Origin of the sequence: Flavobacterium xanthum, assembly GCF_900142695.1 — a bacterium.
GTDB classification, from domain to species: Bacteria; Bacteroidota; Bacteroidia; order Flavobacteriales; family Flavobacteriaceae; genus Flavobacterium; species Flavobacterium xanthum.
Map to the genome: position 1 here is coordinate 1 of NZ_FRBU01000005.1, position 115,343 is coordinate 115,343.

Sequence of the window (115,343 nt, forward strand, 5' to 3'; positions counted from 1 at the left end):
AGGAAACCGCAATTGCTCGAAGCCGTCAGACAAGGCAACTACCAGCCCCAACCCATTTTGGGCGTGGAAATTCCCAAAGGCAACGGCAAAACCCGTCTTTTGGGAGTTCCTACCACTACCGACCGAGTGTTGCAGCAAGCCGTATCGCAGGTTATAGCACCATTATTTGAAACCGAGTTTAGTAGCAATAGTTTTGGATTTCGTCCCAACAAGAATGCCCGACAAGCCGTTGGACAATCACGGGATTACATTCATCAAGGGTTGAACCACATTGTGGACATTGACCTAAAGAACTTCTTTGACGAAGTAGACCATTGTTTATTGCTTAATTTAGTCTATCGAAAAGTGAAATGCAAAACCACGATGCGACTCATTCGAAAATGGTTACGTGCGCCAATACAAATCAAAGGAAAACTACAAAAGAGACGAAAGGGAGTTCCGCAAGGAAGTCCACTCAGTCCGTTATTGTCAAATATTTTGCTCCACGAATTGGACAAAGAAATGACAAGACGCAAATACAAATTTGTACGTTATGCCGATGATTTTAGTATTTATTGTACGAGCCACATTCGAGCAAAAGCGACAGCACAAGCGCTTGTTAAATTCTTGAAAATGAAGCTAAAGCTGACCATCAACGAGGAGAAAAGCGGGATAAAACGTCCCGTTCACTTCACTATTTTGGGATTCGGATTTGTGCCCACTTACAAGAAAGGAAGCAAGAACGATTATCAGTTAGTAGTGGCAGAAAAAGCGTGGAAGAAACTCAAAGAAAAGCTCAAAAACATTAGCCGCAAAACCGCTCCAGTCAAGCTAGAAGACCGTATTGCCAAGATAAACGAAATTCAACGAGGATGGTTAAACTATTTTCGGGGAACTAGTATTATGGGCAAATTACGGGATTTAGACGGCTGGTTGCGCAACCGACTACGATACTGCATTTGGCACGACTGGAAAAAACCCGAGCGGAAGAGAAAGAATCTCATTCGGCTTGGAGTTGACCAAGGTCACGCTTATGCTTTTAGTCGCACTCGAAAAGGTGGTTGGGCGATTGCTCAGAGTCCAATTTTAGGAACGACCATCACTTTAAAACGCTTAAAACAAAAAGGGTATCAATCATTGACTGATGTTTACATCTCACTTAATCCATCTCTTTGCGAACCGCCGAGTACGTGACCCGTACGCTCGGTGGTGTGAGAGGCGCACTCCGTTAGTTTCTAGCGGAGCCGTCTACTCGATTAGGGAATCGGCTAAATATCAAACAAATGGATAAATCAAATGAAGAATTAATTGCAAGTATTGTAGTAAATGAACCTAATTTCAATTACATAGCAAAAACAGGAAAAATAAACGGCTCTCTTTTGCAAGATATTAGACGAATATTAGATGAAAAAGAAAAACCATTAAGAGAACGTAAATGCTATATACAGCAAAAACTTGATGAAGCAACCGAATTGCTTTATGAACACGGAATAAAAGAGCGTCCTTATCGTTTAGACCATCGTGGGGCATAGCTGTTCCCTAACTTGTATATATCCGCTACAAAGTAGCGCTTATACACCCAATTTTGGATGGCTTTGCGCTACTTTGTTTCGTTTTATCTGTTTTCAAATATATTAAAATTTTTTCTTACAAACTATCAAAGCAACTTCATATTGTTGAATACCGTAAGTCGCGTGAAGGATGGCAGTGGAGCTCTTTATGGTTTTGTCCCGCAGGGCAAAATCATAAAAGCGGGAACGTACAGCCTGACGCACCGCAGCCAAACGAAGGTGCGGCACGCCCAAATCACTCTAATTATCCTAGAATTTTGGAGATAGAATCCGTTGGAATTCAATCGAGAACGTTCGGGCGGAAAAAACTTGGTTGGCTTGTAAAAATTTTATAATTTTGCAAACCGAAATTATAATGTAAAGTAAAGAAGAAGATGGATATCAAAAGAGTAGCAATAGACGCTGTAAACGAGACGATTGTAATGACTGTAGTTCACATGGATTACAAAGGTCAAGTAGCAAAAAGAATAAACGAAAAAATGCCTTTGGCAACGGTTAAAGGGTTTAGAAAAGGAGCGGTGCCTAAAGACCTTGTTGAAAAACAATATGGTAAAGCGATCAAACAAGAAGAAGTTCAAAAAGTAGTTGACTTGGCGCTAGAGCGTTTTGTGCAATCAGAAAGACTAAACTTGCTTGGAACGCCTCTTCCTAAAGTAAACGAAGCGTTTTCTTGGGATGCGGAAGAATTGGTTTTTGAATATGAAATTGGTTTGGTTCCTGACTTCACTTTAGACCTAGAAGCTAAAAACAACATCGTAAAATATGTGGTTACTGCTGATGCGAAATTAATTGATGGTCAGGTAGAAAGAATCCAAAAACAATTTGGAACGGCAATTCCACAAGAGGTGGTTGCTGCTGATTCAGATGTTACAGGAACGTTCACTAACGAAGAGAAAGGAATTAATAACGCTACCACTATTGCTGCTGATCTTTTTAAAGACAAAGCGACTTTTGACCTTTTCATAGGTAAAAAAGTAGGCGATGTAGTTACGGTAAACACAAAAGGTTTATTTGAAGATGCACATCAATTGATGGACGTGATGAAAGTAAGTCATGATGACGTTCACACATTAGAGGTTGATGTTGCTTTCACAATCGAAGCGATCAACACCGCTGATTTAGCTGAATTGAACCAAGAATTGTTTGACAAATTGTTTGGAGCTGGAACAGTTTCTTCATTAGAAGAATTGAAAGCAAAAATTAAAGAGGATGCTGAGACGCAATTTGCAACGCAAGCAGACCAAAAATTATTAGGGGATGTTACTGAGTTTTTAATCGAAAGCACCAAGTTTGATTTACCGGCTGAATTCCTTAAAAAATGGTTGCAAACTGTAGGAGAGAAAAAATTATCTCCTGAGGAAGCTGAGGTTGAATATGCACGTTCTGAAAAAGGATTGCGTTTTCAATTGATCGAAGGTAGAGCAATGGCTCAATCGGATATCAAAATCACTTTTGAAGATTTGAAAACATTCACAACAAAAAATATCCGTCAGCAAATGGCACAATTCGGACAAACAAATCCTACGGACGAAGAAGTTCAAGGAATTGTAGCTAGAGTTTTGTCTAACCAAGACGAGGTTAAAAGACTTTCTGACCAAGTGGTGGCAGAGAAATTATTGGAATTGTTCAAAGAAAAAGCAAACCCAACAACTAAAGAAGTGACTTACGACGAATTTATTGCTGCGTCTTACGGAGAATAAATAGAGTTTGTACTGTCATAAATTCGAAAGTCAAAAGCCCTAAGAGCGCTAGAGATTATTAAAATTTTATGATTTGATTACAGATTGTAAACAATAAAAAATAGTTATATTTGAGCGTCAGAAAAATATTTTTTTGACGCTCTTTTGTTTGAATTAATTTCAGGAGCTAATCCAGCTGTACGTTTCAAGTTTTTTCTTCCGTTTCCGTTTTTTAAATTCCTGCAAGAGCTTCCTTCAGTCGCTTTGCAAGAATAAAAAAACTAAAAAACGGAATTCAAAAAGCTTTTTACTCCCATCTGGGCTAAAAAATAAGACATATTGACATCATTTTGAAATAGGTATGACCTTTGCATTAAATCGAATCACAAGATATTACGTAAAACTTAGAACAATAAAATATGAACTACGGTAAAGAATTTAAAAAATTTGCTACAAAGGACCACGGCGTAAACTCGATGTATTACGATAAAATCGTAGGCGCAATGACTCCTAAAAACATGACTCCATATATCATCGAAGAACGTCAGTTGAATATTTCACAATTAGACGTTTTCTCTAGATTGATGATGGACCGCATTATATTCCTTGGAACAGGAATCGATGATCAAATTGCAAACATCGTTCAAGCACAGTTATTGTTCCTTGAAAGTGCAGATGCTTCTAAGGATATTCAAATTTATTTGAATTCTCCAGGAGGAAGTGTTTACGCAGGATTAGGAATTTATGACACCATGCAATACATCAAACCAGATGTAGCCACTATTTGTACTGGAATGGCAGCTTCTATGGGAGCAGTTCTTTTATGTGCAGGAGCAGCAGGAAAACGTTCGGCTTTGCCACATTCAAGAGTAATGATTCACCAACCGTCAGGCGGAGCGCAAGGAGTGGCAACTGATATGGAAATCAACTTACGCGAAATGTTGAAACTGAAAGATGAGTTATACAAAATTATCTCGCATCACTCTGGACAAACATTTGACAAAGTTCATACAGACAGCGAACGTGATTATTGGATGATTGCTGAAGAAGCAAAAGCATACGGAATGATTGATGAGGTTTTAATAAGAGGATAAAAATAGTTACAAGTTTAAGGTTTAAGGTTTAAGGTTTCTATAGGAACTTTAAACTTTAAACTTTTAAACTTTAAACAAAAAAAGAATGGCAAAAGTAGTATTAGAATGTTCGTTTTGTGGAAGAAAGAAGCCAGAAACTAGTTTATTGATTGCTGGTATCAATGCACATATTTGTGATAAATGTATCGAACAAGCACACGGAATTGTTTTAGAAGAATTAAAATCTGGCGGAAGTTCAAAAATTGTTGGTGATTTGATTTTGAAAAAACCAAAAGAAATCAGAGCGTTTTTGGATCAATATGTAATTGGGCAAGACCAAACTAAAAAAGTAATGTCGGTGGCAGTTTACAACCACTACAAACGTTTGATGCAACAGCAATTAGACGATGAAGTAGAGATTGAAAAAAGTAACATCATCATGGTGGGTCAAACCGGAACAGGAAAAACATTAGTGGCTAAAACCATTGCAAAAATGTTAGACGTTCCTTTGGCAATCGTTGATGCGACCGTTCTTACAGAAGCAGGTTATGTTGGGGAAGATGTTGAAAGTATTTTGACTCGACTGTTACAAGCTGCTGATTATGATGTTGCCAAAGCAGAACGCGGCATTGTATTCATTGACGAAATAGATAAAATTGCACGCAAGAGTGACAACCCGTCTATAACTCGCGATGTATCTGGCGAAGGCGTACAACAAGCATTATTGAAATTATTGGAAGGAACCGTTGTGAATGTACCACCAAAAGGAGGACGCAAGCACCCAGACCAAAAATTTGTTGAGGTCAATACACAAAACATCTTGTTTATTGCCGGTGGTGCATTTGATGGAATCGAAAGAATTATTTCGAAACGATTGAACCGTCAGGCCGTTGGATATTCGACTTCAAAAAATGTGGATAATATAGATAAAGACAATTTGTTGCAATACATTATCCCAAAAGACATCAAAGATTTTGGATTGATTCCAGAGATTATTGGTCGTTTGCCGGTTTTGACACACATGGATCCTTTAGACAGAGAAACGTTGCGTGCGATTTTGACACAGCCTAAAAATGCGTTGATCAAACAATACGAGAAATTGTTTTTGATGGATGAAGTAACTTTTACCATCACAGATGAAGCCTTGGATTTTATTGTGGATAAAGCGTTAGAATATAAATTAGGAGCACGTGGATTGCGTTCTTTATGCGAAGCCATCTTAACTGATGCGATGTATGAATTACCAAGTTCTGATGACAAAATTTTAGAAATAGATGTAGATTACGCTAAAGAGACGTTGAATAAAAATTTATTGAAACGTTTGGAGATTGCATCGTAAAAAATTTCAAGCTCAATAAAAAATTAAATAAAGCTCAAAAACATATGTTTTTGAGCTTTATTTTTTAAATTTGTGAGCTCAAAGTAAGATTTATGGCAAAGTATAAATTCGATTTAAAAAAAGAGATTCTAGATTATATTAACAAATATCCCAATAGCTCATCAAAAGATATTCATGAGGGGTTGGGTAATTTAGTAGCTTTTGCAACTATTAAAAGAACGATTGCAGCACTATTAAGCCAGAATTTTATTGTTACAATTGGAAGAGGGAAAGCGACCAAATATCATATAAGTAAAGGGTTGGATGTTTTATTTCCAATAGATATAGAAACTTATTTTGCAAAAGAAATTGATGAAAGGCAAATAAAAGAGGTATTTAATTTTAATTTAATAAAAGAAACATTGAATACCGTTTCAATATTTACCAATGATGAAATCATAAAATTATCACATCTTCAAAATAATTTTAGCGAGAACATTTCAAAACTGACTGCAGTTGAATATAATCAAGAATTTGAAAGGTTAGCCATTGATTTAAGTTGGAAATCTTCCCAAATAGAAGGAAACACGTATTCATTATTAGAAACAGAAAGATTATTAAAAGAGAAAGAAACAGCAGCAGGCAAAACTAAAGATGAGGCTGTTATGTTATTGAATCATAAAGCGGCATTAGATTTTATTTTGGATAATTCTGATTATGTAAATCCTTTAACCGTTTCGCGAATAGAAGATATTCACAGTTTGCTTATAGAAGGTTTAGGGATTGATAGAAATATCAGAAATAGAAGAGTGGGTATTTCAGGAACAAATTATAAGCCTTTGGATAATGAATTTCAAATAAAAGAAGTATTACGCGACATGTGTGAGCTAATCAATACTAAAGATAATATTTTTGAAAAGGCATTATTAGCCTTAGTTTTGTTGTCTTATATTCAGCCCTTTTCGGATGGGAATAAGCGTACAGCAAGAATAATTAGCAATGCTATTTTGATGCATAATAAATACTGTCCGTTGTCTTTTAGAACTGTAGATTCTATTGCTTATAAAAAGGCAATGCTTGTTTTTTATGAGCAAAACAATATTAGTGCTTTCAAGAAAATTTTTATGGAACAATTTGAATTTGCAGTAAAAACTTATTTTTAATTATAAACTCTCAGCTTGAATAAAAATTTATTGAAACGTTTGGAGATTGCATCGTAAAAAATGCATTTTTCTTAAAAATACAAACCTGTTCATTCATTTGGACAGGTTTTTTTATGGGGAAATTACACTATTTGTTATTGTTTGAAAAAAGGGACATTATTTTTTTTTATCAACGTCAGATTGTCGATTTTTGTCTATTCTAAATCACATAAACATAGCATGCAAACAGACGAAATAGAAGTAATTTTAATAAAAGTTTCAGGTCAGGACAAACCAGGAGTTACTGCTGGTTTAACATCCATTTTGGCGACTTACGATGCCATTATTCTGGATATTGGTCAAGCAGATATCCATGATACGCTTTCTTTAGGTATTTTATTTGAAATAAAAGCGGGTTCCTCTTCAGGGCCTGTTCTAAAAGATTTATTGTTTAAGGCATACGAATTGGGCGTGAAAGTGAAGTTCATACCAATTTCTATTCCCGATTACGAAATATGGGTAAAGGGGCAACGCAAACAGCGCTATACCATCAATGTTCTAGGCGAAACCCTGACAGCAGTTCAATTGGCAGCTGTCACTAAAATATTGTCGAACCAAAATTTGAATATTGACGCAATCAAAAGATTAACCGGCAGGGTTTCAATTTTGGAAAAAGAGGAGTTTCCGCGTTCTTGCATACAATTATCAGTTACGGGAACGATTGTAGATAAAACGTTTATGACCGCTAGTTTTATGGAAATTTCCAGAACGTTGGATGTTGATATTTCGTTTCAGGAAGACAATATGTATCGCAGAAATCGACGTTTGGTGTGTTTTGATATGGATTCGACTTTGATTCAAACCGAAGTAATTGATGAATTAGCCGAGTTAGCGGGTGTGGGGGAGCAAGTTCGCGCCATTACAGAAGCAGCCATGAACGGTGAAATCGATTTTAGCGAAAGCTTCAAACAACGCATGGCTTTGCTCGAAGGTTTGAGTGAAGAGGTATTGCAAAAGGTTGCCGAAAATTTACCCATAACTAAAGGAGCGCATCGCTTGATGAAAGCCTTGAAATATTATGGCTATAAAACTGCGATTTTATCCGGAGGTTTTACCTTTTTTGGGAAATACTTGCAAAAGGAATTAGGGATTGATTACGTTCACGCCAATGAGTTAGAAATCATTGATGGTAAATTAACGGGTAATTATTTAGGCGAAATTGTCGATGGTAAAAAGAAAGCGGAATACCTTCAAGCCATTGCCGATAAAGAAGGCATTCATATCAATCAGACCATTGCGGTGGGAGATGGCGCCAATGATTTACCGATGTTAAACTTAGCAGGTTTAGGAATTGCTTTTCATGCCAAACCTACCGTAAAAGAAAAAGCAGAAAGTTCTATTTCTAGTTTAGGATTGGATGGTGTTTTGTATTTGTTGGGCTATCATGACAGGCATATCGATATGATGGAAGAGGAGTAAAATACTATAATAATGATACGAATTATTGTCGGTAATATGCCGTTAGGCATTAAATACAGGTAAAAAACATGAAATTGAATGAATTTAGCGTGCCATAGGTACGCAATAATTAATGTTTTGTACCTACGGCACAAATAAAATTTTTAAACCTTGTCTACCAATATATAGTACCTAATGGCACAAAAAAAGATTTCCAACCCTTGTATTAAAATAAATAAGGTAGTCCGAAAAGTGATTTTGGATAGCTTTTTTATTTAATGTAGGTACAGATTTTACTGATCGTTGCTTGTTGAAAGATCTTGAAATTCCGTAGTTTCAATTTTATTCACTTTTTCAGAATAGTATTTTATCTTAAGTTTAAGTGTTTTTCTAACTAACAAATACAAATCAATCAGAATAACTGAAATGATTAAAATAAAAAATGCTGGAATTAGAGTAATTACGTATTCTATCATAATGTTTATTTTTTTGTTTGATGTGTTAAAATTATAACTATATCAAACTTATTATTCAAAATTTTTTTATTCTTTTTTTATTGCGATATAAAATTCTTTACCGTTGTAATTGTATTTTTGAACACGAAGATTTGTTTTTTGATTCTTAACAGAATCTAAATTTGTTAGAATTGCTTCAAAATTAAAATATTTAGCATTTATTGGTATTTCAATTTTTTGTCTTTGATATATGCCATATAAACTAGAACCAAAATAAATTTTGTTAGTATTAGTAAGCTTTGATAGTAAATCAAAATCATTCTGCATGAATGCTTGTTTCCCTAATGCTAAATTATAAATTTCAATTGTTTCGTAATTACCAGCTGTTTGTCGTGATTTGCAATTTACACATAACAGATAAAAAATAACTAAAGTCATAATTTTATAATTCATAATTTAAATTTTATATTTTTAAAATCGAATTAAAGATCTTACTCGAAATGTGTCTAAGATTAGAAATCATTATTTTAATTTTTTATGCTTTGTCATGATTTTTTACAAAATCTTTTTTATACCCTTTCAAACTGCATGTTTTTCAACTGCTCCAGATAATCCCTTTGGTTTGATAATCTTGGAATCTTATTTTGTCCACCTAATTTATCACGATCTTTTAGCCAATCATAAAATAAATTTTTTCGAGCTACATTTATTACTAACGGATTTAATGTCATGTTGTGGTAGCGTTTCGCTTCATAATCAGAATTGAGCGATTGAATGGCTTCGTCTAATGCTTTTTGAAATTGATTGATGTCAGCAGGATTGTTTTTAAATTCGATCATCCATTCGTGGGCGCCTTTTTCTTTGCCTTCCATAAATACGGGAGCAACGGTGTAATCAACTACTTGAGTATTTGTTAATTTACTAGCTTTAGCTATAGCCTGATCTGTATTTTCGACCATCAATTCTTCGCCAAAAACATTAATGTGGTGCTTGGTTCTTCCTGTAACCCGAATTCGGTATGGATTTAAAGAAGTAAAACGAACAGTATCGCCTATCAAATAACGCCATAAACCGGAATTGGTGGTAATGACCAAAGCATAATTTTTAAAAAGTACTACGTCAGCCAATCGAATTACTTTTTGATCCGGTGTTCCAAAAGTATCCATTGGAATAAATTCATAGAAAATGCCGTAATCCAACATTAGTAGTAAATCGCTGGAATTATTAAGATCCTGAATGGCAAAAAAACCTTCGGAGGCATTGTATATTTCGTAATATTTAAAATCTTTATTGGGTACTATTTTTTGGTATTGTTCTCGGTACGGTTCAAAATTTACGCCACCGTGAAAGTAAACTTCTAAATTTGGCCAAAGTTCCAATAAATTTCTGTTTCCAGTTTCTTCTAGCATTCTATTCATTAAAACCAACATCCACGAAGGAACTCCGGCAAAACTGGTTACATTTTCGTTTTTGGTTTCGTTGATGATGGCCGCAATTTTAGTTTCCCATTCACTCATCAGGGAAATTTTGCTGCTAGGCGTACTGCTAAATTCAGCCCATATAGGCATATTTTCGATTAAGATGGCTGATAAATCTCCAAAGAACGTATTGTTGTTTTCATAGATTTGGGAGCTTCCTCCCAAACGCAAGCTTTTGCCAAGAAACAGTTCTGAATCTTCATTGTTATTTAAATACAAACATAACAAATCCTTACTGCCTTTATAATGGCAATCTTCCAAGGCTTCGTTACTTACTGGAATAAATTTACTTTTGGCATTGGTCGTTCCGCTTGATTTGGCAAACCATTTTATAGGTGTTTCCCAAAAAACGTTTTGTTCTCCTGTACGGGTTCTTTCGATCACTGGCTGTAATTCTTCGTAAGTAGCAATAGGAATTCTTTCAGCGAAAGTCGCATAAGAATGTATCGAAGCATAATCATATTCTTTACCTAAAGCAGTATTTTTAGCAGACTGAATTAAATACATAAGCAATTCCTCTTGAACTTCATTTGGATATTTCAAGAAAAGTTCGATCTGATGGATTCTTTGTTTTAGAACCCAAGAGGCAAAAGAATTGATTATGGTTAGCGGCATAAAAAAGTATTGATTTTAGATTGTTGATTGCTGATTTTAGATTTGAATATCGATAGACAAATACTAACTTTACAATTTTACCAAAAATAACAAAATTTGTTTAACTTGGAACTTTAAACTAGAAACTTTACAAATAATGACTTACGAAGGTGTACTTACCAAAATGCAAACTGAATTTGGAAACCCAATTCAATATTATCTGGTTTTTGAAAATAGCTTCTTGAACGTAAATCAACTGCTGAATAGAAACATCGAAATTAATTTTGTTGGGTATCAATGTTTGAATTGTGGAAAGAAGAAAAAAATATTTCGTCAGGGATTTTGTTATGATTGTTTTTATTCCAGCCCGGCTGTGGGAGATTGGATTATGAAACCGGAATTAAGTACGGCGCATCTAGGGATTCAAGATCGAGATTTAGTTTATGAAGAAAAAGTGCAACTGCAACCGCATATTGTGTATCTGGCTTTGTCCAGCGAAGTCAAAGTAGGGGTGACTCGAAAAACTCAAATGCCAACCCGCTGGATTGATCAAGGCGCAACTCAAGCCATTTCGATTGTGGAAGTTCCAAACCGATACTTAGCCGGAATTACCGAGGTAGCGTTGAAAAACCATTATGCCGATAAAACCAATTGGAGAAAAATGCTAACAAACAATGTGGAGCAAATTGACTTAGTTGCGGAACGATTGAAAGTCGAAAATTTAATCCCAACCGAAGTTCAGGAATACTTTTATTCGCAGAAGAATGACTTGTACGAAATGCATTATCCCGTTCTAGAATATCCTACTAAAGTGGCAAGTTTAAGTTTAGATAAATCGCCTCACTTTCAAGGAAAATTGACCGGAATAAAAGGACAATATTTGCTTTTTGAAGATGGAACGGTTTTCAATATTCGTGGTTCCGAAGGCTATGTTGTTACCATTACAGTTTAGGGAGTTGCACTTGGGCGTATCCTTTTTTTTAAAATAGAAAAAATTTTAAAAAAAAGGTCAGGCTGTTCGCTGTATCTTTTATTTCGCTCTGCTACATAAAAGGATGCCGCTGCCATCCTTTACGCAAAAAATCCAGTCACAATAGCATATTTATACATTACAACACTCTTGTACAAATGTATTCACAATAAAAAAGAGGAATGTCACATAGTGAAATTCCTCTTTCTTGCTTCATAAAGTGTTTTTAATTGGCTTTTGTAGTGTCTACTTTTTTCTTTCTATTAAATAATCCATTTAATAATTCAGAGGCTTTTGCTTTTACTTCTTCCTTAGTCGCTGGCACAGCAGGAGTAGCTGTTTTTATAGTGTCTCCAGGTTTCTTGTTTTTATTGATATAGTCTGTCAAAGCTGACGTTCCTTGTTTTACCAATCTGTCTTTTTGTTGGTTTACCAATTGAGTCGTCAATTTAGTTACTGCGCTATTAATATCCGTGGTGATTTTTGGATTTGTAAAATTACCTCCTAATACAGCATTTATCGGGAAGCTTTCTAATTTAGCCGCGTCAGCAGCAGATAATTTTGCAATCAGCGCATTGGCTTCTGAACCCAAATATTTAGCTGGAACATCAAATTTTAAATTGTAATTCATACTTTGGTCAAAACCATGAGTACCTCCAACTGTTGCTTTAATATCTTTATACTTGATGTCAAATGGTTTAACATTTACTTTTCCATCTTTAAACGTAATTGCCGCTTTGATATCGTTTAAATTGATTTTACTCACATCAATGAATTTCAAGTTAGAGCCTAAAGCCGTCAATAAAGTCGAATTTTTTGAATTTACCGTCGTTGAAAGTAATTGTCCTAATAAATCTCCAGTAAGCGTTTTTAAGTCAGGAGTAAACTTCGTTGCATTTAGATTTCCGTTTAATTTGATGTTTGAGTTCAATCTACCGTTGATAATTCCTGCGATTGGTGCAATTTTCTTCAACATATCCAGCTGTGTGAAAGATTGTGCGATATCGACTTGACTTAATTTTAAATCCATATTGAAAACGGGTGTTTTTCCTTTTGTTGAAACAGCTCCATTCACGCCAATTGTTCCACCGAAAATAGATGTTTTCACATTTTCTAAAGTTACTTTTTCGTCTTTCACGATTAGTTTTCCTGATACGTCTTTCAAGGTTAAATTATCATATAAAACCGTAGTCGCTTTTGCGGTAAGCGTACAATTTAAAAACGCAGGAATCTTCATGGCATCAGGTTTTTTAGCTGTTGCTGTTCCCGTTTTCGCAGTTTCCCCGGTTGTCATGAAATCGTCAACGGCTAATTGTTTCGAATTCATATTGAAATTTCCTTTCAACTCTTGGTTTCTAAAAATAAATCCGTAGAAATTCTCCAAAATTCCGGTTACACTAATGTCGCTTTTTCCGGTAGTTGCGTTCAGTTCTTTTAAATTGACTTGGCTAGGATTAAATTGAACTACAGCAGTGCTAATGTTCATTGTTTTGCCATTTTCATCTGCATACTTGAAACCGGATAAACTCATAGTTCCCGCATTATTGATGTTTTCATACTGACTTTTTTCTACAGATTGCATGTCGAATTTTGTAGTCACATCGGCTTTTAAAATTCCGGATAAGGGCTTGTCGAGCTTTATAGGATACGCTTTCGAAAGATTGGCTAAATTGATAGTTCCTTTCAAAACAGCATCGACAATTGCATTTTGAGTAATGTTTCTAATATTGGCTTTGGCATTAAAAACATCTTGGTCAATTTTGAAAGAGAGTTTGTCTAAGTTGACATAGGTGTCATTTAGAATACCCGTTTCGTTGATGATTTTAGTGTCAATAACGATATTTTGAACTGTTTTTGGTAAGTTAGGGTATTTGAAGGAGGCGTTATTGGAAGCAATTTCAATATTAAATTTTGGTACAGTGGTATCAGAATACAAGCCTTTTGCAAAACCGATTACGGTAAAATCTCCGGTTGTTTTCACGTTGTCCAAACTCGCGGCATACGCTGCAGGAATAATTCCCAAGAAGTTTTTGAAAGAAGAAGTTGGCGTTTTAAATTTCAAATCGTATTGCTGACCCGCTTCCACCATTTGAATAAAACCATCAAATTCAAGCGGCAATTGATTGATTAACGCTTTATTTTCTTTGAAGGTATATTTACTTTTTTCTAAATCAATTCCTAAAACGGCATCCAGAGTTAAGGCAACATTATTCATGTAATTGACTTTGTCCATGTCCAAAGTGATTTTTGCAGTGGACTTGGTAACCAAATCTAATTTTTGGGCTGCAAAATCTCCAACACCTTCATGATTGATACTGTCAATCACCATTTTGATTTTTGATTTTTCATCAAAATAACGAAACTTGAAATTTTCAACAGCATAATTCTTAATCGTTAGTGATAATGGATCACTTGTGCCAGCCTTGGTAGTTTCTGGATTTTTTAAGGCGATATCATAATTCCCGATTCCGTCTTTGTTGAAAATGATATTTATCAATCCATTTTTTGAAGTGATTCCGTCAATTTTTATGGCTTCCTCTTTGCCTTTGAATAATTCTTTGATAGACATTTTTAAATCTAATTCGCCCAAAGAAACTAAAGTATCGCCTTCAAAAGGCGCTTTGTTTATGATCACTAATTGTTCGAGTGAAACATTCGCATTTGGAAAACTTTTGATCAAACTTAAATCCACATCCGAAAAAGTAACTCGTGCATCCACTTTTTCATTGATTGCTTCAGTAATTTTAGCTTTTATTTGATCCTTAAAAAAGTAAGGAATTGTAAATAATGCAACTAGGAACAGGATGATAAGAGCTCCAATAATTTTTAAAATTGTCTTTAGCATAATTTGATTTTCTTTAATTTTATTTATTCAGCAAAAATGATACCCAAATCCCCACAAAAATAGTGGAATATAATTTAGGAGTGTATATTGAAATCACTAATAGTTTTGTGCAGCGGTCTGGTTTACATTTTAGATTTAAAAAAAAATCCGTTCAAATGATTATTTAAACGGATTTTGAACGGATATTTTAAAAATTAATTAATCTTGATTTCAAACGGCATGATGGCTTGAATTCCTTTTCGTGCTTGCAGCTTTTTTATTTCCTGCATCATACGATAGTTTTCTTCTCCTATTTCTTCTTTTATGAAATCAGCTTTCGATTTTGCAAAAGGAATATTAGCTAAAAGATCATTAAAGTTTTTCTCGTATTCTGGATAATTTTGAGTGCTGTAGCTTTTCACTTTTGCCAAAGAAGCCGCTTTTGCAATTGCATCATCTAAGCCTCCAATTTTATCTACTAGTCCAATTTTCAATGCCTCTGAACCCGTCCAAACTCTACCTTGAGCGATCGCGTCCACTTGTGCAAAAGTCATTTTCCGACCTTGTGCTACGTGGGTGACAAAAGTTTTGTAGATGTGTTCTACACCTTCTAATGTAACCGCTTTGAATTTTTCGTCGATTGGTACAAAAGGACTGTAATTAGCCGAATTTTCATGGGTTTTTACTTGTTCTGTGTAGATACCTATTTTAGTAGCCAATGGAGTGAAATTAGGGAGTATGCCAAAAACACCTATGGAGCCAGTAATGGTATTGGCTTCGGCAAAAATAGTATTCGCATTACAAGCAATATAATACCCACCTGATGCTGCATAATTCCCCATAGAAACGACTATTGGTTTTACTTTTTTGGTCAATTCAATTTCTCTCCAAATCAAATCAGAGGTCAAAGCGCTTCCGCCTGGGCTGTCAATGCGGAGTACAATTGCTTTTACATTTTTATTTTTTCGAGCTTCTTGTAACGAACGACGCATAGAACCTTCTCCAATCACATTTACATCGCCTTCACCGCTCAAAATTTCTCCTTGGGCATAAATAATGGCAATTTGATCTGAACTGTCGAAAGTTTGTGAGGTTGTGGCGATTTTTTGAGCATAATCTACAACGGATACGGTGTTGTAGTCCTCGTCATTGGCTACTTTAAGCGCTTTTCGGATGGCATTATGGTATACATCTTCATAGGCAATAATATCAACTAATTTTTGTGCTTTTGCCATTTCTGGAGTTCTGGCAAGAAGTCCGTTAGCAATTTCATTTAATTTTGCTACTGATATGTTTCTGCTTTTTGCGATGTCAGTGGTGATGGAACTCCAAACAGAATTTAATAATGCTGTTGTTTGTTCCCTGTTGGCATCACTCATTTTATTTTCTAAAAACGGTTCCACGGCACTTTTATACTTTCCATGGCGAATAACTTCCATTTTCAATCCTGATTTTTCCTGAAAATCTTTAAAGAACATAATTTCAGAAGATAACCCCTTGAAATCCATTTCTCCAACCGGATTAATATAAATTGGGCTGGCAACGGAGTTCAAATAATATTCTTTTTGAGAATACGAATTGGCATACGCCATTACAAATTTTCCTGATTTTTTAAAACTTTCTAACGCATCTCTCAAAGCTTTGCTTTGCGCCATGCCTAATAACGAAGCATTGTTTAGAATAGAAATACCTTTAATATCATTGTCTGTTTTTGCTTCTTCAATGGCATTGATGATATCTGTAACGCCTACTTTTTTGTTTTCTGAAAAAATAGTTACCCAAGGATCTTTGTACTTTCCGGCATAATCATTTTGTATGTTTTCCAAATTCAATTCGATAACCGAATTGTTTTTTACAGTAACACCTTCGGATTCACCACCAAAAATAGCCCCAATGAGGATGATTCCAAAAAAGGACAGCATGAAAAAAACAAAAATTCCTATAATAGTCGCTAATACATTACCTAAAAATTTCATAATTATATTTTTTTAATTGGTCGTAAAAAAGCAGAAAATGTTACAAGCAGTCGTTTAGACCTTTCCACTTTATTTATCAATACCTGATGCAAATATATTGCTTATTCTAAAATTCTTTTAGTTAATTTGCACCTAATTATGAAATCACAGCATCAGGTTATTTTATCGATAGGGAGTAATGAAGGCAATCGTTTGGAAAATATCGAGCGCTGTTTAGAATGGATACATCAGGAAGTTGGTACGGTTATAAAAGTTTCCAGATTGTATGAAACGCCCGCTTGGGGATTTGAAAGTGATGCTTTTTATAATTGTGCAGTGGTTTTGCATACTTTCAGTTCCGCAGCTAAAATTCTGACGCAGGTCTTAAAAATCGAAAAACGGTTGGGGCGTTTGCGAAACAAGACAAAAGTATACCAATCTCGCACGATTGATATTGATTTGATTGCATTCGATTTAGAAATTATTACAACTGAAAAACTCCAAATTCCACATCCGTTAATGCAGAATAGGAATTTTGTATTGCTTCCCGTTCAGGATTTAGCATTGGATTGGAAACACCCCGTTCTTCAAAAAAACATATCGGAATTAATCCTTTTATCTCCAGATGATAGTGTTTGTACAATTGTTCAAGAATTAAGAAGTCCATTACAAAATATCTCTTTGGAGCAATTTAACTATGTTGCTTTTGAAGGAAATATTGGAGCAGGAAAAACCACTTTGGCTACAAAAATTTCGGAGGATTTTAATGCGAAAACCGTGTTAGAACGTTTCGCAGATAATCCATTTTTACCCAAATTTTATAAAGACCAAAACCGGTATGCATTTCCACTTGAAATGTCATTTCTTGCAGATAGATACCAGCAATTATCCGATGATTTGGCTCAATTTGATTTGTTTAAAGACTTTCTGGTTGCCGATTATCATATTTTTAAATCGCTGATTTTTGCCAAAATAACTTTGGCCGAAGATGAGTATCGTTTGTATCGCAATCTTTTTGATATCATTTACAGAGAAATGCCAAAACCGGATTTGTATATTTATTTGTATCAAAATTCAGAACGGCTTTTGCAAAATATAAAAAAGCGTGGCAGAAGCTACGAACAAAAAATTCCAGCCGAATATTTAGATAAAATCAATAGTGGTTATCTGGATTACATCAAATCACAAACGGATTTGAATGTTTTGATAATAGACGTATCGGACCGGGATTTTGTAAAAAATCAAGAAGATTATCTGTATATTTTAGAGCAGATACGAAAGAAAATTAGTAAATAAAATATTTTACCTTTTTAAAGTAAAATGGCCTTTTGTTTCTCTTCCATCTTCTAGTTTCAAGGTAAACCAATAATCATCTGTTGGCAAAGGTGTTCCATTGAAAGTGCCATCCCAGCCTTGACTTGAATTAGGAACCCATTGCTTTAGGAGTTTTCCGTACCGGTCAAAAATGTAGAGTATCGATTTTGAATTGAAAGTGTCATTTATTCCTTTAATACTCCAATAATCATTATAACCATCGCTGTTTGGTGTAAAGAATTTTGGCGCTCCTATTACAGAAATAGTTTGACTAACGATACCACAACCGTTTTTGTCATTGATGAAAACCTCGTGAATTCCAGCAGGCACATTATCAAAAAAATTGGAGTCTTGCCAAAAATTATTGGGGTCATCCAAGCTGTATTCATAATCTCCAGTTCCAGAAGTGTTAATTGTCACTGTATTGCTATCTGTCAAGTCTGCAATGTCACTAGAGTCAATAGTAGCAACATTCGAAGCGTTGACCGTTATCGTTCTAATGCGACTGCATCCCGCATTATTGATTACTTCAACGGTATAATTTCCCACGGTATTTACATCTAATGCTGGGGAATTTGTCCCAACAATTATTCCATCTTTCGTCCAAATATAATCGTAATTACTTGTTGGCGAACCATCTAAAATACCTGCATCCAGCGTTACAAAAAAGCTCGAAAGATTGGAACAAACTAGTTCATTTGAAAGGCCATCCAAATTCAAGTCAATATTTGGAATAGGGTTGACAACAAAATTTAATGTCGTCGATGCCGTGCAAATTGTGTTTAATGGGTTTTGAACATTTACAGTAATATTTTGTGTATTGGTTACAAATGGATTGGGTAATGGACTTGGCAAAAGCATATTGTTTTGATCGTAATATTTGACAATCATTCCAGTTTGTCCGCCAAGAATGGTGGTTTCAAATGATGAGGTATCAAAAGCAAATTGACCATCTTGATTGATTGGATTCGCTTCGTCGTCACAAGTTGTTGTAAGGGCTGAAGGAACAGCATTAGCAATTGGCGAAGCATCTACAATAAATGTTATGGTGTTTTCATCAAAGCATTGTTGAGTTGTATTATTGGTTACAACCGCTTTAATGGTTTGCGAAGTTGATGTGAAATTTGCTGGAAATGGACTTGTAATCGAAACTCCGTTGGCATCTTTCAGAGGATTATTGGCTTGATCGAAATAAGTAACCGTTACATTGGTTTGTCCTTGTAATAAATCAGATTCCAACGATGAAGTATTGAATGTAAATATTCTATCGTTGTTATCGTCGCATTGTCGAGGAATAACAACTGTATTTGCAACAGGTAAAGCTTCAATTCTTAAAGTTAAGTACGGGCCTAAACCATAACAAGCATTATCCAAATCACTGTCAATCCGTATCCAAATATCTTGCAAATTTGGATAACCAATGTTTCTGTAATTGGATAAGTTTACTATGCTATTGATCTCTTGTAAAGCCTCTTTTTCGTTTCTATAATACGCAATAGTGTACACATCATTGGGAGGTAATTTTGATTCTATTGCAGCTTTAGAAGGGGTCAAGTCAAAAGAGGCCACTCCGTCTCTTTTGTTGTTGTCACTCGAGTCGTTCCCATTGAGGTCAAAATTATCATCACATTCTACTAATATTGGAAATTTATAGTTTGGATCAATGTTGGTGGCTGAGACTTTTAGTATTATTTCGGCAACGCTATGACAACCAGTAGTATTATTGGCTACTCTCGCCCAAATTACAGTTGTGGAAGCAGTTGTGTTTTCAAAGGACAAATCATTTACAATTAAATCCGAAGCTAATGGTGTATTTGCGCCCTCCTGAGTGGTGTAATAGGTAAAAGTTTCCTCGGTGTAATTTTCCGAAATTACACTATTATTTACCCTTAGATTAAACAAAGTTTTCCCATCTGGAATTGCATCGGTGTCGCATTGAGAAATTGTAATATTGACCACAACAGGAAGTGCATTTACAGTGACTATTAGTTCCGTTCTAGGACCTTCACATCCAGTAGTGTTATTAGTTTGGCTTACGAAATAAGACGTTGAACCCTGGTTTGTAGTTGATGGAGTAGGATTTGTTGTACTAGATGTTCCGCCAGTTGCTGCGGTATACCAATTTAATATACAATTTGTAGCTGCCGTTGCTGATAATGGGGGTGCCGTCTCATTTTTACAGTAACTAATATTAGTAACTTCTGGAGCAGAGGGACGCGCGTTAATGGTTACCTTTATTTCGGAACGAGGTCCTTCGCAATTTGTAATGTTACTAGTTTGACTTACAAAATAAGAGTAAATGCCTACAGTTGTTGTTGCTGGAATAGGGCTTGATGAACTTGGGGTTCCACCCGTTGCAGAGACATACCAATTTAAAGTGCAATTTGTAGATGCTGTTGCGTTTAAAGCCGCTATTCCAGTTTCGTTTTGGCAATAACGAATGTCACTGATTACTGGAGCCAAAGGCCGAGCGTTAATGATAACTTTTATTTCGGAACGAGCTCCTTCACAACCTGTAGCAGTATTCGTTTGGCTCACATAATAGGATGTTGTGCCAATTGTTGTTGATGACGGAATAGGTCTTGTTGCATTTGAAGTTCCGCCCGTTGCCACGGTGTACCAATTTAAGATGCTATTTGGAGAAACAGCTGCAGACAAAGCAACAGGAGTCTCGTTTTGACAATAGAAAACAGGTGAGATAACAGCTGGTGCGTCAGGTAAATTTATGATGGTGGCAATTATGGCAATTCTGGAAGTGGAGCATCCTGCATCTATATAATAAGTTGTGGTATTTGTTAGGACTGGACTATAAGTTTCACCAGTTGTTAACGGCGTACCACCTGAGGAACTAGCATACCAATTGATTGTTCCATCTGTGGCTGTAGCGTTCAGTGTAACTGGCCCGGAACCGCATCTTGAATTGGGTGTTGTAGATGTTATTTTAGGAATTGTAATTGTGGTACTAGCTGAGATTTCAAGAACTGGATCTTCAGGCATTCCGCCATATTCTACAATGTATCCTTTGGGTTGATAATCGCCGCTTGTTGCTCCAGTATTTGATAAATCATTCCATGATCCAGGATTTCCAACTGAGGGAGCTGTTATGTGTGCGTAATCTTCATTTCCTGCCTGATTGGGTTCATTAGTATTCCAAAAGTCAAAATTAAAGGGTGGAGTTGTTGAACCATTTGCTAGTCCATTCCAGAAAGTAGTTCCCGCTTCTGGTCCGGTTACCCATTTCCAAACGCCCTCAGTTTCGGCATCACTACCGCCAATCCATCCCGCTCCAGGGGCTTGTTTTCCTGCTAGTTGTGCTTCATCGGCTGCTGTGAGTGTAGCTAAGTAGCCTTGTAGTCCGTAATAGCGGCTTGTTTCAGCTGCGACTTTTGCTACTGTCCAGTTGATGCCAAAATTCTCAACATATTGATAATAATGACCGTTGCGAGGTAAATAATTTGCCTGTCCTATTGTTATTGAGAATTTCCTAATCCCTGACGGAGCAGGAGAGGAAGTGCTAAAAACAACATCTTTTATTGCACTAATAAAGTCTTCGTACACTACTTCTGTGCCAATAATTGGACTTGATAATTTTAGTTTTCCTTCAGCAGGATTCCAGTCAAAGGTGATTTTTGGGTGAAGTGCAGGATTGCTTAATTGTATTATATCCTGTCCATTAACATATCCCGAAGAGATCTGAATATATATAGCATCTGCTCCAGTGTCGAGGACGTCAGAGCCGATGATATTTACATCGGTTACAATCTTTAGGGGAGTTCCCGGGCAAAAGATTTGATTGCCAGAGGCCGTAATCTTTGGAGGGTTTTCAATAAATGTTGATTTTATTTCTTTTTCACTTGTATTACATTTATTGTTTTTTGTGTAAGTGGGAATGGCAGAGTAATTTGCTATTGGAGCAAACACTAAAAACAGCAAAGTTATTTTGAAAAAAGCACTAAATCTCATTTTATAAAAGTAGACGTTTTATGCTAAAAAAAGCAACTTTATTTCGGCCAATTCATTTTAGAAAATAAATCCCAAACCACAATCCCTGCGCTTACAGATATATTCAAAGAATGTTTGGTGCCTAATTGCGGGATTTCGATAGAACCATCGCACAAGGCAACTGCTTCTTGAGAAACGCCATAGACTTCATTTCCAAAAACTAAAGCATATTTTTCTCCCTTTTTAACTTCAAAATTTTGTAGAAAAATAGCGCTTTCCACTTGTTCTATGGCAAGTGTGATTATGTTTTCTTTTTTTAAATTTTCAATTACTTCTAATACATTTTTGTGATGTTCCCAAACAACTGTTTCAGTGGCGCCAAGGGCTGTTTTGTGAATTTCTTTATTAGGAGGAGTAGCGGTAATGCCGCACAAATAAATTTTTTCAATTAAAAAAGCATCAGCAGTTCTAAAAACAGAACCTATATTATGCAAGCTGCGAATATCATCTAAAACCAAAATAAGGGGTGTTTTTTCCGATTGTTTAAAATCTTCAATGGATTTTCGCTCCAATTCGCTGTTTTCAAGCTTTCTCATATTTTTTTTGGGATTTTTATGCATAAAAAAGCTCCCGACAAGGAGGGAGCTTTTTTTTATTGTTTTCTAAAATTTAGCTTTTTGCAGCATCAGCAGCTGAAACATTTCCTTTTATTGTAAGTGTTTTACTTGGTACAACAGCATTTGTGGTCAAAGTTACCGTTTTTGTAAATGCTTGTCCTGCTCTTGAAGTATCATATTTTACTCCAATAACACCTTTTGCACCTGGAGCAATTGGCTCTTTTGGATATGTTGGTACAGTACAACCACATGAACCTTGAGCATTAGTTATGATTAATGGTTTGTTACCGTTATTAGTAAAAACAAATTCACGACGACCATCAGAATTGTAAGCTACAGTACCGTAGTCAATGGTTTCAGTTACGAATACCATTCCTGCTCCATTTACTTTTGCAGTTGCAACTTTAGTATTTGTTGCTTTTAATTTTTTTGATGTTTCTTGTGCGTTAGAAGTAGTAACTCCTAAAGTAACTAGCAAGGCTAGAGCAATTATTTTTTTCATCTTTGTTTAATTTTATAAATATTCACAAATCTATGTAAAAATTAGAATTTACGCCTTAATATTCTCTTAAAAAAATAGTTTAATTTTTGGAGGAGATCGCATTTTTGTTTTAAAATCTATAAATTCGCTTAAATTTTATTTAATTTCAAACACAAAACCATTGGCATCTAAAGATAAAGTAGTTAAGGAAACACCGTTAATGAAACAATACAACGAGATAAAAAGGAAATATCCTGATGCTTGTCTTTTGTTTCGTGTGGGGGATTTTTACGAGACATTTGGTGAAGACGCCGTCCGTGCTTCTAAAATTTTAGGAATCGTCTTGACTAAGCGTGGAGCGGGTTCTGAGACGGAAACGGCTTTGGCAGGTTTTCCGCATCATTCCTTAAATACCTATTTGCCAAAATTAGTTAAGGCTGGACTTCGTGTAGCTATTTGTGATCAGCTTGAAGATCCTAAAATGACTAAAACTATTGTGAAACGTGGTGTTACTGAACTTGTAACTCCAGGAGTTTCAATGAATGATGAGGTTTTACAATCTAAAACGAATAACTTTTTAGCATCTATTTATTTTGCAAATAAATCTATAGGAATTTCCTTTCTTGATGTTTCCACAGGAGAGTTTTTGACAGCTCAAGGAAACGCGGAATATATTGATAAGCTTTTACAGAATTTTAATCCAAGTGAAGTTCTGATTCCAAAAAACAATAAAAGTGATTTCCGGGAAATTTTCGGTGACGATTACCATAGTTTTTATCTCGAAGACTGGATTTATAAGGAAGATTACGCATTCGAAACCTTGACTAAACATTTTCAAACCGTTTCATTGAAAGGATTTGGAATCGAAGAACTCAAAGAAGGAATTATTGCTTCGGGCGCTATTTTGTATTATTTGTCCGAAACGCAACACAATAGAGTGCAGCACATCACAGCGATTCAGCGCATTGCCGAAGATGCTTATGTCTGGATGGATCGGTTTACGATTCGAAATTTAGAATTGTATCACAGTTATAATCCAAATGCGGTCACGCTGCTTGATGTTATTGATAAAACGCTTTCGCCAATGGGGGGGCGTTTGCTAAAACGTTGGTTGGCATTGCCGTTAAAAGACAGTCATAAAATTCAAGGTCGACACCAAGTGGTTTCTTATTTAAAAGAAAATCAAAGCGTTCTGAAAAACATCCAAAATCAAATCAAGCAGATTTCCGATTTAGAGCGGTTGATTTCAAAAATTGCTGCTGGAAAAGTATCACCTCGCGAAGTGGTGTATTTGAAAGAATCCTTAGATGCAATTATTCCAATAAAAACATTGGCTCTGGAAAGTCCGCAAGAAGCTGTAAAAGTAATCGGTGATAGTTTGCACAGTTGCGAATTGCTGCGTGAAAAAATTAAAACGGTTTTAAATCAAGATGCTCCTGTGGCTATTGCCAAAGGGAATGCGATTGCAAAAGGAATCAATGCCGAATTAGATGAGCTACGGGCAATATCAACTTCTGGAAAAGAATTTTTAGAAGGAATTGAAAAACGAGAATCACAAGCAACTGGAATTTCGTCGTTGAAAATCTCTTTTAATAACGTTTTTGGATATTACATCGAAGTGAGGAATATGCACAAGGACAAAGTTCCCACGGAATGGATTCGGAAACAAACCTTGGTCAATGCAGAACGATACATTACCGAAGAATTAAAAGAATATGAAACGAAAATCCTCGGTGCCGAAGAAAAAATTCATAAAATAGAAGTAGAATTGTTTGAACAGTTGGTCAGTTGGATTGCAACTTACATAAAGCCTGTTCAGATGAATGCTAATTTAATAGCACAGTTGGATTGTCTTTGTTCGTTCACGCAATTGGCTATTGAAAACAAATATGTTTGCCCGGAACTCGATCAAACATTCGAACTGGAAATTAAAAACGGAAGGCATCCCGTTATCGAAAAACAATTGCCTGTTGGAATGCCTTATATTGCGAATGATGTTTTCTTAGATAGAGAAACACAGCAATTGATCATGATTACGGGTCCTAATATGTCCGGAAAGTCGGCTATTTTGCGTCAAACCGCTTTGATTGTGCTCTTGTCTCAAATGGGAAGTTTTGTTCCTGCAGAAAGCGTGAGAATGGGAATTGTAGATAAAATTTTCACAAGAGTGGGAGCCAGCGATAATATTTCGATGGGTGAATCTACTTTTATGGTCGAAATGAATGAAACAGCTTCCATCTTGAACAATATTTCGGATCGTAGTTTAGTGCTTTTAGATGAAATTGGAAGAGGAACGAGTACGTATGATGGGATTTCTATCGCTTGGGCAATTGCAGAGTTTTTGCACGAACATCCTTCTAAGCCTAAAACTTTGTTTGCAACGCATTATCATGAATTGAATGAAATGAGTGAATCATTGCCTAGAATTCAGAATTATAATGTGGCTGTAAAGGAATTGAAAGATACGGTACTTTTTATTCGAAAATTGGTCAAAGGAGGAAGTGCTCATAGTTTTGGAATACACGTAGCAAAAATGGCCGGAATGCCTCAGATTGTAATTTTGAAAGCACAAAAGCTATTGAAAAAATTGGAAAAGAATCATTCTAGTGATGCGTTAAACGGGATTAAAGCAGCGCAAGACGACATGCAAATGAGCTTTTTTAATCTGGATGATCCTTTGTTGGAAGAGATCAAAGAAGAGATCTTAAATTTGGACATCAATACCATTACTCCGATGGAAGCACTGATGAAACTCAATGAAATTAAAAGAATGTTGACCCGAAAATAAATTTTTCGTTTTAAAGTTTACGTTATCAGAAGGTTAACTTTTATCTTTAAATTTTTTGCAAAAAAGGCTTGTGTAATTCAATAAATGTCCTAAATTTGCATCCGCAATACAGAACAAGTATCGCGGTTCTTTCTAAGAATTGAAAATGCGAAAATAGCTCAGTTGGTAGAGCGCGACCTTGCCAAGGTCGAGGTCGCGGGTTCGAGCCCCGTTTTTCGCTCCACACCACATAATGCTCGGATGGTGAAATTGGTAGACACGCTGGACTTAAAATCCAGTGAACAGCAATGTTCGTGCGGGTTCAAGTCCCGCTCTGAGTACAAAGCTCCTTCGAAAGAAGGAGCTTTTTTTATGGCTTTTATTCAGCCAAGAAAAGAAATCTTATTAAAAATGCTATTGGGAGTACTGTTGCTTAATTTTTACTAACACGAAATGTTATGGGGGCTTTTGTTATCAGTAAACGATACAACGATGAATATAAATTCGTATTTACTTCTAGAAAGGGAAAAGTTGTTTTTACAAGTTTGAGTTATGAACTCAAGTTTGAGTGTGAAGAAGATATCGAAAGATTTAAAACGAATATGCAATCAGCTAATTTTTTGAAATTTAAATCTTCTAGTGGGAAGTTTTATTTCAAATTGATGCTTGGAGATACTCATTTTGCAACAAGCAGAAAGTATACTACTTCTTTACGTTTACAAAAGGGAATTGACGAAATCATAAAATATGGTTCTGTATCTGAAATATTAGATTTCTCAGTAAATGATTTTATTTTTATTGATTGAGGTTTTTAATTGAATTGATAAAAAAAAGAGAGTCTTGGTATATAGCCAAGACTCTCTTTTTTTTGTTCTGTAAAGCTGTTTCTTGTTGAGGAAACTGTTACAAATTAAAAAAGCCATCTCGCAGAGCGGATGGCTTTAAAATTTTTAGAATTTGAGTTCTAATTATTTTTTTACTTCTGTAGCAGCATCAGTAGCAACTTCAGCAGCATCAGTAGCAGCAGCAGCAGCAGAATCAACAACTTGTGCAGCAGAATCAACTACCATAGCAGCAGAATCAACTACCATAGCAGCAGAATCAACAGCAGTTGCAGAATCTTCAGCAGGAGCGTCAGCTTTTTTACATGATACAACAGTCAATACAGCAACAGCAGCTAAACTTAAAAATACTTTTTTCATCTTAATTTAATATAAAAGGTTAATTATTAATTCGTGGCAAAGATATAAATTTTTTAATATGTAAAATATTTTTTTATTTTTTTTTTAAAAAATAATATTTTTTGTCAACATACAAACAGACACCAATTATTATGCCAGTGAGTATAAATGGGTCATTACTGTTTGATAGCGTTCGCGAGGCCTTATTTTGCGGCTATTTTTTTTGTAAGTTTTTCTTTTTCAAGGGTTTAATTTTCTTTGGGTGGACTAGTTTTAATTCGCTGATTAAGTTTTTTGCACCTGCATATTTGTCCATAATGAACAGTACGTAACGGATATCGACCATGATATTTCTGCAAATACTTGGATCGTAATAAATATCACTCATTGTTCCTTCCCAAACTCTGTCAAAATTGAGTCCTATTAAGTTTCCATTAGCGTCAATTGCCGGACTTCCTGAATTGCCTCCTGTGGTGTGATTTGTACCAATAAAACATACAGGCATTTTTCCATTTTCGCCATAAGGACCGTAATCCTTTGTTTTGTATAAATCAATCAATTTAGTAGGAACATCAAATTCATAGTCTCCTGGAATATATTTTTCCATTACGCCGTCTAAATACGTTACTGGAGTATACACTGTAGCATCTTTAGGCTCGTATCCTTTTACTTTTCCGTAGGTTACACGTAAGGTGCTGTTAGCATCAGGAAAAATACGGCTTTCCTTATTCAATTCTAATTGCGCTTTCATGTACGTGCGTTGCAATGCCGTAATCGTTAAGTTCAGTTCGTCGTATTTTGGCGCAACTTCTTTAGAATATTTGTCGGCTAATTCTTTTACAAGCAAGAAACCCGGATCATTATTTAAATTTGCTAAAACAGTACGGGCATTGCCGGATAGCAATTGTTTCAAACCGGCGTAATTTTTCAGTTGAGATTTGGTATAAACTTCCGAAGCTAGATTTTTAGCGTTGACATTCACCAACCCTTTTGGTAAAAATTGTTTTGGGGATTTGGTAGCATACAATTCAATTAATTGTTCAAAAACTTTTTCATCAACAGTTGCATTGAAATTTTTGTAAAAATCAGCCAGTCCAGTAATCAAATTGTTTTTTCTGTCATTGAAAGCTTGCTCTCCTCTAGCATTGTATACTTGCTCCAATTGATATAATCTATATCCAGTACTCAACAATTCAGTATTGCGCAGTACTACTTCTGTAAAATAGTCTCTTGCTACAGCATAAGGCGCAATTTCCGTATAGTTTTTTTCGAAATCAGCTAAGAGCGTTCCGTATTCTTTTTCTTTGCCTGCTTTTGCTATTTTTTGCTGAAAGGCTTTTTCAGACTCTTTTTTTACAGCAACTGCATTTGATTTTTGTAAGCCTTGCGTTTCGCCAATCCATTTTTTCCAATAATTGGCAATACTTGCATATTTTGAAGCGTATTGAATTTTGATAGCGTTGTCTTTTCGCATAAAACCATCGGCAACTTTTAAGGCTTTATCTCTGATTTCGATTTTGGCAGGATTCAGTTCGTTTACAATTTGCTCAATGGCAACCGAAGGTAAATATTCGTTTGTTTTTCCTGGGTAACCAAATACCAAAGTAAAATCATCTTCGGCTACGCCATCCAATGAAATAGGTAAGAAGTGTTTTGGAGTGTAAGGAACATTCTCTTTTGAATAGGCAGCCGGGTGATTGTTTTTGTCAGCATAAATTCTGAACAATGAAAAATCTCCGGTATGACGCGGCCAAACCCAGTTGTCTGTATCGGAACCAAATTTCCCTATTGATGTAGGTGGAGCGCCAACTAGACGAACATCCGTAAAGGTTTCTGTTACAAAAAGCATGTATTGATTGCCTTCGAAAAAGGTACGGATTTTATTTTCCTGCCAATTTTCCTTTGGCAACGAATTACTTAATGCCGAAATATTTTCTTGAATTTTCTTTTGTTTTTCAGATTCATTTGTCAGGGTTGTAGTTCCTTCTAGAACGGAAACGGTTACATCTTCTATTTTGACAATGAAAGTTACTGTCAAACCTTCGTTAGGCAATTCGTCTTCCATTTTGTAGGCCCAAAATCCATCTGTCAAGTAATCTTTTTCGACAGTAGAGTGGGATTGGATTTGTGAATATCCGCAGTGGTGATTGGTTAAAATCAATCCTTTTGGAGAAATAACTTCTGATGTACAACCTCCGTTAAAATGTGGAACCGCATCTTTCATGCTTGACTGATTCACGTCATAAATGTCTTGTACAGACATTTTCATGCCCAGATTTTTCATTTCGGTCTCGTTCATTCCTTTCAGTAGCGAAGGAATCCACATACCACCTTGTTGGGCTTGTGTCTGCAAGACGAATAATAATAGGAATAGTTTTAAAAATTTCATGTTTATGTATTTAGTTTGCAATTTTATCTGGTTTTGTATGCCATTAATTTTCGATTATGTAATTCAAAACCGCTGGCAATATACAATTTTTGTGCGTTTTGATTGTGATTTTCTATCTCTAGATATATTAATTGTAGTGCTAATTTTTTACTTTCCTCTACTATAAATTGTATGGCTTGACTTCCAATTCCTTTGCCTCGAGCATTTTCGTTCAAATACAATTCATCTAAAAAAGCAATTTTGCCTTGGTATTCGAAACTGAATATAAAAGTCAAAATAATATATCCTACAATTTCATTGTCAGAAAAAATGAGCCAAGCTTTTCCCAGATTTTCATTGGAAATAAATTCTTGAAATAAAGCTTTAGATACGTCAATGTCCATTGGATAATTATCAATCGCATAGAATTCCTGCATCATGGAGACGACGGTTTCTATATCAGAAAGTGTTAGGGTTTTAAATGTAATCATTCAAAATATTTTTTAAAATGATGGCAGTGGCGCCTTCATTCATTTTTACAAAAGTGCTAGATATGTGACCTTTCTCCCTTCGAATGTCGTCATTGCGTATTAGGTTTTCAAGCGCTTCATTTAATTCTTTTTGATTGGTAACCGAAACACAGGCTTCCATATTGACCAGCGCGATTGCTTCTGCAAAATGCGAATAGTTGGGTCCAATAACGATTGGAACGCCAAAAGTGGCCGGTTCCAATACATTGTGAACTCCCGGATTCCCAAAACCGCCGCCCACATATGCAATATCCGCATAACTGTAGATTTTGGTCAAAATGCCGATCGTATCAATGATAAAAACTTCGAAATCAGCCAACTTCTTTCCTTCTTTTTCAGAGAACAAAACAGTTTTTTTAGTGATGCTGTTTTTTAATTGTTGAATTTGTTGTTCTTTAATATTATGTGGCGCAAGTATAAATTTGACATTGAAAGTATTTGAATTAATAAAATTCACTAATAAATCTTCATCTTTTGGCCACGAACTTCCTACGACAATTGTTATTGTATTGTCTTTAAAATCAGAAATAAAATCCAGTGAATTGTCTTTTTCTAAAATTGTGGCTACTCGGTCAAATCGGGTATCTCCGGAAACGGCAACATTGGTTTTCCCCAACTGCTGCAGTAGTTTTTTGGAAGTTTCATTTTGCACAAAAAAGTAGGTAAATGTATTTAATGCCTCTCTGTAAAAGCCACCGTACCATTTGAAAAACAGTTGATTTTTTCTAAGAATTCCGGAAATCAGGTAGGTTTTAGTATTTGATTTTTTGAGCTCGGCTAAATAATTGGGCCAGTATTCGTATTTAATAAAAAACACCAAATCCGGATGAACGAGTTTCAGAAATTGTTGTGCATTTTTCTGGGTGTCCAAGGGCAAATACACGGTAACATCAGCAACAGTATTGTTTTTACGAACTTCATAGCCTGAAGGAGAGAAAAAAGTAATTACTATTTTATGTGAAGGAAATTGCTCTTTAATTTTTTCAATCACAGGTAAACCTTGCTCATATTCTCCCAAAGAAGCGGCATGAAACCAGATTGTTTTGTCATTAGCTTTTATTTTTTGTTCCAAAACCGGAAAAACTACTTTCCGTCCATCCACAAAAAGTTTCATTTTTGGACTGAAAAGCGCCATGATTTTTAGTAAAAAACCAGCAAAATGAACGATTAAGTTATATAATGAAAGCATCATTTAAATTTTTGGGCTAAAATACGTTTTCTTTATTTTAATTTCTTCCGCAGCAATATTTAAATTTTGGGTGTTAGGAACTCCCTTTTTATTTCATTGTAATATTATCTTTTTTTACTGTGGGTTGCATTGGTTTCAACTCATAAATAACTATTTTTGTTCTTCGTTTTATGAAAGTATCTGCGGTTTTTAGAAACGGGAATCTTTCGAACATTAAACATAAATTACAATGAAAAAAATCCAAATGGTTGACTTAAAAAGTCAATATGAAAAAATAAAAGACGTCGTTAACATTTCTATTCAGGAAGTTTTAGACACTAATACTTATATTAATGGACCTCAGGTTCATGAATTTCAAAAATCATTAGAAGAATATCTTGACGTAAAACACGTAATTCCTTGTGCAAATGGAACCGATGCGTTGCAAATTGCTATGATGGGATTGGATTTAAAGCCAGGTGATGAGGTTATTACTGCCGATTTTACTTTTGCTGCGACAGTGGAAGTTATTGCTTTATTGCAACTGACACCCGTTTTAGTGGATGTGGATTTGTACAATATGAATATTTCCATTGAAGGTATTAAAAAAGCGATTACATCAAAAACAAAAGCGATTGTTCCGGTACATTTGTTTGGTCGTGCCGCCAATATGGAAGCAATTATGGCTATCGCCAAAGAATTTAACTTATACGTTATCGAAGATAATGCGCAAGCGATTGGTGCCAACTGTAAATTTTCGGATGGGACTAAAAAGAAAGCGGGAACGATTGGACATGTAGGAGCGACTTCATTTTTTCCTTCCAAAAATCTAGGATGCTACGGCGATGGTGGAGCGATTTTCACGAATGATGATGCTTTGGCACACAAACTTCGCGGCATTGTAAATCACGGAATGTATGAGCGATACCACCATGATGTTGTAGGTGTAAATTCTCGTTTAGACAGTATTCAAGCTGCAGTTTTGAACGCTAAATTGCCTTTGTTAGATGAATATGGAAGAGCCAGACAAGATGCAGCTAGGAAATATTCGGCTGCTTTTGAAGGACATAAAAATATTGTTGCGCCAAGTATTTGTGATATTTGTGACTGCCACGTTTTTCATCAATATACGTTGCGAATCATAGATGCTGATAGGAATGGTTTGATGCAGCATTTACTGGACAAAGGAATTCCTTGCGCTATTTATTACCCAATTCCGTTGCATTCGCAAAAAGCATACGCGGATTCCCGTTATAAAGAAGAAGATTTTCCGGTAACCAATCAATTAGTGACGGAAGTACTTTCATTGCCAATGCACACTGAATTAGATGACGAGCAAATTAAGTTTATTACGGATTCCGTTTTAGAATATTTAGGATAATTTTAGTAGAGACGAGATGTATCGCATCTTTTTTATAAATGAAAGAACGCAATACATCGCGTTTGTATAAAAATAGAAATCATGAAAATACTAGTTACAGGAGGTTTGGGTTTTATAGGATCTCATACCGTAGTTGAATTGCAAAACGAAGGGTATGAAGTGATAGTTGTAGACAATTTATCAAATACTTCCTTGAGTGTTTTAGATGGAATTCAGAATATTACGGGAAAAGTTCCGGCTTTCGAAAAATTAGATTTGCGTGAAAAAGAAAAAGTGCAGGATTTTTTCAAAAGACATCATGATATTTCAGGTGTCATTCATTTTGCAGCTTCGAAAGCAGTGGGAGAAAGTGTTGAAAATCCGTTGTTGTACTATGAAAATAATATCAATGCCTTGGTTTATGTTTTGCAGGAATTGCAGCAAAAACCGGAAGCAAATTTCATTTTCAGCTCGTCATGTACGGTTTATGGTCAGGCCGAAACCATGCCGATTACTGAAAATGCTTCTATTCAAACGGCAATGTCTCCGTATGGAAACACAAAACAAATAGGAGAGGAGATTATCACTGATACTGCCAAGGTAACTAATATCAATGCTATTTTATTACGTTATTTTAATCCTATCGGTTCACATCCATCCGCTGAAATAGGGGAATTGCCTATTGGAGTTCCTCAGAATTTAGTGCCGTTTATAACACAAACCGGTTATGGATTGCGTAAAGAATTAGCTGTTTATGGAGATGATTACCCTACTCCAGATGGTACAGCAATACGCGATTATATTCACGTAGTCGATTTGGCGAAAGCCCATGTAGTCGCTTTACAACGCTTACTGAACAAAAAAAATACCACTAAAGTAGAAACCTTTAATCTAGGAACCGGAACCGGAAGCTCCGTTTTAGAAGTGATCCATACTTTTGAAAAAGTGAGTGGTAAAAAATTGCCTTATAAAATTGTAGGACGCAGAGAAGGTGATATAACTTCGGCTTACGCCAATACCGATAAAGCGAACGATGTTTTAGGATGGAAAGCGCAATCTACGCTTGAAGAAGCGATGGCGAGTGCTTGGAAATGGGAACAGAAAATTCGTTCGTAGCGATAAACTACATAGTCTCTCTAGAAAACATATTTAAAATCCTGAATTATCACAACGATAATTTGGGATTTTTTCGTTTAAGTTATTTGTTGTAAATTCGTTACACAAAGAAATGAATCATGGATGCTGAAAAAAAGAAATCTGAAAATACGAAAGCCGAAGAGCCTTCAATAGATTACGAAACTTCAAAAATTAAGTTCAAAGGGATTGATAGAGCTACTTTTGATTTTGACGAAGAAGTGAAAAAAGGGTACACTCCCGAGGAAGCAAAAGCGGAATCTATTAGAAGAATTAGAGGATGGTGGGGAAAATAAAAGTTGTTTTCACGCCGCACGTGATTGATTTTTTGGATGACCTAGTTCGTCTTTTGTATAAAAAAGAATATTTTGGGTTTATAGAAACGGCAGAAGAATATGTTTCTAAAATTTATGATTCTGTTCCTGAAAACTTACGATTAAGTACTCACAAACCAACGACACAAAAGCTCCGCTATTTAGGATCACATTACATTTTCTACAAAGCGAATAATCGAACCACTTGGTACATATTCTTTGAAAGACAGGAGTTCGTATTCTTGATTACTGGAATTTTAAATAATCATTGCGATGAGGCTAAAGAATTCTGATTTTTAAATTAAAAATCCTCATAAAAATGTATTTATGAGGATTGTATTTGTTCTCCCTTCGGAAGTTAAGGGATTAAGCATTCGCAGTAACCGCTTCTTTATCAATTTTTCCAATTAGTCCAGCTAATACTTTTCCTGGACCTACTTCCGTAAATAAAGTAGCACCGTCAGCAATCATTTGTTGTACAGATTGTGTCCATTTTACTGGAGCAGTCAATTGAATAATTAAGTTCTTTTTGATTTCGTTTGGATCTGAGACTGCACTTGCTGTTACGTTTTGGTATACCGGACAAATAGGAGTAGAGAACGTAGTCGCTTCAATGGCTGCCGCTAGCTCTTCTCTTGCTGGCTCCATCATTGGAGAGTGAAAAGCACCGCCAACAGGTAACAACAACGCCCGTTTTGCGCCAGCAGCTTTCATTGCTTCACATGCTTTTTCTACTGCTGATGTTTCTCCTGAAATTACTAATTGTCCCGGGCAGTTATAATTTGCAGCTACTACAATTCCGTCAATCGAAGCGCAAACTTCCTCCACAATAGTGTCAGCCAATCCTAAAACGGCAGCCATTGTAGATGGCTTAATTTCGCAGGCTTTTTGCATGGCTAAAGCTCTTTGTGAAACTAATTTTAAACCGTCTTCAAAAGACAAAGCACCATTAGCTACTAAAGCGGAGAATTCACCTAAAGAATGTCCCGCTACCATTTCTGGTTTGAATTCCTCACCTAATGTTTTTGCTAAAATCACTGAATGCAAGAAAACGGCTGGCTGCGTCACTTTGGTTTCTTTCAATTCCTCGGCTGTTCCTTCAAACATGATGTCTGTGATGCGGAAACCTAAAATTTCATTTGCTCTTTCGAACAATTCTTTTGCAAGTGGAGAGTTTTCATATAAATCTTTACCCATTCCTGTAAATTGCGCGCCTTGACCTGGAAATACGTATGCTTTCATGTGTTTACTTTAAAGATTGAAAAAATTTGTAGATTGAAAAGTTAGTTTCAATCGGGATGCAAAAATACTATTTTTTGTGGTATTGCAAATCAGGTTACTCTATTCTTTAAAATTGACGCTTTCTTAAGTGTAACATTTAGCAGTATTAAAGACTAATTAGAAACTATAAAGATTGAATATTATGAAAAAGATTTTCTCCATTGCGTTCTTACTCCTTTTTGGATTTTTACTTTTTTACATCAACCTGCCTGTACTTCATTATGGTTTTACTGGTTTTGCTGTTATTTTTTTACTGTTGGTGATTCTTGGAATTTTGTTTTCAATAGGGCTTTCCGTTTCACAGCAAACCAAACAAGTTAAGATCGTTTCCAAGCCAAATAAGTTTTTGTCTATTCTGGCAGGAATGCTTTTAGTGTATTGTATTGTACTTCCTTTTGTAACTAGTTTAAAAATGTTTAGAAGTAGTTCCTATCAAGAACTAATAGGCGAGGTTAAAAACGGCCAAAAAATCACCAATCATATTGCTCCAATTTCTATTGATAAAATCCGTGTGGTTGATGAGGAATTAGCCCATCTTTTGGGAGAAAAAGTTTTAGGTTCGCAACCTGCTCTAGGAAGTCAAGTAGAATTAGGTGATTTTTGTATTCAAAAAGTAAACAACAATTTGTATTGGGTTGCGCCATTATTGCATTCGGGTTTTTTTAAATGGTTTAAAAACCAAGAAGGAACAGCCGGCTATGTTATGGTTTCTGCAACCAATGAACGGGATGTGAAATTAGTTCAACAAGTGGGTGAGGTAGCAATCAAAATTAAATACCAACCAGGAGCTTATTTTCAAAGTGATATTCACAGACACGTTTATTTTAACGGCAATGCTACTGTTGGTTTGGCTGATTTTAGTTTTGAAATTGATGATGCAGGAAAACCATTTTGGATTGTTACCAAATATGCGAAAAAAATTGGTTTTGCTGGAAAAGAAGCTATTGGAACTATTGTCGTTGATGCACAATCTGGTACTATGAATGAGTATGCTATTGCTGCAACTCCAAAATGGGTGGATCGAATCCAGCCCTTGGAATTTATTGAAGATCAATTGAACGATTGGGGTGAATATGTGCACGGGTATTGGAATTTTTCTAACGCGGACAAACTTCAAATTACAGAAGGTTTGACATTGGTTTACGGAAAGAACGATAAATCGTATTGGTATACTGGATTGACTTCGGTGGGGAAAGATGAGTCGGCAGTGGGTTTTGTACTAGTAGATACCAGAACTAAAGAAACTACCTTTTACAAACAAGGTGGTGCAACTGAATTTGCTGCTCAAAGTTCCGCGCAAGGGAAAGTTCAAGAAAAAGGATACAAGGCTTCTTTGCCTATTCCTTATAATATCAATAACATTCCCACGTATGTGATGACACTGAAAGATGATGGTGGATTGGTTAAAATGTTTGCGATGGTCGCCATTTCAGATTATACGATTGTGGGCGTGGGCAATACAATGCGAGAAACGTTGACTTCGTTTAAAAACGTTTATAATATGTCGGATAATAAAATAAATCCGAATAGTGTTTCCAATAAAAAAATACTTAAATCAGTGGTGACCCGAATTCAGAATGATGTCAAAAATGGGAATAGCTTTTATTATTTCAAGGTGAAAGATTATCCGAATATTTTTGTAGGTTCCTCACAAATATCAAATCAATTGCCAGTAACAATGGTGGGCGATAGTATACAAATTTCCTTTGATGTGGATTTAGAAGAAGTAATAGATGTTTCCAGTTTTGAGAACATCAATCTCAAATCAAGTATGAAATCGAAGTAGTTCAAAAGGGCTTAAAGAATTTTCTTTAAGCCCTTTTTTTATTTTTTAGGTAATACTTTAAATGAGGTGACTTTGAATTTATTATCAACGACTTTACCAACAACTTCCGCTTTTCTAATAGCGGTGCAAAAACCATCACTGGCATGTGCATCTCCGTGGGAATCGATAGAACTTCCGTCAACAAAATAGGATTTTCCGTCCATGCGAACCGCTAATTCACAACCGTGTCCTTCCATTCCAAATTGGCATTGTCCACAAGATGCTTCAACAATTTGAGGTTTTGGTTCTTCTTTTTTATCTTTAACCTGAGCACTTGCAAGTGTTGCAGAAAATAAAATAGCTAAGTATAGTAACTTTTTCATAAATGTTTCAATTTTTACTTTAGCTAAGATACTGGTTTTTTTACATCGAATAATTTTTAAACATGTAAATCCATAATAATCGGGAAAGACGAATATTAATAGAAGCCATGGCAAAAATCACCACGGCAATAATTGGTATGATTCGTAAATCAAAATTTTCAGTAAAGAAAAATTGAGCAATAGTAAACGTAGCAATACTTTGCGCCACTGTCAGACCATAATTCACATACATGGCGCCATAAAAATAGCCAGGTTCTTTCTCGAACTTATTGTTGCAATGCGGGCAATATTCATTCATTTTGGGAAACCCAATGTGTAAGAAAATATTTTTTTCTTTGAAAACTTTCCCTTGAAGACAGTGAGGGCAATCATTATTCAGTATGTGTACGATAGAATTTGACATCGTTATAATTTTTATCAAAGGTATTCTTTATTCATGTCATGAATGTTTTCTATATTCGCTTATAATAGCACAATAAAGACATTTTGAGCAAAATGAAAAAATATCCTATTTATAACATTCAGCGATTTAACTGTAATTCAGTGAATAGTGATTTGTACATTAATACCTTCAAGAATCATTTAATTGATCATAGTTTTGTAGAGGAACCGCACCGACATAATTCCTATGTTCTAGTCTTTTTTACCAAAGGTTCGGGAACACATGAAATTGATTTTGATGTGTTTGCGATTCAGCAGGGTAGTATGTTTTTCCTGCAACCCGGACAAATGCATCATTGGCATTTGTCTGATGATGTGGAAGGATTTGTAATTTTCTATTCACAGGAAATGTATAATCTATATTTTGGACAAAAAACCATTGGGGATTATCCGTTTTATTCTTCCGTGGATAATAAGCCGGAAATGATTTTTGATGCAACCGAATCAAAAGCAATTCTCCCTTATTTTGAAAGTCTGATTGCAGAAACGCAATCGGATCAGCTTTTGAATCAAGATAAAATTATGAACTTATTAGACATTATCCATATTGAAATTGCCAGAAAATATAGTGAAACCCATCTGCACGAAGCACATTCCTACAATGTGAAAATTAAAATGTTTGAAACGGTTTTAGAGAATAATTTTAGAATAGAAAAAGCACCTTCTTTCTATGCATCGCAATTGGCCATAACTTTGAAACACTTGAACAGGATTTGCAATGAAATGCTACAAAAAACCACTACCGAAGTAATTACAGACAGAATCATTCTCGAAGCAAAACGCATGTTGATGGATAAAAAGTTTACTGTCAATGAAATTGCAACGCGATTAGGCTTTGATGATTATTCTTATTTTACACGTTTGTTTAAAAAAAACACTGGAATCACTCCTTCGAACTTTCGCATTTTTAAAAATTAATGGGGATCAATGCCGTTTAATTCATAAGGTTGCCGAGTGGAGCGCAGTCGAGATTCAACAGTTAGTCTCGACTGCGCTCGACTTGACAATACTATCACTATTCAATTATGAATGCACGGTAACCAAACTAGCTGCTTTTTTTGCTTTTTCTACCACTTCTTCAATTGGAGTTTCTAAAGTATCATTGACTAAAGCTACGCCCATTCTTCGGTACGGTCTTGAAGTGGGTTTACCAAAGATTCTGAAATCAGTTCTTGGTAAACTTGCTATTTCCGTTATTCCAGTATAACTAGGGTTTGTGGAGTTTTCCGAGGCTAAAATTACAGCACTCGCACCGTTTTTTTCTAATGTAATTTCGAAAATAGGTAAACTCATAATCGCTCGTAAATGCAACTCAAATTCATTAAAGTTTTGCGTTCCGGCCAAAGTTACCATTCCGGTGTCGTGTGGACGAGGCGATAATTCCGAGAAATAAACACCATCATCAGCCAAGAAAAATTCGACTCCAAAAAGTCCTGCGCCACCCAAAGCTTCGGTTACTTTTTCAGCCATGTCTTGTGCTTCGTATAAATCCTTGTCAGAAATTCTGGCCGGTTGCCAGCTTTCCTGATAATCGCCACGTTCTTGCCTATGACCAATTGGCGGGCAAAATAAAGTAGGATTATTATTTTGAACCACGGTCAATAAAGTAATCTCCGAATTGAATTTGACAAACGCCTCTACAATTACTTCGACCACATCACCACGGGAACCTTCCACGGCATAATTCCATGCTTTTTCGACATCCGCTTCGGTTTTTATGGTGGATTGTCCTTTTCCGGACGAAGACATTAAGGGTTTTACGACGCAAGGCATTCCCACGGCTTCAACACCTTTTTGCAATTCCTTGGCGGTTGTTGCATAGCGGTAATTTGCGGTTTTTAATCCTAATTCTTTAGCAGCTAAATCCCGAATTGCTTTCCTGTTCATGGTAAAGTTTGCCGCTTTCGCAGAGGGAACTACGGTGATTCCTTGTTTTTCATAGTCATAAAAACGCTCGGTGCGGATGGCTTCTATTTCAGGAACAATGAAATCAGGTTGGTGTTTGGCAACGATTTTGTCTAACGCTTCTCCGTCTAACATGTTGATGACTTCAAAACCATGAGCCACTTGCATAGCAGGCGCATTTTCGTAACTGTCAACGGCAATTACGGTTTGCCCGATGCGTTGTGCAGCGATTGTAAATTCTTTTCCTAATTCGCCTGAGCCTAGAAGTAGTATTTTCATTTTTTGAAGTCTTAATTAATATGTAAAAATACTAAATTGCTTTTTTATGACTGCAAATTCGCTACAAACTTTGCCCGAAAGTCAATAGATTATGATCTGGATCTAAAATTGAAAATTCTTTTTGTCCCCAAGGTTTGATTTCTAAAGGACCATTGGGATGAATGATAACACCGTTGTTTAAGAAGTTGCTATAAACAGTTTCGATATCTTGCGTGCGAATGTAAACTCCCGAGTAATTTTCAACAGCATCAAGGGCAGCAAACTCAAAAAAATGAATTTCAATATTGTCTTTTTGCACCATCAAATACGCGTCATAATCTCCATTGCCCCATTCCTGAAAACCTAATTGGTTTATGTAGAAATCCTTTGTAATGGCTTTGTTACTCATGGGTAACTTTGGGTTTATGGCGGTAAACATGATGGTTTGGGTTTTGATTACTTCTATTAATCAAGCTCAATTGCTTCTCTTATAAACTTTGTTCGCAGGAAGGTAGAGCGATAATTTGTTGCTAGAACTTAAAAATCTAAAACGTTTTAAGCAACAAGTAATTTTTTATTTTCAACGGAATCTTTGTCAGACCAAAGAATGAAATTAGCATTTTTAGATTTTAGTGCTTCTAGAAATTCAGTTTTTACCTCTTTGTCAATATCATTGATTATAGCAATAGCTGTTACATTTTTTTTTGTAATTTTTTCTCGAACAGGTTTAATGTCGTCCCATGAAAATAAAAATGTAGGCAAGTTCGATTTGTTAATAGTATTGAAAGATTTAATTACTATTTCCTTATCTCTTAGGGCAATTTGAAAATCAAAATTAAATTCTAATCCAGTCGAACCTTTTGAAATAAAATCAGGCGTAAATATAATATTCTGGGAATCTAAATGATTTCGAACATCTTCCTTAAATATTGATGCAACATTATGGTTTGATAAAACATATAGGTCATTTATCTCAATTATTGCTGAAAGAATATTATGTTTTGATTGTGAAAATTTATCAATATTAGTTTCAATCACCAATTCGTCATTGTCAATTTTCACGCCGTAATTAATTAATATTGAGTCTAATAAGGATTTTCTTCTTTTAGATCCTTGAATTTGTAATCCTTGAATTTCTAAATTAGATATTGTTTCTCCATTATCACTCAATTTTAATAAAGAACCATTTTTTTTAGCGTAAATTTCAATTGTATCGTTAAAAGCACCAATAAAAGGTGTGTTGATTAAAAACCAATCCGTATTAAGGTCTTTTTGGATAAAAGTTTTTTCTCTTAACCAATTATAATAATTGTCGACAGATGTGTTTACCCAATTCAAAGCAGTGCTTGTTGTATATTGATTATGGATTTTAAATTTATCCTTCTAGCAAAGTTAAATATTAAATCCGACAAATCAGATGATTGATTAATTTCTTTAGGTTGAAAATCAATTTCTGTTAACGGAATAGCCCAAGCTAGAGGTTTGTATCCTTCAACATAAATATGCATATGTGGCTCGGTCGGTTGAAACCATTTATCAGCATATGGTTTTAGAAATTCTGGTAATGTATCTTTACTGTTTTCAGGATTATGATGACCTCCTTTAAAATCAATTCTAAGAAGTCCAATATGAGAATTACTTTCTAAATGATGAATTGAAGTTTTAAGGATTATTTTTTGATTTGTAGTTATCTCAATCCAAAAGGCGTAATCAGAATCTTGATTAGAAATTAATTCAATTCTATTTTTTTTGTTTTTTAGATCTATAGTTTGATAAGGATTAACTAAATTTTTTTCTAGATCTAATAAATACTTAGCTTCTTGGTTTGTAAACATTTTCCAAAATATTATTTATGACGATTCATTCCTTAAGTTAATATATAGAAATAATATTACAAAGTTGGTGATTTCTAATGTTTTATTTTTTAGTGATATTTTAGTAAATATTGAGTTATGCTTAAGGTGTTGGGATAGATTCGGTTTGCGTAGGTTCCGCGTGAGGGATTGCAGTGGAAATCCTTTATATTTTTTCTTTAAAAATATAAAGATTGCAACGAAAAGCCCGACCCTTGTGGTCACGCCCAAAAACAACAAAACCCCAAGAAGATCTTGAGGCTTTGTTTGTATAGTATGAGTTAGAATTTTGACTTTCCAACGTTCAACTTTATGACTTTTGACTATAGCGCTACCGCTTCTTTGATTCGGCGTAAGGCTTCAATTAGTAATTCTTCGCTGGTTGCGTAAGAAAAACGGATACAATCTGGATTTCCAAAAGCGTCACCGGTTACGGTTGCTACATTGGCTTCGCCCAAAAGGTACATAGAGAAATCATTGGCATCTTTGATAAACGTTCCTTTCAATGTTTTTCCGAAGAAAGAGGACACGTCTGGGAACACATAAAAAGCGCCTTCTGGAACGTTGATTTTTACTCCTGGAATTTCTTTTAATAATCCTACGACTAAATCTCTACGGCTATGGAAAGCGTCGACCATGTGTTTTAGAACACTTGGATCAGCATCCAAAGCGGTAATAGTAGCACGTTGTGCGATAGAATTTGCTCCTGAAGTTACTTGACCTTGAATTTTGGTACACGCTTTTGCAATGAATTCTGGTCCGCCAATATAACCGATTCTCCATCCGGTCATGGCGAAAGCTTTGGCAACTCCATTTACGGTGATTGTTCTTTCTAACATTCCCGGGATAGATGCAATACTGCAAAAAGTCCCTGAGAAATTGATGTGTTCGTAGATTTCATCAGCAACTACATAAACGTTTGGATATTTCTCCAACACTTTAGCAAGAGCCGTTAATTCTTCTCTATTATAAACAGATCCACTTGGATTACAAGGAGAACTGAACCACATCATTTTTGTTTTTGGTGTGATGGCTGCTTCTAATTGTTCTGGTGTGATTTTGAAGTCAGTATCTACAGAAGTAGGAACTTCTACAGGAACGCCACCGGATAATTTTACAATTTCGAAATACGAAACCCAATATGGTGCTGGTAAAATTACTTCATCACCATCGTTTAACATTACTTGTGCAATGTTGTATAAGGATTGTTTTGCTCCTGTTGAAACTACAATTTGAGATGGTTTGTACTCTAAATCATTGTCTCTTTTGAATTTTCTACAGATGGCTTCTTTTAATTCTAAATAGCCTTCTACTGGAGAATACGTACTGTAATTTTCGTCAATCGCTTTTTTAGCCGCTTCTTTGATGAAGTCTGGCGTATTGAAATCAGGTTCGCCTAAACTTAAACTGATGATGTCTTTTCCTTGTGATTTTAATTCTCTGGCCAAAGCTGCCATCGCTAAGGTTTGAGACGTAGATAAATTGTTTATTCTATCGGATAATGGATTCATTGTAATAGGTTGTAGTTAGTTTATTTATTAGTTAAAGAGGTACTGCAGCACATCTTTAGGTTATTATGATTAGGTAAGTTCCGGTTTCATTCCCAACTCTTTCAAATGTTTGAAATGAGCAATAACGGCACTTCGCATTGTTTTGTATTCGTAATAAGGTAAGTTGCATTCTTGAGCCGTTTCTTTAACGATACTGGCAATTTTACCATAATGTACGTGACTGATATTTGGGAAAATATGGTGCTCGATCTGGTGATTCAATCCGCCAGTGTACCAGTTTATGATAGCGTTTTTAGGTGCAAAATTCGTAGTGGTAAACAATTGGTGTATCGCCCAAGTATTGTCCATTTCGCCTAATTCATTTGGAGATGGATTGGTTGTTTCTTCTACAACGTGTGCCAATTGGAATACAACACTCAGAATTAGTCCTGCAGTGTAATGCATTACGAAAAAGCCTATTAATACTTTCCACCATGTGATTCCAATAACGATTGGTAAAACAATCCAGATAGAAACGTAGATTACTTTTGTAATGATTAAAGTCGTCCAAAGTACTTTCGGACTTTTTAATTCTCCGTACGATAATTTTCTTTTTATATAGTTACGCATCTGTTTAAAATCAGTTGTGATTGCCCAGTTGAAGGTTAGCAATCCATAAAGAAAAACAGAATAATATTGTTGAAAACGGTGAAAATTGTACCATTTTGCATCTTTTGTAAAGCGAATAACACGTCCTGCGTCTAAGTCCTCATCGTGACCAGGAATGTTTGTATAGGTATGATGCAAAACATTGTGTTGTACTTGCCAGTTGTGCACATTTCCTGCCAAAACATAAATGGTTCCACCCATGAATTTGTTCACCCAAGTTTTATTAGAATACGATCCGTGGTTCCCATCGTGCATCACATTCATTCCTACTCCGGCCATTCCAATTCCCATAACGATGGTCAATAACAAATGTGCCCAAAATGGCATACCAAGTGTTAGAATTAAAAAATAGGGCGCAAGAAAAACGGAGAAGAGAATTATAGTTTTCAGATATAGTTTCCAATTTCCCGTTTTTTGTATGTTGTTTTCTTTGAAGTAATTGTTAACCCGTGAGTTAAGTGTTCTAAAAAACTTTAAGCTGTCTTGCTTCGCAAATGTTGGCGCATTATTATTCATATATTTTCAATAAAGTTCAAAGGTAATTATTATAAATTTTTCGATATACAAAATTGAGATAAATATTTTAACTCTAAAGTATTACTTTTGTTAAAAAAAATAATAGATGGACGAGATTCTTAAGTATTTTCCTAATTTAACTGATATTCAGAAAGAACAGTTCGAAAAGCTGGATTTTTTATACCATGATTGGAACGAAAAAATCAATGTTATTTCGAGAAAAGATATTGATGCTTTGTACACCAAACATATTCTGCATTCGTTGGGAATTGCCAAAATTATAAATTTTGAACCTGGAACGTATGTTTTAGATGTAGGAACCGGTGGTGGTTTTCCAGGAATTCCGTTGGCGATTCTTTTTCCAGAAACCCGTTTTCATTTGATTGATATTATTGCCAAAAAAATAAAAGTGGTTCAGGCGGTTGCCGAAGGTTTAGAATTGAAAAATGTAAAAGCAGAACAATTACGCGCCGAAAATGTGAAAGGGGATTTCGATTTTATCGTGAGTCGTGCCGTAACCAATATGCCGGATTTTGTTTCTTGGGTGAAAACCAAAATCAAAAAGAACAACAAACACGAATTAAAAAACGGAATTCTCTATCTAAAAGGAGGAGACTTAACCGAAGAGTTGAAGGATTTTCCAAAAGCTACGGAATATAACTTAGCTGATTTTTTCGAAGATGAATTTTTTGAAACGAAGAAAGTAGTGCATGTGCCGTTGAAGTTTCAATTGTAGTCATAAGTCATTACACCGAACGAAGCAATCACATTTGTTGCTCTCGTTATCCGATTGTTTCATTCAGTACAATGATATTCAAAAACAAAACCCACAAGATTTCAAACGAATTTGAATCTTGTGGGTTTTTATTTTAGTTCCCCCTTCGGGGGTTAGGGGGATTTACTCTCCTAAAAACGGGTATCTGTAATCAACTGGAGTTACAAAAGTTTCTTTGATTGTTCTTGCTGATGTCCAACGCAATAAGTTTTGCATAGATCCTGCTTTGTCATTGGTTCCTGATCCTCTTGCTCCACCAAAGGGTTGCATTCCTACAACCGCTCCTGTAGGTTTGTCATTGATATAGAAGTTACCAGCTGCGTTTTGCAACGCAATAGTAGCCTCTTCAATTGCATAACGATCTTGGCTAAATACCGCACCTGTTAAAGCGTACTCAGAAGTAGTATCAACTAACTTTAGAGTCTCATGCCATTTTGCATCTTCGTATACATAAATAGTAACTACAGGTCCGAATAATTCGGTTTCCATTGTAGTGTATTTTGGGTTTGTAGTTAAGATAACTGTTGGTTCTATGAAATATCCTTTTGATTTATCATAGTTTCCACCAATGATAACTTCGGCATCAGTATCTTTTTTAGCTTGATCAATAAAACGAGCTAATTTATCGAAGGAAGTTTCAGAAATAACAGCAGTAATAAAGTTACTCATGTCTTCTGGCGATCCCATTTTCATTGATTTTAAATCGGCTTCTAATTCTGCTTTTACTGCAGGCCACAAACTTTGTGGAACATAAACACGAGAAGCAGCGCTACATTTTTGACCTTGGTACTCAAAAGCACCACGAGCAATTCCTGTACTTACTTGTTTTGAATTAGCAGATGGGTGTGCAATGATAAAATCTTTTCCACCTGTTTCTCCTACAATTCTTGGGTACGTTTTGTACTTGCTGATGTTGGTTCCAATTTTTGCCCAAATGTCATTAAAAACGCCAGTAGATCCTGTGAAGTGTACTCCTGCAAAATCTGGGCTAGCTAATAAGGTTTCAGTGATCATTCCAGAGTCGCCCATAACCATATTAATTACTCCATTAGGTAATCCTGCTTCTTTAAAAATTTGCATCAATAAATTTGCAGAGTATACTTGTGTTGCTGCTGGTTTCCAGACTACTACATTCCCCATTAAGGCAGCGCTGGTAGGTAAGTTTCCTGCGATGGCAGTAAAGTTGAAGGGCGTAATCGCATAAACAAATCCTTCAAGAGGTCTGTATTCTACGCGGTTCCACATGTCTGAAGTAGACTTAGGTTGCTCGCTGTAGATTTGCGTCATGTATTGTACGTTGAAACGTAAAAAGTCAATTAACTCACAAGAAGCATCAATCTCTGCTTGATATACCGTTTTGGATTGCGCAATCATGGTTGCAACATTAATTTTTGCTCTGTAGGGTCCTGCTAATAATTCAGCTGCTTTTAGGAAAATTCCAGCACGTTGTTCCCATGCCATATTTGCCCAAGCGGTTTTAGCTTGAAGTGCCGTTGCAATCGCGTCTTCAATATGTGATTTTTGAGCTTGGTGGTAGGTTCCAACGATGTGTTTATGATCGTGTGGTGCTGACATTGTTTTAGTATCTCCTGTTCTAACTTCTTGGTTTCCGATATAAAGAGGAACGTCAATTTTAGAATTCCACATTGCTGCGTAGGCCGCATCAACTGCTGCTCTTTCGGGAGAGTTCAGTGCGTAGCTCTTTACAGGCTCGTTTACTGCTTTTGGTACGTGAAAAAATCCTTTTAACATATTTTTAAAATTATAAAATTAGAAAATGGGTGTTGTGTCTTTGTAACTAAAGCACAAAAGTACGAAGGTTTCTTTAAAGAAATGATATTTTCGAGCTAAACTAAAGGCGATAAAAAGGAATAGTCGTGTGGTAGCCCTGATAACAATGGAAAGCTTTTTGTGGTCTCATTATATTTTTTCTTGTGAAATAAGAGCGACTTTAGAAGCTCCTTATTTTACTTAGAAAAAAATAAAGGAGAGTACAAAAACTTGAAATGGATAGCAGGATAGGCTCAAAAGGAAACTATTAAAAAGCTAGTTTAACGCGAATGGTGCGCACAACCTGAAAGTAGGTACAATCACTTTGAAGTTTCTTGTTGTGGTAAAATTAATCATATTAAAATGGCCTTTCATAGCGCCATAAGGGGATGATAGTAAACAACCAGAACTGTATGTATGCAATTCTCCTGGTTTTAATACTGGTTTTTTGCCAATTACTCCCTCGCCATCGACCATTTCTATTTCATTTAAAGAATCGAAAATTTCCCAATGACGTGAAATTAATTGAACAGAATCCTTACTGTGATTTTCAATTGTGATGACGTAACTAAAGGCAAAGTGAATCTTGTAGTTCTTGAAGTAGGTGCCTTCAAAACTAGTCAATACCGATATTTTTATGCCTCTTGTTATTTGAGAAACCATATTATGTGGATGAAGGGGTGTTTAATAAGGTCAAATTTACAAAAAATTGATTTCGTTTTACAAAAATTAAATAAGTTTTTTTAGTTAATTATATTTAAAGAATTTGCCATTCCTCTGCCTACAATTCGGTCGTAACGATCAATGCTTTCTCTGTAATAAACTAGAATAGTGTAGTCGTTTTCAGTCTGATAAAAATTGCCATCAATTGCATTTTCAGAATCAATAACTCCTTTGTCATCAGCAACTACATACTGGAAGTTTGTGAACCCCTGTTTGATTAAAATTGCCTTTTCATAAATTCCTTTTTGCGGATTATAATCCATTTTGTAGGCGGGAGTATTATTGTAATTATTGAACATTCCAGTGACATAAATGTTTTTATTTAATCTGAAAGTAGGAGCCGAAAGACTGAAATAAACCCAAGCATAATCCGCTTCTATTTCACTGTTAGCCGCATTTATATTTTTGACGACAAAGTCGCCATTGACATCTTGGGTAAATACATACGGAAAATTAGTTCTGGCCGCGCTAGTGTATAAATGGGATCCATAGATTGCAGTATTAGAATCGATGCGAGCGACATTATTACTGGCAGCTCTGATTTCTTTATTTTCGAAAAATAAAAATTCGTTTCCAGCCCAAAACTGAGTTTCAGAATCGTATTTGTAAATCAAATCATTTCCAATGGTATATTGTGGAATTATATTTTTTATAGGACTATTCAGTTGGCCGTTTTGAAGTAAAAGGACTTTTACATTTCGTAACGGATTTTGAAAAGTAATGGTGTTGGATCTAATGGTAAAATCTAAATTTTGTTTGGATTCAATATTACTAACTGTTCGTGCTCGTTTTACTTGGATGGGAACGGTAACTAGATCTTCATAAAGAATGAATTTTCTAGAGAACACAACTTCTCTATTTTCATCTAAAATTTTAAGCATGTAATTTCCGCTGATTTTTAACTGTTGGGTAAACTGATTGGGAATTGCTAATTTGTAATGGGAATAGATTTGTAAGGTATTAAAGGAGTTGGTGTAATCTTGAATTCTTTGGTTGTCAAACCCTTCTAAATATTCATTTTTAGGTATTTCGGTAGGATTCCAGTTGTAATTGTAATGAATAATTTCGTAGTAATAATTAGCTTCATTGCCAAAAAGATCATCAAATTGCAATTGAAATCCTTCTCCTAATTTTACAATTGGTATTATATTTTTATCATTTTGTACAAATGAGATGGTTTTAATATTAAAGGGAGGTGCCACTTCTTTTTCTGCTTGCGCAAAAGCGGTACGGGTCAGAAATACAACAGAAAAAAGGAGTACTTTTTTGAAAAAGAATTGTGTCATTTTGCAGTGCTTAAGATTCGGTAAATATAAGGAATACTCCTGTTTTTAATTTATTTATTTATTTTCAAAAAAGTTATTTTTCGTGTGTAATTTCTGTTAATTAAAATACAATATTGTTAGATATTAAGAGTAATCGTATTATTTTTACTTCAAACAAACAAACCTTATGAAAAAAATTAACAATTTAGTATTTGGAATAATGCTGTTTCCTTTAGCTGTTTTCGCACAGCAAATGGATTATTCGAAGGCAATTCCTTTTGATTCTAGTGTCAAAACAGGCAAGCTTGAAAACGGCTTAACGTATTACATCAAGAAAAATGCCAAACCAGAAAATAAAGTAGATCTTCGTTTGGTGGTGAATGCTGGTTCTATTCTTGAAGCCGATGACCAACAAGGATTAGCGCACTTTATGGAGCACATGTGTTTTAATGGAACCAAGCGTTTTCCAAAAAATCAGTTGGTTGATTATTTACAAAGTATAGGAGTGAAGTTTGGACAACATTTGAATGCGTACACTAGTTTTGATGAGACAGTTTATTTTTTACCAATTCCATCAGACGTTCCTGAAAAATTAGAGAAAGGATTCCAAATTATAGAAGACTGGGCGTTCAATACGGTTTTGACTCCAGAAGAAATTGACAAAGAAAGAGGCGTAGTCTTAGAAGAATATAGATTGGGATTAGGAGCAGGAAAAAGAATGCAAGGACGCTATATTTCAAAAATGATGCATGATTCTCATTATGCGGAGCGTTTGCCAATAGGTCAAAAAGAAGTTCTAGAAAAATTCAAGTACCAATCGCTAATTGATTTTTACAAAGATTGGTACCGACCTAATTTGATGAGTGTAATTGTGGTAGGTGATATTGATGTGGCCGAAATGGAGCAAAAAATTATTTCGCACTTCTCCACTTATAAAAATCCAGCTAAGGAAAAACCAAGAAAGATTTACGATGTGCCCAATCACAAAGAAACTTTTGTAGCTGTCGAAAGTGATAAAGAAGCTTCAAGCGCGCAAGTACAATTGCTTTATAAAGATTACGGAGCTCCAAAGCAAGTGGTAACAGTAGGGGATTTTAAAAACTCTTTGGTTGAGGGATTATTCTCGACATTATTGAACACGCGATTAGATGAACTTACAAACTCAGCTACACCTCCCTTTACTTATGGATATTCATACTACGGAGGCACTTTTGCCAGAAATAAAAAAGGATATCAATCTGTGGCAATGTCTCAAGAGGACAAACAACTAAGCGCCTTGAAAGTTTTAGTAACAGAGAATGAAAGAGCCAAGAAATTTGGATTTACGCAAGGCGAGTTAGAGCGTGCGAAATTAGAGTTTCTTGCCTCTATAGAAAAAGCATACAATGATAGAGAAAAAACAAATTCAGTGAATTTTGTAGGGGAGTATCAAGCTAATTTTTTAGAAAAAGAACCAGTTCCTGGAATTGAATGGACGTACCAAACGATGAAACAGGTTATGCCTTTGATTACTTTAAAGGACGTAAATAGTTTAATTAAAGATTATGTGAAAGAAGACAACCGTGTCATTATTCTTACTGGTCCTGAAAAAGAAGGTCTGAAAAAAGTGACAGAACAACAAGTTCTTGATGCTTTGAAAGTAAATGCCGAGGATCTTAAGCCTTATGAAGATGCTGCCGTTGCAACAAGTTTGATACGAAACGAAGTAAAACCCGGTACTATTGTTAGCCGTGAGAACAATGCTAAAATTGGTACAAAGACACTAGTCTTATCTAATGGTGTGAAAGTGACGTATAAGAATACAGATTTCAAAAATGATGAAGTTCTTTTTGAAGCAGTGAGTCTTGGAGGAACTAATTTATACTCTAATGAGGATATGAAAAAAGTTCAATTTGCCAATGGCGCTTTATCAGAGGCCGGATTTTCAGGACTAAAATTGAATGATATTAATAAATTTATGACGGGTAAAATAGCGCGTGTAAATCCATATATTGGAAATACAACAGAAGGTTTACGTGGAAATGCTACTCCAAAGGATTTAGAATATCTTTTCCAAATGACGCATGCTTATTTCACTGATTTGAATATGGATGTGACTGCTTTTGATGGTTACAAACAAAAACAGGCTTCTTTCTTTAATAATATGGCTTCGACTCCTTCATTTTATTTTCAGCAAGAGTTTTATTCGTATTTAAATAAAGAAAATCCAAGATTTAACGGGTTGATTCCTAATGAAAAAACATGGGGAGAAACGGATTATGCATTAGCCTATAAGAAATACAAAGAGCGTTTTGCCAATGCGGCTGATTTTGAGTTTTACTTTGTAGGTAATATTGATGATAAAGCGATGGAAGGGTATGCAGTTAAGTATTTAGCCTCTTTACCTGCTACTGACAAAAAAGAAAAAGCAGCAGATTTAGGATATAGAATGCTAAAAGGGGACCTAAAAAAAGTAGTTAATAAAGGAACAGATCCTAAGAGTACTGTCACTATTATGTATTATGGTGATGCAACATATTCCGCTAAAGATGCGATGAGCATGCAAGCATTAGGAGAAGTTTTGACTATTAAACTAATTGAGCAATTGCGCGAAAATGAAAGTGGTGTTTATGGGGTTTCTGCAAGAGGGAGTTTGAGTAAAATTCCAAATGCAATGTACAGTTTCACTATTGGTTTCCCTTGTGGACCGGATAATGCGGAGAAATTGACAGCTTCGGCTTTAAAAGAATTGCAGAACATTATTGATAATGGTCCAGATGAAAAAGATGTAGCTAAATTCAAGGAAGGTGAATTGGCTGATTTCAGAAAAGACAGTAAAGAAAACAGGTATTGGTTGTCTAATTTCACAAGGTCATACACGAATGGCAACAGTCCAGAAGATGTATTGAAATTTGAAGAAATGGTCAATGCAGTTACTGCTAAGGATCTTCAGAATATTGCAAAAAAATATCTTACTAAAGATAAGGTAATTGGAATGTTGATGCCGGAAAAAAAATAAACCGACACATTATGAAACTAAAAACCTGCTAAAATGGACTTTAGCAGGTTTTTTTATGTTGTAAATTTCTGGGTTGAATTATTTAAAACAAACAGGAATAATTTCCCCTTTTGCCAAACAATATTTTTCTACTAATTCAGGGGCGATTTTGTTGGTGTAATCTTCTTCAATTACTTTAAACCCTATGCTGCGTAATTTGTCAAAATAATCAAAGCCGTAAATACGAACGTGATCGTATTGCCCAAAGATTTTAGCGCGTTCTTTTTGGTCTGTAATAGAATCATCTGCAAATGTTACGGCTCTTTTTAAATCCTGTGGAATTTGCAAAATTGCCATTCCACCAGGTTTCAATACGCGATACAATTCTTGCATGGCTTTTGTATCGTCTGGAATATGTTCTAAGACGTGATTACACAAAATAACGTCATATTGATTGTCCTGAAAAGGCAAATTACAAATGTCTGCTTTTACATCCGCCAAGGGCGAAAATAAATCGGTTGTGGTGTAGTCTAGGTTTTTCTGGTTTCGAAACAATTTATAAAAAGCTTGTTCCGGTGCAAAGTGCAAGACTTTTTTCGGAGCCGTAAAAAAATCGGTTTCTTCATTTAAATACAACCAAAGCAATCGGTGTCTTTCCAGTGAAAGTGTACTTGGCGAAAGCACGTTATTGCGTTGTGTTTCGTATCCATAAGGCAACATCGATTTGAAACTTTTTCCGTCAATAGGATCAGCGAATTTTGTTCCTTTTAAAGTAAAGGCAATAATAGGACGGGCTACATAACTCAGCCTGATTAATAAAGGACGAGGAATAGTATTGAGTATTAATTTAAAAATTTTTTTCATATTTGTTTCACAGAGATTCACAAAGATGGCTCAAAGATTCGCTAAGTTTATCTTTTGGAATCTGAAGGCGTATTTATAAATCTTTTTATGTTGTTTTTTAAAATTGTACTATTGTAATTTATTAATAATCCTAGAGGATAATTGCCAAGTTTTAAATACGTTAGTATTTGAGCGAAATGTACGGCAGTATAATTTTCTACTGTTTTTAATTCGATTACTAATTTGTCCTCAACAAGTAAGTCTATTCTATATCCTTGGTCAAGTCTGATTTCCTTATATTTTATTGGAAGTGTTATTTCTTTTTCAACTTTAAAGCCTGCATTTTGAAGTTCATAAAAAAGACATGTTTGCTAAGCAGATTCTAAAAGACCCGGACCCAATTGTCGATGTACTTCAATGGCTAATCCAATTACTTGATAAGAAAGTGCATTTAAATCATCGCTTAAGTCATTATCTTTATTTTCCATTTTCTTCGATGCTAAAAATACTAAAAAACTTTGCGAATCTCTGGGTATCCTTTGCGAATATTTGTGTAATAACTTAGATTACCAACGGTACTTTTCTAAACTCATCCTCTTCATTACTCACAATTCCTAATGCTTTGTACACGTAGGCAAAAGTCGACAGAATCTCTGGTTTTCCATCAATAATAGCAACATCATGCTCGAAATGGGCAGATGGTTTTCCATCAGCGGTTGTGATAGTCCAGCCGTCTTTGTGTTGTTTGATGTTTCTAGTTCCTTGGTTGATCATTGGTTCAATAGCGACCACCATTCCTTCTACAAAAAGTTTTCCTCTTCCTTTTTTGCCATAATTAGGCATTTCAGGGTCTTCGTGCATTTTTTGACCCACGCCGTGACCTACAAGTTCCCGAACGACGCCGTAACCGTGTGCTTCAGTATATTTTTGGATTGCATTTCCTACGTCCTCAACACGATTTCCTAATCGGAGTTCGCGGATTCCTATATATAATGATTCCTTAGTAATCTGCAATAATTTTTTAGTTTCTGGGGTTACTTCACCTATTTCAAACGAGTATGCGTGATCGCCATGGTATCCATTTTTGTAAGCGCCACAATCCACAGAGATGACATCGCCACTTTCTAATGGTTTGTTATTTGGAATACCATGGACTACTTGTGAGTTTGGACTCATACAAAGGGAGTTTGGGAATCCATATAAACCAAGAAAACTAGGTTCTGCGCCATGGTCACGAATGAATTCTTCCGCTAATTTATCCAGATATAAAGTGGTAACTCCTTCTTTTATTTCAGAAGCAATCATTCCTAATGTTTTTGATACTATCAACGCACTTTCACGCATTAATTCTATTTCTTCACGGGATTTTACAATAATCATAATTTCGAATTTTCAGAGTGCAAAAATACAATTTTATAAATTAGTTAATCCGGATTAGCCATTATTTTAAAAAGTTCTGAATTGGAAATGTAAAATCGATTCTCCAAGGCTATTTTTGAAAGACGTGCAATCACTAAATTATTCTCTCGAGTATTGATTAAAAATAAAGAGCTTTCGCCAAAAGAAAACAAGCGTTCCTCTGAATTTAACATCGTCAGATTGTCTTGAACCAGCCCTTTGATTAGTTCTTTTTGCCTCAAAAGTGATTCAATTTCCATTTTTTGAGCATTGATTTTATTGCTCAATTGTACTTTTTCAAGATCCAAAGCAAATTCGGTTTCCTGTACCTTAAACTTCGCTAATTTCAAACTTCCACGCTCTTTTCGCAGAAATAACGGGAAGTAAAAATCCAATCCAATTTTATAATCCTGAAATTGGTAATTATCAATATAGCTCGGTTCTGATAGATAAGAATATCCTACGTCAATTTTTGGTAAAAGCATGTTGGCTTTTAACTTTTTTTCCACGTTCAGCATATCAATTTTACTTTGCAGGGCGTTGATTTTTGGATGGTTGGTAATAGAGAAATCAGCGTTTAGCAAATCATTCGTTTTTAAACTTTCTTGTATTGTGAATTCCAGTTGTATTTCGGGAATCAGTTCGTCAGATAATTCAAGTGGAATGTTGTTTTCTAACCAAAGGAAATTAGACAGTTCTAATTTGGCTTTAGCCAATTTAAGCTCAGAATCTTCTAAGTTTAATATTCGGTTTTTTACAATAATCCCAGCTTCAACACTGTCTATTGACGGTTTGTCTCCTTGCTGGATTAGTGCTTGTATTCCTTTGAACCTTATTTGCGCATTACTATTGTACTCCTCATACAATTGCACTTCGTTGAAATTTCTCTTCCAATTAAAATACGCCAAAGAGGCATCATACAATACCGCAATAGCTTTCAATTTTCGTTCTGCCTGACTGAGTTGCATTTGCATTTTTGCTTTTCGAACATCAGCCATTCTTTGATTAATAAATAGCCCTTGACCTAGCGGTACTGTGATGCCAAGCGAGGTTAATCCTTGATTAGGTACTGTGTTTTCAGGATTTAGATAAATACCCTCGTTGTTGTCAAAGCCTGCCTTAATTTCGATTCCATACCAAGTAGGAATTTTGAAACTGCTGTTCAAAATTGAATAATATTCCTTGTCTTTAAATTGTTTTTGGCTAAAGTCGACCTCGATTTTTGGATCAAATCCACCTCTGGCCATCATCAAGTTAGCTTGTGCTTTATTGATTTCTAAATTGGCAGTTTTTACCAGAGGATGATATTTCTTGACATAACCGAGAAACTCAGTGTAGGTGAATTCTTTTGAGGGACTATTTTGCGCTGTGACAGCAAACCCAAAGAATAAAAACGCTAAAAATACATCTTTCATTACTTCTTTTCTTTTGTGGTTTTAGGAGCGGGTTTGTAATAATTAGGTGGAAATCCGTTTAAGGTTCTCCATAATTCAAACCACACAGGAACGTTGTTTAGTAAAGCAATAGTTTGTGCACCTGCTCCTATGCTTAGTTGTTTAGGCCACTGATCTTCATTTTTGTCCGGTGCTATTAATACGCGGTATTTACCGTTATCGCTTATGAAATTTTCAATGGCAACAATTTCGCCACCAAAAGTTCCATAAGACATATTTGGCCAGCCTGAAAATACGATCGTCGGCCACCCATCAAACCAAACTCTGACTTTTTCGCCTTTAATTAACAAAGGCAAATCAATTGGATTCACAAAAGTTTCAACAGCAATATCATAATCGGAGGGCATGATGGTTGCTATAGGTGTTCCTTCCTTAATGGTCTCTCCAATACCGGATTGAATGGCTCTATTGACATAACCGTTTTGTGATGCTTTAATGTAATACATTCCATTTCTAATGCTATAATTTGCATATTGATTTTGGAGTTTATTCACTTGGGCATCCGTATCGAATTGACTGCTTAACGCGGTAAATTTATCACTATTGGCTTTTGAAACTTTCTCTGCATACTCAGCGCTTATCCTGTTTATTTCAACTTTAGCATTAATTAATTCGTTTTTACTGGTTAGAAATTTGTTTTCCTGAGTAATAATTTTGGCTTCTACTTCCTGTAATTTCAGTCTTTTTTCTTCAATATCTGTCAGTGGTTTTAACCCTTCTTTATTCAGAGTAACGGAACGGTTGTATTGCGTGTTCGCTATTTTTAGCTGTGTTTTTACAGCAACTAAATCCATACTATCACTCTTTATTTTTAAAAATGATTGTTTGATTTTGTTTCGTGCTTGTTCCAGTTTTAGGACTTTTTCCCTTTCGATGGCTTGAATCTGTCCCGTTAAAGTACTTACCTTCGATCCATAAGATTGCAACGATTGTTTCTTGGCATCTATTTGTCTTTTGGTGTTTTGTACTAAGTTTGGATCCATATAATCCTCTTTTATTTCCGAGATAAATACAATGGTGTCCCCTTTTTTGACAAAATCACCTTCTTGTACATACCATTTTTCAAGTCTACCAGAGATTACACTTTGAATCGATTGTGGTCTTTGGTCTGGTTGTAATGTGGTGACGCTTCCAGTTCCGGAAATATTTTGTGTCCAAGGCAGAAATAGTGCTACTACAGCCACAATAGATACACCTGCAATTATTTTATTTAAAATTTTATAATGAGGTCTGTTCGTGAGGTTTTTAACAGTGTCGTAGCGGTCAAGAGGCTGCAGTTTTGTTTTATTATTAGATATGTTTAGCATGGCTAATTATTTTTTAAATCAAGTTGAATTGCCCCATTTTGCATGGTGATGCTGCGAGTACATTTGGTTTTCCAATACGGATTCTTCGAAGAAACGATGATCGTCCATTTGTGTTTATCCGAAGTGATGAAGTCAATAATTTGATTCGCCACTTTGTCGTCCATCTTATCAGTTGGATCTTCGTAGAACAGTATTTTGGGATTGTGGAGAATACTGCGTGCTAACAATACTTTTTGAGCATTAGAAGAGGATAATTGTTTTCCTTCTGGAAAAATATGGGTCTCGAGACCTTTTGGCAATGATTTAATGAAGGATGAAAGTTGGACTCCGTCAAGAACTGCTTTTAAATTTTCAGTATTTAAAGCAGTGTCATTGAAAGTAATGTTGTCTAATAGCGTTCCTTCAAATAGCGTTTCACCGTAGATAATACCTCCAATTTGGGAACGGTATTGCTTCAGGTTTATTTTTTTAAAGGTATCATCGTTAATGAAAAAAGATCCAGATGTGGGTTGTAACAAACCAGATAATATTCGAATGAGTGTTGTTTTTCCAGAGCCATTTTCTCCTTCGATTGTAATTCTTTCTCCCTGTTGGATTTTTAAGGTTAGCGCATTTAATATTTGTCCGGTAGAATCAGGGAATTTGAAGCTAAGGTTTTCTGTTTCTAATGAGATATTTGCATAACAGGTATCACTTTTAAAAGAGGCTTCCTCTTCTAATTCTAGATCCGTTACTTGGCCTATTTTTTCAATGGAAGTCAGTACATCATAGAATGTTTCTAGTCCAACTATTATTTTTTCGACCGAATTGATAACCATTAAAATAATGATTTCAGCGGCCACAAATTGTCCAATATTCATTTGTTGTGACAAAACTAAAAAACCACCCATAGCGAGTAAACTCGCAGTGATGACCATTTTAAAAATAATCAATTGCGTGAATTGTCTTTTGATTACATTAAAATGTTTTTCTCTATTAGCTAAATAATCTGCAACTAGATTGTTATTTTTTTGCAATCCATAATTATAGTGGAAATCATTTTTGAAACTAAAATTGTTTCGTGCCATTTCTTGCAACCATCCAGCTACTTTGTATTTAAATTTAGATTCTTTCAGGCTCGTTTCTAGTCCAGATTTGAAAGAGAATTTAAAAATAAAATACAGAAGAAAAAACAATAAAATACCAAATAATATAAAGTAGGGATGGTATAAGGATAATAAGAGCAAACCGAAAACGATTTGCAACAAAGCTGCAGAAAAATCTATTAGTAACTTTGAAGTTCCTTTTTGAATGGTCATCGTATCAAAAAAACGATTGGCTAATTCTGGAGGATAGCTATTGTACAACTCCTCCATTTTTATTTTTGGCAAACGAGCTGCGAATTCAAATGAAGAGCGAACAAATATTTTTTGTTGCAAGTTTTCTGTGATTCGCAATTGCATCAGTGATAAGACTCCAACTAATGCTACGCCAAAAACCACTAAAACAATTAAAACGATCCACGAAGCGCTGACTCTTCCTGATTGAATCAAGTTTGTGATTGCCTGAATTCCTAAAGGCAAAGATAAGCTGACTAATCCTGCGAAAATGGCATAGAAAAATATTTGATAAACATCCTTTCGGTCTAAAGCGAGTAAGTTGTAAAATCTTTGTAATGGCGTGTTTTTCATTGTATATTATTTTGTAATTCTTTGAACTAAATCAATGTAGAAATCAGTGGGAGAAATAGTTTCATTACAATTGGTTATCGTTTTTAAATGATTTTTTAAAAAATGTTGATGCAAGGCACCTTCCACGATGGATGAAGCTAAACTTTTAGCAAATTTATAGTCAGGATTTACTGCTACTATCATTTCGACAATTCTATTTATAACTCTTTTATAAACTAGGAAAACGCCCTCTTTATTTTCCTCATCTACCTCCTTAGTTAAGATTGTTTTAGTAAATTCTGAAATTATAATTTTGTTTAAAATAGCCTCGTTTATGTGTGCTGTAGACGAATCATCCTCTATTTTCTCTGTTACAATGGTAAGTGCTTTTTTTAATTTTTCTAGAGGATCAGGTAGATTATTTGTTGCGAAAACTAATCTATATTCTATCCAACCCCAATACCAAGAAGATAAATATAACATTAATTTGTGTTTACTTTCAAAATACCTATAAATCGAACTTTCGTTCGAACCGATACTTTCACCTAATTTTTTGAAAGTAAAGCTTTCAAAACCAATTTGGTCAATCATTAAGATACTATGCTCAATAATTTTCTTGCCTAAAGGAGAAGTTTCAGGATTCTTCACATAAAGGGTGTCGTTGACCGTGATTATAATGTTTGTTAAAATAGAATTCATATGTACTAATTTTAGTAAGATGCTGCAGGTTGGAAATTCGCTATAATTTTTTGTTACTGACGATAAAGTCAAGTGCAATTAAAAATTAAAATACTCATTTATATTGCTCTCTTACAAATTAATTTTCAAACCAAAGTTTAAATTTTTCATATCTTGAAGTTCTGGTTTTATTTTGTTATCCTTTAAATCTAGATACTTTAAGTGGTCTAATGGTTTTAGTACAGGTATCGTTTTAAAGTCATTATTGTTCAAGTATAAATATTCTAGGTTTTTAAAAGCTAAAATTTCACTTGGAAGTGATTTTAAGTGGTCGTTTTCTAAGTGCAATGATTTTAAATTGGGTAATTTAGCTAAGATATTTAGTGTCTTAGGTAGGTTCATGTTTTTCTCATCATTTAAAAAAATCTCTTCTAATTTAGTCAAATTTGAAAACTCGCTTGGTAATTTGCTAAAATCATTTCCGCTCAAATCGATTATTTTTAGCGATTTTAGTCTTGCTATTCCTGTTGGGATCTCTTTTAAATGATCGTTTTTAAGATTAAGATATTCAAGATTAATAAACTTTGACCAATCAATATCATTTAGTTTTAGGGTTTGATTACTCAAGTTGAGTTTAAAAATCATTTCAGGGTTTTTTAAGGCTTCTTCAATATTATTGTATTCTTTATTGCGATCAAACTTAATTTGACCAAACAGTGCATTTGTACCAACAAGTAAAAATGCCAAAATTAAGTTCTTTTTCATTTTCTATATTTTTTTTAAATTAGTCGCAAATATAATAGTATTACTATTAACAATGAAGTTTTATTTTAGATAATATGTTTCTGCTTTTGATTTTCTGCTCTTTTTTCTATTGAGTTTACAATCCCAACGTTACTTTTAAAAATAGATCTAAGTGTTTACGCTTATTATAATGATCTATTATTCATCAATAATGAGCGGAGTGCTTTCCCTTCGTTCCCCCTTTTGTTTTTTTAAATTTTAAGGAATTTTTCTTGGTGCCAAACAGAAAAATCATGTTTATGTGCCATTAGTTCGTATTTTTCTTCTTAGTAAAATCTAAATTTACTAGTGTATTTACGATCAATCCATTGTTATTTTGAAAAACGTTCTTTTGTTCAATTTCTCTTCCAAGTTGTACTCTCTGGTTCAAATAACCACCTTCCATCCTGAAAGTATTGTTAAACCTATAGCCGAGCAGCAGCCCAATTCGATTTTGATCAAATATATTTTCGTTTACATTTTTGCCAAATCCAATTAGAATTTCGTTATAAGCTGCCAAATAAGGTGTTTTATTTGTAATTTCAGTTCCTTTTAATGGCATTTGTACTCTAAAAAGATACCTAAAACGATTTAATAATAAGTAGTCATCCTCCACAGTTAGGGCTGGATTTGTATACCTTCCCACAAATCGTTGTTCTAGCATAAAACGATGTGATACTTCAAATTTTGAAATTTTATCAGTTAAAGTAGCCATTTGAAAAATTCTATGTTCCGTAAAATCCTTCCCTTGACCATTAATGGCATAGTCACCATAAGGATATGTTTCTATCCATGCGTAACCCAGCCGCAATTGTAACTTTGGATTAGCTTGATAGTTTAATCCAACTCGCAAGAGCCCTTGTTGTTTGTCCGTAATATAATGGTCTCGGCGCCATTGATATTCGGAGTGTATGCTGTATTTTTCAGCGATTTTAAAAGTCCCAAAATAATTGTACCAAGCTATTTGATTGTGGTCTTGTAATCTCGTGTTCTGTGAATAAGCATTGTTTAAAAACAGTATGATTATGAAGAGGGACAGTAGTTTTCTCATGGTTTAAATTAGTTGTAACTATGCTAAAATATAAATTCAGCATGGTTTTAGTACTCTTTAGCTACTTTTTTAGCGGTAATTTAAGAAGTGTTTCTTGCAAAAACTCTACTTTTCCGGTTTGTATATCGTAGACTGCGCCAACAATTAATATTTCACCATTCACGTATTTTTTATGCAAAATAGGTTCTAAGTCTCGCAAGTTATAAACTTGATCAATAACGTTTTGTCTTACGGCATTATTTACGGGATCACCGGGTAAATGTGCACATTTAGCTACTGCTGGTTTTATTTCATTAATCAATGTTACAATGTGGCCAGGAACATCTTCCGGTCGCTCTACTGCAGTTGCTACTGCGCCGCATTCCGTATGTCCTAGAACAACAATTAACTTGGTTTTTAATTTGAGCGTAGCAAACTCCATACTGCCGTAGGAAGCAGCTGCCGAAACTTGACCTGCAGTCCTAATGATAAATAAATCTCCTAAACCTTGATCAAAAATCATTTCGTTAGGAACTCTTGAGTCTGAACAACCAACTATTGTTGCAAAGGGTGCTTGTCCACTTTCAAGTTTTTTTATCGTTACCATATCCTGCCTAGGCTTTAAGCTTTTTCCTTCTACAAAACGTTTATTGCCGCCAATTAATTTTTTTAAAGCTATTTTTGGATCAGCATAAGCGGAATCTCTATCCACTAGATAATGTTCTCTGCTCCATTGCATGGAATCGACTGCAACTTTTTTTCCTCTGTTTTTTACACTTTTCTTTTCTTGTGAATAGGAGGTTGTTCCTATACAAAAGCACACTAAAAATAAAATTACTTTTTTCATGATTTTTAATTATTAGAGTTAAACATTTGAATTTGAAACAAAAATAATTAAAAATAATAGCATTACTATCGATTATGAAATTTTAACTTTTATTTATAAAAAAAAGCCACTCGATTTGGAATGGCTTTGTATCTCAACAATATTTAAATTTTGTTTAAAGTAGCGAATGACAGGTCATTACTTCCGGTTTTTCAACTCCCATTAACTCCAAGATGGTTGGGGCAATATCACCCAGAACGCCATCGTAAATGGTTCTGATTTCTTTGTCTACCAAAATGATAGGAACTGGATTTGTCGTATGTGCCGTATTTGGACTTCCATCAGGATTGATCATTGTTTCACAATTTCCATGATCAGCAATTACGATAGTCGTATAGTTGTTTTCTAGCGCAGCTGTAATCACTTTTTCGACGCATTTATCAACTGCTTCACAGGCTTGTATGGCAGCACTCATGATTCCAGTATGTCCTACCATGTCCCCATTAGCAAAATTAAGACAAACAAAATCAGCTTCCCCTTTGTAGAGTTCGGGAATAAGTGCATCAGTCAATTCAAAGGCACTCATTTCCGGTTGTAAATCATAAGTGGCAACCTTTGGAGAGTTTTTTAGAATGCGGCTTTCGCCAATAAAGGGCTGCTCTCTTCCACCAGAAAAGAAGAAAGTCACGTGTGGATATTTTTCCGTTTCGGCAATGCGAATTTGTTTTTTATACGCTTTTTCTAAAACTTCACCAAGAGTTTCCGTTAGGTTGTCTTTATTGTAGACGACTTTTACGTTTTGGTACGTGTCGTCATAATTGGTCAACGTGACGAAATATAAATTGAGTTTGTGCATGTTTTGCTCATGACAATCGATTTGCGTCAATACTTCTGTTAATTCTCTTCCTCTATCGGTTCTAAAATTAAAGAAAATAACCACATCATCTTCTTCAATTGTGGCTATTGGTTTGTCATTTTCATCCACGATAACCGTTGGATGTATAAATTCATCAGTTACATTGACTTCATAACTTTCTTCGATAGTAACAACTGCATTGGTTGAATGGGTTCCAGTTCCGTTTACTAATAAATCGTAGGCAAGTTTTACCCTTTCCCAACGTCTGTCTCGATCCATTGCATAATAGCGTCCTATTACAGAAGCCAGTTTTACGGTAGTAGTAGCTATATAATCTTGTAAATCTTGAATGTAATGTTTGCCAGATTTTGGATCTACGTCACGACCGTCAGTGAAGGCGTGGATGAATACTTTTTGTAAACCGTGTCGTTGTGTAACGTCAATCAAACCTCTTAAATGAGACGTGTGAGAGTGCACTCCACCATCGGATACTAGACCTAAAAAGTGAACTTTTTTGTTGTTTATTTTTGCATATGTGAAAGCATCAACTAAAACTTGCTCTTTTGACAAAGTATCGTGTGCAACAGCAAGATTAATTTTGGCTAAATCCTGATATACGATTCGCCCCGCACCAAGATTCATGTGGCCCACTTCACTATTCCCCATCTGTCCCTCAGGTAGTCCAACATTTAAGCCGTCCGTTCGAAGTTGAGCACTGGGATAATTTCTATATAAACTGTTAATAAAAGGTACATTAGCATTATCGATAGCAGAAACCTTTGGGTCAGGAGATTTACCCCAACCGTCCAAAATCATAAGAATTACTTTTTTATTCATTGCAAATTTATTTTAAGCAAAGATAAAGCATTTCTAAAAATGTTCAAAGGAATGGAAATCACTATTATAGATTTGGCGGTGAACAATAACAAATAGTGAATATTTGGTTGTGGATGGTTCTGTTTTTTAAAATTAATGCATTTAGAATTTATTTTTCACCTCATTGTAATCGATGAAATACCGCACGCTTATAGAGAAAATATGGTTTAATGCTTCATTCGTGAGAAGGCTCGTAACATTACTCGTGAATTCTTTATTGATATTCCTTTCAAAGGCACCCGCATTATTTCGGTATAAAACCGATACTTGGCTCCCCGGCGCAAACCACCAAGTATAGGACAAGTCTGCATTCCAAGAATAAAAACTTGAGTTTTTATTTGCGGTGTATCCGGTAAAATCTTCTAATCTTCCGTTTTGTTCTAAGGATAAAGCATTTTTGTTTTCGGCATACGACCAGTAATGACGCAGTGCAATGTTAAAGGTCATTTGGCTGTTTAGTGCGTACTTCCCAGAAAGGGTATTGGAATACGTTATTACATTTCTATTCGCAAAGACGATTGTGTTTGGCGTAGCTGCATTCATATCGTCATTGATGCTGTCAATGTATCCTTTATTATTGTTTTGTCTGAAAAAATTGAAGTTGTAGTTTAGGGATAATTTATCGCTAAATCGATACCGTGGACCAACGGAAAAACCGTAAGAATTTCGACCAGGCTCATCAAAAACGGCATAGGAAGGATTAAAATCAATGGCAAAAGGATTGTTGTAATTAGTAGAAATATAAATAAATCCGCCAATTTTCGTGGGTCTGATAACAAATCGATTCGTTGCCCTTGGTTCGTAATAATCATAGGTTTCTATGGGATTAGCGTCCATTCCTAATCCGAAATAATGATTTTTTTTGTCATTTGAGTTAATCTGAATATTAATATTATTGGATTGAATTTTACCCGTTTCTTTTTGAAACTGAGAGTAAGCATTTATTCTAGCATTAAAAGAGTTGAAATACTTGGTTGGATTCAAAATTCTATAACTTGAATTGCCATAAATACTGTAATAATTAGTTTCGAAATTAATACCCAAATCGTTATTGTCAAAATCCTTAGTGGTAATGTCTGCACCAACTCCATAGCGGAATTTTCCGCTCGTTTCTGAGAAGTTCAATTGGGAATTAATCCCTTTTTTAGCATCAATACTATTGACATAACTGTACTTGAAATCACCAGCAAGATTGTACGTGTTTTTCTTGGTATTCAAATCCCAAACTAATGCGGTCACATTTCCATCTCGAAAACTTCCATTTCGTGTCACATTAGTATTTACAAACGCGATAGAGGAATTTTTGCGAAAGCGTTGGTCTAAAACCAATACGTTGTAATTTGCGAGTGGTTCTACTACTTCTTTCCTAGTTTGTTGTGTGCTCTTATTGAAAATGGTTGCGTAAGTTTTTTCAGTGACCGCATTTAAAATTCCAACTCCTAATCCGTTTTTAGTCCTTCCTGATACTTTTAAAGCATTGATAAGATTAACACTTGCAGGATTGTCAATAATTTCTTCATTCGCTTCAGGGCTTGGATAATTGATTGGGTTTCCACCAATTCGTCTCGAGTAAACTAAATTTCCTTTGCTAAACAAGTCTGTTCCCTCGGTGAAAAAGGGTCTATTTTCGTTAAATTGTTGCTCAAATGGTCCTAAGTTCAGGATTTGATCATCGTATTTCGTTTGGCCAAAATCAGGTATAAGAATCATATCTAGCGTAAAAGCGTCGTTTATTCCATATTTTAAATCCAATCCGCCTTTAAGTGTTCCGTACGTTTTTTGTGCGGCATTTGCATTGACGTAAAAAGAAGAATACGGCAAAAGAAAGAGTCTGGTAGGAGGTTTTATATTTTCAATTCCTTCTAGAACACCAGTTTGTTGGGTAAAGGTTCCCAGTTTTGAATCAATGAAATTCCAAGTGTATTTAAAACGGTCACGTCTTATTTCTCTAAAAAAATTAAGGCCCCAAGTTTGTTTATTTTCTGCTGAAAAACGCAATGCAGCATAAGGAATACGCATTTCTACAACCCAACCTTTATCAGTAATCACAGCTTTACTTTTCCAGACAGCATCCCAGGAATAATCCTCCCCATTGGTATCGGTCGTAATACAATCAGCCTGACCATCGGCGGCATTTACAAAAAATTGAAAATCTTGCTGTCCGTCATTAAAACCATTAATAAAAACACCAAAAAGATCAGATGTCCCAAAATTATCCCGTTGGGTGATTTCTTTCAGGATTTTTTCAGGATTTTCATCGTTTAGTATCGCACCAATATAAATAGCATCATTGTCATATAATACTCTAATTTCAGTTTTCTTATTTTCGGGAATTGGTTTGCCATTATCAGGCTCAAACATGATAAAATCAGAAGCTATCGCAGCTGATTGCCATATTGGCTCCTCTAGTTTTCCATCAATTTCAATTTTTTCCGAAATGAATTTAGTTTGGAGTACTTTTTTTTGGCTATAGCCAACAAAGGATAGTAAGAGAAAACAAAATAGAAATTGGTTCTTCATGAAGCGATTGATTGATTGATGATTGATGCTATAATATAAAAACCAAAATAGCTTCAAGGCAGCAAACGCCATTTCACTCCAAAGGTTGCCTAATAGACTTCATTTTTAATGGAATGTTACAGTTTAATTTAAAAAATTTAAAATTTGTTCTTAACGGAATTGTAGTCAATAAAATAGCGAATGCTAATAGAAAACACATTAGTAAGGTCGCTATTAAAGATGTTTTTGATATTTTTTGATAAATCTTTTTCGACTACACTAGCTCTTTCTAATCCATAACTACGATATAAAATGGAGATTTCGCTTCCAGGAGCAAACCACCAAGAATAGGACAAATCGAAATTCCATGAATTAAAATTTCGGTCTTTATTTAAGGTGTAACTGGTATTTGGAGTTAAATAACCACTGTTTTGAAGCGTGAAAAAGTCGTGATTTTTAGAATACGACCAATAGTATCTGGCCGTTAAATTAATAGTCATTTTATTGTTCAACGAATATTTTCCAATAAGATCATTTTGAAGGATTTCACGATTGCGTTCTGCAAATACAACTCCAGAATTATCAAAGTCAACCCAACCGCGATCATTGTTCATTTTTGTGTATTCAGCTGCGTACGCTAACGAAAATTTGTCGTTGAAACGGTATTTTGGGCCGAGATAAAAACCATAACTATTTCGGCCTTTCTCGTTGTATCTTGTAAATGCAGGTTGTACAATTATTGTAAAAGGATTATTGTCGTTTGAGGTAAAATTGAATATGGTAATAATTTTTTCGGGAACAAAAACATATTTTCCATATTCACGTGGTTCGTAGAAATCGAATGTTTCGAAAGGTGAAAATTCGAGTAATAATTCCACAGTGTCATTGTCTAACGTTCTCGCTTTTATTTCGGTTCCAAAAGCCCCCGTTTGTAATTTTTTAGACGTGTTGTCCACTTCAAAATTTATGTATTCATTTATCCTGAAAGTATTGAAAACTTTAGTTGGGTTCACTATTCTGTAGCTTCCATGTGCATACCCATTGTGATAATTGGAATAAAAATTGATTCCTAAATCATTCACATCATAGTTTTCAGAAACATATTTTCCGGAAAATCCAAACCGATATTTTCCGCTTGTTTTTTCAAATCCAATTTCTGTTTTGAAACCATCGTAATCTTGTATAGTATTGATAGTATTGTATTTAAAGTCGCCATATAGATTATAGGTGTTCGCTTTAGTGTTTAAATCAAATAATAATGCTGAAACATTTGCATCTCTAAATTCGCCGTTTCGAGTAGTGTTTGCATTGACGAAGGTAATAGATGAGTTTTGATTGAATCGTTGGTCTAGAACAAACATATTATAATTTGTTAATGGTTCAATCACTTCCTTTCGTACTTGGCCATTAGTTGTATTCATAATTGTAGCCTTAGTTTTTTCAGTAACGGCATTTAAAAATCCAATTCCTAACCCTTTTTCAGTTCGTCCTGATATTTTTATGGCATTGATTAAATTGACTGTGCTGGGATAATTCGTAATTTCTTCCTGCTCGGTAATAGTTGGCTCTGTGCTGGGAGCGCCACCAATTCTTCGAGAATAGAACAAACTACCTTTGCTAAATAAATCAGTTCCCTCGGTAAAAAAAGGTCTATTTTCTTCAAATCTTTGTTCAAAAGGCAGTAGGTTTAAAATAGCATTGTCAAATTTTGTCTGTCCAAAATCAGGGACTAAAATTGCATCTAATGTAAAGGAATCGTTGATGCCGTATTTTAGATCTAATCCCGCTTTGAAAGTTCTGTCTGAACCAATATCGCTTTCTTGATAGTACGCTGATGTATACGGAATAAGAAAAAGGCGGGTGGGTGTTTGTATGCTTTCAATTCCTTCCAGGATTCCAGCTTGGGGTATTATGGCTCCAATTTTAGTATCTATGCGATTCCAAGTGTATTTTTGCACATCCCGCTTGATTTCCCGCATGAAGTTCAATCCCCAAATTTGTTTATCGGCTTTGGAAAATCGTAAAGCGGCATAAGGAATCTTCATTTCAATGGCCCAGCCAAATTCAGTAATCGTTACTTCGCTGTCCCAGATGGCATCCCAAGTAAAATCCTCATAATCTTCGGTGGCTAAACAATCCATTTGAACGCCTGCAGCACTGACAAAAAAACGAAAATCTTGCTGACCATCATTAAATCCATTAATGTAAACGGAGAAATGGTCGGAAACACCAAAAACATCTCTATTTGTTACCTCTCTCTGGATTTTATCGGGTTCATTATCGTACAGTAAGGCCGATATGTAAATGGCGTCGTTGTCATACAATACTTTTACTTCTGTTTTTTTATCAGTACTTATCGGTTTGCCGTTATCAGGTTCGAACATGATGAAATCCGAGGCAATTGCGGCTGATTCCCAAATTCTCTCATTCATTTTACCGTCGATTGTTATGTTTTCTGAGGTGGATTTTGCCTGCAACGTTTTTTTTTGGCTGTAAATTTCAAAACTGAAGAATAGTAAAAGAATAACAGTAAAAAAATATAATTTTGACATAATTTGGGGTTGTGTATAAACAAAAATAGAAAAATTAACATAGAAATTGCCTTTTTTATGATTAATCACTCAATAATTAATCTCAATTCTCGTTATTACAAGACTAAACTTTTGTTAAAGGCACTAAGTTTGATGAATTTTACTGTACGTTTGCAACCCGAATTAATCTGTAACTTAAAGACAATCAATGATTTATACGATACTTCCTACTATTTTATTAGTACTTGCCTCTTTCGCTCCAAGTACTGCAATTTCTCCTGAACCAAAGATTAGTGCCTCAATTGCTTATGCCGAAAAGCTAGAGTCAACTGTTGATGCTAAAATCGAAATGGCGTACCATAATTTGCATTCTAGTAAATATGCATTACCAAAATTAGAAAGTTTCACGGAGGCTTTGAAAGGATATTATACCTTGAAAGAAAAAGGATTGATAAAGAAAGAAATTCTAACGTTAATCGATTTTAGCTTATCTGCTAATACTAAAAGACTTTGGGTTATTGATTTAGCCACTGGCGATATATTATTTCATTCTCTTGTTGCGCATGGAAGAAATACTGGAGAAGAATTTGCTTCTAATTTTTCAAATGCTTCAGAATCTTTTAAAAGTAGCCTAGGGTTTTATTCAACAGGTGAAATTTATAGTGGTAAACATGGAATGTCACTTAGACTAGATGGTTTAGAAAAAGGAGTAAATGATAACGCAAGAGCAAGAGGCGTGGTAATGCATGCAGCAGATTATGTTTCTAATTCATTTATCAAAAACAACCACAGATTAGGTAGAAGCCAAGGTTGCCCAGCTGTTCCTGCCGAATTATCTAAGGAAATTATCAGTACCATAAAAGATAAATCCTGTTTCTTCATTTATCATCCTTCAAGAGTGTCTAAATTTGGAACAAAATCAATTTCGTAATTTGTCATATAAATTAGCGTCAAGGCTGTAAATGTCATCTCTAAAAATCAATTTATTGTTCTCGCTCCAAGCGGTCCAATATAACAGATGGATGGAAACCTCTTTTTTGATTTTGACCAATTTAGTTCTTTCGTTTTGAAGCGTTTCTGTGATTTTTTCTAAGTTCCAAGATACTGCATCATGGAGTAAATATTCAGTTAATTCTAAAGGATTTTCTACTCTAACACATCCAGAGCTTAAAGAACGGTTTATCTTTTCAAAATAATCCCTATGATTTGTGTCGTGTAAGTATACTGAAAAGCGATTGGGAAAAATAAGTTTTACCATGCCTAGCGAATTAAATGTACCTGGACTTTGTACATAACGATATGTATTCGCTTGAGATAACTGCCATTCGTAAGGACTTACAAATCTTCCTGTAGCATCATAAACCTTAATGTTCGATTGTGTCAAATAAGCTCGGCTCCTCAAAATGGCCGGAATAACATCCTCTCTTAGAATAGTTGGTGGAACTGTCCAAGTTGGGTTAAAAACTACCTGAGTTAAGGTAGACGACAATATGGGAGTTTTTCTTTTAGTTCTTCCCACGATTACTCTGTGGGCTCTCAGCGTATCTTTGTTTTTAACGAGTAGCAACTTGTAATCAGGAATGTTGATGATGAGGTATTCTTGTCCCATTTGTTTGGGAAACCATTTCCAGCGTTCTAGATTGGCAATGACTTGTTCCAAGCGTTGTTTTTTGGAAAAATTAAGTGAAGCGATTGTTCCCAGTCCAATTTTTGCGTCAGCAGCTAAACCGTGGCGACTTTGAAATCTTTTTAAGGCCGTAACCATTTCTTGGTCATAAATAGGGGTAAGGCTGTCATTAGGTTGCATGTCTTTCCAGTAAATCAATCTTTTTTTGATGTCAATGATGGAGGCAGTGGTGTCGTTTGGTGTTATTATTTTTGTAAATTTTATCGATTTGAAGTTTTCTTTTGGGAAATTGTTTAAGAGCTGAAGTGCTTTTTTTAATCTTTTATAAACGATATGATTCGGTTTTAATTGCTCTATTTCATAAGTCAATGAATCGCTGTTAAGCAATTGGACCATTGTAGTGTTAAGGTCAATGTAGTTTTCTTTTAAATCCCAATTTTTATATAGTTTTCTTGGATTTACGGTTCCGTTTGTAAGGTGTGCAATGTATTTTTGCAAACTGGAGGTTAGTAAAATATCATATTTCGCCAAACCTAAAGAGTCGAGAGAGGGCGCTTTTTTTTCAAAATCAAATAACGATTTGAGGTTGTAATCTTCTGGTTGTAATCCTTCCTCCTCTGATTTGCTAAGTTCCTCGAGTATTATTTTTCTCTTTTCTTCGGATTGCCAAACGGTTCTGTAATTTGTTGCTTTATAAAAATTGGTGAGGACTTTGTTATTGAATGAAAGTAACAAAGTAGAGTCGATATTGGTTGGTTTTCCTTCAGGTTGAATAACCAACATGGGGATTTCTTTCTTTAAAACTACGGCAATTTTTAGTGATTCTTTTTTACAATTAAAGAAGGAAATCAGCAGTAAAATTATAAATAAATTTTTCATTACTTAGTTTTTTTAGCTTGGTAAAAGGGTTTCCAATTTCTTTCCCTTCAATAAAAATAGACTTTTTGTGAGGCAACTTGTTTTTTGTAATTCTAACTGCTTTTCTTAGGGTTTGTGACTTCATGAAACAGGGTATATCTTGATTGTATTATTTTTTGGGCATAGATATCATTAATTCTTTCGGCCCTTTTCTTTTTTTCGACCCTGTATTTCCTCACATTTGTTGTTGTTTTCCCATGGCAAACAAATCGTTTTAGCTCCAATTATAGCAAGCGAAGCCAATAAGGTTAAGTGCAAAATACAATCCAACATGAAGGGTTGTCTCTAAAGTATCACTATTAAATCACGAAATTTCTATCGGATTTTGAACCGTAAGGCAAAGTTGATGTACTTAAAATGCATCCAAAGTGACTGTTTTTTGCTGTTTTGAATTAATTTTTAAATATTTTTTTTGTGTACTGTAAAGGTATAATATTTTCATATTAAATTCTTTATGATTTGATTTCCCTTTTTTAAAAAAGAGGCTAGGAGTCAGATTGAGACTTTTTGGGAAATAAATTTGCATTCAAGCAAACTTATTAAGTATATTTGCACCGTTGTTAATGCGAAAGTAGCTCAGTTGGTAGAGCTCCAGCCTTCCAAGCTGGTTGTCGCGAGTTCGAGCCTCGTCTTTCGCTCTAAACTTCAAATTTTTTTTTGAAGTTTCTTTTACTGTTATAATGCGAAAGTAGCTCAGTTGGTAGAGCTCCAGCCTTCCAAGCTGGTTGTCGCGAGTTCGAGCCTCGTCTTTCGCTCCAAAAACCTCAAACATTTGTTTGAGGTTTTTTATTTTAAGGATGTGTGCGAAGTTTATCCCGTGAACGAAGAGATACGGGAAGCCTCGTCTTTCGCTCTTCAAAGCCGAAACTTAATAGTTTCGGCTTTTTTATTGCATTATTTTATAAAACTCAAATCAGTTTCACTTTCTAATTCCACAGGAGTTTGATTTTGTCTAAACAGTCGGGCAGTCAAATTTCCTTTCAAGGTAATTGCATCTCCTTTTACATCCAGCCAGCTTCCTTCTCTCAACCCTAAAACGGGAACCGAGTTATAAGCATGAAACTCTTTTATTCGGGTTTCACGAGTTTCACCCATGTGTTTTGAATTTGTATCTGGATCTAAATAATGAGGATTCAAATTAAACGGAACTGCTCCTAAAGTTTGAAAACTTGGAGGATATACAATAGGCATATCATTAGTAGTTTGCATTGTAAGCCCACAAATATTGCTTCCTGCACTAGTTCCAAGATACGGTGTGCCGTTTTTTATTACTTGTGAAAGGATTGCCATAACATTGTTTTTGTGCAATTGAGATACCAGTACAAAGGTATTTCCGCCTCCCGTGAAAATTCCTTCTGCGCTTTTTACAGCTAATGCAGCATCTTCAAACTCATGAATTCCTATCACTTTTTTATTTATTTTGGCGAAAGCCAATGCAACACTATTGGTATATTCTTTATGCGAAATTCCACCTGGTCTTGCATAAGGAATAAAAAGAATGGTCGAACAGTTTTTAAAATGCAATTGTAATTCAGGCAATAAATACTCCAGATAATCCTCGTTTGCGAGTGTTGAGGTACTTGCGATTAGTATGTTTTTCATTTTTGTGGATAATTTGTGCTAAAGGTATTAAATCAGTCTTTTTTATTTCTAGTTTTTAATTAACATTTTTTTACCAACTCATTAGTAGTTAATTTAGATCGCATTAAGATACTTTTACAAAGGGTCAATAACCGCCTTAAGAAAGATGCTAAAAATTGTTTATTTATTTCTGGTTTTTGCAGCGACAAATGTGCTGGCACAACAACAGTCTCTAAAGCAATTGAATGGAAAAGTTACTGCTGATGCTGCCGTTTTAGAAGGTGTTTATGTCCTTAATAAAAAAACAGATAAGGTTACAATTACAAGTCAAAATGGTGATTTCAATATACAAGCAGCCGTTGGTGACACTTTATTGTTTAGAGTAGCACAATTTAACGAAACGAAAATGAGATTGACTCCAAAAGATTTTGAGCAAGGAATACTTCTGGTAAAAATGATACCCACAATAAATGAATTGCGCGAAGTTGTCGTAAAAAACGACATTAATGCAACAGCAATGGGAATAATTCCAAAGGGGCAAAAGTCATACTCAGCAGCAGAACGAAAGTTATACACTGCTAGTGATCTTAATGCTTCTGCAACTGCTGGTACTATGATGGGAGGGTCTGTTTCGGCTGATCCATTATTAAATTGGATTTCGGGAAGAACGAAAATGCTGAAAAAAGGACTAGAAGTCGAGAAGAAAGAATCCTATTTAAGACAATTAGAGAATTTGTTTACTACGGATTATTTTGTGACTACATTAAAAATACCGGCTGAATATGTCAAAGGATTTGAGTATTACAGTGTAGAAAACGAACAATTTGTAGCGGTTCTGAAGTCCAAAAATGTAACAATGGCTGGTTTTTTATTAGGAGAATTAGCGTTTAAGTATAAACAAATAATTGCCAGTGAAAATTAAACATACACTACAGTTGTTCCTCTTTTTGTTGGTGCAAGTTTCTTTTGGACAAACAGAAGCAGTAAAGGAGATTCAGGGAAAAATTAGTGCTGATTCTGCATCCGTGGATCGCATTAATATTGTGAATTTAACAGCAGAAAAAACAACAATTTCAGATGCAAATGGGTTTTTTAAAATCCCCGTTAAAGCAGGAGATATTTTGGTGTTTACTGCCGTTAATTTAGAATCAGTTCGCAGAAAAATAAACCAGCAGGATCTGGAACAAGAAGTTTTTACTTTGCAAATGGTTTCCAAAAGTATTATTTTGAAAGAGGTTGTCATTAACGAGTCGGCTATTTCGGCGGAGAGTTTAGGAATTATTCCTTATGGCCAAAAAAAATATACAGCTGCAGAGCGGAAATTATATACAGCAACTTCTGGTGGAGGAATCGATGGATTACTAAATACTATATCTGGGCGAAAAGCCATGCTGAAAAAAGAAATCATTGTTGAAAAAAAAGAGCAGCTTTTGGCTAGAATTGATGTGCTTTTTGAGGATAACTATTATACCGCAACTTTAAAAATACCCGCCGATTACATCAAGGGATTTCAATATTTTTGTATTGAAGATTCTGATTTTGCAAGTGCATTAAGAGCAAAAAACAAGACTTTAACGATGTATTTAATTGTAAAATTAGCTGAAAATTATAACGAGATCATTATTAGTGAAAATAAGTAAAGTTTTTGCGTTCTTTTTATCTTTGGTTTGCCAAATATCTTTTGGACAAGCTGCCGATGAAAAGCTACTTCATGGGAAAATTACAGTTGATTCTATAGGTGCCAATGGGATTAATATCTTAAATTTAACAAGCGGTAAAACTTCTTTAACAAATAGTGACGGTACTTTTTCTATTTTGGCAAAGGCCAATGACATACTTGTTTTTAAAGAGGTAAGTCTTAAAACCTATGAAAAAAAGATTAGCAGCACTGATCTAATACGCAATCGATTGGTATTGCAGATGCAGGTTAAAACGAATGAATTGAAGGAAGTGATTGTTAAGAACAAGCAGATTTCGGTGTTTTCATTACGTATTGTAGCTAAAGAACCTGTAAGATATAGTCCTGCAGAAAGGCATTTGCAGACCGCAGGAGATTTCAAACCAATCATGTTATTGCGTATTTTGGGTGGTGGAATGCCATTAGACCCACTTATCAATAAGATTAATGGTAGAACAAAACGACTGAAGAAATTAGTTGTCGTAGAGAAAAAGGAAATGAATATACAATTGATTTCAGAATTGTATCAGCAGGAATATTTCACGCTCCAATTAGGGATAGCTGCGGAATATGTAAATGGATTCAAGTATTTTGCCGTGGAAAATGATAAGTTTGTCAAAGTTTTACATTCTAAAAATGAACAAAAAACTTCATTTTTTTTGATAGCTTTGGCAGAAGATTATAAAACTTTATTGCAAAGTAAAAACTAACATAATTAACAATACCAAGATGAAAACTAAAATAGTACTACTTTGTTTGATTTTCTTTAGCCAATTCACTTTTGGTCAAAATGGAAACAGGAAATCTTTACACGGTCAATTTACAAATGAATCCGCATTGGTAGACAACGGATATGTTTTTAATTTGAACTCTAAAACCCGAACTTTCATTAGCAACCAAGGTTTTTTTGATATTTTGGCGAAAGCCAAAGACACGCTGCTAGTCTCAAGCCCTGCTTTCAAGTCTAAGAAAATTGTGCTTGAGGACAAAGATTTTACAAAACCTTTGTTCGTAGTCTTACTAGAAGCACAAACAACGTTGCTAAAAGAAGTAATTGTGAAAGGAAAAACAGATATAAAACCCGCCATAGGAAATTCTCAAGGCATTGTAGACATAGAATTTATTGACGATGCAAAATCGTCGCCAATTAATAGAACAATGCCGTTAAATGGAACTATTGAAAACGGAATGGATTTTGTTAGAATATTCAAAATGGTTTCTAAAGTATTTAAAAAAGATGTGGCGGTAAAAGAAGGACCAAATGCGCTAGTGGATTTTTCGGATGTTGTTTCGAAAGGATTAGACCATTATTTTTTTACCAATACCTTGAAGTTAAAAAGCGAAGAAATTGCACTATTTCTTGATTATTGCGAGAATGATCCAAAATCAAGAACCCTACTTAAGCAGCAAGATGAATTCATGCTGATTGATTTTTTAATCACCAAGAATGAAGAGTTTAAAAGAATTACTACTTTTGAAAAATGAAAAAAACAATATTAATTACTTTTTTTGGCCTATTATTTCTAACATTAACTTCATTTGCGGCACATAAATTTTATGTTGCACTGTATCAGGTTAATTATGCGCCGGAAAAGAAAATGCTCCAAATAACGACTCGCATATTTGTAGATGATTTAAATACAGCTATTGGGAAGAAGTACCAAAAGAAAATTAATCTAGGATCAGAAAAGGAAACAGAGGAAGATTTAATTTTTTTTAAAAAATACTTTAACGAAAAATTCAATATTAAAGTTAATGGTCAGGTCAAGCCAATTCATTTCTTAAGCAAAGAGATGGAGGGCGATGTTCTTATTTGTTACTTCAGTATTAAGGAAATTCAAAAAATAAATTCTATTGAAATCTATAATGCAGTAATCACGGAAGGGAACTCAGAGCAGCAAAACATTATGCATTTTAATGTTATGGGTGTTAAAAACACGTTGCTCTTTACGGAGTCAACTTCCAAGGGAGTGTTAAAATATTAATAAATTTAGATAGATCTACTTAAAATTATTATTTTCACCCATTGAAAAACCAGATTCTTACCTATGAAAAAATTATCTTTATTTTTATTTCTTCCTGCATTATTGTTTGCGCAAGAAAAAACAGCACCCACCACACCAAAACAAACCGGAAAGTACGACAGCAATAAGTTTAGCCAGATGTACGATTTGCTAGCTACACCTAACATGTTTCGTACCGCTTCAGGAGCGCCCGGTCCAGCGTATTATCAACAACAAGCCGATTACAAGATCAACATAGAGCTTGATGATAAAAACTCTAAATTAAGCGGTTCCGAAACCGTTACCTATTACAATAATTCACCAGATACTTTAGAGTATTTATGGGTACAATTGGATCAAAATCAAGCGGCAAAAACCTCCCAAACGCCTTTGGCAGAAAGTCAAAGAATGGAGCAGGTTTTTCCAGCAGGAAACTTTGCTAATAAATTTTTGAAACAAGAGTTGGAGCGCGGGTTCAACATAGAGTTCGTAAAAGATGCTAAAGGAAATCCTTTGTCTTATACGATCAATCAAACTATGATGCGTATCAATTTAGATACAGCAATGAAGCCGGGAGAGAAAATTTCTTTTGCAATCAAATGGTCATATAACATTAATAATTATAGAGCAGAGGGAGGTCGTTCTGGATATGAATTATTTGAGAAAGACGGTAATAAATTATATGTAATTGCACAATTCTATCCTAGAATGGCAGTGTACAATGACGTCGAAGGATGGCAGAATATGCAGTTTTGGGGAACAGGAGAATTTACGTTGCCTTTTGGAAATTTTGATGTCAATATTACTGTTCCTGCGGATCATGTTATGGAGGCAACGGGAGAGCTGATGAATAGAAGCGAAGTGTTTACCCCAGAGCAAGTAAAAAGATACGAATTAGCATTGAAATCTTATGATAATCCTGTCGTTATCGTAACTCAAGCGGAAGCGGAAGCTACCGAAAAAGGATTTTCAGATAAGAAGAAAACATGGAAATTCAGTGCAAAAAACGTAAGGGATTTTGGAATTGCTACATCAAGAAAATTTATTTATGATGCCATGGCAGTGAAGTTAAACGATAAAACGGTTCTGGCCGTTTCAGTATATCCTAAAGAAGCAAATCCGCTTTGGGGAGAAACTTCTACAAGAACAGTAGCGCATACTTTGAAAAGCTATTCAGCCCATACATTTGATTATCCTTATCCAAAAGCAGTTTCCGTATCAGCAGAAGATCAGGGGATGGAATATCCTATGATTTGTTGGAATTATGGTCGTCCTGACGAAAAAGGAGTGACACCTGAGCGAACTAAAAACGGAATGATTGGAGTAGTTGTTCATGAAGTAGGACACAACTTCTTTCCAATGATCGTAAATTCAGATGAGCGTCAATGGTCTTGGATGGATGAAGGATTGAATACGTTTATGCAATATATGGCGGAACAAGAAATGGGAACCAATTTCCCTTCTAGTCGTGGACCAGCAAGTAAAATTGTTCCTTACATGAGTGGAGATCAAAAATTCTTGGAACCTATAATGTCCAACTCGGAAACGATTGTTCAGTTTGGAGCTAATGCGTATGGTAAACCAGCAACAGGATTGAATATTCTTAGAGAGACTATTATGGGAAGAGAATTGTTTGACCATGCTTTCAAAGTATATGCGAACAGATGGAAATTTAAGCATCCTACACCAGAAGACTTTTTTAGAACCATGGAAGATGCTTCTGCGGTAGATTTAGATTGGTTTTTTAGAGGCTGGTTTTACTCTACTGATTTTGTAGATATCGGAGTGAAAGAGGTAAAACAATATTATGTTTCTGAAACTGCTACCAAAGAATTGAAGGACGCTGTAGTTAGAAGAGGAAGATTTGGTCAAGAAAAAGGACCTTTCGTCTATTTAGTTCCTAGTGCAAGCGAAGAGTTATCTGCTAAAGATAAAAAAGCATTAGCCCTTGCAGATGTAAATTTACTTTCGGAATATGTAAGCAAAAATTTTACAGCTGATGAAAAATCAAAATTAAAATCACCAAAGTATTTCTATGAAGTTGAATTCAACAAACCAGGTGGTATGTTAATGCCTATTATCGTTGAATTAACTTATGAAGACGATACAAAGGAAATGTTCAAATATCCAGCTCAAATTTGGCGAAAAAATAATGATACCGCTAAGAAAGTATACGCTACTGAAAAGGCTATCAAAAAAATTCAAGTAGATCCAAAATTAGAAACAGCTGATATTGATGTGACAAATAACACTTGGCCTAAAGAAGAAATAAAGACTAAATTTGATTAATTAAAGACCAAATTATAAAAGAGACTCTGAAAAGAGTCTTTTTTTTTATGAAATAATTAAAAGTCAAAGATTCAAAAAGTAATATCTTTGTAACAATAAAAAACAAAATATATGTTTGGTATAGGTGGAGGTGAATTAATTTTCATTATGTTTATAGTACTGATGCTTTTTGGATCTGATAAAGTTCCTGAAATAGCTCGTACTATGGGTAAAGCAATGGCGCAATTGAAAAATGCTACTAATGATATAAAAAGCGAAATTCAAAAAGGAGCAGAGGCCAATGGTTTTGATGCAAAATCATTGAGTGATATACGAGGAAACATAAGCTCTGAAATTAATAAAGCGAAGGATAATCTACTAGGTGATACTTCACAATTTAACGATATATCGGCGAACATCACCACAGAAATAAATAAAGCCAAAGACGGTTTACTGGGCGAATCAACTGCGCCATTAGAAGCAACTAAAGAAGTAATTGAAGAGAGTACGGGACCTATAAAACGTCAAGGATAATGCTAGAAAAATTACTCTCTTTAGATATAGAATTGTTTGTTTTTTTAAATGGTTTAGGTTCGAAAGGTTATGACGGCCTATGGATATTCATAACCAAACAGAGCAATTGGATTCCACTTTTTTTACTCTTATTGTACGTTATTTTCAAAAAACTGGGGGCAAAACAGACGTTATATTTACTCATTTTTGTAGCTATACTAGTAACTTTTACCGATCAAATGACCAATGTATTCAAAAATGGTTTTGAAAGACTACGACCTTGTAACAATCCTGAAATTAATTCCTTTATTCGTGTGGTTCAAGTCAGAGGATCCTTTAGTTTCTTCTCCGGTCATGCCTCAAATTCAATGGCGGTCGCTACACTGATATATTTTACTTTAAGATCGCATTTCAAATATTTTAGTCTCCTGTTTTTATGGCCTTTAGTCTTTGCTTACAGTAGAATTTATCTCGGATTGCATTATCCTCTAGACATTTTATCCGGTTATTTATTTGGATTTACTTTTGGTTTTTTGATGTATAAGATATACAAAACAGCACAAAAACGGTATTTTCCGTTACCCGTAAGAGATTAGTTGTGATTTTATGCCTCCAGAACTTTGGAGGCTTATGTTTTCCCTCAAAAATTGGGGGAATCAACCTCAAGGCAGACTTTTTCTTCGATAATTGTTACAACTAGAGTACTCTGCTTACTGTCAATCCATCTCGAATAGGCAACAAGACGGTTTCTACTCTTGGATCATTTGCTAATAACTGATTGTATTCTACTAACACTTTTGTACTAAAATCTTTGGGATTTAAAGGTTCTAGAACTTTACCGCTCCACAAAACATTATCCGATAATATAATTCCTCCCTTATTCATTCTTGGAACAATCAATTCAAAGTAGTTCAGGTAATTCTCTTTGTCTGCATCAATAAAAACTAAATCGAATTTTTGATCAAGGGTCGGAATGATGTCAACTGCCTCTCCCAAATACTGAAATATTTGTGCTCCCCAAGGTGATTTGTCAAAATGTTTTCGTTGAAAATCCACTAATTCTTCTTTGATGTCGATGGTGTGAAGTGTTCCATTTTCCTGCATGCCTTCGCATAAACACAAGGCGGAATACCCTGTATAAGTTCCAATTTCAAGAATATGCATCGGCCGAATGAGTTTAGCCAACATGCTCAAAACGCGACCTTGAAAATGACCGCTTAGCATTCTTGGCAGCAAGATTTTTTGGTAGGTTTCTTTGTTTAAGGCAGCTAGTAAAAGCGGTTCTTTTTCGGAATGTTGCTCGATATAATCTTCTAATTCTTGGGAAATGAAATGCATTATTCAATTTTTTTTCAATGGAGTACAAAGTTATCAAATTATCAAAACAACAAATCAACAAATTGTCATTAAATTTGCACCATGGAAATGGAGAAAAAAGACGTACGAGCCTTATCAAAAGAACAATTACGAGATTTTTTTGTTGCTAATGGCGATAAAGCTTTTCGTGGCAATCAAGTCTATGAATGGTTGTGGAGTAAAGGAGCACATAGTTTTGAGGATATGACTAATGTTTCTAAGGGAACACGAACGATGCTAGAAGCTAATTTTGTTATCAATCACATCAAAGTCGACACGATGCAACGCAGTGAAGATGGAACAGTTAAAAATGCCGTTCGGTTGCACGATGGATTGGTGGTTGAATCAGTTTTAATCCCTACAAATACCAGAACGACGGCTTGTGTTTCCAGTCAAGTAGGCTGTAGTTTAGATTGTAATTTTTGCGCAACAGCGCGATTAAAAAGAATGCGCAACTTAGAACCTGCTGAGATTTACGATCAGGTAATTGCCATAGATAAAGAAAGTCGGTTGTATTATAATCATCCCTTGTCGAATATTGTTTTTATGGGAATGGGAGAACCGCTCATGAATTACAACAATGTGCTGAAGGCAATCGAAATGATTATCTCGCCAGAAGGTTTGGGAATGTCACCAAAACGAATTATGGTATCGACTTCGGGAGTGCCTAAAATGATTAAAAAACTGGCTGATGATGACGTTAAATTCAAACTCGCTGTTTCTTTGCACTCCGCTATTGACGAAATTCGTTCTAGAATTATGCCGTTTAGCACTAATTTTGCGTTAGCTGATTTACGCGAATCATTAGAATATTGGTACCGAAAAACCAAAAGCAAAATCTCATACGAGTACGTGGTTTGGAAAGACATCAATGATAATAAAGAATCCATTGATGCATTAGTAAAGTTTTGCAAATACGTTCCTTGTAAAGTCAATTTGATTGAATACAATCCTATTGATGATGGAGAATTTCAACAAGCTTCAGAAGAATCCATAAATGCCTACATCCAAGCGCTGGAATCAAGTGGAATTGTTGTGAAAGTAAGGCGCAGTCGCGGAAAAGATATAGATGCAGCTTGCGGCCAATTGGCAAACAAAGAAGCTGAATAAAGCAGGATCACTATTTTTAATATGCAATCCTGTTTTAGTTTTTATTTTTCTAATATAATTTCTGTAGCGACTCCATCAATCGTTAGTAGGGCTAAATTATCGCATGTTCCTTTGCCAAAGTCCAAGGTTCCTTCAGATTTATTTTTTGTGATTGTAAGAATGCCTTCTACGGGAAATATGGATTTACAGCGCAACACGTAACGCAGTGGTGTTGTGATCACACGGCTAATGGAAGTTCCATTTGGAAACAGAGTAGTGCTATTCCCTGTTACCAGAAAAATAGTGTCTTCCCAGCTAAGAGGCGTATTGTTACCTTCAATTATTTCTTTTGTTTTAGTACCTGTCCTAGTATAAATTTTTCCGTCTTCAAAAGTTATTTTCATATCAACGGTAAATATTGAGACAGGATGGACTACTGCAAGTAGTTTAGTAGTTTTTAGGGAATAACGGATGGATTTATTGCCCTGCAACAGTTTGCCATTGTGATAAAAATTATCAAAGCTATAGGATAAAGTCCTTTCTGCGGCATTAAAATCATTGGAAAATCGGATAATAATTTTTCCTTTTATACTGTTGCCGTTCGGCAGCGTGCAGTCTCCAGTACCAAAGTCGATTGTTCTCGTCCAAGAACCATTGGCTAATAAAGTTGTAATTGTTGCACAAGTAGGTAAAATACTTTTGATAGTGGTTTTAGTTTTGTTAGCAGTACTTTGTTGCACCGCATACTGATCTTCAACTATATTTATGATGTCATCTAAGGAAGCATCAATTTTAGAATCTACAGTAATATCTTTAACCGATAATGCAGCAGTATTTTCAATTTTATCGCTACTGTCACAACTACTGAAAAAATGTAGAGATAAAAAGGTGATGAGTATTATTATAGTTGTTTTCATGATAAAACCATTAAGTTAATCTATTAGTAATCAAAGTAATAATACAAATTTAGATTCTTAGCTTGCTAAATTTTTGTTTTTGTAATTTTATTCATCGGTAGTAAAGAATTCAATTCTAAGTGTAAAATAGATAACGTTCTTTTATTAAAAATAGTATCTTTGAACTCTAATGAATGTGACCTCTCAAATTAAACAACCTATTTTCGATGAAATGGAACTTTTTGAAAAAAAGTTCTACGAATCGATGACCTCCAATGTGGCGTTGTTAAATAGGATTACCTATTATATTGTAAATAGAAAAGGGAAGCAAATGCGGCCTATGTTCGTTTTTCTAACCGCCAAAATGGTTTCAGGAGGGATAATAAATGAACGAACCTATCGAGGCGCCTGCGTTATCGAATTGATTCACACCGCAACATTAGTTCATGATGATGTAGTAGATGACAGTAATCGCAGAAGAGGTTTTTTCTCCATCAACGCACTTTGGAAAAATAAAATTGCAGTTTTGGTTGGGGATTATTTGTTGTCCAAAGGATTGTTGCTTTCTATTGATAATGGTGATTTCGATTTGCTCCGAATTATTTCTGTCGCTGTGCGCGAAATGAGTGAAGGCGAGTTACTCCAAATAGAAAAAGCCCGAAGATTAGACATCACAGAGGCTGTATACTACGAAATTATTCGCAAAAAAACAGCAACCCTTATTGCTGCCTGTTGTGCCCTTGGAGCAAAATCAGTTATTGAAGATGAGGTTCAGGTAGAGAATATGCGAAAATTTGGGGAGCTTATTGGAATGGCTTTTCAAATAAAAGATGATTTATTCGATTATACCGATGAAGCCATAGGGAAACCGACCGGAATCGATATCAAAGAACAAAAAATGACCTTGCCACTTATTCATGTTTTGAATACTACTACATCTAAAGAAAAGAGTTGGTTAATTAATTCCATCAAAAACCATAATAAAGATAAGAAACGCGTAAAAGAAGTTATTGCTTTTGTGAAAAACAATAACGGTTTAGTTTATGCGGAACAAAAGATGGTTGAATTTCAGCAAGAAGCACTTTTATTGCTGGATAATTATCCTGATTCCGAGTTTAAAGACGCGCTGATCTTAATGGTCAATTATGTTATTGAAAGAAAAAAATAGCATCATTTTGTTATTCTGATGAAGGAAGAATCTCAGTAAACCATTTTTTTTAATTTAATTTTATTGCTATGCAACCTTTTTGCATTGTAAATCGTCTATGCTAATAGAAGTCAGTTTCACTATCAAAAAATGAATTGCATAAGCAGTGAAAATATTGAAATTGAATTTTGCCATTGCATTTATTTATGAAAGTAATCAACTTACATCAAGAGGAAAATGAATTGATCCTGTTGGCTGTCGAAAACAATCGACAAGCACAACAGCAGATTTATACTCAATTTTCTCCAAAAATGTTAAGCGTTTGCCGCCAATATATAAAAGACATTCATCAGGCCGAAGATGTTATGATTACCGCTTTTATGAAAGTGTTTACAAATCTGCAGAATTTTCAGCACAAAGGAAGTTTTGAAGGCTGGATTAGAAGAATTATGGTCAACGAATGTATTTCTTTTATTCGAGTGGAGAAAAAGTTGAAATATGTTGAAGATGAAACTTATTTTGAAGAAAGTTTCAACAATACTGAAAGCCAATTTGCAATTGCTGACATTCAATTTTTGATAGACAGTTTGCCGGTCGGCTACAAAATGGTGTTCAATTTGTATGCTATCGAAGGATTCAAGCATCATGAAATTGCCAGTATGTTAGGGATTAAGGAAGGAACATCAAAATCGCAATTGTCACATGCTAGAAAAATGCTGCAAGCACAGATTAATACCTTAAAAAATTACGAGTATGGAACCGAATAAATTAGATCTTGAAATAAAACAGAAGTTGGAATTTAGAACTATTCAGCCCTCTGCACAAGCTTGGGATCGATTAGATGCTATGTTAGATTCTGCTGAAAAAACAAAAAGCAAACGCAATACTAATTGGATTTATATTGCTGCAAGTTTTATAGGTTTTCTTCTTGTATCTACTGTTTTTTTTAATGGAGTTGAAACTGTAAAAATAGATTCGACAGCTCCAATAGTTTTAGAAGAGAAATCAGACGAGAATAATTTGGAAAAACCAGAGATAGTAAATAAAGAGGTTGTGCAGCGCCAGATTCAAAAAGGAATAACGAAGGAGTATAAAGTTGTTGCTGAAAATAATACCGTGAATAAGCAGTCAAAGCAACTTACTAAAAAAGAAGAGAAAGTGTCAAACAGCAATCCATCACGAGCAAACGAATTTTTAGTCTCTGAAAATAAGAATTATGAATCAAGCAGCAGCAATAGATACGTTTCAGCAGAAAAATTATTAGCTGAAGTTAGTAACACTACGTTTGAACCTAACACAAGTAATAGATCAATTGAAAAAATCAGAAAAACTATTTCAATAGATCCAAATAGTTTGTTATCTAGTGCTGAAACAGAATTAAATCAATCATTTAGAGAATCGGCATTGGATAAATTCAACAAGAATTTTAATGCTATAAAAACAGTTTTAGTCAATAGAAATTACGAACAATAAATAAAAATCAATCATCAATCAAAAAACGAAAATCATGCAAAAAATTATTTTAATCACAGTAATTGTGTTGTTTTCTTTACTAAGTAAGGTAAACGCTCAAGGAGTAGATGCTATCAAAAACAGTTCAGACTGGCATTACAGGGGTTCAAAATCAGAAAGTTATGAAATGGGGCCAGTTTCAGGGGCTGAAAAAAACAATCAAACGGTTTACAAAATTAAATCGATTCAAAGTAAAACGAATGGTTTTGGTACTATAATGAAAACCATAAAACCGGATACATTTTTAGGAAAAACAGTCAAAATGACTGCGTATGTAAAAAGTGAAAATGTAAAGTCATGGGCAGGGTTGTGGATGCGAGTAGATTATTACACTGCAGCAGTTTTAGCTTTTGATAATATGCAAAGAAGACCCATCAAAGGGACTAAGGATTGGACTAAGTATGAAGTGGTTTTATATGTTCCAACTGAGGCAACAGCTATTTCGTATGGTGTTTTATTAAATGAAACAGGACAAATTTGGTTTAAGGATCTAGCAATAGAAATAGTTGAGGACTCCCTTGAAGAAACCGGACAAAATAAAGGAAGAGACCATAAAGCAATTTCCTTTGAGACCAAAGCCAAAGCTATTAGTAACGAAATTAAAGCCATTACAGATAATGAAAAAAACGCCCTAAAAGTGGCTGTGGATTTAATTGATAGGGACTTAGAGAAGGGTGTAATTACTAAGGAGCAAGCAAGTGACCTTAAAATGGAGAAGGCAAAAATTCATGCTGCGGCCATTGAGGCAAAAGTGGGTGATGAACAAGCAAAGTTAAATCAATTGGTGCAAGATAAAGTTGATGGAAAAGTAGTAGATGAAAAGGATGATAGAAGCGGAGGTCGAACGATTATTCTAGGGAATAACCCAAATTCAATTGGTTCTCAAACCGAAATTAATATCACTTCCATGAAGGTTTATAATGGTCAGGAAGATAAGGAAGAGCGCCAATCAAAGCGAACTACTACGCAATTTGTACTCGCTACTGGATTGAATAATGTAGTGACCGATGGCTCAGTACAAAAATCAGATTTTAGGTATTTAGGCTCACATTTTTATGAATGGGGATTGACTTATAATACCAGAATTTTAAAAAATAATAATCTATTACACGCAAAATATGGATTTTCTGTAATGTACAATAATTTGCGAGCTTCAAATAATAGGTATTTTGTAGCGGATGGAAACCAAACAAATCTGGAGGCAAATCCAATTCGTCAGGATGATTCTCGTTTCAAGAATGTAAATTTAGTATTTCCAGTGCACCTAGAATTTGACTTCACAAAATCCAAAGAAAGAGATGGGAAGACCTATTTTAAAACACACGATAGTTTTCGTGTTGGTTTAGGAGGATACGTTGGTACAAATCTAAAATCGAAGCAATATGTAAAGTATGATAGTGATGAATATAAGTCAAGAGAAATAACTAAAGGTAATTTTAATGTTGATAGTTTTGTATATGGATTAAGTACTTATGTAGGATATAAAGCTACTAGTTTGTACTTGAAATATGACTTGAATCCTTTGTTTAAAGATAATGCTGTGAAGCAAAATAATGTTTCTCTAGGGTTGCGTTTTGACTTTAATTAAATTTTAAAAAGGAATTATAAAAGTTAAATATGTTGATGTTAAGGGAGCAATAACTTCATAAGTTAATGCTGTTATTCAGGAGATAAGGGAAGGAAAAGTGAAATTTTTGTTCCCTTATTTTCATTTGAAATAATACTGAAAACACCTTTTATCTTTTTTATTATAGTCTTACTTAAATAGAGGCCCAACCCCAATCCTTGTTGCTCTCTTTCATCACGATTGAATTGTTGCGCCGCATTTATGGTATTTAATTCTTTGGGACTGAACCCAATTCCAAAATCGCGGATGATCAATTCATAATAGGTGTCGTTATATTTTTCTCCAGAAATAATTATAATTGTATTGGTGGGCGAAAATTTTAAAGCATTGTCAATCAATTCAAAGAGTATGAAATTTAGGTTTTTTTTACTAATTTTTAAATTTGCTTTGTCAATTTCAAAAGTGATTCTATTTTCTTGATTTTTATAGGTAGTGAGAATTTTCTTTTTTGTTTTCCAAAATACATTTAGGATTTCACACTGTTCATTATCTGAAAAATTCAGTTCATTATTTTTTAAACTTTCATAAAGAATTAGGTTCTGCATGGTTCTATTCAAGCGTTCTCCAGATATTTTTATAGCATTATAAAAAGTTTTCCGATCTTCTTTTTCCAAATTATTTACGTTGTCAAGTAAGAGGTCTATGGAGCCTAATATGCCGTTAAGAGGCGTATTGACTTCGTGTAAAAAATATTTTTTTTCGCCCACATAAAGATTATTGTGAACATTTTTTATTTTCTGGAATCGATCAATTTTTGTTGCTATTATATTTAATAATTCTTTTGTTTTAAAGGGTTTTGATATAAAATCATCTGCTCCATTGAGCATGCATTTTCTCATTAGATTATTTTCCTTTTTTGCGGTCATAAAAATAAAAGGAATGGCTACTAAAGACTTATTCTCTTTTATTATTTCATGGAATTTTGTACCGTCCATGATGGGCATCATTATATCACATATTATTAAATCTGGAATCCAATACTCTATAATATCTAAAGCTTCTTGTCCATTGTTGGCAGATTTCACCTCGTAGTTTTTGTAGATAAGAAATTCAGTTGTGGTTTCTCTGATGTTTAGTTCATCGTCAACCAAAAGTATTTTGTTTTTGTTCATAGGAATAAGGATAGGAATAGGTTGCTAGAAACCCCTTTTTAGTATGTAAATTTATAGCTTCAGTCGATAAAATAGATTTTGGATAAAGCGCTAATAAACCAATGTATAAAGGTATTTCAATTTTAATTTTAGTTCCAATAAGTGTAAATAATTTAAAAAAAAATAGCTATAATTTAAAATTGGATTAGTTAATTTCACGAAATGAAAAATCAAAAAATAAAAATAGTTTTAATTGAAGATGATTTAGTTTTAGGAAGTTTGATTCTGGAATTATTATTGTTGAATGATTTTATCGTTGATTGGTTCAAAGATGGTCAAGAAGCACTAAAACACCTTCAAAAAAAAGTGCCTGATATCATTATTAGTGATTTTATGATGCCAAATATGAATGGAGAAGAATTATTTTTAAGAATTCGAAAAGACAGTAAATACAATGCTGTCCCTTTTATAATAATTACCGCAAATATGGAGCAAGGGGTTAAATACCGTCAACTTAAAAATGGTGTAAATGATTATATAATGAAGCCATTTAAAGTAAAGGAGTTGATTTATAAAATTAATAATGTAATTGATTTTAAAAAAAATATTGAAAAGAAACTAAGTCCTGACCCATTCTCGAAAGTTACTATAAAGTTGTCTGAAAAAGATTTTATCACTTCAGTGAATACAATTCTATGTAAAAAATTAAAGTCTAAAGTTGATATTGATGAGTTGTCGAAAAAACTTTTTATCAGCAAGTCGACTTTGGATAAAAAAATCAGAAAGCATAGTAACAAAAATATAACCCAATATATAAGGGAGTATAAGCTTGATTTTGCAATTAAGCTCATCGATTTAGGAGAAAGAAATATTCAGTTTTTAGTCGATGAAACTGGCTTTAATTCCTTCTCTTATTTCACTACAAGTTTCAAAGCGTATCAAGGGATGACTCCATCTGATTATATTAAGTCTATTCAAGTGAACAATCTTCCGCAAGGCTAATAAATATCTCAAAATCAGTACCATTTTAAATTATTTCTTTTATTTTTTAATTTATTAGTCAAAACGGAATTAAACTCTTTTTAGGATTTTATATTTAAGCTATAATTCCATGAAAAAGTAAATTATGAACACTCCTCCTTCAGATAGTGATTGGGCTAAATTAGATATTTTGCTAAAAAATAAAGACGAGAATTTAAATAAAAAAATTAATCTCTGTGTCAGCGCAGTCCTCCTTCTTGGGGTGTTTATCGTAGTTTTTGCTTTTTTTATTGTCGCACTATTTAAGTAGCATCTCTGGTTTTTGTACTTGATCGACTTCATTTTAAGTTCAGTTTTACCAATATTACCAAAGGAATTATTTAGATAAATATGGTAAAATCAACTCCTAATCTATATTTTTTACCAACAAATTACTGGTTTTATTAATTGGTGATAAAAAGTAAATCGAAAATTTAATAAGCGAAATGCCGTCTTTATTTAATAGTATTTTGTTGCTATTTAAAATTATCACTACTTCTTTTTAACCTATCCCTTAAAATCTATGTTTAAGTCACGCCTTAATATACATTTGGCTCAAGATTTGGGGTTCTTACCGGACAGCTTACTTAAAATTTGTTAGGAGTAATAAGTTTTTATAATTAAGATTTGGTTGATTAATGTAAGCTGTTTTGGTAGGAATATTATAAGTTAAATGATGCAGCAATATGATTTTAAGTTTAGAAAACAAACATAATAATAATACGCCTAATGATTGTTTTTTTGGTATTGTAGAACAGAAACTATTAGTTTGTACTAACGGACCTAAAATAGGTTTAGACTTGAATCAAATAACCAACATTAGAATTACAAAAAGTAGAGTTCTGTCAATAAATGCTTTAGTGCTAGTTATTCTTTATTTATGCTGGTATGCAATACAAGTTTCTTATAAAATAAATTTCCCGTTGCAAAGTCTTTTCGCGGTACTTGTCCTTTTCTGTATTCGATTTTCTCTAACTCTTCGCTGGTATTCCTATAAGTTAGTACTCAACAAAAGGTTCTGAGTTTTTAGCAATAACACTATCTAAAAAGCATATTTTCACGCTTATTCATTGCTTGACCAGTTTGTCAATAACAAATTAATTTGTGCTAAAGAGGAAGGTGTGCTTTCTAGCTCGAAATCAAAATTGTATTTGGACTAAAATAGTATTGATTAGCATTCGTTGGTATGATGCAGTGGAAATTCTAAGGTTATTTTTGTGCCTTTTCCTAATTTACTTTCGAGTTTCACAATTCCCGAATTTTTTTCAGTAAATGTTTTTACTATATAAAGCCCTAAACCAGTACCTTGAATCCCATCAGTATTCCTAGCTCTAAAAAAGGTGTTGAAAAGTTTATGCTGATCTATTTTTGGAATCCCGATACCAAAGTCAATAATTTCAACACTAACGGTAGTGTCTCTAGTAAAAAGAGAAAGGACGATGTCGCCAAATCCTTCAGAATATTTAAAAGCGTTATTTAAAACATTGAACAGCGCGTATTCCATTAGATTCCTATCTGCAAGAACAGGAAATAAATTTCCCTGAATGGCTGTTTTTACGGTTCGGCCATCTTTTTGATTGGAGTAACTGGTTTCAATTACATCCAAACAAACTTGCTTTAAGTCGAAAGGAATTGGACTAAAATTAGTCTTTCCTGAATCTTCCCTAGAAATAGTCAATACTGTATTCATTAGTTCGACAATGCGATCTATTTCATTGGTAATGGTGTATAAATGCTTTTGCAGTCGGTCAGAGTTTTTAAATGTTTGCCCTTCAGTATACATTTCTATTAATTCTGCACTTGTTCTAATAGTTGTCATCGGGGTTCTAAACTCATGTGATATGGTCGAAACTAAGTTGGTGCGTAACTCGTTTAGTTTTTGTTCCTGAGCCAGTGTTTTCTTAATAGATTCCTCTGCTTCTTTTTGTACAGTAATTTCTCTTGTTCCTGAATGAAAACTAACCGGGATTCCATTTACTTTAACTAAATTAGCTTTGGTTTCAAACCATACGTACTGTCCATTTGTGTCTCTATATCTAGTTTGTACGGTCACATCTTCCTTTTTAGTTAATAAAATTGAAATGTTCTCTTGTAGGTTTTCTACATCATCGGGATGTGTAAATGCTAAAGGTGATTTTCCTATTAAGTATTCAGGACTGTAGCCTAAAAGTTTGTAAACGGAGGGAGAGACATATTGAAAAGTAGTATCTAAATTATGCAAACAAACTAAATCAAGTGTGTTATCTGCCAAAAGTCGGTACCTGTTTTTAGCTTCATTAAGTTGGATTGCTTTATTTCTGAAATTTTCCTCTGTTAGTAATTTGTTTTCTGCTTCTATTTTTTTTCTTTCGGTAATATCTATAATCTGTGGAATATAATGCATAATTGCTCCTTCATTATCCCTTACTACTGATACAGACAAATGAACCCATACTATAGATTTGTTTTTATGGATGTATCTTTTTTCCACATTGAAATTTGGCGCTAAACCTAAAGTCAATCTTTTTTTATTGATTACATCTGCTTCTATATCATCTGGATGGGTCATCATTAGGCAAGTTAATTTTTTAAACTCTTCCTTAGAATAGCCTAATATTTCCCATGATCTTGCATTTGTTTCGATCCAAAAACCATCGAGATCTATAATCGCCATTCCTACAGCAGAATGTTCAAATGCCCCTTTAAATTTTTCCTCACTTATGCGTAATTCTTCACTAACTTTTTTCTTAGTGGTGATATCCGTTTGAGCTCCTATCATACGAATCGCTTTGTTTGATTTGTTTCGGATAATATAGGCCGTATCTATTAAATAAGCATAAGAACCATCAGATTTTAAATAGCGAAATTCATCGTACCAAGTTGTTGCTTTACTTTCAAGTGTTTTGTTGACGTTTTTAAGAACTCTTTCTAAGTCATCAGGATGAATCAGGTTATTAAATTCGGTTACTTTTAAAAAGTTATTTTTGTTATTTATTTTATGACCAAAAAGCTTCGTGTAGTTTTCTCCAATTATAAGATTTTCAGATCTTATTTCCCAATCCCAAATTACATCAGATGTTGCTTTAGTGGCATAAGTAAAACGCTCATTGCTAATTTTCAACGCTTCTTCGGTGTTTTTTTGGTGGGTAATATTGTTGAAAGAACAAATTACATAAAGCAATTCCTGATTATTGTTAAAAATGGGTATAGCATCAACCAATAACCAAACCAAATCTTTTTTGGTTGGTCGATGAACCCCCATTACTATATTGTTGACTGGTTTTAAGGACTGTATGCACTGCGGTACAGGATGTTCTTCCGGTTTAAAGTTGGTGCCATTTTCGTGAATTACCTGCCAGTAGTCATTAAAAGAGGTCTTTCCTAAAAGTTGGTCTTGCGTAAGTCCAAGCATCTCGCAGGCAGCTAAATTATTTTCTAAAATTTCCGAGTTGGGTCCTTGAACCAAAATTCCTACGGCGGTATTATTTAAAATATTTTTGATTAATTCTCTACTTTGGATTATTTCCGCTTCTATGTTTTTACTTTCTGTGATGTTAACACTAAAACCAATCATCATTTTAAAACTTCCATCATCATTAAAAACGGGAGTAAATTTGCGGTTATGATAGGTTTTACCGTCATTTACTGCATGTAAAGTTTCCTCCCAGAAAGAGGTCTCTCTGTTTTGAAGTGTGGCGAGAAACCTTTCTCGACGACTCTTGGCAATGGAGGAATCTCTATTCAGGTGTGCTGCGTATTCAAAATCATCTTTCCCAATGATAAATTCACGAAGTTCTTTGTTTTTAATAGCAACAGGATTTAAATATTGGTATTTATGGTGGATATCAAAAACCACAACATCGGTTGGTAAACTATTCAATATAGTTTCGTAGAAATCTTTTTGTTGATTCAGTTTCTGTTCAGTTTCTATAAATTCTGTGATGTCCGTGCAGTTGCCAATATAAAAAGGTCCTTCATCCTTTTCAAATAATTGTACACAAGAGGAATGCCAAACATAGTGCCCTTTCTTGTGTAGTAATCTATAGGAAATTTGTTTGCTATTTTTTTTATTAAGAGTTATAGAATTGAAGTAGACAGTACACTTTTCAATGTCATCTGGATGGATAAATTGGGAAAAGTTTGTTCCAATAACTTCAATCAATTCGTGTCCCACAGAAGTTGTCCAATTTTTTGATACGTAAGTGAGCACTCCTTCTAAATTAATCTGATATAAAATCTCCTTTGAATTTTCTTCAAACATTTGAAATTTTATTCTATTGTGATTCTTGAGCGCTTGCAACTCTTGGTTCTTTATATTTAGCTGTGCTATAGATTCTATGCTGCTAACGGATTGTTTTATGATTTTTAAATCATTGCAGGACAATTCTCTGGACGTTTTATCTAATATGCAAAGTGTTCCTGTAAAAAGTTCAGATATGGTTATAGGAAAACCTGCGAAAAACTCAAAAAAGGGAACCGACTCAGTATGGTCAAGTGATTGATATCTGCAATCTTTTTTGATGTCAGAAATAAGTAAGACTTCATTGTTTTTTACTAATTCTTCAAAACAAATAATATCGTTTGGATTACTTAAAGTCTCCAAGCCAACCTTAGCTTGAATAGAATGATTTTCATGCTCACGGAATGTGATAAAAGCAGCTGAAATTATACCTATTTCGGAGAGAAATAATAAATTTTCTTCTAATTTTTTTTGGAAGCTAGTATTTAACAGCAAATTAGAATTTGCCTTTTTAGTCTTTGATAAAGGTTTTATTACCATAAAAAGGATTACTTATGAGGTATTAAATTAAACTACTGGTTTGGAAATCATTTGCAAATGAACGCATATTTAATTATAAATGAACCGTGATTAAAAAGGAAATTTAGATTCTTGTGGAAATCAATCTTAAAAGTAAGTTTTTTAGCCTTAAATAATATTTAGAATTCAGGTTTAGTGCATTTTAGTTTCTTGAAACTATTGCGAAAGTAGGAAAGTGCAAGGATGTTTGATTTTATTCATTGTACGTATAATTTTGTCGCGCTAAACTTTGTAACTTTGGATTTCCAAAATAAAAATATTGATTTCAAAAGCTACTATAGATACTGTTTTCGAAACTGCTCGAGTTGAGGAGGTTATTGGTGATTTCGTAAATTTAAAACGAGCCGGATCTAACTTCAAGGGGTTGAGTCCTTTCTCTGAAGAGCGCTCTCCATCGTTTATGGTTTCACCCGCCAAAGGAATTTGGAAGGATTTCAGCTCAGGAAAAGGAGGTAACTCTGTGGCTTTTTTGATGGAACACGAAAAGTTTACTTATCCGGAAGCGATTCGCTATTTAGCCAAAAAGTACAATATTGAAATTGAAGAAACGGAGCAAACGGATGAAGAGAAAGCCAATACTGATGTCCGAGAAAGCATGTATTTGGTCTCGGAATTTGCAAAAACCTACTTTCATAATACGCTTTTAAACTCCGAAGAAGGAAAGGCGATTGGGTATTCCTACTTTAAAGAACGAGGGTTTACCAATGAAACAATAAAGAAATTTAGTCTAGGTTATTCACCCGAAGCCTGGGATGCATTTACAAAAGAAGCGCTTGGTAAAGGCTATCAATTAGACTTTCTGGAAAGCACAGGGTTGACAATCCCTAGAGAAGACAGACCGTTTGATCGTTTCAAAGGACGCGTGATGTTTCCTATCCAAAGTATGTCAGGAAGAGTGCTGGGTTTTGGAGGACGGATTCTTACCAATGATAAAAAAGCAGCAAAATATTTAAATTCGCCTGAAAGTGATATTTACCACAAAAGTAAAGTGCTTTATGGGATTTATCAAGCCAAACAATCTATCGCTAAACTGAATAATTGTTATTTAGTAGAAGGATATACAGATGTAATTCAGTTCAATCAAGCGGGAATTGAGAATGTCGTTGCTTCTTCTGGTACAGCATTAACACCCGACCAAATCCGATTAGTAAACCGATTAACAAAAAATATCACCGTGCTTTTTGATGGCGATGCAGCAGGATTACGTGCTTCTATCCGTGGAATAGATTTGATTTTAGAAGAGGGCATGAATGTGAAAGTGTGTACTTTTCCAGACGGAGAGGATCCAGATAGTTTTGCCAAGAAAACATCCTATGAGGACTTAATTTTTTATTTAGAGAATAACGCTAAAGATTTTATCCAGTTCAAAGCATCCCTTTTGATGAATGAAGCTAAAAATGACCCTATCAAAAAAGCTGATTTGATTCGGGATATGGTGGTGAGTATTTCGAAAATTCCAGATAGAATCCAGAGAGAAATTTACATTCAAGAGTGTTCTAGGATAATGGATATTTCAGAACAAGTTTTGCAAAGTACTTTAGCGCAATTAGTCCAAAAAGAGGTTAATGAAGTGGACAAAAAGCAAAAACAAGTTCAAAAGGCGTTTGACTTTGTGAAAAATGAAAGTACAAATCCAGCGGATAAAGTGGATTCTCTTTATCTATTTGAACGGGAGATTATCAAAGTTCTTTTGTTATACGGAAACAAGACAGAGAATTTTGAAGAAGTATTGATGAAGGCCAATGAAGAAGGAGAAATCATAGAAGTTTCTGAGATGAAAGAATTAAAGATTTTTCAAAAAATATATTTAAGTTTACAAGAAGATGAAGTAGAGTTTACAAGTCCAATATTCAAGGAAATTTATGGTGATTTAATTAATTATTACCTTCAAAACGAAGATTCTGGTGTGGAAAAATATATAAGTCATTTGCAGGCGGGTGTTCCTCAAGAGGTAACAAGTATTATGATGGAAGATGAAAAATACGTATTGCACGACTGGATTGGCCAGAATATATTTCCAAAAACCAAAGAAGAAACACTAAATCAGAGTATTTCGGACACGTTGTTTACTCTCAGATGGTTCTTACTCAGTGAGATTATCGAAGATTTAAAAAATGCGGTGTCAAATGAACCAGATTCTGATAATATGGAATCCTTAACCATGGTAATGAATTATATCGAACTTAGAGGAAAATTTTCAAGGAAATTAGGAAGAGTCGTAGTGCGCTACCATTGAAAAACACAAAATTTCAAGTTTTCATCAAGTGGCAAGAATAAAAAAGCGCTGTGACATCAGAATCAAATTCGGATGTTACAGCGCTTTTCGTAATTCGTAATCTTTTTTTAGTTAAAAAAAAACAGGAAGAGTATCCTTTAGCTAGTGCTAAACAATCTCTAGTTTTTTTGCTTTTTCTACTAAGTCTACTAAATTGGTAACGTTTAGTTTTGTAAGCAATCGCAATTTGTACGTACTGATCGTTTTTTCGTTGAGTCCTAAAATTTCAGCAATTTCATGATTCTTTTTTCCTCCACTTAAATAACGCAATACTTCCACTTCTCGATTGGACAGCTTACGATACAAACGCTCACTCTTGCTTTGTTTAGCAATCAACGCTAAGTTTTTCTTCACGGTTTCGTTCATTATGATCTTACCTTGATAGACTTTAATGATAGAAATACCTAAAGTCTCTAACTTTTCTGATTTATGTACAAAGCCAGATACTCCAGCTTTTATGGCATTTGGCGCATAAATTTGTTCAGAAAGACCACTGAAGATAATAATTTTTGTTTTTGGAAAATTTTTCAAGACCGCTTTAACCTCAAAAATACTGGAAAGACCTTCCAGCTCCAAATCTAATACTAATACATCAATGTCTTTTGTTTGAAGGATATCCCTCACCATCAGGAAATTGCCCACGTTGGCAACTATTGAGATGTCTGCATTATCTTTAAAGTAAGATTTTACTCCAAAATGCACAACAGGGAAATTATCGGCTATACATACTTTAATCATAATTTTTAATTTTTAGAATTGTTTTTAATTGTAATTGGAGCTGTAAAATTAATAAATAAATTCTGTAATTAATTGTAAATCAATATAAAATATGATTTCTTTACTCTTTTATCACAAAACAAACCGGAATTGGTGTCATTTTATGTTGATTAATGGTGTTTAATCGTTTGTAAATTTCGAAAACAATTTTTTCTCTTCCTGAAAAGTCATCCTTATTTTTTCTAGCTTCATCCTGCGTCATTGCCCATTCTAGCTCATCATAACTAGCTCCTAATTGATCTTCATCTGTCCTGTCATCACCAAATAGGCCATCTGTTGGGGAGGCTTCTAATATGGATTCTGGTATTTTTAAAAAACGGCCTAATAAATAGACCTCGGATTTCATTAAATCGGCAATTGGACTCAAATCCACTCCGCCATCTCCATATTTTGTATAGAAACCAACTCCAAAATCTTCTACTTTATTACCGGTTCCGGCAACCAACAAGCCATGAATTCCAGCAAAGTAATATAAAGTGGTCATTCGTAATCGTGCGCGAGTATTGGCTAGTGCTAAGGATACTTTGGCTTCATTTGAATCGCCAGGAACTGCTGATTGGAAGGTGTCAAAAACACGGGTTAGGTCCGCTTCAATACTAGTAACATTAGGGAATCGTTGCTTTAACTGTTCAATATGTTCTCGTCCTCTAGTGACATGACTTACTGCTTGATGGATTGGCATTTCTACGCATAAAACCTGCAATCCTGTTTGAGCGCACAAGGTTGAGGTAACGGCTGAATCTACTCCACCTGATATGCCTATAACAAATCCATTTACCTTTGCATTCTCAGCATAACTTTTCAGCCAGTTTACAATTTGGATATTCACTTTTTCAACTTGAATTGTACTTTTTTTAGTCATAATAGTTTACGTTTTAAAAAGCAGGAATGTATATTTGCAAAATAGTTGTCTTGTGCTTTCGTTTCCCAGGATGCTTTGGGAACAAATTTAATTAATATATATGAAAAAATATCTGTTTCTTGTAGTCTTTTGCCTCTTCGTTTTGTCTTGTGACAAGAAAAGTAAAGTTGAAAGTGCTGTAACAGCCATTCCTATGGAAGTGAAGGTAGTACGTTTTGATAAAATATTTTTTGAAACACCGCCACAGAATTTAGAAAAAGTAAAAAAAGAATTTCCTTTTTTCTTTCCTTTAGGAAATGACAACAGTGTTTGGTTAAATAAAATGCAAGATCCTATTTGGAGAGAATTGTATACCGAAGTTCAAAAAAAATATGCTGATTTTGAACCCGTGAAAGAAGAATTAGAAACGCTTTTTAAGCATATTAAATACTATTTTCCACAAACCAAAACGCCCAAAGTAATTACAATAATCTCTGAAATGGATTATAAAAATAAAGCTATCTATGCGGACAGTCTGGTCATTGTATCCCTTGAATTGTATTTAGGGAAGGATCACAAGTTTTATCAGTTTCCAAATTATTTAAAACAAAATTTTGAGCAAAGGCAGATTGCGCCAGATGTAGTTTCAAGTTTTGCTGGCCGTAAAATTGCGCCAATACTAGAGAAGGATTTATTAAGTCAAATGATTTATCATGGAAAGCAATTGTATTTAAAGGATTTATTATTGCCTACTTATTCAGATGCCGAAAAAATGGGATATACTCCTGAACAAATAGTTTGGTGTCAGGAAAATGAAAGTTACATGTGGCGTTATTTTATTGAAAAAGAAATGCTTTACAGCAGTGATCAAAAATTAGTCCCTAGATTTATAAATCCGGCGCCATTTTCTAAATTTTATTTAGAAATTGATAATGATTCACCAGGACAAGTTGGAGCATGGTTAGGTTGGCAGATTGTGCGATCTTATGCAAAAAATAATGAACTGCCTATTGCGGATTTGTTGAAAACAAATGCGAAAGAAATTTTTATTAAATCAAAATACAAACCCAAGAAATAATGTCAAATAAAAATACATCAGAAATTAAGTTTCTAGTCGAATTAGACGAAAACCGTGTTCCAGAAAAATTAATGTGGTCTGCAAAAGATGGAGGAGTCGAGTTAGAGGAGGCAAAAGCAATTATGTTGTCCGTTTGGGATAGCAAAGCAAAAGAAAGTATGCGGATTGATTTATGGACCAAAGACATGCCAGTCGATGAAATGAAAATTTTCTTTCATCAGACTTTAGTAGCGATGTCTGAAACATTTAAACGAGCCACAGATGATGAAAAGATGGCAGATACAATGAAAGATTTCTGTGATTATTTTGCTGAGAAATTGGACCTAAAAAAGTAGTAAGGTAGTACGCTTCGGTGATATTATTTAGAAGAAAAATTCGACCTCGGTCAGGAATTAGCTGGTTTTGTATGCCTCTAAATTTTTCGCTACGGTCAAAAAATAGTCGGAAAAGATGGCAAAATACGGAATCGAATTTTAGTAATGGAGTTGAAGTTCTACTAAAGCAAAATCCCAAAACTAAATTAGGTTTTGGGATTTTTTTATTTTATAAAAACTAGCGTGTTTTTAAAACTGAGCATTGTTTTTGAATACTTCTTGATTTACTTCGTCTATATAACTCAATAATTCTTCTTTTCCGGTAGATTCTGTAGCTGAGGTTACAAAATAATGTGGCATTTCGGCCCAGTTGTTAGCAAACATTTTCTTTTTGTAAGCGGCAACATGAGAATCAATTTTCACCTTACTGATTTTATCTGCTTTGGTAAAAACAATACAAAAAGGAATTTCACTTTCCCCCATGTACGACATAAATTCGATGTCTATCGTTTGTGCTTCATGACGGATGTCTATTAACACAAAAGCACAAACTAATTGCTCTCTTGTTTCAAAATAATCCGTGATAAATTCTTGAAAAATGGATTTTGTTTTTTTAGAAACTTTAGCATAACCATAACCTGGTAAATCCACTAGAAACCAATTATTATTAATCAAAAAATGATTAATCAGTTGAGTTTTCCCAGGTCTTCCAGAAGTTTTTGCTAATTTTTTCTGATTTGTTATCATGTTGATCAAAGAGGATTTCCCAACATTTGATCGGCCTATAAAAGCATATTCCGGCAAAAAGTCTTTAGGACATTTGCTTACATCGGAGTTGCTGATAACAAATTCGGCGGTATTAATTTTCATTTTTTCAGGGTATAAAATTCTCCTTCTATGTTTAGTGTACGGCTAAATGAGTATGGGTTAACCAATCTTCTAACAAGCGATTAAATTCGTCGGGATGTTCCATCATGGCGGCATGACCGCATTTGTCAATCCAATACAAAGCCGAATTAGGTAATAATTTATGAAATTCTTCTGCAACATCTGGCGGGGTAACTTTGTCGTTTTTTCCCCAGATAATGCAAGTTTGAACATGCATTTTTGGTAAATCTTTAGCCATATTATGACGAATAGCGCTTTTGGCAATCGTCAACGTTTTAATCAGTTTAATACGATCATTTACAGATTCATATACTTCATCAATAAGCTCTTTAGTTGCTACTTTGGGATCGTAGAACACATCCTCAGCTTTTTTCTTAATGTACTCGTAGTCTCCTCTTTTTGGATAACTGTCACCCATAGCGCTTTCGTAAAGTCCAGAACTACCAGTTATTACAAGCCCAGCTACTTTTTCAGGATACATTTTAGTGTGGTATAATGCAATGTGGCCACCCAAGGAGTTTCCTAAAAGGATCACGCGTTCTAAACCTTTGAATGTGATGAAATCCTTAACGTATTTCGCAAAACTTTTGACATTTGTTTTCAAAATATTTTGCGTGTATATGGGTAAATCTGGGATGATGATTTTGTATCCTCGTGCAGAAAAATAATTGGCCACAGCGTCAAAATTACTGAGTCCGCCCATAAGTCCATGCAAGATCACAATTGGAGTTCCTTCGCCAGCTTCATAATAGCTGTATCTACCTTCTTTTTTATAGTGTTTTTCCATTTTTTGTGAAACCGGATTTTCAATTTTGACAAATATAGGATTTAATAAATAAAAATGAATTTTTACAACAATTTTTAATTGTAAAATTATCGAGATGGCTCTACTAATTGATACTTTTTTTTCAATTTTCAGTCCCTATTTTACTCTTTTTAAGCGGTCCTCATAGTATTTAAAAACGATAATTCTTTGTGTTTTTAAGGTCTATTTTTTATAACATTATGTTTCTTACAAATACGACAAAGGAAGGCTAATCTTTTGACAGTCCATAAATTAAGGGTTTTTGTCCTAAAGTGGTTAAACTTATTAACAAAGTGGTATATAGTGGTAAATAGTGGTAATATTTTTTATATTTTTGCTCTATATCATTTAATACTTTTTGCTTGGATACAATTGTCGGAACATATGAATGTAAAGTCGATGCTAAAGGGAGGCTGCTCATGCCAGCGCCCTTAAAAAAGCAGTTGGCTACTTCACTTCAAAACGGATTCGTTTTGAAGCGTTCTGTTTTTCAGCCTTGTTTAGAGTTGTATCCTATGAAAGAATGGGATTTAATGATGCAAAAAATCAACAAACTCAATCGATTTGTAAAGAAAAACAATGACTTTATTCGCAGGTTTACCGCTGGTGTCAAAGTAGTTGAGATTGATGCTTTAGGGCGATTGTTAGTTCCTAAAGATTTGGTGGCTTACTCCAATATTACTAAAGAGGTAGTTTTCTCCTCTGCTGTAAATATTGTAGAAATTTGGGATAAAGATTTGTATGAAAAATCAATAAGCGGCGAAGATGTAGATTTTGCAGATTTAGCCGAAGATGTAATGGGAAATATAAATGACGACGACAATGGAATATCATAATCCGGTTTTGCTTCAAGCATCAGTAGATGGCTTAAATATCAAGCCTGACGGCATTTATGTTGATGTGACTTTTGGTGGAGGTGGACATTCAAAAGAGATTTTGAAAAGACTCGGTCCAGATGGAAAATTATTTGCTTTTGATCAGGATGAAGATGCTTTAGCCAATGCTCTCGCTGATGAAAGATTTACGTTGATCAATGAAAATTTTAGATTTATAAAACGATTTTTACGCTTTTATGGAGTAAAAAGCGTGGATGGAATTTTGGCAGATTTAGGGGTTTCTTCCCATCAATTTGATGTTGCAGAACGCGGTTTTTCTACTCGCTTTGATGCAGACTTAGATATGAGGATGAGTCAGAAAAATGATTTGAATGCGTACAGAGTGGTCAATGAATATGACGAGGCTAATTTAAAAAGAGTGTTCTTGGATTATGGTGAATTGAAAAACGCGCCCGTTTTGGCCAGAACAATTATAGAGGCTAGAGAACAAGATCCAATCAAGACAACAGATGCATTGAAGGAGGTTTTAGCACGTTTTTTACCAGAGAGAGTCCGAAATAAAATATTAGCTCAGATATATCAGGCCATTCGAATAGAAGTAAATCAGGAGATGGATGTTTTGAAAGAGTTTTTAGAACAGTCACTGGAAATATTAAATCCAAATGGAAGATTAAGTGTGATCTCCTATCATTCGTTAGAAGACAGATTGGTGAAGCGATTTATGAAAAACGGAATGTTCGAAGGAGAACCAGAGCGCGACTTTTTTGGTAATTTTTCGGTTCCGTTCAAAACAGTGGGAAAATTAATCGTTCCAGATAACGCCGAGATTAAAGAAAATAATAGAGCGAGAAGTGCAAAATTACGAATAGCTGAAAAGAGGTAATTCTAAGCTTCGTAGGTGTAACGTAAAATATAAACAATAAAATATACCCAATTGCAGATCTTCTCTACTTTAGAGATAGGTTGGGGTTGATAAAAAATGAAAAACGGAGTATACAGTTTACTAAAAGCAAGGTTCCTTGTCAATGAGGATGCGGTTAAAAACTGGCGTTTTATCGTTTTTATAATTCTGTTGGCTATTTTAATGATAGCAAACACCCAACGATTTGAACAAAAGGTATTTAAGATCGCAGAATTGACAAATAAAGCCAAGGAGTTGCGATCAGAATTTGTCGATAGGCGCTCAGAATTAATGAAATTAAAAATGGAATCGACTGTTTCAGAGAAAATGATAGAAAAAGAAATTTTCCCATCAACAGTTCCTCCAGTAAAAATAAAAGTTAAAGCAGAAAAAGCGAAAGGGTTTTTAGAAAAATTATGGCAGTAGAAGATAAACACATATCGTACAGAATTTATCTGGTAGCTTTTGGCATTTTTGTCATGGCTATTGCTATTGCTGTGAAATTAACAAATATTCAGTGGGTCGAAGGAGATTATTATAGAAAGTTAGCCAAGGAAAGAACGGTTAGAAACTTTGTGATTCCAGCTAATAAAGGAAATATTTATTCAGCTGACGGAAGTCTATTGGCTACATCAATTCCTAATTATGAAATACGTTTTGATGCTGTTACTCCCAAAGCGGAATCATTTGAAAAAAATGTTAAATCACTGTCAGATTCATTAGCGACAGTATTAGGCAAGTCGTCTAGTTTTTTTGAAAATGAACTCCGCAAAGCAAGAGCTAATAAAAACAGGTATTACTTAATTGCTCGTAATTTAAGTTATACCCAATATTTTAAAATAAAAGGTTTTCCATTGTTTAATTTGGGCGCTTATAAAGGAGGAATTATAATTAAACAAGAAACAGTACGAGAGCATCCTATAGGGAAAATTGCTGAGCGCACCGTAGGATATGAGCGAACTTCTAATGGGGAGTCTTATGATGGAAAAGGAATTGAGTGGGCGTTTAGAAAATATTTGAATGGTAAAGACGGTAAGATTTTAAAACAAAAAATCGCCAAAGGACAGTGGAAACCCATTCGAGATATAAATGAGGTGGACCCTCAGGATGGATACGATGTCATTTCAACAATTGACGTATATATTCAAGATATTGCTCATCATGCCTTATTAAAACAGTTGGAGTTATATCAAGCAGATCACGGATGTGTTGTGGTCATGGAAACAAAGACAGGTCATGTTAAGGCAATTTCTAATTTAGGAAGAGCTACAGATGGAACTTACTTTGAAACTACAAATTATGCTGTGGCCGAATCTCACGAACCTGGTTCTACCTACAAACTAGCGGATTTAATGGCGCTTTTAGAAGATAAAAAAGCAGATACTAGTACTGTTTATGATAGCAAAGGTGGCGTAATAGTTTATTCAGGAAAAAAAGTGCGCGATTCACATGAAGGGGGTTACGGTAAGATTTCGTTAGCAAGGGGTTTTGAACTTTCGTCCAATACGGTTATGGTGCAAGCGGTCTATGATAATTACAAGAATGAGCCTTCTAAATTTGTAAATCATCTTAATAATTTTGGATTAAATAGACCATTGGGACTTTCAATTAAAGGAGAAGGAAAGCCTTACGTTCCGCAACCCAGCGATAAAAATTGGTCTAATATTTCCCTTCCATGGATGGCTTTTGGTTACGGAGTATCGATCACGCCAATGCAAACCTTAGCTTTTTACAATGCGGTTGCTAATAATGGTGAAATGGTCAAACCTCAATTTGTTTCTGAAATCAAAGAATGGAACAGAACCATCAAAAAATATGAGAAGGAAGTTTTAAATCCAAGAATTTGTTCTCCAGCAACTATTGCAAAGCTAAAAGCAGTTTTAGCAAATGTGGTAAAAAAAGGAACGGCTTCGAAATTATATTCTAAGGATTTTTCTATGGCAGGAAAAACTGGGACAGCAGCTGTGAATTACGGAAAGGCTGGTGGAGTTGGAAAATATTATGCATCTTCTTTTGTGGGTTACTTTCCTGCTGATGAACCTAAATATTCGTGTATAGTTGTCGTGCATAAACCAAGTACAGCACTCAATAATTACTACGGTGCGGATGTGGCAGGTCCCGTTTTTAAAAGAATTGCACAAAAGATTTTTACCGATGCGCCTTCCACAAATGAGATTAAAAACTTGGACAGAAAAATTCCAAAACAAGAAAATAATTATGATGCTTACTATTCTAAATATCAAAAGAAGCAACAAATAATTCCAAATTTAAAGGGAATGTCAGGAATGGATGCAGTTGCTTTATTAGGAAATTTGGGCATGAAAGTGAAGGTTATAGGGGTTGGTAAAGTTAAAAAACAATCGCTCGAAGCGGGACAGAATTTAGTAATAAACACAACGATATTATTGGAATTATCATGAGTATACTAAAAGACATATTGTACAAAGTAGCTATCGAAGCCGTGAAAGGTTCGACAGATACCGCCATAAACAAAATGGATTTTGATTCTAGAAAAATAGAAAATGATGACATTTTTGTAGCTATTCGCGGTTCTATTTCTGATGGACATGATTTTATTGGAAAAGCAATTTTGCAAGGTGCTGTCGCAGTGATATGCGATACCTTTCCGGATACGATTGAAAATGGAATTACCTATGTGCAGGTTAAAGACACGAATTCTGCATTAGCTTTTATGGCTGCAAATTATTTTGGTGACCCGTCGCAAAATTTAAAATTGGTGGGAATAACAGGAACAAATGGTAAAACTACGATTGCCTCTTTGTTGTATCAATTGTTTAAAAAAGCGGGTTATAAAGTTGGTTTACTGTCAACTGTAAAAATAATGGTAGATGATGTTGAGTATAAAGCAACTCATACCACCCCAGATTCTATTACGATAAATTATTATCTGGCAGCAATGGTTGAGAATGATGTTGACTATTGTTTTATGGAAGTAAGCTCTCATGGGATTCATCAAAAAAGAACAGAAGCACTCCATTTTGTGGGTGGGATATTCACTAATTTATCACACGATCATTTAGATTATCATCCTACGTTTGCAGAATATAGAGATGTGAAAAAATCATTTTTCGATCATTTGCCTAAAACTGCTTTTATATTGTCTAACATAGACGATAAAAATGGGCAGGTAATGTTGCAAAATACTGCCGCTAAAAAGTGCACTTATGCTTTAAAAACTTACGCTGATTATAAAGCACAAATACTGGAAAACCAATTATCGGGGTTGCTGCTTAAAATAAATGGAAACGAAGTATGGGTTAAGTTGATAGGAACCTTTAATGCTTATAACCTGCTGGCTATATACGGTACTGCCGTTGAGCTTGGAATGGAAAGTTTAGAAGTACTGCGATTGTTATCTGATTTAGAAAGTGTTTCAGGTCGTTTCCAGTTTATCGTTTCTTCAACTAACATCACGGCAATTGTGGATTATGCCCATACTCCAGATGCTTTAGATAATGTGCTAAAAACTATCAATGCTATTCGTACAAAAAACGAACAATTGATTACAGTTGTAGGTTGTGGAGGAAATAGGGATAAGACCAAGCGACCTATTATGGCTGGAATTGCATCGGAGCTCAGTGATAAAGCAATTTTCACTTCGGACAATCCTAGAAATGAAGAGCCAGATGCTATTATTGCTGAAATGGAACAAGGTGTAGCGCCTCAAAATTATAAAAAAACATTGACCATAAGCGATAGAAAGCAAGCTATAAAGACAGCTTGCCAATTGGCGCAGCCGAATGATATTATTTTGATAGCCGGAAAAGGACATGAAACCTATCAGGAGATCAAAGGGATTCGGCAACATTTTGATGATATGGAAACAGTAAAAGAAGTTTTAGAACAATTAGGGAAATGATAGTTTAATCGGTTGCTATTATTTGTTTTGCGAATAGCCATCAGATTGGAAAGTAACGAACAACACAGCAACGATTAACCAAATAAACAACGATATATGCTATACTATTTATTTGAATATTTAGATAAAACATTGGATGTTCCAGGAACAGGGGTTTTTCAGTACATCACGTTTAGATCGGCATTAGCATTTATGCTATCGTTATTACTGTCCACTATTTATGGAAAAAGAATCATTCGATTTTTGCAAGCACAACAAGTAGGGGAGACTGTTCGAGAGTTAGGGTTGGCAGGCCAAAATGAAAAAGCGGGAACACCCACGATGGGAGGGTTAATCATAATTTTTGCCACTTTAGTGCCAGTTTTACTGTTTGCGAAATTGCATAATATTTACATCGTATTGTTGATAGTGACCACGTTATGGATGGGAACGATTGGATTTATTGATGATTATATTAAAATTTTCAAGAAAGATAAAGCAGGTTTAAAAGGGATATTTAAAGTTTTTGGACAAGTTGGTTTGGGTTTGATAGTAGGAATCGTTCTATATTTTCATGCTGGTGTAACTGTAAGAACGGATACGGGTAAAGTAGACGTTTTTAAAACGTCGACGCAAACCGTTATTATGCCTGCGCCCATCGAAGAAAAATCTACGGCAACGACAATTCCCTTCTTTAAAAACAATGAGTTTGATTATGCCGAATTGCTGGCTTGGACAGGGGACGGATATGAAAAATGGGCTTGGTTAATTTTTATTCCGGTAGTAATTTTTATTATAACGGCAGTTTCAAACGGCGCTAATCTAACAGATGGAATTGATGGTCTTGCTGCGGGAACTTCGGCTATTTCGGTACTCGCATTGGGAATATTCACATTCGTCTCAGGTAATATTATTTTCTCTAATTATCTGAACATTATGTATATCCCTAATTCTGGTGAAATGACGGTTTTCATAGCCGCATTTGTAGGGTCATTGATCGGATTTCTTTGGTATAATTCCTATCCAGCATCCGTTTTTATGGGTGATACCGGTAGTTTGACAATTGGCGGAATTATAGCAGTTCTTGCAATTGCAGTTCGAAAAGAAATGCTCATCCCTTTATTGTGTGGAATTTTTCTTGTCGAAAATTTATCTGTTGTTCTTCAAGTAAGTTATTTCAAGTACACGAAGAAACGCTTTGGCGAAGGCCGAAGAATATTTTTAATGTCTCCTTTACATCATCATTACCAGAAAAAAGGGTATCACGAAAGTAAAATTGTAACCCGTTTTTGGATTGTTGCTATCATGCTGGCCATATTGTCAATTGTCACTTTAAAATTAAGATAGTATGCGGCTAGTAATCTTAGGTGGTGGAGAAAGTGGTGTTGGTACTGCTATTCTAGGTAAGAAAAAAGGGTACGAAGTTTTCGTATCTGATTTTGGAAAAATAAAAGGAAATTACAAAGAGATTTTATTGATAAATGGAATTTCTTGGGAAGAAGAAAAGCATACGGAGGAGTTGATCTTGAATGCTGCTGTGGTGATGAAAAGTCCAGGAATTCCGGATAAATCTCCAATAGTAAAAAAGCTGAAGGAACGAGGAATTCCAGTGATTTCAGAGATTGAGTTTGCAGCTCCTTTTACGAAGGCAACAATTATAGGTATAACCGGAAGCAACGGAAAAACGACTACAACAATGCTGACACATCATTTGTTGAAATCAGCTGGATTGAATGTAGGATTGGGCGGCAATATAGGAAAAAGTTTTGCTTGGCAGATTGCTGATAATAAATACGATTCCTATGTGCTGGAGTTGAGTAGTTTTCAACTGGATGGAATTATTGATTTCAAACCCCATATTGCTATTATTACGAATATAAGCCCAGATCATTTAGATCGGTACGAATACAAATATGAAAATTACATTGATTCAAAATTCAGAATAACAATGAATCAAACAGAAGATGATTATCTCATCTATGATGCAGATGATGAAGCCATATGCAATTGGTTCAAAACGCACACAACAAAAGCAAAATTAATCCCTTTTTCATTGACTAAAATTTTCAGCGAAGGAGCCTATATAAAAAACAATAAAATGGAAATTAAGATCAGTCAGGAAGAGTTTACAATGGACACAGAACACATTGCTTTAGAAGGAAAACATAATATGAAAAATGCAATGGCAGCAACCTCTGTGGCTAAATTAATGCAAATAAGAAAGGCTACAATTAGAGAAAGTCTTTCTAATTTTCAAGGAGTAGAACACCGTCTGGAAAAGGTTTTAAAAATTCAAAATGTTCAATATATTAATGATTCTAAAGCAACCAATGTTAACGCAACCTTTTTTGCTTTAGACAGTATGAATACACCAACGGTTTGGATTGTGGGTGGTGTCGATAAAGGGAATGATTATAACGAATTAATGTCCTTAGTTCGTGAGAAAGTAAAAGCAATTATTTGCCTTGGTGTAGATAATAAAAAGATTATTGATGTTTTTGGGAATGTGGTTGACATGATGATTGAGGTGGATAACATGAATGATGCAGTTCGAATGGCACAACGATTAACTGAAAAAGGGGACTCTGTATTATTGTCTCCGGCCTGCGCTAGTTTTGATTTGTTTGAAAATTATGAAGACAGAGGGAATCAATTTAAACAAGCAGTTAAAAATTTATAGAAAAGTTTTATCGTATGAACGAAAGTAAACTTTAAAAAGAAAATGATATGAAACAATTAATAGGCAATCTAAAGGGAGATAAAGGGATTTGGTCATTTGTGGCCTTATTGGCCTTGTTTTCGTTTATGCCTGTTTTTAGTGCAAGTAGTAACTTGGCCTATTTAGGGCATGGAACAGGAAATACTTTAGGGTATTTAGTAAAACACTCGGGTCATATTTTTTTTGGTTTTTTAATCATTTTTTGGGTTCACAAAATTCCGTATCAATATTTTAGATCTATTTCTAAATGGCTGTTGCCCGTTGTTTGGGTTGTTTTAGCCATAACAATGATAAAAGGTACAGTGATAGGTGGAGCCAATGCAAGTAGATGGCTTCAGATACCATTTGTAGGTATTTCATTTCAACCTTCGGCTTTTGCGGCCTTAGTTTTGTTTGTATTTGTTGCGCGTTATTTGTCTAAAACAAGAGAGAAACCAATTGATTTTGTAGAATCATTGAAAGAGCTGTGGCTCCCCGTTTTTATTACCTTGATTTTTATTCTTCCTTCGAATTTTTCGACTACGGCATTAATTTTTTCGATGATATTAATGTTGGCATTCATAGGAAAGTATCCTATGAAATATATCGCAGTAATAGTAGGATCAGGCATTGTATTTCTAACCTTCTTTGTTTTGATTTCTAAAGCTTTTCCCGATGCTAAATTTTTTAGCAGAGTAAGAACTTGGGAAAGTCGTATTGAAAATTTTAGCACCGATAAACCAGATGAAGATGATTATCAAATAGAAAAGGCAAAAATTGCTATTGCATCAGGCAAGATTTATGGACTAGGACCTGGTAAAAGTGTTCAGAAAAATTTCTTACCTCAATCTTCATCGGATTTTATTTATGCCATTATTGTTGAAGAATACGGATTAATAGGTGGATTAGGCGTTTTGTCGCTCTATTTGTTATTGCTTTTCCGATTTGTAGTAGCTTCGCATAAAGCCACAACACTATTTGGAAAACTGGTGGTTATAGGTCTTGGTTTTCCAATGATTTTTCAGGCCATGATTAATATGGCCGTAGCTGTAGAATTATTACCTGTTACGGGACAAACACTGCCGTTGATTAGTAGTGGAGGAACTTCTATTTGGATGACCTGTATTGCTTTAGGAATCATTATTGGTGTAACTAAGAAAGAAGAAGAAATTGCTCAAGAATTAAAAGATACTGCAAAAAGGGAGGAAGCGCTACAAAAATTAATCGATAGAGAGTTAGAAGAAGACTTCGTTTTAGATGAAGCGTATTCAATCGAAGACAAGGCAAAAAATCCAATGCAGGCAGTTTTAAACAAGTAGGCCATTTTATACCTTTAAATTTTTAAAATAATAGCAACTCAGTAACTTTAAAAAAATGAAACAATACAAATTCATATTAAGTGGTGGCGGAACTGGAGGACATATCTATCCGGCAATTGCTATTGCAAATGAATTGAAGTCTCGTTTTCCTAATGCCGAATTTCTATTTGTTGGTGCAAAAGATAAAATGGAGATGCAAAAAGTGCCTCAGGCAGGTTACAAGATCATCGGACTATGGATTGCAGGATTACAACGAAGACTAACATTTGACAATACTCTTTTTCCGGTAAAACTAATTAGCAGCTTGCTAAAGTCACGCACTATAATCAAGCAGTTTGAGCCAGATGTAGTTATTGGTACTGGAGGTTTTGCCAGTGGTCCACTTTTACAAATAGCGGTAATTGCAGGTATTCCAACGGTGATTCAGGAACAAAATTCCTATCCTGGAATTACCAATAAGTTATTGAGCAAAAAGGCAAAAAAGATTTGTGTTGCCTATGAAAACTTAGAACGCTTTTTTCCAAAAGAAAAAATGATTTTAACTGGAAATCCGGTGCGTCAGGATTTAATTGATATTGATTCCAAAAGAGAAATAGCGTTACAGCATTTTGATTTAGACCCTAAGAAAAAAACACTTTTAGTTTTAGGAGGTAGTTTAGGAGCCAGAAGAATAAATGAGTTAATTGCGAAAGAAATTTTGTTGTTTGCAGCTCATAATGTGCAAGTAATTTGGCAATGTGGTAAGTTGTATTTTGATGATTATAAACGTTTGGAAGAGAATGATAATATTCAGATTCATTCTTTTATTGATAAAATGGATCTGGTTTATGCAGCGGCAGATATCGTGGTTTCTCGCGCAGGAGCTTCTTCCGTATCGGAATTATGCATTGTTGGTAAACCCGTAATTTTTATTCCTTCTCCTAATGTAGCTGAAGATCACCAAACTAAAAATGCGCAAGCGATAGTTGATAAAAATGGAGCTATTTTACTTAAAGAAGTAGAGCTAGATTCTCAATTCGGTACTGTATTTGAGTCTTTGATTAAAGATGAGGCAAAACAAAAAATGCTAAGTGATAACATAAAACAATTGGCAATGCCAGAAGCAACAATACGAATTGTTGATGAAATTGTTAAGCTGATAGATAGAAAATAATAGAGATAAAGAAAGAAACGAAAATGAACTTGAATCAAATACATAACGTCTATTTTATTGGAATTGGTGGAATCGGGATGAGCAATTTAGCTCGTTATTTCAAAAATTTGGGAAAACAGGTTTGCGGATATGATAAAACGCCTTCTGTTCTAACAAATGAATTGATGGAAAGTGGAATTGCAATTCACTTTGAAGATAGTATTGATTTGATCCCTAAAGATTTTTTTATCGAGAATACGCTAGTAATTATTACACCGGCAGTACCAGTTACGCACTCGGAATGGAATTACTTCGTGGAAAGAGAGTATGAAATAAAAAAGAGAGCCGAAGTTTTAGGATTAATTACTAAGGATACGTTTTGTTTTGCAGTTGCAGGTACCCATGGAAAAACAACGACATCGGGGATTTTAGGACATATATTATACCAAAGTGGCGCTGACGTCACTGCTTTTATAGGTGGAATAGTTGAGAATTATAATTCAAATTTAATAGGAAGTGGTACAACAGTAACGGTAGTTGAAGCAGATGAATTTGATCGTTCCTTTCTGCATTTGCATCCCAATATTGCTTGCATTACATCCATGGATGCTGATCATCTTGATATTTACGGGACAAGTGAAGCTATTGAGGCGTCTTTTATGGAATTTGCAGCTAAAATAGAGGATAAAAATAATCTTTTCATCACAAAAGAATTACCATTAGAAGGGTTAACGTGTGCGGTAAATGAAGATGCTATTTATAAAGCGTTTAACATAAGAATAGGAGACGGAAGCTATGTTTTCGATGTACAAACACCTACTGAAATAATTAAAGATTTACATTTTGGATTGCCAGGACGTCATAACTTAATGAATGCGGTAATGGCTATTGCAATGGCAAATTTATTCGGCACCCCAACCGATGCCATTGCAAATGCCATTGCATCATTTAAGGGGATAAAAAGAAGGTTTTCGTACCAAATTAAAACAGTAGCTAAAGTTTATATTGATGATTATGCACATCATCCAACAGAAATAAATGCGGTGCATCAAGCTGTACGGGAATTGTATCCCAATCAGAAAGTGCTAGCGATTTTTCAGCCTCATTTGTACAGCAGAACAAGAGATTTTGCTGATGAATTTGCCAAAAGTTTGTCCCACTTTGATGAAGTTCTTTTGTTAGATATTTATCCGGCTCGGGAACTGCCTATACAAGGTGTAACTTCGCAATGGATCATGGATAAGATGCTGCTTAATAATAAGAAATTAGTTGCCAAAAATGATTTGATTACCGCGATATTGGCAAGTGATGCAACGGTAGTTGTCACTATTGGAGCAGGAGATATTGGAGAATTAGTACCATTAATTAAAAAAGCAATCAATGAAACTCTTTAATTGGACCAATATTCGATTGATACTGATGTTTGCATTAGTAGTTTTTCTGTTTTCTTTTACGTCAAAACGAAATGAAAATAGGAAATTGACCAAATCTGAAGTTATTTTTGTTGGAGATAATGACCCCTTTGTTAAACAAGAAACGGTTAATAAATTGTTAATAGAAAATAATAGAGAGGCATCCAGCATTCAAAAAGTTAATTTAGATTTGAATACGCTGGAGACAAATCTCAATGCACAAGAAATGATTGAAAAATCAGATGTCTATGTGAGTATTGATGGTGTGTTAAAAGCAGTGGTGAAACAAAAAACTCCTATTGCTAGAGTTTTTGATAATGGAGGTTCTTTTTATATTGATTACGAAGGGAATAGAATGCCATTGTCAGCTAATTTTACAGCCCGAGTTCCACTTGTTTCAGGAGGAATAAATAAAAATAATAACGAAGATTTAGCCCACTTATTTCGCACAATTTATGATGATGAATTTTTGAAAAAAAACATTATCGGAATTGAAATTATGCCAAATGGTAGCTTAAAAATGCACAACAGAAATTTTGATTATCAAATTGATTTTGGTAAATTGATTAATGTGGAGCGTAAATTTAAAAATTACAAAGCTTTTTTTCAAAAAGCAGTTTTAGATAGTTCGTTGTATAAATATAAAAAAATTGACCTCCGGTTTACGGAACAAGTAGTTTGCACTAAATAATAGATAATGGAAAAAGAGAATATTGCAGTAGGTCTAGATATTGGGACAACTAAAATAGTTGCCATGATAGGCAAAAAGAATGAATATGGTAAACTAGAAATTTTAGGTGTTGGAAAATCTAAAAGTTTGGGTGTGGCACGAGGTGTTGTAAATAACATTACGCAAACCATACAATCCATACAGCAAGCTATTCAAGAAGCGGAGAATAACTCAGGTTATAAAATAAAAGATGTGGTTGTTGGTATCGCAGGACAACACATACGTAGTATACAACACACAGATTATATTAGCAGAAACAATCCTGAAGAAGTGATTGGGGGGAATGATATTCAGCTTTTAATTGATCAAGTCAACAAATTGGCCATGTTGCCTGGTGAAGAAATAATACATGTTTTGCCACAAGAATTCAAAATTGATGGACAATCTGAAATCAAAGAACCTATAGGAATGTACGGTGGAAGATTAGAATCTAGTTTTCATGTAGTAGTGGGTCAGGCATCGTCTATTCGCAATGTGGGTAGGTGTATTCAAAGTTCAGGAATTGAACTTTCAGGTTTGACATTAGAGCCATTAGCTTCTGCCGATGCAGTTTTAAGTCAGGAAGAAAAAGAAGCTGGAGTTGCATTAATTGACATAGGTGGTGGTACTACCGATTTAGCTATTTTTAAAGATGGTATTATTCGGCATACAGCAGTAATTCCGTTTGGAGGAAATGTAATTACAGACGATATAAAAGAAGGATGTTCTATAATTGAAAAGCAAGCTGAATTATTAAAAGTTAAATTTGGTTCTGCTTGGCCAGGAGAAAATAGAGATAATGAAATTGTTTCTATTCCAGGTCTAAGAGGTAGAGAGCCAAAAGAAATATCGCTAAAGAATCTATCCAAAATAATTCATGCTCGAGTTGTGGAGATTGTGGATCAGGTGTTTACAGAAGTTAAAGCTTACGGTCATGAAGATCCTCGAAAGAAACTGATCGCAGGTATTGTATTAACAGGTGGTGGTGCTCAATTGAAACATATTAAGCAACTAGTAGAATATATTACTGGAATGGATACAAGAATAGGGTATCCTAACGAACATTTAGCTGGAAATTCAGATGAGGAAATCTCAAGTCCGTTGTATGCAACGGCAGTGGGTTTAGTAATGAAAAGCATTGAAAATAAAACGCAAAGCGCGATACGTTTGGATGCAGTAGAGCAACCCAAAGCGCCCACGTACAGGCCTACAGTTGTTCAAACTCCAGTACAAGAGGTTTATGAGAATGTTGAAGAGGAAATAGATCATAATGCGCATGAAAAACAAAATTCTACCGTTAACAGAATTCAGAAAAATTTCTTTGATCGATATGTAGATAAGATCAAGGACTTTTTAGATAATGCAGAATAAAGGCACGGCCTGAAAAATATAAGAATTAATAATAAATATCAAAAACCCAAAATTATGCCAAGCAACACAGAATTTGGAAGTATTTCATTTGATTTACCTAAAAACCAATCAAATGTAATAAAAGTTATAGGGGTCGGTGGTGGCGGAAGTAACGCTATAAATCACATGTTTAAACAAGGGATCAAAGGCGTTGATTTTATCGTATGTAATACGGATTCTCAAGCGTTGCAGAGTAGTTCTGTGCCAAATAAAATTCAGTTAGGAGTTCATCTAACGGAGGGACTTGGTGCTGGGGCAAACCCTGATGTTGGACAGCAGTCCGCAATTGAAAGTATTTCTGAGATTGAGAAAATGCTAGATCGCAATACTAAGATGGTGTTCATTACAGCCGGAATGGGCGGTGGAACTGGAACTGGTGCAGCACCTGTCATAGCACAACTGGCAAAAGAAAGAGATATTCTTACGGTTGGGATTGTGACATTGCCTTTCTTATTTGAAGGTAAAGTGCGTCAGGAACAAGCGTTAATTGGT

At 34.7% G+C, this 115,343-nt stretch carries 97 protein-coding genes, 4 tRNA genes and 1 pseudogene (1 of these 102 running past the window's edge); 54 read left to right on the forward strand and 48 right to left on the reverse strand.

Translation table 11 applies throughout. The features are described 5' to 3' along the window. The 7 genes from ltrA to serB all read left to right on the forward strand — a co-directional run. Positions 1-1,173: group II intron reverse transcriptase/maturase (gene ltrA / locus BUC11_RS03095; RefSeq protein ID WP_073351812.1), on the forward strand; the 1,173-nt coding region annotated here is incomplete at its 5' end. A gap of 89 nt (positions 1,174-1,262) precedes the next feature. After that, complete coding sequence (locus BUC11_RS03100) at positions 1,263-1,511, forward strand: hypothetical protein (protein ID WP_073351813.1); 249 nt, start codon at positions 1,263-1,265, stop codon at positions 1,509-1,511. Positions 1,512-1,924: 413 nt separating this feature from the next. After that, positions 1,925-3,250 carry a trigger factor gene (locus BUC11_RS03110; protein WP_073351817.1) on the forward strand — a complete coding sequence of 442 codons (1,326 nt, stop codon included), beginning with the start codon at positions 1,925-1,927 and terminating at the stop codon, positions 3,248-3,250. A gap of 398 nt (positions 3,251-3,648) precedes the next feature. Then, positions 3,649-4,323, forward strand: coding sequence for an ATP-dependent Clp endopeptidase proteolytic subunit ClpP (gene clpP, locus BUC11_RS03115; RefSeq protein WP_073351820.1), 675 nt, complete (start codon positions 3,649-3,651; stop codon positions 4,321-4,323). An 85-nt stretch (positions 4,324-4,408) separates the two neighbouring features. Then, positions 4,409-5,641: an ATP-dependent Clp protease ATP-binding subunit ClpX gene (gene clpX, locus BUC11_RS03120; protein WP_073351822.1), complete on the forward strand. Its 1,233-nt coding sequence runs from the start codon at positions 4,409-4,411 to the stop codon at positions 5,639-5,641. A 92-nt stretch (positions 5,642-5,733) separates the two neighbouring features. After that, positions 5,734-6,783, forward strand: coding sequence for a Fic family protein (locus BUC11_RS03125; protein ID WP_073351824.1), 1,050 nt, complete (start codon positions 5,734-5,736; stop codon positions 6,781-6,783). 219 nt (positions 6,784-7,002) lie between these two features. Then, the gene (gene serB / locus BUC11_RS03130) at positions 7,003-8,241 is read left to right on the forward strand and encodes a phosphoserine phosphatase SerB (protein ID WP_073351826.1); all 1,239 of its coding nucleotides are present in this window, start codon (positions 7,003-7,005) and stop codon (positions 8,239-8,241) included. 272 nt (positions 8,242-8,513) lie between these two features. Here serB and BUC11_RS03135 read toward each other — a convergent pair whose 3' ends face one another. The 3 genes from BUC11_RS03135 to BUC11_RS03145 all read right to left on the reverse strand — a co-directional run bounded on the left by BUC11_RS03135 (position 8,514) and on the right by BUC11_RS03145 (position 10,768). Then, positions 8,514-8,696 carry a hypothetical protein gene (locus BUC11_RS03135; protein WP_073351830.1) on the reverse strand — a complete coding sequence of 61 codons (183 nt, stop codon included), beginning with the start codon at positions 8,694-8,696 and terminating at the stop codon, positions 8,514-8,516. A gap of 66 nt (positions 8,697-8,762) precedes the next feature. Continuing rightward, positions 8,763-9,128 carry a hypothetical protein gene (locus BUC11_RS03140; RefSeq protein WP_073351831.1) on the reverse strand — a complete coding sequence of 122 codons (366 nt, stop codon included), beginning with the start codon at positions 9,126-9,128 and terminating at the stop codon, positions 8,763-8,765. Positions 9,129-9,244: 116 nt separating this feature from the next. After that, positions 9,245-10,768 carry a GH3 auxin-responsive promoter family protein gene (locus BUC11_RS03145; protein WP_073351833.1) on the reverse strand — a complete coding sequence of 508 codons (1,524 nt, stop codon included), beginning with the start codon at positions 10,766-10,768 and terminating at the stop codon, positions 9,245-9,247. 136 nt (positions 10,769-10,904) lie between these two features. Here BUC11_RS03145 and BUC11_RS03150 point away from each other — a divergent pair, with 136 nt between their 5' ends. Continuing rightward, the gene (locus BUC11_RS03150; RefSeq protein ID WP_073351835.1) at positions 10,905-11,699 is read left to right on the forward strand and encodes a DUF2797 domain-containing protein; all 795 of its coding nucleotides are present in this window, start codon (positions 10,905-10,907) and stop codon (positions 11,697-11,699) included. A gap of 244 nt (positions 11,700-11,943) precedes the next feature. Here the strand turns inward: BUC11_RS03150 and BUC11_RS03155 are convergent, their stop codons facing one another. Further along, entirely contained in the window at positions 11,944-14,562 is a 2,619-nt protein-coding gene (locus BUC11_RS03155) for an AsmA-like C-terminal region-containing protein (protein ID WP_073351837.1), read from the reverse strand. A 194-nt stretch (positions 14,563-14,756) separates the two neighbouring features. Continuing rightward, positions 14,757-16,517 carry a signal peptide peptidase SppA gene (sppA, locus tag BUC11_RS03160; protein ID WP_073351839.1) on the reverse strand — a complete coding sequence of 587 codons (1,761 nt, stop codon included), beginning with the start codon at positions 16,515-16,517 and terminating at the stop codon, positions 14,757-14,759. Positions 16,518-16,655: 138 nt separating this feature from the next. Between sppA and folK the strand changes: the two genes are divergently transcribed. Then, entirely contained in the window at positions 16,656-17,792 is a 1,137-nt protein-coding gene (folK, locus tag BUC11_RS03165) for a 2-amino-4-hydroxy-6-hydroxymethyldihydropteridine diphosphokinase (RefSeq protein ID WP_073351842.1), read from the forward strand. Positions 17,793-17,798: 6 nt separating this feature from the next. Here the strand turns inward: folK and BUC11_RS03170 are convergent, their stop codons facing one another. The 3 genes from BUC11_RS03170 to BUC11_RS03180 form a co-directional block, all read right to left on the reverse strand. Further along, complete coding sequence (locus BUC11_RS03170; RefSeq protein ID WP_073351843.1) at positions 17,799-21,773, reverse strand: Ig-like domain-containing protein; 3,975 nt, start codon at positions 21,771-21,773, stop codon at positions 17,799-17,801. Between the two features lie 38 nt (positions 21,774-21,811). Beyond that, positions 21,812-22,348 (reverse strand): RNA methyltransferase, encoded by a 537-nt coding sequence (locus tag BUC11_RS03175; protein WP_073352011.1) that lies wholly within the window; start codon positions 22,346-22,348, stop codon positions 21,812-21,814. Between the two features lie 73 nt (positions 22,349-22,421). Next, positions 22,422-22,871, reverse strand: coding sequence for a DUF1573 domain-containing protein (locus tag BUC11_RS03180; RefSeq protein ID WP_073351845.1), 450 nt, complete (start codon positions 22,869-22,871; stop codon positions 22,422-22,424). Between the two features lie 160 nt (positions 22,872-23,031). Between BUC11_RS03180 and mutS the strand changes: the two genes are divergently transcribed. The 4 genes from mutS to BUC11_RS03200 all read left to right on the forward strand — a co-directional run bounded on the left by mutS (position 23,032) and on the right by BUC11_RS03200 (position 26,423). Next, positions 23,032-25,638 (forward strand): DNA mismatch repair protein MutS, encoded by a 2,607-nt coding sequence (mutS, locus tag BUC11_RS03185; protein WP_073351847.1) that lies wholly within the window; start codon positions 23,032-23,034, stop codon positions 25,636-25,638. A 147-nt stretch (positions 25,639-25,785) separates the two neighbouring features. Continuing rightward, positions 25,786-25,861, forward strand: a tRNA-Gly gene (locus BUC11_RS03190). Positions 25,862-25,872: 11 nt separating this feature from the next. Further along, positions 25,873-25,958 (forward strand) — tRNA-Leu (locus BUC11_RS03195). Between the two features lie 117 nt (positions 25,959-26,075). Continuing rightward, the gene (locus BUC11_RS03200; protein ID WP_073351849.1) at positions 26,076-26,423 is read left to right on the forward strand and encodes a YegP family protein; all 348 of its coding nucleotides are present in this window, start codon (positions 26,076-26,078) and stop codon (positions 26,421-26,423) included. Positions 26,424-26,585: 162 nt separating this feature from the next. Here the strand turns inward: BUC11_RS03200 and BUC11_RS03205 are convergent, their stop codons facing one another. The 4 genes from BUC11_RS03205 to BUC11_RS03220 form a co-directional block, all read right to left on the reverse strand. Beyond that, positions 26,586-26,819 (reverse strand): PG1828 family lipoprotein, encoded by a 234-nt coding sequence (locus BUC11_RS03205; protein ID WP_073351851.1) that lies wholly within the window; start codon positions 26,817-26,819, stop codon positions 26,586-26,588. A 193-nt stretch (positions 26,820-27,012) separates the two neighbouring features. After that, positions 27,013-29,187 carry a S46 family peptidase gene (locus tag BUC11_RS03210; RefSeq protein ID WP_139259415.1) on the reverse strand — a complete coding sequence of 725 codons (2,175 nt, stop codon included), beginning with the start codon at positions 29,185-29,187 and terminating at the stop codon, positions 27,013-27,015. A gap of 23 nt (positions 29,188-29,210) precedes the next feature. After that, a complete protein-coding gene (locus BUC11_RS03215) occupies positions 29,211-29,657 on the reverse strand; it encodes a GNAT family N-acetyltransferase (protein ID WP_073351854.1) in 447 nt (148 codons plus the stop codon). After that, positions 29,644-30,885 (reverse strand): 3-deoxy-D-manno-octulosonic acid transferase, encoded by a 1,242-nt coding sequence (locus BUC11_RS03220; RefSeq protein ID WP_073351856.1) that lies wholly within the window; start codon positions 30,883-30,885, stop codon positions 29,644-29,646. Before BUC11_RS03220 ends, BUC11_RS03215 begins: the two co-directional genes overlap by 14 nt. A 229-nt stretch (positions 30,886-31,114) precedes the next feature. On the opposite strand from BUC11_RS03220, the gene BUC11_RS03225 reads away from it, so the two are divergent. From BUC11_RS03225 to BUC11_RS03240, 4 genes are all read left to right on the forward strand, one after another. After that, a complete protein-coding gene (locus BUC11_RS03225) occupies positions 31,115-32,245 on the forward strand; it encodes a DegT/DnrJ/EryC1/StrS family aminotransferase (RefSeq protein WP_073351858.1) in 1,131 nt (376 codons plus the stop codon). 81 nt (positions 32,246-32,326) lie between these two features. Beyond that, a complete protein-coding gene (galE, locus tag BUC11_RS03230) occupies positions 32,327-33,340 on the forward strand; it encodes a UDP-glucose 4-epimerase GalE (protein ID WP_073351860.1) in 1,014 nt (337 codons plus the stop codon). Between the two features lie 119 nt (positions 33,341-33,459). Continuing rightward, positions 33,460-33,654: a hypothetical protein gene (locus tag BUC11_RS03235; RefSeq protein WP_073351862.1), complete on the forward strand. Its 195-nt coding sequence runs from the start codon at positions 33,460-33,462 to the stop codon at positions 33,652-33,654. Further along, on the forward strand, positions 33,639-33,965 hold the full coding sequence (locus BUC11_RS03240; RefSeq protein ID WP_073351863.1) for a hypothetical protein: 327 nt from the start codon (positions 33,639-33,641) through the stop codon (positions 33,963-33,965). The genes BUC11_RS03235 and BUC11_RS03240 overlap by 16 nt, the downstream gene beginning before the upstream one ends. A 73-nt stretch (positions 33,966-34,038) precedes the next feature. On the opposite strand, the gene fabD is transcribed toward BUC11_RS03240, so the two are convergent. Then, positions 34,039-34,914, reverse strand: coding sequence for an ACP S-malonyltransferase (gene fabD, locus BUC11_RS03245; protein ID WP_073351866.1), 876 nt, complete (start codon positions 34,912-34,914; stop codon positions 34,039-34,041). A gap of 181 nt (positions 34,915-35,095) precedes the next feature. Here fabD and BUC11_RS03250 point away from each other — a divergent pair, with 181 nt between their 5' ends. After that, positions 35,096-36,739 (forward strand): hypothetical protein, encoded by a 1,644-nt coding sequence (locus BUC11_RS03250; RefSeq protein ID WP_084129494.1) that lies wholly within the window; start codon positions 35,096-35,098, stop codon positions 36,737-36,739. 38 nt (positions 36,740-36,777) lie between these two features. Here BUC11_RS03250 and BUC11_RS03255 read toward each other — a convergent pair whose 3' ends face one another. Together BUC11_RS03255 and BUC11_RS03260 are read right to left on the reverse strand one after the other, a co-directional pair. Next, on the reverse strand, positions 36,778-37,101 hold the full coding sequence (locus tag BUC11_RS03255; protein ID WP_073351867.1) for a DUF6370 family protein: 324 nt from the start codon (positions 37,099-37,101) through the stop codon (positions 36,778-36,780). A gap of 40 nt (positions 37,102-37,141) precedes the next feature. Continuing rightward, positions 37,142-37,504 (reverse strand): DUF983 domain-containing protein, encoded by a 363-nt coding sequence (locus BUC11_RS03260; RefSeq protein WP_073351869.1) that lies wholly within the window; start codon positions 37,502-37,504, stop codon positions 37,142-37,144. Positions 37,505-37,596: 92 nt separating this feature from the next. Here BUC11_RS03260 and BUC11_RS03265 point away from each other — a divergent pair, with 92 nt between their 5' ends. Further along, positions 37,597-38,460: an AraC family transcriptional regulator gene (locus BUC11_RS03265; protein WP_073351871.1), complete on the forward strand. Its 864-nt coding sequence runs from the start codon at positions 37,597-37,599 to the stop codon at positions 38,458-38,460. Between the two features lie 105 nt (positions 38,461-38,565). Here the strand turns inward: BUC11_RS03265 and purT are convergent, their stop codons facing one another. The 6 genes from purT to BUC11_RS03295 form a co-directional block, all read right to left on the reverse strand. Further along, a complete protein-coding gene (gene purT, locus BUC11_RS03270) occupies positions 38,566-39,726 on the reverse strand; it encodes a formate-dependent phosphoribosylglycinamide formyltransferase (protein WP_073351872.1) in 1,161 nt (386 codons plus the stop codon). A 61-nt stretch (positions 39,727-39,787) separates the two neighbouring features. Beyond that, positions 39,788-40,144, reverse strand: a complete 357-nt coding sequence (locus tag BUC11_RS03275) for a bleomycin resistance protein (RefSeq protein WP_073351874.1) — start codon at positions 40,142-40,144, stop codon at positions 39,788-39,790. Positions 40,145-40,260: 116 nt separating this feature from the next. After that, entirely contained in the window at positions 40,261-41,043 is a 783-nt protein-coding gene (locus BUC11_RS03280; RefSeq protein ID WP_073351875.1) for a DUF1828 domain-containing protein, read from the reverse strand. Beyond that, positions 41,040-41,540, reverse strand: coding sequence for a DUF6978 family protein (locus tag BUC11_RS03285; protein ID WP_073351876.1), 501 nt, complete (start codon positions 41,538-41,540; stop codon positions 41,040-41,042). Before BUC11_RS03285 ends, BUC11_RS03280 begins: the two co-directional genes overlap by 4 nt. 341 nt (positions 41,541-41,881) lie before the next feature. Beyond that, positions 41,882-43,069, reverse strand: a complete 1,188-nt coding sequence (locus BUC11_RS03290; RefSeq protein WP_073351877.1) for a pyridoxal phosphate-dependent aminotransferase — start codon at positions 43,067-43,069, stop codon at positions 41,882-41,884. 69 nt (positions 43,070-43,138) lie between these two features. After that, positions 43,139-44,233, reverse strand: coding sequence for a fatty acid desaturase family protein (locus BUC11_RS03295; protein ID WP_073351878.1), 1,095 nt, complete (start codon positions 44,231-44,233; stop codon positions 43,139-43,141). A 106-nt stretch (positions 44,234-44,339) separates the two neighbouring features. Here BUC11_RS03295 and rsmG point away from each other — a divergent pair, with 106 nt between their 5' ends. Continuing rightward, positions 44,340-44,969, forward strand: a complete 630-nt coding sequence (rsmG, locus tag BUC11_RS03300; protein ID WP_073351879.1) for a 16S rRNA (guanine(527)-N(7))-methyltransferase RsmG — start codon at positions 44,340-44,342, stop codon at positions 44,967-44,969. 162 nt (positions 44,970-45,131) lie between these two features. Here the strand turns inward: rsmG and pruA are convergent, their stop codons facing one another. The 3 genes from pruA to BUC11_RS03315 all read right to left on the reverse strand — a co-directional run bounded on the left by pruA (position 45,132) and on the right by BUC11_RS03315 (position 48,787). Further along, entirely contained in the window at positions 45,132-46,760 is a 1,629-nt protein-coding gene (gene pruA / locus BUC11_RS03305; RefSeq protein ID WP_073351880.1) for an L-glutamate gamma-semialdehyde dehydrogenase, read from the reverse strand. 294 nt (positions 46,761-47,054) lie between these two features. After that, a complete protein-coding gene (gene apaG, locus BUC11_RS03310; protein ID WP_073351881.1) occupies positions 47,055-47,441 on the reverse strand; it encodes a Co2+/Mg2+ efflux protein ApaG in 387 nt (128 codons plus the stop codon). Positions 47,442-47,521: 80 nt separating this feature from the next. Then, positions 47,522-48,787, reverse strand: a complete 1,266-nt coding sequence (locus BUC11_RS03315; RefSeq protein WP_073351882.1) for a type IX secretion system plug protein — start codon at positions 48,785-48,787, stop codon at positions 47,522-47,524. 166 nt (positions 48,788-48,953) lie between these two features. Between BUC11_RS03315 and BUC11_RS03320 the strand changes: the two genes are divergently transcribed. Next, positions 48,954-51,764: a M16 family metallopeptidase gene (locus BUC11_RS03320; RefSeq protein WP_073351883.1), complete on the forward strand. Its 2,811-nt coding sequence runs from the start codon at positions 48,954-48,956 to the stop codon at positions 51,762-51,764. Positions 51,765-51,842: 78 nt separating this feature from the next. Here the strand turns inward: BUC11_RS03320 and BUC11_RS03325 are convergent, their stop codons facing one another. The 14 genes and pseudogenes from BUC11_RS03325 to BUC11_RS03385 form a co-directional block, all read right to left on the reverse strand. Further along, the gene (locus BUC11_RS03325) at positions 51,843-52,607 is read right to left on the reverse strand and encodes a class I SAM-dependent methyltransferase (protein ID WP_073351884.1); all 765 of its coding nucleotides are present in this window, start codon (positions 52,605-52,607) and stop codon (positions 51,843-51,845) included. A gap of 47 nt (positions 52,608-52,654) precedes the next feature. Continuing rightward, a pseudogene (locus BUC11_RS03330) lies at positions 52,655-52,945 on the reverse strand (GxxExxY protein); the annotation flags it as partial. A 12-nt stretch (positions 52,946-52,957) separates the two neighbouring features. After that, complete coding sequence (locus tag BUC11_RS17315) at positions 52,958-53,074, reverse strand: GxxExxY protein (RefSeq protein ID WP_317041223.1); 117 nt, start codon at positions 53,072-53,074, stop codon at positions 52,958-52,960. Positions 53,075-53,147: 73 nt separating this feature from the next. Beyond that, the gene (gene map, locus BUC11_RS03335; protein ID WP_073351885.1) at positions 53,148-53,966 is read right to left on the reverse strand and encodes a type I methionyl aminopeptidase; all 819 of its coding nucleotides are present in this window, start codon (positions 53,964-53,966) and stop codon (positions 53,148-53,150) included. Between the two features lie 44 nt (positions 53,967-54,010). After that, positions 54,011-55,399, reverse strand: coding sequence for a TolC family protein (locus tag BUC11_RS03340; RefSeq protein ID WP_073351886.1), 1,389 nt, complete (start codon positions 55,397-55,399; stop codon positions 54,011-54,013). After that, positions 55,399-56,745 carry an HlyD family secretion protein gene (locus tag BUC11_RS03345; protein WP_073351887.1) on the reverse strand — a complete coding sequence of 449 codons (1,347 nt, stop codon included), beginning with the start codon at positions 56,743-56,745 and terminating at the stop codon, positions 55,399-55,401. Before BUC11_RS03345 ends, BUC11_RS03340 begins: the two co-directional genes overlap by 1 nt. A gap of 2 nt (positions 56,746-56,747) precedes the next feature. Beyond that, positions 56,748-58,415, reverse strand: a complete 1,668-nt coding sequence (locus BUC11_RS03350; protein WP_073351888.1) for a peptidase domain-containing ABC transporter — start codon at positions 58,413-58,415, stop codon at positions 56,748-56,750. Between the two features lie 6 nt (positions 58,416-58,421). Beyond that, a complete protein-coding gene (locus BUC11_RS03355; RefSeq protein ID WP_073351889.1) occupies positions 58,422-59,093 on the reverse strand; it encodes a TetR/AcrR family transcriptional regulator in 672 nt (223 codons plus the stop codon). Positions 59,094-59,204: 111 nt separating this feature from the next. Then, positions 59,205-59,837 carry a leucine-rich repeat domain-containing protein gene (locus BUC11_RS03360; protein WP_073351891.1) on the reverse strand — a complete coding sequence of 211 codons (633 nt, stop codon included), beginning with the start codon at positions 59,835-59,837 and terminating at the stop codon, positions 59,205-59,207. Positions 59,838-60,123: 286 nt separating this feature from the next. Continuing rightward, the gene (locus tag BUC11_RS03365; RefSeq protein WP_073351893.1) at positions 60,124-60,906 is read right to left on the reverse strand and encodes a DUF2490 domain-containing protein; all 783 of its coding nucleotides are present in this window, start codon (positions 60,904-60,906) and stop codon (positions 60,124-60,126) included. Positions 60,907-60,967: 61 nt separating this feature from the next. After that, positions 60,968-61,732, reverse strand: coding sequence for a carbonic anhydrase (locus tag BUC11_RS03370; protein WP_217651033.1), 765 nt, complete (start codon positions 61,730-61,732; stop codon positions 60,968-60,970). A gap of 154 nt (positions 61,733-61,886) precedes the next feature. Beyond that, positions 61,887-63,404, reverse strand: a complete 1,518-nt coding sequence (gpmI, locus tag BUC11_RS03375) for a 2,3-bisphosphoglycerate-independent phosphoglycerate mutase (RefSeq protein WP_073351896.1) — start codon at positions 63,402-63,404, stop codon at positions 61,887-61,889. A gap of 141 nt (positions 63,405-63,545) precedes the next feature. Beyond that, positions 63,546-65,963 (reverse strand): DUF5916 domain-containing protein, encoded by a 2,418-nt coding sequence (locus BUC11_RS03380; protein WP_073352018.1) that lies wholly within the window; start codon positions 65,961-65,963, stop codon positions 63,546-63,548. Between the two features lie 137 nt (positions 65,964-66,100). Then, entirely contained in the window at positions 66,101-68,494 is a 2,394-nt protein-coding gene (locus tag BUC11_RS03385; protein WP_073351898.1) for a DUF5916 domain-containing protein, read from the reverse strand. A gap of 187 nt (positions 68,495-68,681) precedes the next feature. On the opposite strand from BUC11_RS03385, the gene BUC11_RS03390 reads away from it, so the two are divergent. Next, entirely contained in the window at positions 68,682-69,404 is a 723-nt protein-coding gene (locus BUC11_RS03390; protein WP_073351900.1) for a murein L,D-transpeptidase catalytic domain family protein, read from the forward strand. On the opposite strand, the gene BUC11_RS03395 is transcribed toward BUC11_RS03390, so the two are convergent. After that, positions 69,393-70,979, reverse strand: a complete 1,587-nt coding sequence (locus BUC11_RS03395; RefSeq protein ID WP_073351902.1) for a L,D-transpeptidase family protein — start codon at positions 70,977-70,979, stop codon at positions 69,393-69,395. The two genes, BUC11_RS03390 and BUC11_RS03395, sit on opposite strands and share 12 nt — an antisense overlap. 604 nt (positions 70,980-71,583) lie before the next feature. Between BUC11_RS03395 and BUC11_RS03400 the strand changes: the two genes are divergently transcribed. Both BUC11_RS03400 and BUC11_RS03405 read left to right on the forward strand, forming a co-directional pair. Further along, positions 71,584-71,656 (forward strand) — tRNA-Gly (locus BUC11_RS03400). 44 nt (positions 71,657-71,700) lie between these two features. Continuing rightward, positions 71,701-71,776: transfer RNA gene (locus BUC11_RS03405), tRNA-Gly, on the forward strand. A gap of 136 nt (positions 71,777-71,912) precedes the next feature. Here BUC11_RS03405 and pepE read toward each other — a convergent pair. Further along, complete coding sequence (pepE, locus tag BUC11_RS03410) at positions 71,913-72,620, reverse strand: dipeptidase PepE (protein WP_073351904.1); 708 nt, start codon at positions 72,618-72,620, stop codon at positions 71,913-71,915. A gap of 145 nt (positions 72,621-72,765) precedes the next feature. Between pepE and BUC11_RS03415 the strand changes: the two genes are divergently transcribed. The 8 genes from BUC11_RS03415 (at position 72,766) to BUC11_RS03450 (ending at position 79,657) form a co-directional block, all read left to right on the forward strand. Continuing rightward, entirely contained in the window at positions 72,766-73,521 is a 756-nt protein-coding gene (locus tag BUC11_RS03415; protein ID WP_073351906.1) for a hypothetical protein, read from the forward strand. Next, positions 73,511-74,239, forward strand: coding sequence for a carboxypeptidase-like regulatory domain-containing protein (locus BUC11_RS03420; RefSeq protein ID WP_245793720.1), 729 nt, complete (start codon positions 73,511-73,513; stop codon positions 74,237-74,239). Before BUC11_RS03415 ends, BUC11_RS03420 begins: the two co-directional genes overlap by 11 nt. Next, the gene (locus BUC11_RS03425; RefSeq protein ID WP_073351908.1) at positions 74,226-74,987 is read left to right on the forward strand and encodes a peptidase associated/transthyretin-like domain-containing protein; all 762 of its coding nucleotides are present in this window, start codon (positions 74,226-74,228) and stop codon (positions 74,985-74,987) included. The genes BUC11_RS03420 and BUC11_RS03425 overlap by 14 nt, the downstream gene beginning before the upstream one ends. 19 nt (positions 74,988-75,006) lie before the next feature. After that, positions 75,007-75,762: a BamP family beta-barrel-assembly machinery protein gene (locus tag BUC11_RS03430; RefSeq protein ID WP_073351912.1), complete on the forward strand. Its 756-nt coding sequence runs from the start codon at positions 75,007-75,009 to the stop codon at positions 75,760-75,762. Next, the gene (locus tag BUC11_RS03435) at positions 75,759-76,262 is read left to right on the forward strand and encodes a DUF6702 family protein (protein ID WP_073351914.1); all 504 of its coding nucleotides are present in this window, start codon (positions 75,759-75,761) and stop codon (positions 76,260-76,262) included. Before BUC11_RS03430 ends, BUC11_RS03435 begins: the two co-directional genes overlap by 4 nt. A 63-nt stretch (positions 76,263-76,325) precedes the next feature. Further along, the gene (locus BUC11_RS03440) at positions 76,326-78,569 is read left to right on the forward strand and encodes a M1 family metallopeptidase (protein WP_073351916.1); all 2,244 of its coding nucleotides are present in this window, start codon (positions 76,326-76,328) and stop codon (positions 78,567-78,569) included. A 111-nt stretch (positions 78,570-78,680) separates the two neighbouring features. Next, on the forward strand, positions 78,681-79,082 hold the full coding sequence (locus BUC11_RS03445; protein WP_073351918.1) for a twin-arginine translocase TatA/TatE family subunit: 402 nt from the start codon (positions 78,681-78,683) through the stop codon (positions 79,080-79,082). Continuing rightward, positions 79,082-79,657, forward strand: coding sequence for a phosphatase PAP2 family protein (locus tag BUC11_RS03450; RefSeq protein ID WP_073351920.1), 576 nt, complete (start codon positions 79,082-79,084; stop codon positions 79,655-79,657). The genes BUC11_RS03445 and BUC11_RS03450 overlap by 1 nt, the downstream gene beginning before the upstream one ends. A 100-nt stretch (positions 79,658-79,757) precedes the next feature. On the opposite strand, the gene BUC11_RS03455 is transcribed toward BUC11_RS03450, so the two are convergent. Further along, a complete protein-coding gene (locus BUC11_RS03455) occupies positions 79,758-80,399 on the reverse strand; it encodes an O-methyltransferase (protein ID WP_073351922.1) in 642 nt (213 codons plus the stop codon). Positions 80,400-80,480: 81 nt separating this feature from the next. Between BUC11_RS03455 and rlmN the strand changes: the two genes are divergently transcribed. Beyond that, complete coding sequence (rlmN, locus tag BUC11_RS03460; RefSeq protein WP_073351924.1) at positions 80,481-81,527, forward strand: dual-specificity RNA methyltransferase RlmN; 1,047 nt, start codon at positions 80,481-80,483, stop codon at positions 81,525-81,527. Between the two features lie 41 nt (positions 81,528-81,568). Here the strand turns inward: rlmN and BUC11_RS03465 are convergent, their stop codons facing one another. Further along, the gene (locus BUC11_RS03465; protein WP_073351926.1) at positions 81,569-82,423 is read right to left on the reverse strand and encodes a hypothetical protein; all 855 of its coding nucleotides are present in this window, start codon (positions 82,421-82,423) and stop codon (positions 81,569-81,571) included. Between the two features lie 169 nt (positions 82,424-82,592). Here BUC11_RS03465 and BUC11_RS03470 point away from each other — a divergent pair, with 169 nt between their 5' ends. The 4 genes from BUC11_RS03470 to BUC11_RS03485 all read left to right on the forward strand — a co-directional run bounded on the left by BUC11_RS03470 (position 82,593) and on the right by BUC11_RS03485 (position 86,649). Further along, positions 82,593-83,570 carry a polyprenyl synthetase family protein gene (locus tag BUC11_RS03470; RefSeq protein WP_073351928.1) on the forward strand — a complete coding sequence of 326 codons (978 nt, stop codon included), beginning with the start codon at positions 82,593-82,595 and terminating at the stop codon, positions 83,568-83,570. Between the two features lie 185 nt (positions 83,571-83,755). Beyond that, the gene (locus BUC11_RS03475) at positions 83,756-84,316 is read left to right on the forward strand and encodes an RNA polymerase sigma factor (RefSeq protein ID WP_073351930.1); all 561 of its coding nucleotides are present in this window, start codon (positions 83,756-83,758) and stop codon (positions 84,314-84,316) included. Continuing rightward, positions 84,303-85,022, forward strand: a complete 720-nt coding sequence (locus tag BUC11_RS03480) for a hypothetical protein (RefSeq protein ID WP_073351932.1) — start codon at positions 84,303-84,305, stop codon at positions 85,020-85,022. The genes BUC11_RS03475 and BUC11_RS03480 overlap by 14 nt, the downstream gene beginning before the upstream one ends. Before the next feature lie 34 nt (positions 85,023-85,056). Beyond that, complete coding sequence (locus BUC11_RS03485; RefSeq protein ID WP_139259416.1) at positions 85,057-86,649, forward strand: hypothetical protein; 1,593 nt, start codon at positions 85,057-85,059, stop codon at positions 86,647-86,649. 71 nt (positions 86,650-86,720) lie between these two features. On the opposite strand, the gene BUC11_RS03490 is transcribed toward BUC11_RS03485, so the two are convergent. Beyond that, positions 86,721-87,800, reverse strand: a complete 1,080-nt coding sequence (locus tag BUC11_RS03490) for an ATP-binding response regulator (RefSeq protein WP_073351934.1) — start codon at positions 87,798-87,800, stop codon at positions 86,721-86,723. A gap of 201 nt (positions 87,801-88,001) precedes the next feature. Here BUC11_RS03490 and BUC11_RS03495 point away from each other — a divergent pair, with 201 nt between their 5' ends. Continuing rightward, entirely contained in the window at positions 88,002-88,781 is a 780-nt protein-coding gene (locus BUC11_RS03495) for a response regulator (protein WP_073351938.1), read from the forward strand. Between the two features lie 1,189 nt (positions 88,782-89,970). Here the strand turns inward: BUC11_RS03495 and BUC11_RS03505 are convergent. After that, positions 89,971-93,558, reverse strand: a complete 3,588-nt coding sequence (locus tag BUC11_RS03505) for a PAS domain-containing protein (protein WP_073351942.1) — start codon at positions 93,556-93,558, stop codon at positions 89,971-89,973. Positions 93,559-93,856: 298 nt separating this feature from the next. Between BUC11_RS03505 and dnaG the strand changes: the two genes are divergently transcribed. After that, positions 93,857-95,833 carry a DNA primase gene (dnaG, locus tag BUC11_RS03510; RefSeq protein WP_073351943.1) on the forward strand — a complete coding sequence of 659 codons (1,977 nt, stop codon included), beginning with the start codon at positions 93,857-93,859 and terminating at the stop codon, positions 95,831-95,833. Between the two features lie 147 nt (positions 95,834-95,980). On the opposite strand, the gene BUC11_RS03515 is transcribed toward dnaG, so the two are convergent. Together BUC11_RS03515 and nadE are read right to left on the reverse strand one after the other, a co-directional pair. Next, positions 95,981-96,610 carry a response regulator transcription factor gene (locus tag BUC11_RS03515; RefSeq protein ID WP_066079986.1) on the reverse strand — a complete coding sequence of 210 codons (630 nt, stop codon included), beginning with the start codon at positions 96,608-96,610 and terminating at the stop codon, positions 95,981-95,983. A 100-nt stretch (positions 96,611-96,710) separates the two neighbouring features. Continuing rightward, positions 96,711-97,511, reverse strand: coding sequence for an NAD(+) synthase (gene nadE, locus BUC11_RS03520; protein WP_073351945.1), 801 nt, complete (start codon positions 97,509-97,511; stop codon positions 96,711-96,713). Positions 97,512-97,611: 100 nt separating this feature from the next. Here nadE and gldB point away from each other — a divergent pair, with 100 nt between their 5' ends. Together gldB and gldC are read left to right on the forward strand one after the other, a co-directional pair. Beyond that, positions 97,612-98,568 carry a gliding motility lipoprotein GldB gene (gene gldB / locus BUC11_RS03525; protein ID WP_073351947.1) on the forward strand — a complete coding sequence of 319 codons (957 nt, stop codon included), beginning with the start codon at positions 97,612-97,614 and terminating at the stop codon, positions 98,566-98,568. Further along, entirely contained in the window at positions 98,568-98,903 is a 336-nt protein-coding gene (gene gldC / locus BUC11_RS03530) for a gliding motility protein GldC (RefSeq protein WP_073351952.1), read from the forward strand. Before gldB ends, gldC begins: the two co-directional genes overlap by 1 nt. Before the next feature lie 228 nt (positions 98,904-99,131). Here gldC and yihA read toward each other — a convergent pair whose 3' ends face one another. Continuing rightward, positions 99,132-99,752 carry a ribosome biogenesis GTP-binding protein YihA/YsxC gene (yihA, locus tag BUC11_RS03535; RefSeq protein WP_066079974.1) on the reverse strand — a complete coding sequence of 207 codons (621 nt, stop codon included), beginning with the start codon at positions 99,750-99,752 and terminating at the stop codon, positions 99,132-99,134. Positions 99,753-99,783: 31 nt separating this feature from the next. Beyond that, positions 99,784-100,557 carry an alpha/beta fold hydrolase gene (locus BUC11_RS03540; RefSeq protein WP_073351954.1) on the reverse strand — a complete coding sequence of 258 codons (774 nt, stop codon included), beginning with the start codon at positions 100,555-100,557 and terminating at the stop codon, positions 99,784-99,786. A gap of 380 nt (positions 100,558-100,937) precedes the next feature. Here BUC11_RS03540 and mraZ point away from each other — a divergent pair, with 380 nt between their 5' ends. From mraZ to ftsZ, 13 genes are all read left to right on the forward strand, one after another. Next, positions 100,938-101,411: a division/cell wall cluster transcriptional repressor MraZ gene (gene mraZ, locus BUC11_RS03545; protein ID WP_073351956.1), complete on the forward strand. Its 474-nt coding sequence runs from the start codon at positions 100,938-100,940 to the stop codon at positions 101,409-101,411. Then, positions 101,386-102,294 carry a 16S rRNA (cytosine(1402)-N(4))-methyltransferase RsmH gene (gene rsmH / locus BUC11_RS03550; RefSeq protein WP_175547723.1) on the forward strand — a complete coding sequence of 303 codons (909 nt, stop codon included), beginning with the start codon at positions 101,386-101,388 and terminating at the stop codon, positions 102,292-102,294. Before mraZ ends, rsmH begins: the two co-directional genes overlap by 26 nt. 96 nt (positions 102,295-102,390) lie before the next feature. Then, positions 102,391-102,738 (forward strand): FtsL-like putative cell division protein, encoded by a 348-nt coding sequence (locus tag BUC11_RS03555; RefSeq protein ID WP_073351958.1) that lies wholly within the window; start codon positions 102,391-102,393, stop codon positions 102,736-102,738. Next, positions 102,729-104,732 carry a penicillin-binding protein gene (locus BUC11_RS03560; RefSeq protein ID WP_073351960.1) on the forward strand — a complete coding sequence of 668 codons (2,004 nt, stop codon included), beginning with the start codon at positions 102,729-102,731 and terminating at the stop codon, positions 104,730-104,732. Before BUC11_RS03555 ends, BUC11_RS03560 begins: the two co-directional genes overlap by 10 nt. After that, positions 104,729-106,192, forward strand: a complete 1,464-nt coding sequence (locus tag BUC11_RS03565) for a UDP-N-acetylmuramoyl-L-alanyl-D-glutamate--2,6-diaminopimelate ligase (protein ID WP_073351962.1) — start codon at positions 104,729-104,731, stop codon at positions 106,190-106,192. The genes BUC11_RS03560 and BUC11_RS03565 overlap by 4 nt, the downstream gene beginning before the upstream one ends. A gap of 96 nt (positions 106,193-106,288) precedes the next feature. Further along, positions 106,289-107,518: a phospho-N-acetylmuramoyl-pentapeptide-transferase gene (gene mraY, locus BUC11_RS03570; protein ID WP_073351965.1), complete on the forward strand. Its 1,230-nt coding sequence runs from the start codon at positions 106,289-106,291 to the stop codon at positions 107,516-107,518. Between the two features lies 1 nt (position 107,519). After that, positions 107,520-108,851, forward strand: a complete 1,332-nt coding sequence (murD, locus tag BUC11_RS03575; protein ID WP_073351967.1) for a UDP-N-acetylmuramoyl-L-alanine--D-glutamate ligase — start codon at positions 107,520-107,522, stop codon at positions 108,849-108,851. A 47-nt stretch (positions 108,852-108,898) separates the two neighbouring features. Beyond that, positions 108,899-110,188 (forward strand): FtsW/RodA/SpoVE family cell cycle protein, encoded by a 1,290-nt coding sequence (locus BUC11_RS03580; RefSeq protein WP_073351969.1) that lies wholly within the window; start codon positions 108,899-108,901, stop codon positions 110,186-110,188. A 55-nt stretch (positions 110,189-110,243) separates the two neighbouring features. Beyond that, positions 110,244-111,341 carry an undecaprenyldiphospho-muramoylpentapeptide beta-N-acetylglucosaminyltransferase gene (gene murG / locus BUC11_RS03585; RefSeq protein WP_073351971.1) on the forward strand — a complete coding sequence of 366 codons (1,098 nt, stop codon included), beginning with the start codon at positions 110,244-110,246 and terminating at the stop codon, positions 111,339-111,341. A 23-nt stretch (positions 111,342-111,364) separates the two neighbouring features. Continuing rightward, positions 111,365-112,714 carry a UDP-N-acetylmuramate--L-alanine ligase gene (gene murC, locus BUC11_RS03590; RefSeq protein WP_073351973.1) on the forward strand — a complete coding sequence of 450 codons (1,350 nt, stop codon included), beginning with the start codon at positions 111,365-111,367 and terminating at the stop codon, positions 112,712-112,714. Continuing rightward, a complete protein-coding gene (locus tag BUC11_RS03595; protein WP_073351977.1) occupies positions 112,701-113,423 on the forward strand; it encodes a cell division protein FtsQ/DivIB in 723 nt (240 codons plus the stop codon). Before murC ends, BUC11_RS03595 begins: the two co-directional genes overlap by 14 nt. A 6-nt stretch (positions 113,424-113,429) precedes the next feature. After that, entirely contained in the window at positions 113,430-114,812 is a 1,383-nt protein-coding gene (gene ftsA, locus BUC11_RS03600) for a cell division protein FtsA (protein ID WP_073351979.1), read from the forward strand. 54 nt (positions 114,813-114,866) lie between these two features. After that, positions 114,867-115,343 carry the beginning of a cell division protein FtsZ gene (gene ftsZ, locus BUC11_RS03605; RefSeq protein WP_073351981.1) on the forward strand. It continues 1,473 nt past the right edge of the window, so 477 of the gene's 1,950 nt are visible here — the first part of the coding sequence; it begins with the start codon at positions 114,867-114,869; its stop codon lies off the right edge, out of view.

Bases quoted from the DNA above. Each gene is read 5' to 3' on its own strand.
- BUC11_RS03100 (WP_073351813.1), top strand. From the start codon at position 1,263: ATGGATAAATCAAATGAAGAATTAATTGCAAGTATTGTAGTAAATGAA.
- BUC11_RS03110 (WP_073351817.1), top strand. From the start codon at position 1,925: ATGGATATCAAAAGAGTAGCAATAGACGCTGTAAACGAGACGATTGTA.
- clpP (WP_073351820.1), top strand. From the start codon at position 3,649: ATGAACTACGGTAAAGAATTTAAAAAATTTGCTACAAAGGACCACGGC.
- clpX (WP_073351822.1), top strand. From the start codon at position 4,409: ATGGCAAAAGTAGTATTAGAATGTTCGTTTTGTGGAAGAAAGAAGCCA.
- BUC11_RS03125 (WP_073351824.1), top strand. From the start codon at position 5,734: ATGGCAAAGTATAAATTCGATTTAAAAAAAGAGATTCTAGATTATATT.
- serB (WP_073351826.1), top strand. From the start codon at position 7,003: ATGCAAACAGACGAAATAGAAGTAATTTTAATAAAAGTTTCAGGTCAG.
- BUC11_RS03135 (WP_073351830.1), bottom strand. From the start codon at position 8,696: ATGATAGAATACGTAATTACTCTAATTCCAGCATTTTTTATTTTAATC.
- BUC11_RS03140 (WP_073351831.1), bottom strand. From the start codon at position 9,128: ATGAATTATAAAATTATGACTTTAGTTATTTTTTATCTGTTATGTGTA.
- BUC11_RS03145 (WP_073351833.1), bottom strand. From the start codon at position 10,768: ATGCCGCTAACCATAATCAATTCTTTTGCCTCTTGGGTTCTAAAACAA.
- BUC11_RS03150 (WP_073351835.1), top strand. From the start codon at position 10,905: ATGACTTACGAAGGTGTACTTACCAAAATGCAAACTGAATTTGGAAAC.
- BUC11_RS03155 (WP_073351837.1), bottom strand. From the start codon at position 14,562: ATGCTAAAGACAATTTTAAAAATTATTGGAGCTCTTATCATCCTGTTC.
- sppA (WP_073351839.1), bottom strand. From the start codon at position 16,517: ATGAAATTTTTAGGTAATGTATTAGCGACTATTATAGGAATTTTTGTT.
- folK (WP_073351842.1), top strand. From the start codon at position 16,656: ATGAAATCACAGCATCAGGTTATTTTATCGATAGGGAGTAATGAAGGC.
- BUC11_RS03170 (WP_073351843.1), bottom strand. From the start codon at position 21,773: ATGAGATTTAGTGCTTTTTTCAAAATAACTTTGCTGTTTTTAGTGTTT.
- BUC11_RS03175 (WP_073352011.1), bottom strand. From the start codon at position 22,348: ATGAGAAAGCTTGAAAACAGCGAATTGGAGCGAAAATCCATTGAAGAT.
- BUC11_RS03180 (WP_073351845.1), bottom strand. From the start codon at position 22,871: ATGAAAAAAATAATTGCTCTAGCCTTGCTAGTTACTTTAGGAGTTACT.
- BUC11_RS03200 (WP_073351849.1), top strand. From the start codon at position 26,076: ATGGGGGCTTTTGTTATCAGTAAACGATACAACGATGAATATAAATTC.
- BUC11_RS03205 (WP_073351851.1), bottom strand. From the start codon at position 26,819: ATGAAAAAAGTATTTTTAAGTTTAGCTGCTGTTGCTGTATTGACTGTT.
- BUC11_RS03210 (WP_139259415.1), bottom strand. From the start codon at position 29,187: ATGAAATTTTTAAAACTATTCCTATTATTATTCGTCTTGCAGACACAA.
- BUC11_RS03215 (WP_073351854.1), bottom strand. From the start codon at position 29,657: ATGATTACATTTAAAACCCTAACACTTTCTGATATAGAAACCGTCGTC.
- BUC11_RS03220 (WP_073351856.1), bottom strand. From the start codon at position 30,885: ATGCTTTCATTATATAACTTAATCGTTCATTTTGCTGGTTTTTTACTA.
- BUC11_RS03225 (WP_073351858.1), top strand. From the start codon at position 31,115: ATGAAAAAAATCCAAATGGTTGACTTAAAAAGTCAATATGAAAAAATA.
- galE (WP_073351860.1), top strand. From the start codon at position 32,327: ATGAAAATACTAGTTACAGGAGGTTTGGGTTTTATAGGATCTCATACC.
- BUC11_RS03235 (WP_073351862.1), top strand. From the start codon at position 33,460: ATGGATGCTGAAAAAAAGAAATCTGAAAATACGAAAGCCGAAGAGCCT.
- BUC11_RS03240 (WP_073351863.1), top strand. From the start codon at position 33,639: ATGGTGGGGAAAATAAAAGTTGTTTTCACGCCGCACGTGATTGATTTT.
- fabD (WP_073351866.1), bottom strand. From the start codon at position 34,914: ATGAAAGCATACGTATTTCCAGGTCAAGGCGCGCAATTTACAGGAATG.
- BUC11_RS03250 (WP_084129494.1), top strand. From the start codon at position 35,096: ATGAAAAAGATTTTCTCCATTGCGTTCTTACTCCTTTTTGGATTTTTA.
- BUC11_RS03255 (WP_073351867.1), bottom strand. From the start codon at position 37,101: ATGAAAAAGTTACTATACTTAGCTATTTTATTTTCTGCAACACTTGCA.
- BUC11_RS03260 (WP_073351869.1), bottom strand. From the start codon at position 37,504: ATGTCAAATTCTATCGTACACATACTGAATAATGATTGCCCTCACTGT.
- BUC11_RS03265 (WP_073351871.1), top strand. From the start codon at position 37,597: ATGAAAAAATATCCTATTTATAACATTCAGCGATTTAACTGTAATTCA.
- purT (WP_073351872.1), bottom strand. From the start codon at position 39,726: ATGAAAATACTACTTCTAGGCTCAGGCGAATTAGGAAAAGAATTTACA.
- BUC11_RS03275 (WP_073351874.1), bottom strand. From the start codon at position 40,144: ATGTTTACCGCCATAAACCCAAAGTTACCCATGAGTAACAAAGCCATT.
- BUC11_RS03285 (WP_073351876.1), bottom strand. From the start codon at position 41,540: ATGTTTACAAACCAAGAAGCTAAGTATTTATTAGATCTAGAAAAAAAT.
- BUC11_RS03290 (WP_073351877.1), bottom strand. From the start codon at position 43,069: ATGAATCCATTATCCGATAGAATAAACAATTTATCTACGTCTCAAACC.
- BUC11_RS03295 (WP_073351878.1), bottom strand. From the start codon at position 44,233: ATGAATAATAATGCGCCAACATTTGCGAAGCAAGACAGCTTAAAGTTT.
- rsmG (WP_073351879.1), top strand. From the start codon at position 44,340: ATGGACGAGATTCTTAAGTATTTTCCTAATTTAACTGATATTCAGAAA.
- pruA (WP_073351880.1), bottom strand. From the start codon at position 46,760: ATGTTAAAAGGATTTTTTCACGTACCAAAAGCAGTAAACGAGCCTGTA.
- apaG (WP_073351881.1), bottom strand. From the start codon at position 47,441: ATGGTTTCTCAAATAACAAGAGGCATAAAAATATCGGTATTGACTAGT.
- BUC11_RS03315 (WP_073351882.1), bottom strand. From the start codon at position 48,787: ATGACACAATTCTTTTTCAAAAAAGTACTCCTTTTTTCTGTTGTATTT.
- BUC11_RS03320 (WP_073351883.1), top strand. From the start codon at position 48,954: ATGAAAAAAATTAACAATTTAGTATTTGGAATAATGCTGTTTCCTTTA.
- BUC11_RS03325 (WP_073351884.1), bottom strand. From the start codon at position 52,607: ATGAAAAAAATTTTTAAATTAATACTCAATACTATTCCTCGTCCTTTA.
- BUC11_RS17315 (WP_317041223.1), bottom strand. From the start codon at position 53,074: ATGGAAAATAAAGATAATGACTTAAGCGATGATTTAAATGCACTTTCT.
- map (WP_073351885.1), bottom strand. From the start codon at position 53,966: ATGATTATTGTAAAATCCCGTGAAGAAATAGAATTAATGCGTGAAAGT.
- BUC11_RS03340 (WP_073351886.1), bottom strand. From the start codon at position 55,399: ATGAAAGATGTATTTTTAGCGTTTTTATTCTTTGGGTTTGCTGTCACA.
- BUC11_RS03345 (WP_073351887.1), bottom strand. From the start codon at position 56,745: ATGCTAAACATATCTAATAATAAAACAAAACTGCAGCCTCTTGACCGC.
- BUC11_RS03350 (WP_073351888.1), bottom strand. From the start codon at position 58,415: ATGAAAAACACGCCATTACAAAGATTTTACAACTTACTCGCTTTAGAC.
- BUC11_RS03355 (WP_073351889.1), bottom strand. From the start codon at position 59,093: ATGAATTCTATTTTAACAAACATTATAATCACGGTCAACGACACCCTT.
- BUC11_RS03360 (WP_073351891.1), bottom strand. From the start codon at position 59,837: ATGAAAAAGAACTTAATTTTGGCATTTTTACTTGTTGGTACAAATGCA.
- BUC11_RS03365 (WP_073351893.1), bottom strand. From the start codon at position 60,906: ATGAGAAAACTACTGTCCCTCTTCATAATCATACTGTTTTTAAACAAT.
- BUC11_RS03370 (WP_217651033.1), bottom strand. From the start codon at position 61,732: ATGAAAAAAGTAATTTTATTTTTAGTGTGCTTTTGTATAGGAACAACC.
- gpmI (WP_073351896.1), bottom strand. From the start codon at position 63,404: ATGAATAAAAAAGTAATTCTTATGATTTTGGACGGTTGGGGTAAATCT.
- BUC11_RS03380 (WP_073352018.1), bottom strand. From the start codon at position 65,963: ATGAAGAACCAATTTCTATTTTGTTTTCTCTTACTATCCTTTGTTGGC.
- BUC11_RS03385 (WP_073351898.1), bottom strand. From the start codon at position 68,494: ATGTCAAAATTATATTTTTTTACTGTTATTCTTTTACTATTCTTCAGT.
- BUC11_RS03390 (WP_073351900.1), top strand. From the start codon at position 68,682: ATGATTTATACGATACTTCCTACTATTTTATTAGTACTTGCCTCTTTC.
- BUC11_RS03395 (WP_073351902.1), bottom strand. From the start codon at position 70,979: ATGAAAAATTTATTTATAATTTTACTGCTGATTTCCTTCTTTAATTGT.
- pepE (WP_073351904.1), bottom strand. From the start codon at position 72,620: ATGAAAAACATACTAATCGCAAGTACCTCAACACTCGCAAACGAGGAT.
- BUC11_RS03415 (WP_073351906.1), top strand. From the start codon at position 72,766: ATGCTAAAAATTGTTTATTTATTTCTGGTTTTTGCAGCGACAAATGTG.
- BUC11_RS03430 (WP_073351912.1), top strand. From the start codon at position 75,007: ATGAAAACTAAAATAGTACTACTTTGTTTGATTTTCTTTAGCCAATTC.
- BUC11_RS03435 (WP_073351914.1), top strand. From the start codon at position 75,759: ATGAAAAAAACAATATTAATTACTTTTTTTGGCCTATTATTTCTAACA.
- BUC11_RS03440 (WP_073351916.1), top strand. From the start codon at position 76,326: ATGAAAAAATTATCTTTATTTTTATTTCTTCCTGCATTATTGTTTGCG.
- BUC11_RS03445 (WP_073351918.1), top strand. From the start codon at position 78,681: ATGTTTGGTATAGGTGGAGGTGAATTAATTTTCATTATGTTTATAGTA.
- BUC11_RS03450 (WP_073351920.1), top strand. From the start codon at position 79,082: ATGCTAGAAAAATTACTCTCTTTAGATATAGAATTGTTTGTTTTTTTA.
- BUC11_RS03455 (WP_073351922.1), bottom strand. From the start codon at position 80,399: ATGCATTTCATTTCCCAAGAATTAGAAGATTATATCGAGCAACATTCC.
- rlmN (WP_073351924.1), top strand. From the start codon at position 80,481: ATGGAAATGGAGAAAAAAGACGTACGAGCCTTATCAAAAGAACAATTA.
- BUC11_RS03465 (WP_073351926.1), bottom strand. From the start codon at position 82,423: ATGAAAACAACTATAATAATACTCATCACCTTTTTATCTCTACATTTT.
- BUC11_RS03470 (WP_073351928.1), top strand. From the start codon at position 82,593: ATGAATGTGACCTCTCAAATTAAACAACCTATTTTCGATGAAATGGAA.
- BUC11_RS03475 (WP_073351930.1), top strand. From the start codon at position 83,756: ATGAAAGTAATCAACTTACATCAAGAGGAAAATGAATTGATCCTGTTG.
- BUC11_RS03480 (WP_073351932.1), top strand. From the start codon at position 84,303: ATGGAACCGAATAAATTAGATCTTGAAATAAAACAGAAGTTGGAATTT.
- BUC11_RS03485 (WP_139259416.1), top strand. From the start codon at position 85,057: ATGCAAAAAATTATTTTAATCACAGTAATTGTGTTGTTTTCTTTACTA.
- BUC11_RS03490 (WP_073351934.1), bottom strand. From the start codon at position 87,800: ATGAACAAAAACAAAATACTTTTGGTTGACGATGAACTAAACATCAGA.
- BUC11_RS03495 (WP_073351938.1), top strand. From the start codon at position 88,002: ATGAAAAATCAAAAAATAAAAATAGTTTTAATTGAAGATGATTTAGTT.
- BUC11_RS03505 (WP_073351942.1), bottom strand. From the start codon at position 93,558: ATGGTAATAAAACCTTTATCAAAGACTAAAAAGGCAAATTCTAATTTG.
- BUC11_RS03515 (WP_066079986.1), bottom strand. From the start codon at position 96,610: ATGATTAAAGTATGTATAGCCGATAATTTCCCTGTTGTGCATTTTGGA.
- nadE (WP_073351945.1), bottom strand. From the start codon at position 97,511: ATGACTAAAAAAAGTACAATTCAAGTTGAAAAAGTGAATATCCAAATT.
- gldB (WP_073351947.1), top strand. From the start codon at position 97,612: ATGAAAAAATATCTGTTTCTTGTAGTCTTTTGCCTCTTCGTTTTGTCT.
- gldC (WP_073351952.1), top strand. From the start codon at position 98,568: ATGTCAAATAAAAATACATCAGAAATTAAGTTTCTAGTCGAATTAGAC.
- yihA (WP_066079974.1), bottom strand. From the start codon at position 99,752: ATGAAAATTAATACCGCCGAATTTGTTATCAGCAACTCCGATGTAAGC.
- BUC11_RS03540 (WP_073351954.1), bottom strand. From the start codon at position 100,557: ATGGAAAAACACTATAAAAAAGAAGGTAGATACAGCTATTATGAAGCT.
- rsmH (WP_175547723.1), top strand. From the start codon at position 101,386: ATGACGACGACAATGGAATATCATAATCCGGTTTTGCTTCAAGCATCA.
- BUC11_RS03555 (WP_073351958.1), top strand. From the start codon at position 102,391: ATGAAAAACGGAGTATACAGTTTACTAAAAGCAAGGTTCCTTGTCAAT.
- BUC11_RS03560 (WP_073351960.1), top strand. From the start codon at position 102,729: ATGGCAGTAGAAGATAAACACATATCGTACAGAATTTATCTGGTAGCT.
- BUC11_RS03565 (WP_073351962.1), top strand. From the start codon at position 104,729: ATGAGTATACTAAAAGACATATTGTACAAAGTAGCTATCGAAGCCGTG.
- mraY (WP_073351965.1), top strand. From the start codon at position 106,289: ATGCTATACTATTTATTTGAATATTTAGATAAAACATTGGATGTTCCA.
- murD (WP_073351967.1), top strand. From the start codon at position 107,520: ATGCGGCTAGTAATCTTAGGTGGTGGAGAAAGTGGTGTTGGTACTGCT.
- BUC11_RS03580 (WP_073351969.1), top strand. From the start codon at position 108,899: ATGAAACAATTAATAGGCAATCTAAAGGGAGATAAAGGGATTTGGTCA.
- murG (WP_073351971.1), top strand. From the start codon at position 110,244: ATGAAACAATACAAATTCATATTAAGTGGTGGCGGAACTGGAGGACAT.
- murC (WP_073351973.1), top strand. From the start codon at position 111,365: ATGAACTTGAATCAAATACATAACGTCTATTTTATTGGAATTGGTGGA.
- BUC11_RS03595 (WP_073351977.1), top strand. From the start codon at position 112,701: ATGAAACTCTTTAATTGGACCAATATTCGATTGATACTGATGTTTGCA.
- ftsA (WP_073351979.1), top strand. From the start codon at position 113,430: ATGGAAAAAGAGAATATTGCAGTAGGTCTAGATATTGGGACAACTAAA.